This is a genomic window from Herbaspirillum sp. (assembly GCF_017744395.1).
Taxonomy (GTDB): Bacteria; Pseudomonadota; Gammaproteobacteria; order Burkholderiales; family Burkholderiaceae_D; genus Herbaspirillum.
The window spans coordinates 57,103-172,445 of the sequence record NZ_JAGIBI010000006.1 but is presented as its reverse complement, the minus strand read 5'-3'; the positions used below and the strand labels follow the sequence as shown (position 1 = coordinate 172,445).

Sequence of the window (115,343 nt, the reverse complement as noted above, 5' to 3'; positions counted from 1 at the left end):
GCCGATTATTTTCTCCACAAGCCGATCAAAGATTCCATTCTGCTCGCGACGGTTCGCTCATGCCTGCGGCGCCTTCATATTTTCCCGGCCCCGGCTCTCGACACTCACGAGGCGTGGCGCCTGTATCGTCACAACGGCATCCTGGTCAGCCCCGGGAATGAACGTATCACGCTAAGCGACAGGGAATGCGCGGTATTGACCACCTTGTTCCTGAGCCCGCACGTCCCTGTCAGCTCAGAGAGCCTTTTGCATGCCCTCAACATGGCTGCAGATATTTTTGATCCTCATCGGATCGATACCATTATTTACCGGATCAGGAAAAAACTAGAGCGGCTCAGCGGCTCCAAGTTCGAAATCAGGAACATTTACGGCAAAGGCTTCATTTGTGTCGGCGCAAAAGAAAGTGCAATCTTTTATGTTTGGGATGGATAACAATCTGGCGGTCTATTTAATCGGTCTCGGTTTTGTTTTCATGTTTTGGTTAGTAACCTACGCCAGGCTGATTCGCACCACGAAAGAACGCAATCTCCTGGCCTTCGAGTTGAAGCAGTCCAACCAAGCCAATGGAGAACTGAAAAAACTCGCCCTCTATGATGGGTTGACCGGACTTCCCAACAGATTGCTTTTGACGGATCGACTCAAGCAGGCGATCTCCAAGGCGCAAAGAGAACAGGGTTGCTTTGTCGTTCTCTTCCTCGACCTCGACTGCTTCAAGATGATCAACGACAATTTCGGCCATGCCGCCGGGGATCTTTTACTTAGACAGATAGCCCTTCGTCTTTCCAAAAAGCTGCGCCAGCACGACACGATCGCACGGATGGGAGGCGATGAATTTGTCGTCGTTGCAGAATTCATTACGCACCAGGATATCTCGGCGATCTGCGATAAGGTGACCGACGCTTTTGCAAGCCCCTTTTTCATCGCAGGAAAATCACTGAGCATCACTACAAGCATCGGCCAGGCCAGATATCCCGAAGATGGCCAGTCGCTTGAAGATTTGCTGTCGAAAGCGGATCACGGGATGTATCGCCTAAAAAACGAGAAACGTCTGAATTCAAATTACCTGGCAAGATAATTTGCTCAACCCTGCCTTCTTTTTTGGAAGGCCCGTGGCATCAGGCGCTTCTCCGCATGCGCCAGCCAATCCTTCCCTGCTCCACCGCTGGAAGCCATACCGCACACCAAGAGCCGGTTTGCATAAACACAACAAGATAAAAGTTAACTTGTAATTGTCATTACAAGATGTAGAGTTATATACATGAACTCTGTATCGACTCATTGGCACCTGCTCATCGCCAGTCTGCCCACAACCGGAGCCACCGCCCGCATGCGCCTTTGGCGGGCGATCAAGGCGCTGGGCTGCGCATCGTTGCGGGACGGCGCCTACCTCCTCCCCGAACGACCGGGGCATGCCGCTACCCTGGCCGAGCTGGTCGCGCAGACCAATGCCGAAGGCGGCGAGGCCTGGCTGGTCAACGTGGCGCCTCAAAACGAGCAAGATGAACTTGCCTTCCTGGCGCGCTTCGATCGCGCCAGGGAATACGGCCAATTCCTGGAGATGGTGGCCGCAGCCAAAAAATCGCTGGCGTCGCAGACGCCCGCCGACATTGCCAGGGTGCTCAAGAAGCTGGCCAAGGAACGGGAGGCGATAACGCGCATCGATTTTTTCCCCGGCGCGGCAACCCTGGACGCCAATGCCGCCTGGGCCGATTTCGTCGAGCAGGCCAACCTGATCCTGTCGCCGGACGAACCGCAGCGGCAAGAGCGGGACATCCGGGCACTGCAGGTCCGGGATTACCAGGGACGCACATGGGCGACGCGGCGCCGATTATGGGTGGATCGGGTCGCCAGCGCCTGGCTGATCCGGCGCTTCATCGATCCCCAGGCCCGATTCCTGTGGCTGGACAACCCGGCCGATTGCCCGGCCGATGCGCTGGGATTCGATTTCAACGACGCGACCTTCACGCACATCGGCGACAAGGTGACCTTTGAAGTGCTGGCCGCCAGTTTCCAGTTACCTCCCTCCGCCGGCATGGCAAAACTGGCCGCGCTTGTCCATGCGCTCGATGCCGGGGGCGAGGCGCCGCCGGAGGCGGTCGGGTTCGAAGCCATCCTGGCCGGCATGCGCGCACGCCTGCCGGACGACGATGCGTTCCTGGCCGAAGCCGGCGCCATCCTGGATTCCCTCTACGCCCACTACAACAAGGAAACGCCATGAGCCCCACCGCTGAAAAGCCGCCTTACACCCTCTGGCAAATGGCGCTCTACATGCTGCGCCTCGGCGCCCTGGGTTTCGGCGGCCCGGTTGCGCTGGTCGGCTACATGCACCGCGACCTGGTCGAAGAACGGCAGTGGATCGGCGATGCCGACTACAAGGAAGGGCTGGCCCTGGCGCAGTTGGCGCCGGGACCGCTGGCGGCTCAGTTGGGAATTTACCTGGGCTACGTCCATTATCGTGTGCTGGGGGCGACCGTTGCCGGCATCGCTTTTGTCATGCCGTCGTTCCTGATGGTGGTGGCCCTGGGCTGGGCCTACCTGCATTTCGGCGGGCTCAGTTGGATGCAGGCCGTATTCTATGGCGTCGGCGCGGCGGTCATCGGCATCATCGCCATGAGCGCCAGGAAATTGACGCAAAAGAGCATCGGCAAGGACAAGCTGCTGTGGGCGATCTACCTGCTGCAGGTGGCCATTACCGTCGTGACCGAATCCGAAGTCGCATGGATCTTCATCGCCGCCGGGCTGCTGGTGTGGCTCCTGCGTGCGCCGCCCAAGTGGCTGGGCAAGGGGAACTTGAACGGCCTGGCCCTCTCGCAACTGCCTTTTGCCGCGGCATTGACCGCCCTGGATGTGCCGCTGCTGGTACAAATCGGCCTGTTTTTTGCGAAGGCGGGCGCCTTTGTCTTCGGTTCGGGGCTGGCCATCGTTCCGTTCCTTTATGGCGGGGTCGTCACCGAGCACCACTGGCTCAACGACAAGCAGTTCGTCGATGCGGTCGCGGTGGCCATGATCACGCCCGGCCCCGTCGTCATCACGGTCGGGTTTATCGGCTATCTGGTTGCCGGCCTTTCGGGCGCCTCCGTGGCAGCGCTGGCGACCTTCATCCCCTGCTACCTGTTCACGATCCTGCCGGCGCCGTATTTCAAGAAATATGGGAAATTGCCGGGAGTGATCGCCTTCGTCGACGGCATCACGGCCGCCGCCATCGGCGCCATCACGGGTTCGGTGATCGTGATCGCGAAAAGATCCGTCATCGATATCCCGACCGCCCTCATCGCCCTGGTCACCATTATCCTGCTATGGCGCTTCAAGAAGCTGCAGGAACCGTTCATCATCGCCATCGCGGCAGTGGCGGGCCTGGTTTTATATCCGCTGGCCAAACCCTGACCGAATGGATGGCCGATTTCTTCGACGCTGCGTTGCCCTCCCCCATCACCTTAAGCATATACGCCCCTGTCCGGCTTGACGGCATCTGGCATTTCGACAACACTGGTCTTGCAATCCAGTGCCACAACAAATAAAAGCTCACCGGGGGAGCCATGCCGAAAACAAACCACAACCCAGCCGGACCGGCTGTATCTTCCTTGGCCTGGCGCACCGTCAGGAGTTGCGCTCCGGGCCACTCTGCGCTGCCGCATTGAGCGTATTCCCCGCCACGCCCCATCGCCATCTTGCACAAGCCAGATGCTCACATCCATTTCTCCAGCGGGCAAACCGTCGAGGGCACGATCGCCTACGCGAGCAGGAATAAGGCGGGCCAACCTGTTATCGGCCGTGGTATTCGTCCTGGGAATATGCATCGGGGGCGCCGCGGCCGGTTTGCTTGAGCGGGCCCGGGCATCCGAGCGCCAGCAAAAACTCACAGAAGCCGCCGCCGCGCATGGCGCCCTGGTCCAGCAATTGGTGGACCGGAGCTTGTCGGCCACCTACGCAATGGCAGCCGTGCTGCAGCAGAACCCGACGGATCTGGCCAGCCTCGAACGGCTGTCGCGCAAACTGCTGCCGCTCTATACCGGCGTGGACAATCTGCAGCTTGCGCCGGGCGGGGTGGTTCGCCACGTCTTCCCCGCCACGGCAAACCAGGGCCCCATCGGCCACGATTTGCTTCTCGATCCGCTGAGCCGGGATGAAGCCAGGCTAACGGTGGAAACGCGCGACCTGCATATCGCCATCCCGACCAAGCTGCGACAAGGCAAGCCCGGATTCGTGGGGCGCTACCCGGTGTTCATGGCAGATAGCCAGGGCACCCCGCGCTTCTGGGGATTCGTCAGCGCGGTCGTGCTGCTGGATACCATTGTGGCCTTTGGCCAGTTCGATCGCCTGGATCAGCGGGAACTGGCTTACCAGCTGTGGCGTTCCAACCCCATTACGGGCCAGCCCGAGACGCTCGTCCGCAGCGCGGCGCCCCTCACCGAAGTCATGGTATCGACCTCCATCGGCGTTCCGCGCGGGAGCTGGCAGCTCACCGTTTCGCCCGTTACGCCGGATTCTTTTTTCAATTCCACGCATTTGGCGGAGCTTCTGATCGTGGCCTTAATCGCCGCCGCTGCCGCCGCCGTGACGCGCTCCATGCTGATGCGCCCCGTCGAACTCGCCCAAATGGTCCGGCGCCGTACGCGCTCGCTGAGAAATGCCAATGCCCACCTCCGGCAAAAGGCGACCCACGACAGCCTCACCGGGCTGGGCAACCGGGCGCTGCTGGAACACGACCTGAACCAGGCCATTGAGGATGCGCAACGCAACATGGGAAAGTTCGCCGTTCTGTTGCTGGATCTGGATGATTTCAAAAGCATCAACGACAGCCTCGGCCATCGGGCCGGCGATGCGATGCTGAAAGTGGTCGCAGGATACCTGAACCGGTGCGTCGGCCCGGAGGATGCGATCTACAGGCTGGGCGGCGATGAGTTCGTGATCGTCTTGAAGCGGATCGGCGATGCCGGCGCCGCCAGCGCCGTGGCCGGGAAGATATTGGCCGAAGTGGCCCGCCCCCATCTCGTGCAAGGCAGGGAGACGCACCTCACGACAAGCCTTGGCGTCGTCCTCTACCCGCAAGACGCAAGCGACGCCGAAAGCCTCCTGAGCCTCGCCGATGTCGCGATGTACCGCGCCAAGAAAAGCGGACGCAACCAGGTCGCATTCTTTTCCGCCGCGCTCGATCACGCCGCCCAGACGCGGCTTGAACTGGTTGACCAGTTGCGCAAAGCCATCCGGGTCGAAGCCTTCGAGCTGCACTACCAGATCAAGGCCGACATCGCCAGCGGCCAGCCGGTCGGCGCCGAAGCCTTGTTGCGCTGGCGGCATCCTGTGCGCGGCCAGGTCCCGCCGGCGGAATTCATCCCCCTGGCAGAGGAAAGCGGGCTCATCGTGCCGATCGGCGAATGGGCATTGCGCACGGCTTGCATGGAAGCCATGGCGTGGAACCGCCATCTCGGCACTTCGTTGACGATCGCCGTCAATCTGTCGGCCAAGCAATTCCAGGATGAGGCGCTGCTGGAAAAAGTCCGCATGGCCCTGGCGCACTCCGGTTTGCCCGCCCACCTGCTTGAACTGGAAATCACCGAAAGCATGATGATGCACAAGCCCGACGAGGCGGCCGCCACCATGCGCGCCTTGCGTCAACTGGGCGTGCATCTGGCGGTGGATGATTTCGGGACGGGCTATTCGAGCCTGGGCTACCTGTCGCGCTTTCCCATCCACTGCCTCAAGATCGACCGCAGTTTCGTGCAGAACGTGCCTGCTTGCGAGGCCGACGCAACCATCGCGCGTTCCATCGTTTCGCTTGGCAAGAGCCTGGGCCTGGCCGTCGTGGCGGAAGGTGTGGAAACACGGGAACAGCTTGATTTCTTGCGGCAACACGGCTGCGACATCGCCCAGGGCTACTTGCTGGGGCGTCCGCAGGCGGCAGCCGAATTCGTCGCGCAACTGCGCACCATGGAAACGGCCGGCGCAAAACATTGTGAAACCATCCGGGGATGAGAAGCCATGAAAGCAATAAGAAACCTGGGCGCATTGATCGCCGCCTTCATCGTATTTGCAGGACTGGCTTCCTATGCCGGCGCCAATGATGCGTGGGCCCAAGGCAGCGGCGCCGAACGCTGCGGGGAAAAAACGCTTCAGCAAAATGGGAAACCCGTCCTGAAAGTGGCCCTGTGCTCGGAACAAAGCAAAGCAGGCGGCTATTACGTACTGACGAACCTGCTCAATGCCAATGCCAGGGCTTGCGGGACGATCACCCCCGACAATCATGAACCGGTCCGCTTCTGCACCACGCTGAAAGGCGGCGAAATACGCAAGTCCATGTGCCGCGAATGCGGCGCCGTCATCGGGAGCGCCGAGCTGGCGAGCTACGCGCCTCCCGATACGCGCGCGCCCTTTTCGAGCTACCAGGATGGGTACTGCATGAAATTCACCTACATCGTTCGAAACCAGGTGGCCGGATTCCTGAAGGAGCTCGAAGAAGAGACACCGTATCCGATCGACGATTACTTCCAGACCGCGGGATGCCGGCAAAAAGGCTGGGGCGGCGACGTCCTGTCGCCGATGATGCACCTGATCGGCGACGACCCCGCCGGGCGCGTGGAGTTTGCCGAAGTCATCTACAAGTACTACACGATCAAACGGAAAGATCCCCAGCTATGGCTGGCTGCGGTCAACGCCAGGAATACGCTGGGAGAAACGGTTCTTGACTATCTCGACCACCTTGTCGCCATCCAGAGTTTCTATGCTCCTGAATCAAAGAATGCGGTTGCGCAGATCACCGCGTTTCTATGCGCCAAAGGGGGCGTTTATGCGAAGTATGGAAAGAAATGCCCTTGACTTAACTCAGCTCAACATCCGTCATGTGCGCCATCCTCCATTTGGAGGATGACTTTGCGGATTGATGCATTTATCCTGCCTTGAACCATCACCGGAAATTGCACCCGGCATCCACCTTGCTTCCGTCCCTACGCCATATCCTGGCCAAGCTTCACCCACCGGCTGCCGTCCTCATCGCCATGATGATCGGGCTGGCGTCGCCATACGCCCGGTGCCAGCCAATAGAGCAGCCGGTGCCGGCCGACAAGGAACAAAAAAACCTTCCCGAAGACAGCGCCGCACTCAACCATCGCGCCAGCGAACTCGTCCGCAACGGGCAATACAAGGCGGCATTGCCTTTCGCCCGGCGCGCCATGGAACTCGATTTGCAGGATCCCGGCCACAGCCTCTACGGCACCATCATAAGCATGCAAGTCCTGGCGGACATCTACGTCCAGCTGGACATGCGGGAAGCCGCCTCCGACGTCTACAAGAAAGCATTGACGCTCACCGAGGGCCTGGCCGAAAAGGACGTGGCCAAGCGTGCGGATATCCTGGATGCGCTGGCGGAACTGGCCGGCGATGCGGGCGATCTCAACCAGGCGCTGTCGCTGTATTTGCGCGCGCTCAACATCCGCGAGCGCGTACTGGGAAAAGACCACTTCCTGACCGGCCTGTCCCAGGCAAACGTGGCCGGCATGTATATGCTGCTGGGCCAGGATGCCCAGGCGCGCCAGCTGCTGCAGGCGGCGCTCGGAACGCTGCGGCAGCAGATAGGGGACGATGTCCAGATCACCATGGATACGGCCATCGACCTGGCCTACCTGACCCTGAGGATGGGCGGAAAAAACGAAATACTGCCCTTGCTCCAGAAGAAACTGGCAGTGAAGGAACGCCTCTACGGCCCCTCGCATCCCGACGTTGCCGCCGTCCTTGCCGACATCGCCCGGTGGCAGCGGAACTACGGCTCGCTGCAGCAGGCCCTCGCGCTGCAGCAACGCTCGGTGCAAATCCACCTGGCCGCGTTCGGCCCGGAACATGCCACCACCGTATCCGGCCAGCTCGCGCTCGCCGACATCCATCTGGCCATGGGCGACCTGCAGCAGGCCCGCCCCCTGCTGGTGGGAGCAATCGGCTCGCCGGCAGTCGCCCGCTCGCCCTGGCAGTTGATGGAGACCGAAGAGGCGATGAGCGCACTGTATGAGAAAAGCGGCGACCGGGAACTTGCCGCCTTCTTCGCAAAGATGGCGGCCAATGCCCTGCAGGGACTGAGGACATCCTCGGTCAAGATGGCGTATCACCTGCAGGAAAACTTTTTCAAGCGCTATGCCGACCTCTATGAACGTCTGGCGACGATGCTGTTCAAGGCCGGGCGCGATGAGGAAGGGCGGCAGGTGTTTGCGATGCTCAAGGAAGATGAATATCGCAAGCTGTCCCAGCCGGGATCGTCCGCCCGCTATCTCCTGCTGCAGCCGGTCTCCTATACGGCAGCCGAGCAGCCGTGGGGCGAACGGTTCAAGCAGCTGTTCGAGCGCAACAAGGGCGCTGAGGATCCGTCCGGCCAGGCGCAGCCGGCGGAACGGGAACGCCGTGACGGCATGGCGCTGATCGATGCGCTGCAAGCGGACTTGCCGCGACAGCAGCGCCTGCTCCAGGAACAAGATGCGCGGCAACTGGAAGCGCTGCAAAAATGGCAGCAGATGCAAATCGGCGAGTACCGCCGGCATGGCAAGCGTACCGCCCTGGTGCGCTACCAGATGCTCGGCGATACCTTGCGCATCTCCGTCATCCGCGACCGGAAAGTCGCGCAACGGGAAATATACATACCGCAAGACATCCTGCTGCCGGCCATACGCGCATTCCGCAAGACGCTGGAAACGCCTTCGCTCGATCCGCGCCCGATATCGCAGGAGCTCCACAAGATCCTGCTGCTGCCGGTCATGGGCGAGTTGGATGGCGTGGCCACGCTGATGCTGGTCGCCGATGGCGCCTTGCGCTACATGCCCTTCGCCGCGCTGTACGACGGCCGGCGCTACCTGATAGAACGGTTCAGCCTCGACATGCAGACCGGCGGCCGGATCGCGAAATGGCATGAGAGCGCCGGATCGGCCAGGCATATCGCCCTGTTCGGCACGAGCAAGGCCATCGCGGAGTTTCCCGCCCTGCCGGGAGCGAAAAAGGAAATCCTCGGCATTGCCGCGCACTCCGGCCTGGGCTCCCGGATTTTCATGGATGAACGGTTTACCGCAGAACAATTGAAGAACGCGCTGCAAGACGAGGCTTCCCTGCTGCACATCGCCAGCCATTTCCAACTGGCCCCGCAAAGCGACATGGATTCGTTCCTGCTGCTGGGCGACCGCACCCGGCTATCCCTGAAGGATCTGCAACAGGGAGATTTCCAATTCGGCAAAATCGACCTGCTGGCCCTATCGGCCTGCTCCACTGCGCTGCCGGCCGGCTTCGACGCCCAGGGCAACGAAGCCAAGGGACTGGCGGAGCTGGCGCAAACGCTGGGGGCGAAGAGCGTCATCGCCACCTTGTGGGCTATCAACGACGCCAGCACCGAGTTGCTGATGCGCCACTTTTACGCCGGGCTGGCCTCTGCTGAATCGGGCACGCGCATCGACAAAGCCGTGGCGCTGCAACGGGCGCAGCTGGCGCTGCTCAAACGCGGCGGCTCTGGAGCCGGCGCCCAGGCCCAGGGAAAATATGCGCATCCTTACTATTGGTCCGCCTTCATCCTGGCCGGAGACTGGCTGTAGATCTGCCGCATGAATTTCCACCCGGAAATTTATACGGCGTATCCGATCCTGATGATCGAAGACGGGCCGATATACCGTCCGGCGAGGTCAACTGACTCAGCGGCTGGCGCGTTGCTGTTGGCGATGGCAGCGTGGTTCCTCATGGCCCCAACGGGGTACGCGAACGCGCCCCGGCTGCCTCGGATGCATCACCCCGGCGAAGGCCACCTGCATTTCCCGATGGCAACAGCGCATCGAAAAATGCACGCAGGCATCGGCGCCGGGCTTACCATCGTCACGGACTGATCTTCCAACAAATAAAAGCAGCCATCATGACTACGCCGATGTCGGATGAATCCCTGATGCTCCTCTACCGGGCGGGAGATCTGAGCGCGTTTCGCGAACTGTATCGGCGTCACCATCGCGGCCTGTATTCGTTCATTTCATGGCGCTGCCCGCGCAAGGACTGGGTCGACGACATCATGCAGGACAGCTGGGCCAATCTGCACCAGGCCCGCGCCCGCTACCAGCCCCAGGCCAGCTTCCGGACCTACCTGTTCCAGATCGCGCGCAACCGGCTGATCGACCTGCTGCGCCAGCACCGGACGATTCTCGCCAGCGAACTGAAGACGCCGGCCGACCCGGCGGAGGATGATTTACAATTCCAAGGCATGGCCGACGCGCTTTGCGATGCGCCCGCTCCCGACGCCATGTTGGCCCGGCGCCAGGAGCATGACGCCCTGCATGCCGCGATCCGCGCCTTGCCCAGCGAACAGCGGGAGGCGCTGGTGTTGCAGCAATTCAATGACATGAGCCTGGAAGAAATCTCGATATTGGTCGCCGCCCCCGTTGAAACCGTCAAAAGCCGTTTGCGTTATGCCATGAAGAAATTGCGCCAGCAACTGGACGGCGACTCCCGGCAGGAGACGCAAGCGTGAAGACTTCCGAACACGACGAAGAACGGTTCGAGGCGTTCCTGCAAGGCGCCGATCCCTTGTCGCAACGCCTCAAGGCGCTGCAGCAGCCGGAGCCGCCGGAAGTGCTCAGCCAGGCCATCCACGACCGGGTCGAACAGGCCTTGCGCAACGAAAGGCAAACCGCCAGTGCCGCCAACGATGGCGTCCCCCGTGCCGGCGCAGCCCGCCCGCGCCGGCTGAGGCTGGCCTGGGCCATCGCCGCGGGCCTGCTGATCGCGGTCGCCGTGGGCACGCAATGGCGGCAGGAAACGCCGCAAGGCACACTCGCCAGCGCCCAGCCGGAAGCCGCCCCCGCCGCCGCCATGCCCCCGGCAGCGCAGGAGGCCGCGCCACAAGCTCCCTCCCAGCCGATGCTGGCGCAAGCCGACGTCACGCCATCGCCGTCTTCGACGGTGGTCCGCTCTGTCCGCCCCTCCGCCACGGCAACAGCGGCGGACAACGCCGGCGATGACAAGGCCAGGAACTGGCTGGGCCTGATCGATGGCTTGCTCGCCAACGGCATGCGCAAGGATGCGCTGGACGAGTGGAACGAATTCCGCAAGTCCTATCCGGACTATCCCGTGTCCAAAGAACTCAAGGAACGTATCGACGCAGCGCAGGCGGCAGCCATTCCGGAAAGCAAATAAACCGGTTTAACCCCACCGCCCCGCCCGGTCCGTTCAAGCAGATACACCTGGCCGCCATGCGGCTGCAAACCCCAGGCAACGATTTGTTTTCCGAGTGAGGACATGATGGATCTTTACCGTTCCCAATCAGCCGGCCGCAAGGTCTTCGCCTTGCGCCGGGAACTGCCGTGCGCGATGCTCTTGCTGGCCTGCTGCGCAATGCTGGCGGTCCCGCAGGCGCACGCGCGCGACCGCGCCGGCGATATCGCCATCGGCGTTGCCGTCGGCACCGTGCTGGGCATCGTCGCGGCCAAGGCAAGCGACAACGGCGACCAGGCCGTTTCGGCCGCGCCAGTCTATGTCACCCCGCCCGTGGTGACCGTGCCGGTCTATTACCAGCCGGCGCCTGTCTACTACCCGCCGCCGGTGTATTACTACTATCCGTCCGCGCCGATGCCGTACTATCCGCGGTATTACCATCACTATCGCCGGTAATCCCGCGCCGCTATCGTTGCACGGCCGCAATGGCGGCCTGCCGGTTCGACAAAACATGAGGTCGCATGTGACGCATTCCCCTTACGGCAATCGGGCAAGACTCGGCGCCCTGCTCGGCAAACTCTGCCTGTGCCTCCTGCTCGCCCCGGGCTTGGCAGCGGCGCAGACGCCCCGCCTGGTGCTGTCGATCACCCAACCCATCGGCGCTTCGGACGGCAGCCAATGCCTGCGGGAAGACATCCCCGCAATACCGCAGGCCAGCCTGACATTCACGGAAAACGACGTAACCGGGTGGAGCCCTGGCGATGCGCGCTGGACACTCGACCCCGCGCGCTTTTCGGAATCCGCAACCGGCCACGAGATGAGCGGCCACTGCTTCGTCCTCACGATCGACGGCCAGGCCGTCAGCCGCGGGCTTGCCCTGTGGGTCTATACGGCAAGGCTGACCGGCTATCCGACCCTGAACATCATCCCGAAGGACGGCGTCCTGATCCTGCAACTCACATCGGGCAATCATCGCGGCATCCGCCTGCTGCATGCGCAGGAGCTCGATGCCATCCTGGGCAGCCGGATACGCCGGGATCCGGCGCCCTGACGGCATGGATAGGCAAGGCAGTCTCCTTGCCGCCGCCAATGGCACGCCTATCACCCATTTGAATGAGGACTTTACAGGCAGGCGCCTTTACCATTCCCTAACCGGTCTTTGATCCCAATTGAACTCGTGATGAAAAAAATCTCCCGGCGATCTCTGGCACTTATCGGCGTAGCCTGCCTCAGCGGGCTTCTCTCAGTCAGCGCCTCAAGGGCTTATGCCTGCTCAGGCGGAAACGCGGGCAAAAATTCGAACGAGGCAGTGCCGCGATGCATCACGCATCCGGCAAGAGAAGAAATGGAAGAACAACGAAGAAAAGCCGCCATGAAGGCCAAGGAGACCGGGAATGTCCGCGAGAATAGGAACCGTAATCCGGTGACTGAATCCGCGAATACCTCTCTTCCAAAGCAATAAAAATAAAACCTGGGGAAATAAAAACATGAAACCAGCTTCGATTGCGCCCCTGTTATGGTTCCGCGCAGCCATCCTGGCCACAGCAGCGTTCTCCTTACCCACCCTTGCCGATGTCATCCCGCCGCAGGCGGCAGAGGCGGCCAAACGCCTGGCCCAGAATCCAAACGCCTTCGATCGCGCGGACCAATATTGCAAAGACAAGAAAGTCGGAAACGCCTGCTCCATTCCGGGCAATCCGTTCGCCGGCGGCGGCGAGGGCATTTGCCGGAACGAACTGAACCGCAACTCTTCGACCATCGACTTGAACTGCGAGCGCGCCACCAGTCCCATCATTGAACGCGGATTGCCGTCGGGCGGATTCCTCGCGGATGACACCTTGTGCAGCGCCTATGCGACGGATACCTATTCAAACGGCATACCGATCAAGAAAACCCTGCCCATGTCCGAACTCACCTGCACGCCGGGTCCCGTGTTGAAAGACCGGTTTTGCGCCGACAAGGAAAACGGCGCAGCCTGTACCGTGGAATTGCAATCTGGAGGTAAAAAGCAGGAATTCCCCGGCGTGTGCAAACAAGAGGTGGAATCGATCAGCTTGTATTTCCAGGGACGCCGAAAAGCCAGCCGCATGGTGCTGGCATGCCAACCGCCCGATGACCTCCCGCCGCGCACCTACACACCCGCCACCTGGTGGCAAAAACTGACCCAGTAATCGCATGGACTGGCCAGGCGCCTTCGCCCTGACGTTAGCCTGCGAGCTGCCCGTCGTGTTCGCGGCGACACGGCCATTGCCCGCGCCCGGCGTGCTGCTGGCCGCCATCGGCGCCAACTGCGTGACGCATCCGCTGGCATGGCGGCTGAGCATGGCGCTGCCGCCGGAGAACTACCTGGCCGGCGCGGCAGGTATCGAGACCGGCGTGTTCCTCGCCGAAGCGCTCTGGTATCGGGGTTGGCTGCGGCTTGGCCTCGGCCGCGCCTGTATCGTGTCGCTGCTCGCCAATGCCGCATCGGCGATTACCGGCTGGCTGTTATGGTGAACCGCGAATCCGGCCGCTGGTTCATTCCAGCCACGCTGCTCTTGCTGGCAAGCTGGCAGCCGCTGCTGCTGTATCTGGTCTCGCTGGCGATCTTCGGCTTGCCGCATGTGATCTGGGAAGCGGCCTTCCTGCGGCGGCGTTATGCGGCGCACTGGCCGCGCCATTGGTGGTGGATGCTGGGAGCCATCCTGTTGGCGCAGGCTGTTGCGCGCACCGCGTTCTGGATGGGCACGTTTTCTTCCGAGGCGACGCAGATTGTCGATCTGTTGAGCCTGCTGATGCTCGGCGCCGTCATCGTCTTCGCTCCCGCAGATGCCGGCTGGAACGTGCGCATCGCCGGCCTGCTGCTGTCCGGCGCCATGCTTTGGCTGCTGCACAACGGCGCAATCCTGGAAGCGTTGCTGGCGCTGGCGATCCTGCATAACTTCACCCCGCTGGCGATGGCTTGGGATATGGCTCGCCACAACAATGGGCAACGTCGCCTGGCCTGGCGCGTGACGGCGCTGTTCGTTCTGCCGTTGCTGCTGGTCTGCGGACTGTGGGGCATGCCTGCCTCATCGACCGCCATCGCCGGCCACGCCTGGCTGCTGGATGGGCAATTGCCCGCGAACTGGGGCGGAGCGCACCGCTCGGCATTGCTGTCTGCCATCGTGCTGTCCCAATGCCTGCATTATTACTGCGTGATCGTCTTGCTGCCGCGGGCGGAAAAACAGCATCCTGCGCCCTTGATGCCGCCCTGGGCGCGCGCCATCGCCATTGGATTGACCATGCTCATCTGCGCTTATTACGTGTTCGATTACGAAGATGCGCGCAAACTTTATGCCGTCGCATCCGGCATGCACGCATGGGTAGAATGGCCGGTGCTGTTGATGGCTTTGCTCGGCGCCCGGCCGAATCCAAGATTACCAAGAACCTCTTGAGATCCCAGCCAATTTTCAGGCGTGGCGATTTCAAGTGTGAAATAAACGGAGTGCACCATGCATCAATTCAAGAAGCTGTTCCTCGTCTGCGCCATCGCCATGTTCACCGGGGCAGCCAACGCCGAAAATATTCCCCCGCAGCCGCCGGTACGCCCCTGCGCCAGCTCCCCTATGCTCCCCGACCCGCTGATCGACCCGCAAAGTCCGCTCGCCCAGTACCGCACCATCTATTTCGACGTCAACAGCATCGCCATCAAAGACGAATTCCAGTCCCTGATCGAGGCGCACGGCGCATTGCTGCGCGGCGACCCGACACGCAACGTTCCGTCCCGCCGTATCCGCATCATGGGTAACGCCGACGACCGCGGCAGCTATGAATACAACCAGGCGCTCGGCGCGGCGCGGGCGGAAGCGGTATTCCGTGCCCTGGTCGCTTGCGGCGTACAGAAGGAGCGGATGAGCGTCTGGTCCATAGGCAGGGAACGCATCAAGGCCAAGGGCCGCGATGAAGCCTCACGGGCCGAAAATCGCCGAGTCGATATCGAGTACGTCACGGATTAAGCGACGCCGGGGACAGCATGGATTCCATCCATCACCGGCGCCGGCCCTTGATTCTTAGCGCATGCCGGGAAGGACATACACCGGTCGCTGCGGTATCGGCACCGGCTCGAACCGCTGCGGCGGCAGGTAATATGGCGAGGCGGACTCCCGTTCCACCTGCGTATAGCTGTTCCAGCAGCGGTTCTTTTCCTGCCGGTACGCATGGCCGCAACCCGGTTCACGCCCGTAACCGCGCAGGCATTGGCGGTATTCCTGTTCCGCCTGGCCCAGGCAAGCCGCATAGAATTGCTGCCCCTGCGATTGGGCCCAGGCGCCGGCGGGGATCAGCGCGGCAAGGCAAAGCAATAGTGTCGGCCTCATCCGGATTCCTTTCTCGTCTTTTGCCATGGTCTTCTGCCTTGAAACGGCTGCCGCTTTCCATCGGGGTTAGGCAATCCCGGGAGCGACGAGACGATGATCGCCAGAAAACATCGGCAACGCGCTTTAACCCTTCCGGACATCGCCCTGCGTTGAACCCTATAAGGCAGTTTTCCGATTGGGAATCACGTTGCCAATGGCCCCTGCCGTTTTCCTTAAATCTCCGGGAGAGAATCATGAAAGCACTGTTATTCGGCTTGGCAATGTTGGTATTCCACATGGCAGCCAACGCTGGCTGCGTCTGGCAGGACAAGCATGGGAATCCCTGCAAGCAGGGGACGAACGGCTGCCTGTACCTCAAATGCACCGATAAAAGAACTGGCACCGGCGTTCGGGGATAAAAACCGGTGGCATCCGGTGAGATGCCGGAAAGGCCATGAAACACCTCACCCAACTGGGTGAGGACTAGCCGCCAGAAAGTACCTAACATGCAAAACATGAACAAGAAAAACTTATTGATTGCCTTGCTGCTCGTCCCGGTTGCCGCAAGCGCCGGCGTCATGCTGCAGAACGGCAATTTCTACATCACCTACCAGGACATCACGCTGGAAGCCGGTCCGCACAAGCTGGCGCTGGCGCGCACCTATAACTCGTTCGCCTCGCAAATCGGCTGGTTTGGCGCGGGCTGGGGATCGCAGTTCGAGACGCGCCTGATCGCCATGCCCGACGGCACCGCGGCCATCCACGAAAATGGCAATGGCGGGATCAACTACTACCGGCCGGCCGGCAAGGTCGATGTCGCGGCGGGAGTCGAACAGATCCTGCAGGCCGCGGTGCAGCGCGAACACCTTGCTCCGGAAGCCGCCGCCAGCCTTCGCGGGAAACTTGCCGCTGATGAAGAACTGCGCATGCGCAAGGTGAAGGACTACGGCATGCAGGCAGAGCTGGCCGCCGGCAGCGAACTGTCGTCCGACCAATGCGTTGGGGCAAGGCTCTTACGGGTGGCCGACGGCTACAAGCGCAGGAATTGCTACGGCGGCGACGACTATTTCGACCTGCAAGGGCGGATGACCCGCCACGAAGAGGACGATGGCTACCAGATCCGCGCCAGCTATGCCGGCGCACGGCCCGAAACGATCAGCGACTCCGCCGGCAATACGATCAAGCTCGCCTGGACGGCCTCCGGCCGCCTGCAAGACGCCTCCACCAACGGCAAGCACCATCTCATCTACAGCTATAGCGGCAAGAACGAGCTGGTCAAGTCGAACGACGTCAACGGCAACCAGTACGTATACGACTACGACAGCAACCAGAACCTGACCCGCATCACCTATATCGACCAGAGCACCATGCGCATCGAATACGTGTCGCCGGAGAGCGGACGCGTCAGTTCGGTGACCGACCGCCATGGGGAACAGGTGCGCTACGAATACCGTAGCGATCCGGCCGATCCGCAGCACACCTGGACCAAGGTCACGACCCTTTCAGCCGCCGGGAAACAACTGGTCAGCAACTATGAATTCCAGAACGAACGGACTGTGACCGGCGAAGAAAGGACCCGGCCGGTGGCCATCTCCAACAGCAACGATCTCCGTGCCATCGCCTATGACGACCAGGGACGCGTCGTGCGCAAGACGAATGCCTCCGGCGGGGTCATTGAATTTGTCTATCACCCGCGCAGCGGCAAGCTCATCCTGGTCGTGAGCAAGGGCCTGACCACGGCGTTTTACTATGACGGCGACGGCAAGCTGACCAGCGCCCGCAACACCGCCGGCCAGCGCATCGACCTCGATTACGCGAACACCAGCAGCATCCAGCGCATCGTCGAAACCGACAGCCGCGAAAAGCTGCGTCGCGAACTCACCTTCAAGTACAACGACAATGAAAAGCCGGTGGAAATCACCATGGCCGGCAAAGGAAAGATTGTCGTTGAATATGACGACAAGGGGGAAATCCTGCATGTCAGATCGGATCAGGGGCAGGAAATGGCGATGCAGGTTGTGGCGGTGTTCCAGAACCTGATGGAGGTGGTGCGGGTTGCCGGCGCGAGGTTCTCAATGTAATGGCCGGCCCGGGACCGGGATGTCCCCACAGGACGGAAAGCAAGCAACCCGGCTTTCCGCCTTAAGGGGCATCCATCACTGCGCAGCCCCCGTTCTGCTCCGGTCTTTCAACATGCGTTCGCGCGCAGCCCGGTCTTCTTCCTGCATCCGCCTCTTCTTTTCCCGCTCGTACGCTGCATCGTGTTCCGTTATCTTCTGGTAGCAGCGTTCCTGTACGGCCTGCGCCTGCTGGGCACAGGATTCCTGCGCATGGTCTTTCTGGCCCTGGCAATACACTTCGGTAGCCGCGGCGATTTTCCGGCATTCTTCCTGGGCCGCCGCCACCAGGGAAGCGCCGGCGTCGGCAGCCAGGCCTGATAATGCGGTTGCCAAGGCGGCGCACAATGCTTTGCGCCTTCTGGATTCAATAAAAGAAATCAACACGCCGGTTCTCCGCCCTGGATGTCTCATCGTCGCCCGTCGCGCGCGGTCGCTCCGCCCCGAAGGAAACCGTTTCTATATGCCTCTTGTCGACTCCCAGGAGAATCAACTGGTTCGCCACCGTGTCGGCCCGCTTTTGCCCCAGGCCCAGGTTGTACTCAGGGCCGCCCTGGTCATCCGTGTTGCCGATCAACTGGACGTAACGGTCAGGGTGGGCCGTCAGGAAAGCCGCATGCACCTTGACCACCGACTGGTACTTTTCACTGATGGCATATTGGTCGAAGTCGAAGTACACGCTATTGGCCGACAACGCCGGCTCGTGCTCCGGCACCGCTTCCTCCCGCTTCGGCTCGGGGCGGGCACAGCAAACCCGTACGCCGATCGGCGACTTCCCGTTGGGATCGCCATTGGCCTGGTCGAGCGAGGTCGAGGAGCAGGCGCATACCGACAAGGCGGCGGCAAGAATCGCCGTATGACGCAACATGATGAATCCTTCTCTTTGGCTATAAGTGTAATTGGCTCCGGATGTTTTCCCGTTTAGCACGCCGGCGCCGGACGCACCTCGATATTGAATGCAACCGACCGGACCACCTTCGGCGCTTCGCCCGAACCGGACACCGGAGCTGCGACAAATTCGAAGACCAGCGGCTGCGCGATGGAGGCGCTGCCCAGTACAAACAGCTCGGACTTGTCGGCCATGCTTTCGCGGCTGCGCACCACCGGCTGTGTCCCTGTGCCGGCGGCAATGCGCCAGGCCCCCGCCATCCCCTCGGGCAAGGCGGGCGCCGCCAGCGTGACCCGGATATCCTGCGCGGTCGTCACATGCTGGGGACGGGCGCTGTCGGCCTCGGTGAGGGATAAGGGTTCCACATGCGGGACGACCCAACGCTCGCGGGGACGCACGTCGAAATAGAGCATCTTCAGGCGGCGGCCGGCGGCGATTGAGCGTCCCTTGGCGGACTTTCCCGGCGGCGTCAGGTATTCGATGACGACTATGGCGGCGCCTTTCCCGAGTCCTTCAAAAACAAGACCGGTACGCATAATGCCGTCTTCGTCGCTGCGCGCCGGCGTCTGCTCCAGCCGGAACACCGCCGCCACATCGGGGCTGGCAATGGAAGCCTTCCAGCTCTCTCCCGCCTTCGCAAGCGGCAGGCGGTATTCGATACGCTGTCCCACCTGGATCGGATGCGGGGCATCGTCGATCTCAAACAATGCCTCGGCCTGGTTGATGGAAAGGATGGTATTAGGCTCTGCCGGGTCCCGCTCGAGACTAATGCAGGCAGCGACATGCGAAGGCAATGACAATGCCAGGACTACGGCGGCGGCAAGCCGGCTGGAATGAAAAATCATGGGTCGCCCGGTTTGTTGTTGTGAGTTTTTCCGTACTGCGTTGAGCCGCCCCCGAAGCTGCGGCTGTTCGCAAGAGTATTCGTTACGCCGGCCGGCGACAAGCGGATTTTCGGGCGATCCGGCGAATATGTATGTCGACGACAACCTGTTCCTGCATGCAGGCGCCATGTTTCACATAGGTATGTGCGATCGGCATGCTGCGCCGGGCTTCCTGCTTTCCCGAAGCCAGGAAAACCAGATAGTCGTCCAAAACGTCAACATTCTTCATCCCGCTCTCCATCCTGATTTCAAGACTGCAACGATACGGCGCGATCACGCTCCTGGCCAACACCGGCGCCGGCCGGCCATGATGGCTGATGGTCGCCTCAGCCTCCGGCAGGCAATGCGCCAGCCGGCGCCAGAGGATAGGACACAGCACCGACAACCATCTTTTGTGGCGCCCCCAGAGAAGGCCGCGGACGAATAGGGATACGAGCATGATCGGCTGCCTGAAACGGAATACAACACCTCTAACGTTTGCCTTGGCCGAAAGGGTTGAATCGAGACAAAATACCGATACGCCAGCGCCATATAAAAAGCGAACCAAACAAAATTCCGGCGGGCAACACCATGGATTTTCCGCAGGAACGCGTCAACCGATCCCTGCCCCGGCCGTTTCCCCAAAATGCGCCAGGGCCATTGGCTCCACGCGCGATCTGGATGGAAACGGATTGAGGGCCGATACGCCATGCCAACAAAACAGAATGCGCTCACGACACACCCGCCCGTCCCCGGCACAGGCAAGCATCGCCATGGCCGTGCGTTCCGGCGGATCCGTTATGGCAATGCCCGACGTGCGGCGCAATTCTTCGGCGAGGAGGGGGAGGTCGGATCGCGCCCGGCGCGTTCGCGCAGCAATTTGCCGGATGCCTGGGAGGATATGCAGTTGCCGCGCCAGCGCAACTGGAAGAATTACCGGCGCAAGCAATGGCGCCGGTAATGCGCGATTGCGCAGATATCTGATGCCAACCTGCTACGGTAGAAACCAATCCGGCCCATGGAGTGAATGCCTGGCTGGCCCCTGTCCGGGAAATTGCATTTCCTGAGACGAGATATTTCGTCGCAGCAACGACGTCATCAAAAACCAACAATAAGTGAGCGCCGAATGAAACTGGTTCCCATCAAACGTTTGCTGGCAATCGTCAGCTTGTCCCTGTTGCTGCCCACGGCTGCTGCGTTTGCCGGCCCGTCCCAGGAAGAAAGCAATAAGGCTTTGCTCAGTGCGGTCGATAAAGGCGACATCCCGGCAGTTAAAGAACTGCTGGCAAACGGCGCCAGCGTTCATGCCAAGGACCAGAACGGCATACCGCTGATCATTTACGGCGTTGCCAAAGGCAATGTGGAGCTTGTCAAAATCTTGCTCAATGCCGGCGCCAAGGCTGATGTGTCGATCAGATCCGACTCTGCTGAATTCAATGGCGGTCAGGCGATCCATATTGTTGAAAACGTCGACATTGCCAAACTGCTGCTGGCAAGCGGCGCCAAGGTCGATGCCAGGATGGAGGACGGCACCCAGCCCATCCACCGCGCTGCCTGGAACGGCAACCCGGAAATGGTGAAGCTCCTGCTCAATGCAGGCGCAAAGCCTGACGCAAAAAATGCGGCGGGCGTTACCCCGCTTGAATTAGCCGTTGAATCCGACAACGCCGGTGCGGTCAAGGCGCTATTGGATGCCGGCGCCCGCGCTGACACGATCGTCATGCGAAAGGAGAGCCGCCAGGCCGGCTTCCCCATTCTCTGCCTCGCGGCAGATCGAGGGAAGATCGACATCGTCCGTCAATTGCTTGCCGCCGGGGCCAAGCCCAATGTCAAAGGCAAATACAACCAATCTCCTCTTCATTTTGCAGCGGAACATGGCGAGAGCGACATAGTCAAGGCCTTGCTCGCGGCCGGTGCCGACGTCAACACCCCGGGGCTGGATGGATTGACCTTGCCGATCCACTCCGTGCTGAAATATTCCTCCTACAAGATCAACCCGGTAGAAACGCTCAAGCTCTTGATTGCCGCCGGGGCCAAAGTCGATGCGATATCCGATTCCGGCCTGCAACCGATCCGCCTTGCCGCTATCAGCGGATCGCTGCCGATGGTGCAAATGCTGATTTCCTCAGGCGCCAAGGTCAATGTGACGGGAGAATGGAGTGGGCAAACACCACTGCACGATGCGGCCTTGAAGGACAACAGAAAATTGATAGAAACATTGATTGGCGCAGGTGCCAAGGTGGACGCCGTCGATAAAGAAAAGGGATGGCAGCCATTACATTTCGCAGCGCAAAAAGGTAACGCCGAAACGATCCAAGCGCTGCTGGCGGCAGGCGCAAAAGCCGACGCGAAAGATCAATCCGGTCGGCAGCCTCTGCATATCGCGGCGGCAGAAAAAAGCATGGCTGCAAGTAAATTCCGCGAGGTGGTACGGCTGTTGACCGCGGCAGGCGCCAAAACGGATGCCGTCGACAACGAAGGCATGACGGCCGTGCAAATCGCCACCAAGGCTGGCGCCACCCAATCGGTCGCAATCCTGCTCAACACGAACGAAAAAGGCAAGCCGGCGGACGGTGATGCCAACCAGTTGATCCGCACCGCCGTCACGAGCGGCCAGGAAGATACCGTAAAGATGCTGCTTGGCAATGGCGCCAAAGTGGATCAGGCCGATGACGACGGCAACCAGTTGATCCATTACGCAGCCTTGCAGGGCAATCCGAAAATTGTGTCGGCATTGCTGGCCGCCGGCGCCAAAGTCGATGCTACCGATGCGCTGTTTGGACGCCAGCCACTGCACTTCGCCGCCCAGAAAGGCAACCTTGAGGCCATCAAGATACTGTTGGCCGCGGGCGCCAAGGCATCCGTCAAAGATCGCGGCGGCCTCACCCCGGCCATCCTGGCAGAACGAGGAAAGCATAGCGATGCCGCCGCCCTGCTGGCGCAGCAAGCCGCCAAATAACGCGCATCCATACACCGATTCCGATACAGCCTGATAATTCCCATGAGCACCTGCCGCCCGCATCGCTTTCGCCCAGTCCTCGCCCTCTTCTGCGCGCTGTTCGTCTTGGCCCATGCGCCTGTCGCCACGGCCGCCGCACCGGCAAGCCCTGATGCGCGCGCCCAATACCAGAGGGCTGTCGACTTTCTGGCCGGCGGATCGCAGCTCGCCGCGCTCGACTTGCTGGAAAAGGCAGCGATGCAAGGCGAATACCGTGCTCGCCTGTTGCTTACAAATCGTTATGCGGCGCATGCCTGGAAATTGGATCGGAACGAATTCGCCCAGCACCTGGAGCAACTGCGCAAAGCCGCCGATGGCGGTGATGCGGCATCGGCCACCATGCTGGGACTGGCTTTGCAATACGGCGCCGGCGAAGCGGGAGCGGATAAAATCCAGGCGCGAAACTGGTATGAAAAAGCTGCTGCAGCCGGCAACACCGCTGCCATGGTTTTTCTTGGCCAGCTCTTCGAATCCGACGGCGCACCGGAAATCGGAAAAGACACCGCCAAGGCCATGGGCTGGTATCGAAAAGCGGTAGCCGCCAACGATGCGCAGGCGATGTACAAGCTGGCCGGCCTCTATGCCATGGACAGCGACGAACTCAAGAAAAATACGGCTGCCGAATTGCAACGCAACGCAGCCGACCTGGGATTTGTGCCCGCCATCCTGAAAATGGCCCAATGCAAGGACGCCGAATGCCAGGACTATGCGCAACGCGCCTTGCGTGAAGGCTCGCCAGACGGCGTTGCCTATCAATTGTTTTATGGCCCTCGCCCCGCCACTGAATACGCCGCAGTGAAACAGATTTGCCAGCAGGAAGAACTGTACTTTCAGCAGCAAAAGGAAATATTCCAGTATGCCGCCAGCGAACCGGGCCGCGCCAATACCGAATCGCTGCTTGGAAAATGCGTGCTCGATTTCGGTTATCTTCCCGCCATCCGCACCCGGCCATGGATGCTGACGGCAAAAGACAGCCGTTACGATCTGGAAAAAATGTTCAAGCTGGAGGATTTCGATGAGCGCGCCTATCCGTTCACTCACAAGATGCGGGCGGAAAAGAGCTATGAAATCGTACGCGCCCTGGAACAGGTGCCGGAGATGTCGGCATTCGAATACCGCTGTGGCGAGCAGTTATTTGATTTCCCCGATAGCTACGACGATCTGCAAAATCCCTCGGGGGCGCGAAACAACTGGTCCAAGGCATTTTCGATTGCATCCAACTTCAATAACTGCGTGCGCAATTTTTCGTCCAGCGCGGAACAGCGACCGATTGAAAAGCTGGTACCGGTCTATTCCCTGCTGACCAATCCGGAAAAATTGCGCGCCATCGACAACTACAAGAAAGGCGTCGACGCCATCAAGGACGCCATTGCGCGAGGCCGTACCATCATCGACCGTGAAATGAGCCGTGTCGAACAATCGCAGGGAAGAATGCAGGCGGCAGCAGAGGCATCGCGCCGCGCGGCCGTCGAAAACAGGAAATGGATGCAGGACATTGCGCAATCGCTCAACGATATCGCTGAGCGATTGCGGCCGCCGCCACCGCCGCAACCTGTCATCATCGTATCGGATGATGCCGATCGCAGCGACCGCGGCAGGAACAACGCTTCCGGCAGCTCTGGCGGCATCGATAGCGCCAGGCCGTCGCGCACCGAATCAGTTTCCCGGCTTGTATTGCCGGGCGCAGATAAGGCCGGCACAAGCGCCCAACCAAGAAAGACCTGCTATTACTACGCCAAAGTCAGCGGATTTTACCGCCGGAAAATCTATCAGGTCGCCGACACGGTAATCTTGCTGGATGTCATTTCGGCCCCTCAGGGAACGTTCGACCTGGCATTGGAGAATGCGGCCCGTGATTTCGTCAAGGCCCATCATCGGGAACTGGGGATTGACCCAGCCATCTCCAACAGCAATATCGGCATGACTGAGAAGTGCAATGAAGCCGACACGCACAAGGAACGGCAAATGGAACTCCACCGATTGGAAGACCGACTCAAATACAAACTTGATTCGGAATGGATGGACTATTTGATGATCTTGCATGGCGACTGGTTTCCCAAGAAAAACTAGGGGGATGCCGGCAAAACTCTTTGCTTAATTGCAGCCGAAACAGACTCCATGCGCGTCGCTTAACCCCAGCCTCTTCTTATTAAAAAAGCCTGCGAGAAAAATCGCAGGCTTTCTTTTATGCAATTACGCCCCCCTTGTCGCGTTCATTGACGTCTTGCTTTGGAAGACCGTCGGTTGCTGCCAACAATCCATTTTTTCATCTCCAGCCGCTTTCCCAGCCTCTTTCGCGTTTACTTCCGCAGTGATTTGTTTTATCGCTTCTGCACGCCCCTCCTGCCTGGAGGACGGCCGGCATCTTGCCTTCTTTCGAATCAGGGCAGGCGTAGGCACCTGAATCGCCCAACGCAAGAATACGCCCCACACCGATGGGGGCAAGACATATGTTCATGCTCCTTCGGAAACTCAGGGAGTACACCGGGTTCATTTCGGCTTCACTTCAAACTCGCCGACGAAGACCGACTGGCCGCGCCCTTTCAAGCGCAAGGTCAGCATCTTCTCTTTGACTGCCGGCGTGCCGAATCCGCTGGAAAGCGTCACCTGCAAGGTGGTGGCGCCGGCGACCACCTGCTGGCTGCTGCCGAAGAAATTGACCTCGATCTTGTACTTGCCGGGCTTGGCTTCGCGCAAGGAAAATTCTTCCGGACCGTAGCCGCCGGTGAAGTCGAGCGACATGCGTCCACCCTGGTACGTGAAACGATGCCCGTAATAGCATTTCTCGCCGTTGGGGTCGGTGACCCACAAGTCCATATCGCTGTTGTCCGCATCCCAGGTCAGGACGGCGCGGATGTCGAGCGGCAGGTTTTTCAGCAGGCGCGGATCGATGCGGCTGGTGTCCAGCGGCGTCGTCGAGGTGGCGATGATGGCATTCATCTCCGCCAGCGCGATCAGTTCAATTTCGGCGAAACGGTTGTCCCAGGGACGCACGATCACTTCGTTCAGTTGGTCGATCGCCTGCTGGGGGTGGCCGGCCGCAGCCTGCGCCAACCCCAGGTCGCGGAAGGATTGCGGCTCCTCCTCAGCCAGGTATTGCACCTTTTCAAATACCGGCACGGCCAGTTCCGGCGCCCCCGCCTGCAGCAGGCGGTAGCCCAGGATGCGCAGCACGTGGCGGTTCTCCAGGTCCATTTCCGCCAGGTTCGACAGCACGCGCAGCGCCAGTTCGCGCAGTCCCTTGTCGAACAGCATGTCGGCGGCATCCAGGTAGAAGGCGCTGCTGTTGGCATAGGAAGGTTTTTCGTCCAGATAGACCTGGTAAATGGTGTCGGCGGAAGCCGCTTGCATGCGCGCGATATACGGCGCATCGGAAGTCCACTTTTTCAGGCTGATGCCGATCTCCGGGGCGGCGCCGGCCTGCGGGAGTGCCGGCGCGCCGCCCATCAAGGCCGAGACAGGCGCGGGGGCAGGCGCCATGGCCATGGGCGCCGCTGCGGCCACCGGCGCCGGGGCATAGGCCCTGGTGTCAGGCCTGGGCTCCGGCTTGGGGGCTGGGGGAGCGTCCTTGGGGTAGGTCTTTTCCCACCAGGCCACCTTCTGGTTGAAGTCGCTGACGATGCGCTCCAGGTGCTTCTGGCGCTTTTCCTGCAGTTGCACCCGGCGCATGAGCTTCATTTGCACATACTCCGCCAGATAGTCCTCCGGCGGCGTGACGTCATAACGCACATAGTCATCCAGGCGGTCCAGCACAATCAGTGAGGTCTCGCGCGTGGGAATGGCAAACTGCGCGCCCAGGCGGCGGATTGCGCCGCGGTTGGCCTCGTAATCGGACTCCAGCGCTCGCAGCTGGTATCCGGCCCACAGGGCGGGCACCAATTCATGTTTCTGATCGCTGGCGGAAACGGCGACTGCCATCTCGCGCGGCTTGCCTTGCTCGACCACGGTAATCATCAGTTTCGCTGCCGGCGCGAGCAGCTTTCCCGCCACGCGCACCAGGCCCTGCCGCGCCCCGCCGGCATCGCTCAGGATCGCAGTCGCGCCCTCGGCGCGAACGCTGCGCACATAGGAAGCATCGGTCAGCAATGCTTCCGCGGCCGTGCCCGGCTTGCCCGGAGAGACCTGCACCAGGCGTCCGCCGCTGCGTTCGGCCAGGGCCGCCAGACGGCCGGTATCGGCAACCAGCGAAGAATTGAGCGCGTACAGGCGCTGCCCGGCGGCCAATGCCGGGAAGCGGTCGCTTCCGTAATTGAGCAAGCCGTCGCTGACCAGCAGGTATTCGTTGACATCGGCTTGCGGCAGCCAGTCGGCCAGGGCGCTGGCGCCGTCGTAGACGGTGGCTTGCAGCGCGGTGCGCAGCTCATCCCAGTTACCGCCGGCGATCCTGAAGCTTCCGGCGGCTTCGCTGCGGTCGCGCAGGCGGGTCAGACGCACTTCGGCATTGCCAAGCGCCTTGAAATAACGGTCCAATTCAGCCAGCTCGGCCTCATGCGGCCGGCCGACGCCGGAACCCGAACTATCCCACAACAGGCCGACCACTCGAGGCAAGGGGCGGGCGCTGCGCGTGGCGGCAACCGGAATCTCGGCGACGAAATAGGTATCGTCGTCATGCTCCCCGATATACGTCAGCGTATGTTGCGCCGTCGGGATCAGGATATCGAGGACGCCACTCGGCGCAAAACGGCTTTTCGCCACATGGGTGAAATAGCCGCGCGCGTCCCGGTTGAAACGGACGGCGCCGAATGCCCCGCTGGCTTTCGGCGCATCGCCGCTGCCCCGGATATTGACGGACAGGTCGAAATCCTGGAGCCGCTCGCCATAGGCCAGCGGCAGGCGGTACTGCCAGGATTTTCCCTTGCGCCCCATGGCTTCGGTGTATTTCAGCTCAATGGTGCGCGTTCCCATGGCGGGGATCGGATAGACGCGCAGCTTGAAATTATTGCCTTGCGTCTGCTCCAAGAGGCCCGGATCGACCTTGCGGCGTTCGACCGCTTCGAAAATCTGGCGGCCCTTGGCTTTTTCCACCGGCACTGCGGGACGCAGCTTGCCATCGATATCGAGCGCAAAGGCGGTGACCTGCTGGCCGGCCAGCAAAGGGAATTGCAACTGCCCTTCCAGCATCCGTCCATTGGGATTGAAAAACACCATCCGGACCGTGGTTTCAGCCATGCCGCCGGCTATTTCGCCATGGATACGCAGGCTTTGCAGCCAAACCGGCGCTTCGGCATTGATGCTTTCCATCAGGCGCGGCGGCGCCGGGGTGATGGCGCGGGCGGCCGCCATCGTGAAGGCGAACAGCAGCAATACGGACCAGCGAGTCAACATGCGATTCTCCCAAGGCAAATCTTCCGGCTCGCCAGATTGAACGCGCGTGTCTGGCCGAAAGGGTTAGCCGCCCCCCTTGGGTGCGACTAAAGCACGGAATTGCCGGGCAACAGGCTAACGCTGTTTCCTTGAAAATGCCTCCCCCAAACGGAGGATGGACCGGAGCTTGCCTGTCTCTTCGAATGCGATCAACAGGATCGGATTAAGCCATTCGTCGGGCGCCTGGGCGATTGAGTGGACGCCGCAAGAGCGGCCCGAACAAAAAGCAATGGCCCCATCGGGGCCATTGCTTTTTATGTTTCGGCGCGGCGTCTCACAGCACCTTGCCGAGGAAATCCCGGGTCCGCTCATTGACCGGCGCACCCAGCACCTGCTGCGGCGGGCCTTCTTCCATGATCACGCCCTGGTCGATGAAGAACACGCGGTTCGACACTTCCCGCGCGAAGCCCATTTCGTGCGTGACCACCACCATGGTCATGCCCTCTTCGGCCAGCGCCTTCATCACCGTCAGCACTTCGCCCACCAGTTCGGGGTCGAGCGCGGAAGTCGGTTCGTCGAACAGCATGACCTTGGGTTCCATCGCCAGTGCGCGGGCGATCGCCACGCGCTGCTGCTGGCCCCCGGAGAGCTGGTTCGGGAAGGCGTCGATCTTGTCCAGCAGGCCCACCTTCTGCAGCAGCTTTTCCGCCACCAACACCGCTTCCCGGCGCGGCATCTTCTTGACCTGCATCGGCGCCATGATCAGGTTTTCCAGCACCGTCATGTGCGGGAACAGGTTGAAGCGCTGGAACACCATGCCCATGCCGGCGCGCAGCTGGTTCAGGTTGGTCTTGGGATCGTTGAGCTTGGTGCCGTCGATGAAGATCTCGCCGTCGCTCGCCTCTTCCAGCCCGTTCAGGCAGCGCAGGAAGGTGCTCTTGCCCGAACCTGAAGGCCCGATCACGCATACCACTTCCCTGGCCTTGATCTCGCAATCGATGCCGCGCAGCACATGCGACTGGCCGTAGCTCTTTTGCAGTTGCTTGACTTTGATCATCGTGCGTCTCCTTTGCCGTAGCGCGCTTCAAGATGGCGGACCAGTGCCGACAGCAGCAAGGTAATGCACCAATAGATCACGGAAATGGTCAGGTACGGTTCCCAGTAGCGGGCATACGCGCCGGAGACGGTGCGCGCCGCGTAGGCCAGTTCGGCCAGGCCAATGGCCGAGGCCAGCGAGGAATCCTTGACGATGGCGATGGCGTTGTTGCCCAGCGGCGGCAGCATGCGGCGGAACGCCTGCGGCAGCACCACCTTGCGCAACGTCTGCATATACGTCATGCCGAGCGAGCGCGAGGCTTCGCTCTGGCCGCGGTCGATCGACTGGATGCCGGCGCGGAAGATCTCGGAGACGTAAGCGCCCGAGTTCAGCGTAATGGCCAGCACCGCCGATGCGAACGCGCCATATTGGGAACGGATCTCGCGCGCAATGTCGCCGGAGAGGATCAGGCCGCCGCTAGGGTTGATCAGCATCGGCATGAGCGCGAAGTGGATCAGCAGGATCTGGACGAACAGCGGTGTGCCGCGCAGGAAGCTGACGTAAAACCGTATCGGCCATTGCACGGCATAGCACAGGAAATATTTCCAGAAGCCGTGGCGCGCTTCCGCCAGGCGGCCGACGCCCAGCAGCAGGCCCCAACAAGTGCCGGCGATCACGCAGATGATCGCGGCCTTGAGAGTCATCCAGGTGCCTTCTACGAACAGAGGCAGGTATTCCCCGATGATTTCCCATTGAAAGAAGGAATTCATGAATGTGATCCAGATAAAAATCTGCCCATCATCCGCGATGATGGGCACAGGTACGGCAAAAACTCTTTACTGCGGCCAGCCGCTTATTTCCACGGCAGGGTCGGTACGTCGCGGTCGAACCATTCCTTGTAGATCTTGGCGTAGGTGCCGTCGGCGACGATCTTCTTCAGGCCGGCATTGATCTTGTCCTGCAGTTCCTTGTTGCCCTTCTTGACGGCAATACCGAAGTACTGGCGGACGAATTTGGCATCGCTGACCAGCTTGAACTGCTTCTCGGGGTGGTTCTTGATGTAGAACTTGATCACGCCGACATCGCCGACGGCGGCGTCGACACCGCCGCGATACAGTTCTTCCAGCATCAGCACGGTATTGTCGAAACGGTGGATGGCGGTGCTGGCCTTGCCGACTTCTTCCGATACCACGATGTCGCCCGCGGTCGAATTGACCACGCCGATCTGCAGCTTCTTCAGGTCGGCCAGCGCGGCGACCTTGGCGCCGGCGCTGGTGATGATGACTTGTTCCGCGGGGAAATACGGCAGGGAGAAATCAACCATTTGCGCGCGCTTGTCGGTAATGGTGATGCCGGAGATGATGATGTCGCGGTCGCCCTGGCCCAGGGTGGCGAAAATGCCTTCCCAGGGAGTGCTGACCACCTGGATCTTGAAGTTGGATGCCTGGGCGATGGCCTTGATCAGGTCGATGTCGAAACCGACCAGTTCCTTCTTCGGCGTTTCGAACTCGAACGGGCGGTAAGTGCCGCCGGCGCCCACCACGTAAGTCGGCTCGGCGGCCTGGGCGGCGGCGAACGACATTGCCAGGGCGCTGCCGGCGATCATCAAAAATTTCTTAAGCGACATTGTGTTTCTCCCTTGGTGAGGCGTAATTGAATTCCTGCCGCCGGCCTGGCGCAACTGCCGGGACGAAATCCGGATAAAAACAATTCCCAAGTGACGGGAATGGCATGTCCGGCAAACCTGCGAAACCCGACATAATCCAGCATAAGCCCCAATCATTCAACTACAAACAAGCTTTCGATCACAAATTGTCGCTTTATCGAATCAGCGCCGATTTTTCAGGCAGTTGCCCTGGCTGACCGGCAGTCCGATCGCAGGTGCCGCTGGTCGGCTTGAATCCCGTTGCCACAGGAATACGAGACGGACTGTATCGATCCTCGCCCTCGATCCGCCACCAAATTCCCGGAAGGCGAGACTATCTACCGATGGTCTCAGGCGTGCCGAAAAAGCGACGGGCGGCCAGGTTTCCCCAGCCGCCCGTCGCCGCATTCCGGCCGGTCTTGCAAAAAACTTATTTCAGCCAATCCTTGATGCGTTTGCACAGCGCTTCGCAACTGATTCCGTAACGGTCATGCAGCGTCGGCAAGGCGCCGGCATCGAGGAAGGCGTCCGGCAAGCCCGCCATTTCAAAGCCGGCCGGATGCACGCGATGGCGCATCAACGTGGCGGCGACAATCTCGCCGAGGCCGCCGATCACCGAATGGTTCTCGGCGACCACCACCAAGCGGTTCTTCCTTTTGACTTGCTCCAGGACGGTAGCTTCGTCGAACGGCTTGATGGTCGGGCAATGCAGCACGCCGACGCTGACGTTGTCGGCCTCCAGCGCCTTGGCCACTTCCAATGCGCGCATGGTCATGAAGCCGCTGGAGATGATCAGCACATCGTTGCCGTCGCGCAGTTCCCTGGCCTTGCCCAATTCGAACTTGTAGTCGTACTCGTCCAGCACCAGCGGCACATTGCCGCGGGCCAGGCGCATGTAGACCGGCCCCTTGTGCGCGGCGATCTGCGGTACCGCCTGTTCCAGGTCCAGCGCGTCGCACGGGTCGACGATGGTCAGGCCGGGGATGGCGCGCATCATGGCCAGGTCTTCGGTGGCCTGGTGGCTGGGGCCGTAGCCGGTGGTCAGGCCGGGCAAGGCGCAGCAGATCTTGACGTTCAGGTTTTCCTCGGCGATCACCTGGTGGATGAAGTCGTAGGCGCGGCGGGTGGCGAACACCGCGTAGGTGGTGGCGAACGGCACCAGGCCTTCCTTGGCCATGCCGCCGGCGGCCGCCATCAGCAACTGCTCGGCCATGCCCATCTGGAAGAAACGCTCCGGATAGGCTTTCTGGAACAGGTGCAGGTCGGTGTATTTGGCCAGGTCGGCGGTCAGGCCGACGATCTCGGGACGGTCGGCGGCGTATTCGACCAGCGCCTTGCCGAACGGCGCCGCCTTGACGCGCTGCCCTTCGGCGGCGATCGAGGCGATCATCGCCGACGTGGTCAGGCGCGGCTTCTTTTCGGCTGCGGTGCTCATGCTTGGTTTCCTTCGGTAAAAGACTGGTCGAGGATCTGGATGGCCTGCTGCCATTCAGGCGGATCGACGCGGATGAAGTGGTTCTTCTCGCGCTGCTCCAGGAACGGGACGCCGCGGCCCATCAGGGTATCGAACAGGATCACGCGCGGCTTGGGCTCGGCCAGCCGGCGGGCCTGGTCGAACGCCTCGACCACCGCCGCCAGGTCGTTGCCGTCGACGCGCTGCACGTGCCAGCCGAACGCTTCCCACTTGTCGGCCAGCGGTTCGAAGCCCATGATCTTGCCGGAGGGGCCGTCGGCCTGCTGGTTATTGATATCGACCAGGCAGATCAGGTTGCCCAGCTGGTGGTGTGCCGCGCCCATGGCGGCTTCCCAGGTGGCGCCTTCGTCCAGCTCGCCGTCCGACATCGAGTTGTAGATGAAGGCCGGATTGTTCTGGTAGCGCAGGCCCAGCGCCATGCCGACACCGATGGCCAGGCCCTGGCCGAGCGAACCGCCCGAGATTTCCATGCCCGGCGTGTAGGTCGCCATGCCGGACATGGGCAGGATGCTGTCGTCGCTGCCATAGGATTCCAGTTCCGCCTCGGGGACGATGCCGGCCTCTATCAGCGCCGCATACAGCGCAATGGCGTAGTGCCCGTGCGAGAGCAGGAAGCGGTCGCGCCCAACCCATTCCGGTTCGTCCGGGCGCAGTTGCATGGTGTGCTTGTAGGCCACCGCCAGCACGTCGGCCCAGCCCAGCGCCTGGCCGATATAGCCCTGCCCCTGCACTTCGCCCATGCGCAGCGCGAAGCGGCGGATCCGATATGCGCTTGCGCGCAAATTTGTCAAATTTTCAGACATGAGAAGCCCTTAGTGGATGAATACGTATTGGTTCAGAGGAATCCGACAGAGAACCACGGCACGCAGGCAACAATCAGCAGCCCCACGACCAGCGCTCCCAGGTAGGGCCAGATACGCCTGACGGCGGCGTCTGGATGAACACGGCCAATCGTGCAAGCTGCGTAGTAGCCCAGGCCGAACGGCGGTGCGAACAAGCCGACCCCCATGGAAAGGATGATGACCATGGCGTAGTGCACCTCATGAACTCCGATGGCCTTGGCCACCGGGAACAGCAGCGGGGCGAACAGCACCATCGCCGGAATCCCTTCCAATACGCTGCCCAGCACGATGAATGCGGCGATCGACACCAGCAGGAAGCCGTACTTGCCGCCCGGGACGCTGGTCATCGCCTCGGCCAGCGAGTGCGAGAACCCCGATTGCGTCAGCGCCCACGACATCCCCGTAGCGGTACCGATGATGAACAAGATGGCGCCGGACAATGCCGCGGTATCAACGAGCATCGGATACAAGCGCGTCCAGTCGAATTTCCGATAGACCAGCAGGCCGGCCACAACGGCGTAGGTAATGCCAATGGTCGACACTTCGGTTGCAGTAGCGACGCCTTCCACCACGGCGGTGCGGATCAGGATTGGAAGCAGCAATGCCGGAAGAGCGATCACCAGCGTACGCAGCACCACCTTGCCCGGCGCGCGCTTGAAGCCTTCGGTGATCTCGGCGCTACGCCAACGAGCCAGCATTGCCAACAGCACGGCCAGAACGATGCCGGGCATGATGCCGCCAGTAAACAGCGCGGCAATCGACACACCGGCCACCGAGCCGATGGTGATGAGCACCAACGACGGGGGAATCGTCTCCGCCATGGCGCCCGAGGCCGCCAGCAGCGAAATGAGCTCGCCTTCATGGTTGCCGCGGCGCTTCATCTCCGGCAGCAGCACCGGCGCCACCGCCGCCATGTCGGCGGTCTTGGCGCCGGAGATGCCCGACACCAGCAGCATCGCACCCAGCAGCACATAGTTCAGGCCACCGCGCACGTGGCCCAGCAGCGAAGCCAGGAAATCCACCATTGCCTTGGCCATGCCGGTCATCTCGACCAGGTGGCCGAGCAGGATGAACAGCGGCACCGCCAGCAGGATCAGCGAACTCATGCCTTCGTCGAAGCGCCCCGCCACCACGGCCAGCGGGCTGCTGGTCACGGTCAGCATGAAGGCCACCGTCGCCAGCCCGAAGCAAAAGGCGATGGGAATGCCCATCAATACCGACACGCCCAGCACCAGCCCGAAGAAAACCACCAGGTTCCAGTTACCGATGCTTTGCAGCCAGCCGGCGCCCAGGTACATCGCCCCGGCCAGCACGGCGACAACCGCCACTACGCCGGCCAGGTCGGCCAGCCGCTGGCGCGAGATGCGCAGCAGGCCGATGGCGATCATCAGGACGGCGCCGACGGCCACCGCCGCCGCGCGTATGGTGTTGGGCCATCCCAGCGCGGGCGTCTGTACGAACATTTCATCTTCCGCGTATTCCCACATCGGGCCGATCAGGATCAGCAGCATCAGGCAAGGCGCGATGATGGCCAGGGTTTCGGCCCAGGCCCTGCCGCGTGCCCCCAAAAAGCCCACCAGCACCGTGGTGCGCATGTGGGTGCCGCGGCGCAGCGCCACCGCCGCCCCCAGGTTGGCCAGCCAGAGAAACAGGATCGACGCCAGCTCATCGGCCCAGGGGATCGGGCTGTCGAAGATGAAGCGCATCACCACCCCGGCCAGCAGCACCGCCACCTCGCCCACGACCAGCACGGCGGCGGGAATCTCGATGGCATGCCCCAGCCAGTTCTCCAGGCGCGCCGAGAGCGAATTCTCCCCGGCGGCCGGCTGCTCGAGCGACAGCGCGCTCATCCCAGGCTCCCCACGCTGTTCTGCAGCAGCTTCCAGGCGTCGTCACCGAACTTGGCGCGCAGGTCCTTGTAGAAGCTGCCCTTGGCCAGCGCTTCCTTGAAAGAATTCTTGTCCGCTTCGATAATTTGCACGCCCTTGCCCTTCAGGTCGTTACGCGCGAAGCCCGACAACGCTGCGATGTCGGCACGCTCGTCGGTGGCCGCCTTGTCCAGTTCGCGGCGTACGATTTCCTGGATATCCTTGGGCAGGCGCTCGAAGGCGCGGCGGTTGCCCAGGATCCAATAGGCGTCCCACACGTGGTTGGAAATGGTGCAGAACTTCTGCACTTCATACAGGCGCGCGGTGCTGATGATGGCCAGCGGGTTTTCCTGCCCTTCCACCAGCTTGGTCTGCAGCGAGGAATACACCTCGTTGAAGTTGATCGGCGTCGGGCTCGCGCCCAGCGCGGAAAACAGCGAGGTCAGCATGGGCGCCGCCGGCACGCGCAGCTTCAACCCTTTCAAGTCTGCGGCGGTCTTGACCGGCTTGGTCGATGTTGTGATTTGCCGGAAGCCGTTATCCCACGGCTTGGACATCGTCAACAAGCCAACCTTCTCGATTTGCGCGCGGACATAGGCCCCCAGAGGGCCGTCCATCGCCTTCCAGACCTCCTGGTAATCATGAAACGCGAAGCCGGTATTGACGATGCCGGCAGCCGGCACCAGGGTCGACAGCACAACGCTGGCCTGGTTGAAGAATTCCACGCCGCCGTTACGGATCTGCGACATCAGGTCGGTATCGGAGCCCAGCTGGTTGGCCGGGAACAGTTTGATTTCCAGGCGGCCGCCAGTGGCGTTGCGGATGCGGTCGATGGCTTCCTGCGCGCGCTTGTTGACCGGGTGCGACGGGTCCTGGCCGGTGGCGAACTTGTAGGTGAATTCGGCCGCATTGGCCGGCCGGGTCATGATGGAAAACAGCGGCAGGGCCGCGCCGGCCGCGCCCATCTTCAGCACCTGGCGGCGGGTGATGCCTTTCTTCGCATTTTCGTTTGTCATGTCTGGTCTCCTTTTTTTCTGATGTCGTGAAATCCGGCAACGCCGGCTTAGTGAATCAACATGCCGCCATTCACATCGAGTGTGATGCCGGTGCAGTATTGGGAAAGGTCGCTACCCAGGAAAACACAAGCGCCCCCGATATCATCAGCACGGCCCAGACGAGCCAGGGGAATGGTCTCGGCGATCTCGGCTTTCTTTTCTTCGCTCAACTTGCCCTTGATGATGTCGGTACCGATCAGGCCGGGAGCGATGCTGTTGACGCGGATTCCATCAGGGCCGAATTCACGCGCCATCGCGCGTGCCAAGCCCAGTACGCCGGCCTTCGCCGCCGAATAATGCGGGCCGCCCAGGATGCCGCCGCCGCGTTGCGCAGATACGGACGAGATGCAAACGATGGATCCGCTCTTTTGCTTTTGCATCGCCGGCAAAACCGCCTGCGACATATACATCGTGCCGCGCAGGCTCACGTCCAGAATACGGTCGTAGTCCTTGCCGGTAATTTCCAGGGTCTTCACCGGCTGGGTAATGCCGGCGTTGTTGATGAGGATGTCGATGCGGCCGAATTTGGCCAGCGTAGCGGCGGCGGCGACGTCGCACGACGCCTTGTCGGTGACATCGGCAACCAGACCGAGATGCCCTTCACCCAGACGAGCGGCAGCTCCGGCAGGGTCCGCTTGTTCCAAATCCAGGACAACCACGCGGGCGCCATGCGATGCCATCAGGCGGGCAGTGGCGAATCCGAGACCGTTGATACCTGCACCGCCGGTGATGACGGCGACTTTGTCCTTGAGCAGCATGAAATACATCTCCAGTGAGTTGGTGTTTGTTCGATGGAACACTGGAGAGCAGCAGGCAATTACGCGCGGCAACGCGGCTCTGTGGGCCGCTCACATGTCTCCTTTTGTTCTGGATGCGAATGTTCACCCTTTCACCACATGACAGCAAGAGAAGTTTTGTCATGGTAAAGTGATGATCTGTCATCTTATGAATAAAACCCCAAATGGCAACGCTGCCTCCCCTCCCAAATCTTCAGGCATTCGAAGCTGTCGCACGCCGAAAAAGCTTCGCTGCGGCGGCAAGCGAGTTGCATGTCACCGCTTCGGCAGTCAGTCACCAGGTAGCGAGGCTTGAAGCATTTTTGGGAGTTCGATTGTTCGAGCGCAGCTCTCATGCGGTGCTCATTACCGATGCCGGCGAAAGCTTTCTGGCGCGAGTGCAAGGAGCGTTATCGGCCATTACTGCCGCATCCATGGACGTCAGGCAGGGGGTGAGCAAGAGCCTCTATATCCATTCGGCGCCGAGTATTGCCAGTCTCTGGCTGATGCCGCGACTGAATGACTTTGCCAGGTCTTATCCCGAGATTTCATTCAATCTGTCTGCGGCACATACCCCCAGCAACTTCGAACTTGGAGAAGCTGACATCGATATCCGATATGGCATCCCCAATTGGCCAGGCCTGCAGGTCGAACCACTGTTCGAGGAACGGATCGTTCCTCTGGCAAGCCCGGCTTTCATTGAGGAAAATCGATTGCGAAAGCCCGAAGATCTTCTCGGCGTGAAGCTCATTCGGAGCAATGTGAGTGTGGTGCAATGGGCCGATTGGCTTGGGGAATTCTCGAAAGCGAGGCCGCCTGAACAGTTCCCGGTGCGTTTCGACCGCGCTCAAATGTCTCTCGATGCCGCGACGCAAGGTTTGGGAGTCGCCTTGGAAAGCACGACGATGGCCGCGCAGCACATCAAGGAAGGAAAACTGAAGCCAGTGTTCGGATTGGCAAAATGTATCCGTGTCAACGCTCACTTCGCGGTCTATCCGGCACACCACTTAAAACGCCCCGCAGTCGAAGCCTTTTTAGGCTGGCTGCGCCAACAAGCGACAAGCTAAAAACCTGTGGATGGGATTGCCGTGCGCAAAACGCTGCCGACCGCCTGAAAGAGCATTTGAAAGGGAATTTGAACGGCCCCGGACGAGATTGTGAACAGGTCCTTAGCGGGCCGGATGTGCGCTTCCTCAGGATGAAGGGCTTCGGCGCGCCGGAGCTGGCCGCCGGGCCTTACATCGACGTCGCCGAGCGCGCCGCCTGTTCGTAGAGACCCGACAGCACCCGCAGGAAACGGGCCAGCTCTTCCAGTTCATAACTTTCGGCGTTGTCGCCGGTCAGGCTGGAAACCAGCAATTGTTCGCGGATCTCGTAGTAGCGCTTGCACAAGGCCTGCCCCGCTTCGTTGGTCGAATAGAGCACTTCCTTGCCGCGGCGCTCGGTGCTGACCAGCCCCAGCGAATGCAGTTTCTTGAGCGAGTAGTTGACGACGTGGGTATCTTCGATGTTGAGGATGAAGGCGATGTCGGCCAGCTTCTTTTCCCGCGCGCGGTGGTTGATGTGATGCAACACCAGGACGTCGGTGGCGGTCATGTCCTTCATGCCGGCGGCGGAAATGCAGCGGATCATCCAGCGGTTGAAGGCATTGCTGGCGATGATCATGCCGAACTCGAATTCGCTCAGCTCCTTGCTCCTCCCGGAAGCCAGGTGCAGCGAGGATACGATGGGTACCTTGCTGCCGGCGCTGGGCTGGGCAAAATTGGCTTTGGGGCTTTTCTTTTCGGTCGGCATGTTGGATTCAAAAAAAGAGGTTCTTACAAGACAAATACGGGATTTCCGGCTGCGGGCGATTCCGGCAAGCGGCGCGGGAATTTCCCGGGGGATGACCCGCGCCCCATATTAAACCCCATTTTCCACTCCCTTGGCACGCCGGCTTCCGCCGGAAAACCTACGGCGCCGGGCGGCCTTTGGCAGACGGCAACAACCCTCGCCTGCTGCTGCCGGACATCTTCAGCACCTTCAATTCGGCCGCTGCGCCATTACCGCCGGGATCGGCGACATCGGTCTTGAAAATCGACACCGCGCGCACCAGCGCCATCGACTGGTCGTGCATGGATTGCGCGGCGGCGGCGGCCTGCTCGACCAGCGCCGAATTCTGCTGGGTCATATCGTCGATCTGTTCAACGGCGTCATTGATCTGGCCGATGCCGGTGCTTTGCTCGTCACTGGCGGCGGATATCTCGACCATGATGTCGGCCACGTGCTTGACGCTGCTGACGATATTCTGCATGGTCTGCCCGGCCTGGTCGACCAGGATGCTGCCGGCATCGACCTTCTTGACCGAATTCTGGATCAGGCCGGCGATCTCCTTGGCCGCCGAAGCGCTGCGTTGCGCCAGGCCGCGCACTTCGGCCGCGACCACCGCGAACCCGCGCCCCTGCTCGCCGGCACGCGCCGCTTCCACGGCGGCGTTCAATGCCAGAATGTTGGTCTGGAAGGCGATCCCGTCGATCACGCTGATGATCTCCACAATCTGGCGCGAGCTGTCCTTGATTTCCTTCATGGTATTGACCACCTGGGTCACCACCTCGCCGCCCTCGGTCGCCGCCTGCGAAGCGTTGAGCACCAGCAGGTTGGCCTGGCGGGCGTTTTCCGCGTTGTGGTTGACGGCATCGGTCAGTTCCATCATGGAACTGGAAGTTTCTTCCAGGGTGCTGGCCTGCAGCTCGGTGCGCGCCGACAGGTTGGCGTTGCCTTCGGCGATCTCGCGCGCCGCAACCGAGATGGCGTCGGAACCGTCCCTGACCTGGGTCACGGCCCGCACCAGCCCGTCGCGCATGTGCTGCAACGCGGCCAGCAGCTTGCCGGTCTCGTCCTGGCTGATGCTGTCCACCCGGACCGACAAGTCGCCTGCCGCGACCCGTTCGGCGATATTGATGGCCGCGTTCAGCGGCCGCGTGATACTGCGCATCACCGAATAGCCGACCAGGACCGCCAGCACGGTGGCGATGGCGGCCATGGCCGCCATCAGCATGCTGGCGGCGTTGGCCACCTTCTCTGCTTCGCGCCCGCCCTCTTCCATCCTGCCGCCCTGGTAGGCGATCAGCTTGTCCAGCGCCTTGAAATAGGCGGCCTGATACGGGCCGATCTCAGGCAGGATCAGGTCGCGCGCCTGCTCCACTTGGCCGTCCTTGACGGCGGCCAGGAAATTGTTCAACACCGGGGTGTACTGGCCGCGCGCCGCGGTCACCGCCTGCAGCAGGCGGCTGCCATCCTCGGTAGAGGTGCTGGAGGCGAACTGCTTGAGCGTGGCATCGATCGTCTTGCCGGCGCGTTCGATGGTATCGAGCTCGCCCTTGATTTCGTCCACGGTGCTCATGAACAGCAGGTTGCGCATGCTGCGCGCCGTCTCGTCCAGCGCACTCTTGATATTGTTCGCCATGACGGTGCGCGGGTAATAGTCGTTGGCGATGTTACGTATGCTGCCGTTGATCTGGTTCAGGCGCAGCACGCCGATCGCCGTCAATGCCAGCATCAGCAGGATGACGATGCCAAAACCGATGCCAAGCCTTTTCCCGATGTTCAAGCCGCTCAATTTCATCATTTGATACCCCTTAGAAAACAGAAGTGCGGTATTGGCGCTCGCTGCTTGCCTGCGTCGTTCCGGCGCCTGGCCGGCGGCTCTCCTCAAGACCCGGAGCCGCCGGCAATCAGGCCCGGCGAACGGAAAAAAAGCCGGCCAGGGTTCCAGGGCCCCTGCCCGCTTTCCCCCTCAAGATTCCGCCCGCCGGAAAAAGCGACTAGAACGTATGGCGCATGCCGAAGTTCCAGGCGCTGTTACCCGAACCTGCTTCGATCGAGCTGCCCACCGCGTAGTTGGCGCCGTTCTTGTTGCGGATGTGTGCATAGGCCGCATACAGATCGGTGCGCTTGGACAACGAGTAGCGATAGCCCACGGCGTACTGATCGGCATCCTGGTCGCGCGATGTCTTGTCGTTCTTATGGATATAAGAAGCCATCACGTTATGCACCGAACCAAATGGAACCGTCACGCCAACCAGCAGGTCGGTGCTGTCGGTCGACGGCGTCGGCGTCGGGTTGCCGTAGAGGCTGGTGGTCTTGCGCAGCGGCGAGCTGTTGACCCCTTTGTCAATGCCGTACATGGCGTGCAGCTTGGCCACGCCAAAATCGTACGTGCCGCCCAGCAGCGTATTGCGTCCGGTGCTGGTTTCCGTCGTAGTCGTGTCGTTATTACGGCTGTGGAAACCCAGCTTCAGGGTCAACGGACCGTTCACGTAGCTTACGGCTGCACCCAGTTGGCTGGCGGCCTGGGTGTTGCCCGCCGTCTCGCCGAAGCCATAGGCGAATTCGCCGGTAAAGCCGGAGAAATTCGGTGTTTGATATTTGACGGTATTGTTCATGCGGCTGGCAGCGTCGCCGGTATTGGGCATCAGGTTAGCGGCGTCGCCCGCGTAGCCGGTGCCAAACGGATCGATGGAGGCCATCACCAGGTATTGCGGCGTGTATTGGCGGCCGACCAGCACCGAACCGAAGCCGCCGTTGAGGCCGACGTAGCTTTGGCGGCCGAACAATGCCCCACTCTGCCCGAGAGAACCATCATCGTTCTGGAAGCCGGTTTCCAGCAGGAACACGGCCGCCATGCCGCCGCCCAGATCTTCCGTCCCCTTGAAGCCGATGCGCGAGCCGCCGGTGATACCGCTTGTCAGCTTGTTGACCTTGCCCGCCGCACCGCCGGACTCGATCACGTAACCCGTATCGATCAAACCGTAGATCGTCACCGACGACTGCGCATGGGCTGGCATTGCCTGGATGCTTACCGCGGCAAACACCGCGGCAGCCAAGACTTTTTGTTTCATTGGAACTCCCCAATTAAATTGAAACTGCATCACACCAAAAATCGCTTACCGGCGAAGTTCTTGCGCGCGTCCCCTTGACCGATATGCGCCTGCTCTCCCAGGCGGCAATGGAATTGGCCAATTCCATTGCCGCCCTCCGGGAGGACTACCGGGCGCGCAGCCTGCATTCCGGCCGCGCGCCGCCATCCTTGCTTGCGGCCGCCTCACGCGGCCGATACCATCCGGCCATGACGCACACCGAACGTGTCGCTCCTGAATTCCTTGAGAAAGGCGAACGACGGATTGGATTCGCCGATGAAGCCGAACGACGAATCCAGCACCTTCGGCGGCAGCCACGGATACGGCAGGAACGACTGGACCGTCTGCAACAGATCGCCGGCAATATCGGCCACCAGCACCATGTGGTCGATGCTGATGTGCATTTCCCTGGCGCGCCATGCATCCCCGCCATGCCGGTTGAACTTCCAGTCGTAATATCCGCGCCCGATGCGCAACGACGCGCTGTCCTCCTCGCGCATCAGCACCAGCCATGGCAACCGGTCGATACGGTCTTCTTCCGGCGCCAGCCGGTCGCACACGTAGTACGTGCGGCATTGCGTAAACCGCCGGGCAAAATCCGTGACCAGGGTCTGCGCGATGCCGTCCGCCCCGACTACCTTCGGCGGAAAGGCCACCGCGTTTTCCGAAGTCGAGATGCTGAGCACCGCATCCGGCTCGTAGATCTCATGTACCAGCGAAGGGCAGCATTTGTCTTTCGCATAGACGTACGCTTCCAACAGGGATTTATGCGTGAACATGAAAATCCTCGGTTCATGGCGGACATGCCGCCGTTAAGGTTGGGATGGCAGCCGGCCGCTGCCGCGGCCGCCGCGAAAGGAGCGCTTACATGGCTATTCGTTGAGCTGGTCGGTCACGAACATCTTGCCCGGCTGATGCGTGATGCAAAACGGCAGCTTGCTCAGCTCGGCAACATACTGCGGCGTAACGCCGCAGGCCCAGAACACCGGCAGCTCGTCGCCCATGATCTCGACGGCGTCGCCGAAATCGGGGCGCGCCAGGTCGGCGATGCCGATGGCTTGCGGATTGCCGATATGCACCGGCGCCCCATGCACCTGCGGCAGCCGGGCCGTGATTTCGACGGCGCGGGCGATATCGCGGCTCTTAATAGGCCGCATGCTGACCACGGCGTTGCCCTTGAAACGCCCGGCCGGCATGCACGGGATGGTGGTCTTGTACATCGCCACATTGCGCTGCTGCTCGATATGCCGCAACCGGATGCCGCCGTCGACCAGGGCGCTCTCGAAGGAAAAACTGCAGCCGATCAGGAAGCTCACCAGGTCGTCGCGCCAATAGGCGGCAATATCGGTGACCTCCCTCTTGAGCACGCCGTCCTCGAAGATGCGGTAACCCGGCAAGTCGCTGCGCAAATCCGCGCCCGGCGTGCCGCGCGGCTCAAACCGACCGGCTTCCAGCACCTCCACCAGGGGGCAGGACTTGGGATTGCGCTGGCAGAACAGCAGGAAATCGAAAGCGTATTCCTTCGGCACGATCATCAGGTTGGCCTGGACATGGCCATCGGCGTAGCCGGCGGTCGGTCCGGTGAAATCGCCCGACCGGCATAACGCGCGCAACGCGGCGGCGGGGTTGTTGGTGACGGCATACGGCTTCATGTCAGAGCCCTCCAAGATAAGCCTTCTTGATGTCTTCGTTCTGCAGCAAATCGTGCCCGCTGCCTTCCATCACGATGCGGCCGGTCTGGATCACGTAGCCGTAATGCGCGATGGCCAGCGCCTTGTGCAGATTCTGCTCCACCAGCAGGATCGACACGCCCTTGGCATTGACCTGCTGAATGGTGTCCAGCACCTTGGTCACGAACTTGGGCGCGATGCCCCACGACGGTTCATCCAGCAGCAACAGGCGCGGCTTGGCCATCAGGCCGCGGGCGATCGCCAGCATCTGCTGCTCGCCGCCGCTCATGGTGCCGGCCAGCTGGTGGCGGCGCTCCTTGAGGATAGGAAAGGTGGCATACATCTCGTCGATGGAAGCCTTCACCTCCTCGCCATCGGTGCGCGTGTAGGCGCCCAGCTCGAGGTTGCGCTGCACCGTCAGGCGCGGGAACAGGCGCCGCCCTTCCGGCACCAGCGACAGGCCCAGCTTGACGCGGTCGAACGACGGGATCTTGCCGATGTCGTTGTTCTCGAACACGACCTGGCCGGCATCGGGCTTGTTCAGGCCGGCGATGGCGCGCAAGGTGGTGGACTTGCCGTTGCCGTTGCCGCCGACCAGCGCCACGATGCTGCCGGCCTTGACTTCCAGGTCGACCTTGGACAAGGCCAGCACGCCGTCATAGCTGGCGCGTAGATTTTTCACCTGCAGCATCATTCGTCTCCCAGATAAGCGGCAATCACATGCGGGTCGTTGGATACATCCTGCGGCGGGCCGTCGGCGATCTTCTTGCCGTAGTCCAGCACCACGATCTGGTTGGCGATCGGCATGATCCCTTCCAGGACGTGCTCCACGATCAGGCAGGAAATCCCCTGGTCGCGGATCTTCAGAACCACATCCACGGTCTCGCGCACTTCGGTCGGGTTCAGCCCGGCCATCACTTCATCCATCAGCAGCAGCTTGGGCTTGACCGCCAGCGCGCGCGCCACGGCCAGCCGGCGCTGCTCGCTGATGGTCATGCTGCCGGCAGGCTTGTCGGCGAAGCGGCCCAGGTTGACGAAATCCAGCAGTTCCTGCGCGGTGCGGCGCACGCTCGCCACCTTGTGGTCGTTCAGGAAGGCGCCGACCATCACGTTCTCCAGCGCCGTCATGCTGGTGAAGGTGCGCGCGACCTGGAAGGTACGGCCGATGCCGACGCGGGCGCATTGCTCCGGGTTCATGCCGGAGATCTTCAAGTCTTCCAGCCAGATGTCGCCGGTGGTCGGCGGCGAATAGCCGGCGATGCAGTTGAACATGGTGGTCTTGCCGGCGCCGTTGGGACCGATCAGGCCGACGATCTCGCCCGCCTGGACCGTAAAGGAGATATCCTGGTTGGCGGTCAGCCCGCCGAATTTCTTGTAGACGTTCTCGACGCGAAGCAAGCTCATTTGCCTTCCTCCTTGTTTGCTTTGGCCGCTTTGCGGCGGGCGAAGACGCTCCGGACGTAGCCGACGATCCCGTTCGGGTAGTACACCGAGATGACGATGATCAGGCCGGCATAGATGATCAGGTCGGTGCCGCGGCCGGTGCCGCCGAACAGGGTGCGGGTGCCCTCTTCGATGAAGGTCAGCATGCCGGCGCCCACCACCGGGCCGAACAGGGTGCCGACGCCGCCCAGGATGGACACCAGCGCCATCTTGATCGAGATGCCGGTGCCCAATACCGAGGCCGGGTCGATGTAGAGCTCCTTCTGCGCGTACAGGCTGCCGCCCATGGCGGTGAAGAAGCTGCTCACCATGAATGCGATCTGCTTGTACCTGGACAAGCTCACACCCAGGCTGCGCGCGGCATCGGGTTCGTCCTTGATGGCCCGGAAGTAGTAGCCCAGGTAGCTGCGCTCGATGAAGGCATTGGCCAGCAGCGTCGCCAGCAGCAGGCCGAGCGCGATGTAGTAGTACGGCTCCTTGGCGCCGAAGATCATCTTCGACCAGCCTTCCTCTCCCATCGGGATGGTCAGGCCGACGGCCGCGCCGGCGAAATCCCAGTTGGTGAAGATGATCTGGATAATCTCGGCCACGGCGATGGTGGCCATGGCGAAGTAGTGCCCCTTCAAACGGAAGCAGGACCAGCCGATGACCAGGCTCATGGCGGCGGCGATGACGCCGCCGGCGAGCATGGCGATCCACGGGTTGATGCCCCAGATCGAAAACATGATGGCCGAGGTATAGGCGCCGATGCCGTAGAAAGCCACGTGGCCCAGCGAGACCTGGCCCGCATAGCCGCCGACGATGTTCCACGACACGCCAATCTGCGCGGCCATCAGGATCAGGATGGCCAGGTTCAGGTGGGTCGGCGAAGTCACGAACAGCGGCAGCGCCACGGCCAGCGCCAGCAAGGCCGCCAGCGCCACGCGCATCTTGTTCGCACCGGCGCCGGAAGGAGGCGCGGTCATGAGCAGGCTGGATGTATTTTTGAGCATAATGTCCTCTTCTCTAAGTCGGTGGCGCGCTCAGGCTTTGCCCATCAGGCCCTGCGGACGGAACATCAGCATCCCCAGGAACAACGCCAGCACGATCAGCATCTTGTATTGCGGCCCCAGCAGGAAGCCGCCCATCACTTCGATCAGGCCGACCAGGACACCCGCGATCAGGGCGCCGACCACGCTGCCGAAACCGCCCAGGTTGACCACCACGAAGGCGATGAGGATGAAGTTGGCGCCGACTTCCGGAAAGATCGGGAAGAAGGTCGACAGCAGCGCGCCGGCCACGCCGGCGCAGGCGGCGCCGATGCCCCAGGCCAGGGCGAACATCTTTTGCGAATCGATCCCCATCAGCTGGGCCGCTTCCTTGTCGGCGGCGGTGGCTTCCAGCGCCGCGCCCAGCCGGGTACGGGTCAGGAACAGGTAGATCGCGCCGGTGACGACGATGGCGCCCATGCCGGCGGTGAGCTGGGGCATGCCGATCTGGATGCCGGCGATCGACACCTGGCCGCTCACCATCGAATTCTCGATGGTGCGGAAGTCGGCCTTCCAGAAGAATTGGGCAATGCCGCGGAACAGGATCATCAGGCCGAAGGTGGTGAAGATCTGCGACACCATCGGCGCGTTGGTGATCTTGCGGATCACCAGTTTGTACAGCAGGGCCCCCAGCGCGAACAGGAACAGCGCCGTCAGCGGCAGGGTGAAGATTGGATCGAGCGCATACAGCGCGAACAGCCAGAAGCTCGAATACATCCCGAACATCAGGAATTCGCCGTGCGAAAAATTGACGATGTCCATGACGCCGAAAATCAGCGTCAGGCCGATGGCCACCAGCGCATAGATCAGCCCGATCAACAGGCCCGACGCCAGCGTCTGGATCAGAATATCCAAAGACATGAGTTTCCCCTCAAACGTACTTTCACGCACCGCCTGGTCGGTCGTCTGCGATGAAGGTTCTTCCGTTGGGAGGCCGCCCGCCCGGCCGGCCTCCCGTTTCCGCATGACGCGGGTATGCGGCGCGGATCACGCGCCGGTCGCTTGCGCGCTTACTTGCGCTGCTCCCACTTCGGCATCGGCCACACCACATCGCGCGTAGCCAGGTCGAACGGCCACACGGTGTAGTACTTGCCGTTGACGATCTGCAGCAGGATCCCCGAGCTCAGGACGTTCTGGCCGTGCTCGTCGAACTTGATGCCCTTCCACGGCATGATCAGCTTGTCGCCGGGGATGTTGGTCTCGGCCAGCGCCTTGCGGATCGCTTCCGCATCGGTCGAGCCGGCGCGGTTGATGGCGTCGGCCAGGGTCATCAGGCCGGTGAAGGTGCGCGACGAGTTGCCGGTGAAATTGATCTTGTAGCGGCTGTAGAACAAGTCGTTGACCTGCTTGATCAGCGGGTTCTTGGCGGCCAGGTCGAGAGACCAGACGTCGCGGGTGATGATGTAGTCGGCATCCTTGCCCAGCGTCTTGACGAACTCGGTATCGATGAAGCCGGCATCGTTGGCCAGGATCATGTCGGGATTGAAGCCCAGTTCCTTATAGGTCTTCATCGACAGGATGGCGTCGCCCAGGTAGGACGACTGCAGCACCACCTGCGGCGCGGCCGCCTTCAGTTGCTGGACTTCGGAAGTCAGCTGGGTACTCTTGGCCGGGTACACCACGGTCTTGACCAGGTCGTAGCCGCGGTCCTTAGACAGCTTGGTTTCCAGCTTGGTGGTTTCATTGCCCCACAGGGTGTTTTCGTTGAAGGCGCCCAGCTTGCTGACCTTGATGCCCTTCTTGGCGTTGAGCTCCTTGAAGAACTCATAGAAGTTGGTCACGAACAGGTCGTCGTGCGCGGTGGTGCGGAAGAACCACTTGAAGCCGCGCTGGGTCAGCGATGCCGACGACGATTCCGGATTCAGGTAAGGCACCTTGTAGCGCTCGGCGATCTGGCTGGTGGTGGCGGTGACGTTGCTGAAATAAGCGCCCACCACGGCCACGACCTTCTCCTGGGTGATCAGGCGTTCGGCTTCGGTAGCGCCGACCTGGGGGTTGCCCTGGGAGTCGGCGAACACCAGCTTGATCTTGGCGCCCTTGAGCGCCGGCAGGCCGCCGCCGGCTGCGAACGGCAGGTTGGGCACGCCCTTGGCGCCGTTGTTGATGATGTCGGCCGCCAGTTCCAGCGCATCCTTCATTTCGGCGCCGGTGGAAGCCGCGGCGCCGCTCAGCGGATAGATGACGCCGATCTTGATTTCCTGCTGCTGCGCATGGGCCGAATAGGCGACCATGCAGAAAGACACGGCCAGACCGGCTTTCCTGACCATTTTTGCGCTGTTGGAGATGAAACCTAGCATGATGAGACGCTCCTTGTTGTATTGATTGACACCCAAAAATCCCCCACCGCATGACGCTTCCCAGCGGGAGCTACCCAAACCCCTGTTGCATGCTGCCTGGCGGCCTTCACCGAAATGAGGGCTGCAAGAAACCGCTCCGGACGGACGAACCCGCCGGACCTCTGCGCAGGGTTCGGACGCGACGGCACGGCATGCCGGCCTGTGCGTTTCGAACACTGCGGGTATTGCGCTGACTTCTATCGACTATCGGATTCAGGATTCTTGAGCAGGCCCTGCTTGTGTTGTTGCGCACCGGACAGCGCCGGCGCCCAGGGCTCGCTCGTCAATGGCGGCGGATGCATCGGTCGCATCCGCACCTTTTCATTTGCTTTTGTTTTCCATTTTTCGTCTCCTTTATTTTTTTGTTGAATCCTATATTTTTCATCGATAATATGTCAATAAATTATTCAAATATTTAAAACTTAATACCAACAAAATCGTCAACGAGTTATTAGCAAAGCACGTGCCAGCTTTTCCAGGGGAACACGTGGCAGGTCGCAAATGCAGTTGCAGTAAGGCTTTCAGGGGGAACAGGCGGAGTTGAGACAGCTTCCCCAAATCAGTACGCATCAATTTGAATGCACGGTTTACGTGCAAAACATCAACGATTCATTAACAAAATGCACTTATAAAAGTCATTTGGGAAAGGCAAGGAATCATGGAACAAGCTCAAACCTCATTGGGAGATCAGCGCTGGCAGTTCTGGATCGACCGCGGCGGCACATTCACCGACATCGTCGCGCGCCAGCCCGACGGCACGCTGCTCACGCACAAGCTGCTGTCGGAAAATCCCGAGCAATACAAGGATGCGGCAGTCGCCGGCATCAAGCGCCTGCTGGGCCTCAAGCCCGAGGAGGCGATCTCGGCACAGGTGGTGGAAGCCGTGAAGATGGGTACCACCGTGGCCACCAACGCGCTGCTGGAACGCAAGGGCGATCCGACCGTGCTGCTGATCACCAAGGGCTTCCGCGATGCCTTGCGCATCGCCTACCAAAACCGTCCGCGCCTGTTCGACCGCAATATCGTGCTGCCAGAGCTGCTGTTCGAGAAGGTGGTGGAAGTCGACGAGCGCCTGGGCGCCCACGGCGAGGTGGTGCAGCCGCTGGACACCGTGGGCGTGCGCCAGCAACTGGCCGCGCTGCACACGCAGGGCTACCGCGCGGTGGCCATCGTGCTGATGCACGGCTACCGCTATACCGCGCACGAGGAAAAGCTGGCGGAGATCGCAGCCGAACTCGGCTACACGCAAATCTCGGTCTCCCATGAAGTGAGCCCGATGATGAAGCTGGTCTCGCGCGGCGACACCACCGTGGTCGACGCCTACCTCTCGCCCATCCTGCGCCGCTACGTCGACCAGGTCGCCAGCGAGATGCACGGCGTACGCCTGCTGTTCATGCAAAGCAACGGCGGCCTGACCGACGCCCACCGCTTCCAGGGCAAGGACTCGATCCTGTCCGGGCCGGCCGGCGGCATTGTCGGCATGGTGCGCACAGCCGAGACCGCGGGTTTCAACAAGATCATCGGCTTCGACATGGGCGGCACTTCCACCGACGTGTCGCACTACGCCGGCGAATTCGAGCGCGAATTCGAAACCCAGGTCGCCGGCGTGCGCATGCGCGCGCCGATGATGAGCATCCATACAGTGGCCGCCGGCGGCGGCTCCATCCTGCACTTCGACGGCACCCGCTACCGCGTCGGCCCCGACAGCGCCGGCGCCAATCCGGGCCCGGCCAGCTATCGCCGCGGCGGACAGCTGGCGGTCACCGACTGCAACGTCATGCTGGGCAAGATCCAGCCGGCCTATTTCCCCAAGGTGTTCGGCCCGGCCGCCGACGAACCGCTGGACCGCGACGCCGTGGTGCAAAAGTTCACCGAACTGGCCGAGCGCATCTACCAGGAAACCGGCAACCGCCGCACGCCTGAGGAAGTGGCCGAAGGCTTCATCGAAATCGCGGTCGGCAACATGGCCAACGCGATCAAGTTCATTTCCGTGCAGCGCGGCCACGACGTCACCGATTACACACTGACCACCTTCGGCGGCGCCGGCGGCCAGCACGCCTGCCTGGTGGCGGACGCGCTGGGCATGACACGCGTGTTCGCCCACCCGTTCGCGGGCGTGCTGTCGGCCTACGGCATGGGCCTGGCCGACCAGACCGCGATGCGCGAACAGGCGATGGAACTGCGCCTGTCGGACGAATCGACCCGCCAGCTCGATGCCGAACTCGACAACCTGTCCGGACAAGCCACGGCCGACCTGCTGTCGCAGGGCGTGGCGCAGGGCCAGATCGACGTGATCAAGCGGGTTCACCTGCGCTACGACGGCACCGATTCGGTGATCGTGGTGGCCTTCGGCGACGTCGCGGGCATGGTGGCCCAGTTCGAAGCCGCCTACAAGAAGCGCTATTCCTTCCTGATGCCGGAAAAGGCGATGATCATCGAAGCCATTTCGGTGGAAGCGATCGGCGTTTCGGCGGACCGCGAAGAAAAACCTGAACAACTGCCGCTGCGCGAGACGCCCCTCGCGCCGGCCGAAACGGTCAGGCTGTTCTCCGGCGGCCAGTGGCATGACACCGCGCTCTACCGGCGCGAAGACATGCGCCCCGGCGACGTGGTGCACGGCCCGGCCATCATCGCCGAAAAGAACGCCACCAACATCGTCGAGCCGGGCTGGCTGGCCGAGGTCACGCCGCTGAACCACTTGGTGATGCGGCGCTACCAGGCCCGCCCGCAGCGCAAGGCGATCGGCACCAGCGCCGACCCTGTGATGCTGGAAGTGTTCAACAACCTGTTCATGAGCATCGCCGAACAGATGGGCCTGCGCCTGCAGAACACCGCCTTCTCGGTCAACATCAAGGAGCGCCTGGACTTCTCCTGCGCGCTGTTCGACGCGCGCGGCAACCTGATCGCCAACGCGCCGCACATCCCGGTGCACCTGGGCTCGATGGGCGAAAGCATCCGCACCATCATCCGCGAGAACGCCGGCAAGATGCAGCCGGGCGACGTCTTCATGCTCAACGATCCCTACCACGGCGGCACGCACCTGCCCGACATCACCGTGATCACCCCGGCCTTCGACAAGGACGGCCGCGAGGTCCTGTTCTATGTCGGTTCGCGCGGCCACCATTCGGACATCGGCGGCATCACGCCGGGTTCGATGCCGGCCAACAGCACGGTGGTGGAAGAGGAAGGCATCCTGATCAACAACTTCCAGCTGGTGCGCGGCGGCCGCTTCCTGGAAAAGGAAACGGTCGAACTGCTCAGTTCCGGCCCCTACCCGGCGCGCAACGTGGCCCAGAACCTGGCCGATCTGCAGGCGCAGATCGCCGCCAACCAGAAGGGCGTCGATGAGCTGCTGAAGATGGTCGACCATTTCGGCATCGATGTGGTGCAGGCCTACATGGGCCATGTCCAGGACAACGCCGAGGAAGCGGTCCGCCGCGTGATCACCCTGCTCAAGGACAGCGCCTATGAATATCCGCTCGACAACGGCGCGGTGATCAAGGTGGCGATCCGCGTCAACCACGCCGAGCGCACCGCGGACATCGACTTCACCGGCACTTCGGCGCAACTGAACAACAATTTCAACGCGCCCAGCGCAATCTGCATGGCGGCGGTGCTCTATGTCTTCCGCACCCTGGTGGACGACGAGATCCCGCTCAATGCCGGCTGCCTCAAGCCGCTCAACGTGATCATCCCCGAAGGCTCGATGCTCAACCCGCGCTATCCGGCGGCGGTCGTGTCGGGCAACGTGGAGACCTCAAGCTGCATCACCAACGCGCTTTACGGCGCGCTCGGCGTGCTGGCCTCGGCGCCCGGGACGATGAACAACTTCACCTTCGGCAACGGCCAGTACCAGTACTACGAGACCATCTCGGGCGGCTCCGGCGCCGGCCGCGGCTTCAATGGCACCGATGTGGTCCAGACGCACATGACCAATTCGCGCCTGACCGACCCCGAAATCCTCGAATGGCGCTATCCGGTGCGGCTGGAAAGCTATGAGATCAACCATGGCTCGGGCGGCGACGGCGAATGGCGCGGCGGCAACGGCGGCATCCGCAAGATTCGCTTCCTGGAGCAGATGACGGCCTCGATCCTGTCGAATAACCGCGTGGTGCCGCCATTCGGCGCGGCCGGCGGCGATCCCGGCAAGTGCGGCCGCAATTACGCCATCCGCAACGACGGCAGCGTGGAACAGTTGGGTTTCGTGGCCAGCACCGAAATGCAGCCCGGCGAAGTGTTCGTCATCGAAACCCCTGGGGGCGGAGGCTATGGCCCCGCGCGTTAAGCGCCCCCTATGTAAAGAGTAGTTCTCCCTGGTAGTTGGTGTGACCTTGCGGCATCCTCTCCGTCCTTGTGGCGGGGGCGATGCCGCTTTTTTACGTCCCTCTTATTTGGCTCGGGCCAGCATGGCTGCGATGAAACCCAGCATCTGCCCCATGAACTCTCTGCTCTCAGGCAGGAAATCGAGGAAATAAAAGTTGTGGGGAAGCCCCTTCCAAATCGAAAGCCGGACCTCCGTCCCGCTTGCCCTTGCCTTTTCCGCCGCCCGCCGGCTGTCGTCAAGGAGCAGCTCGGCATCGGACACATGGAAACTGATCGGAGCCAGCCCCGACCACTCCCCGAACAACGGCGACAGCTCGGGATGCTCCGGCGGCACGGCTCCCGCATATAGCTGCTGCGCCCACGGCCAGATGTTAGGCCCCAGCATCACATCGCGCCTGGCATTGGCGGCGATGGAAGGGCTTTGGGCGGTCATGTCGGTCGGCGCCGACAGCACGACGGCGGCGGCCGGCTGGGGGACTCCGCATTGCCGCGCGCGCATCAGCAAGGCCAACGCATGGGTGGCGCCGGCGGAATGGCCTACGATAACGATGCGCTGCGGGGCGGCTCCCGCCTGGATGAGCCCTTCATATACATTGAAGCAATCATTGAGGCCGTGCGGATATGGATACTCGGGCGCGAGGCGATACGGCACCAGCACGACCGGCAAACCGGAGCGCGCCGCCATCTCCCGGCAAAACCTCCGGTCCGTACGGGGCGCGCGCAGCACGAAACCGCCGCCATGCAGGTAGATGACGACGCCCCCTGAGGCCTCCCCGGCGCCGATCCACTCCACCGGCACGCCCCCGATCTCTTTGCGCTGGAACGGAACGCTTCTTCGCCCCAGCGATGCGGCCCGGTCGGCCAGCAGGAACCGGGCGCGTACGCGGGAGACTGAAGGCATGGCGCGCCAAAGCCGTTTGAACCAGAGCCTGAAGGCCAGGTTGACCAATAATTTTCTCATCGTGAGTGATTATTCCTGTTTCCCTGGCTAGGAGGGCATATTTATTACTTGCCGGGACTCGCCTCATCCGCCGCCCTTTGTACGCAATACCACAAACCTCGGCCGCGCCGGCCCGCTTGTCCACGCCGGGCGGCTGCGCTGGTTATAATGCGCGTCATGGAAAATCAGACCGAATTCGTTGACTGGCTGCGCTCAGTCGCACCTTACGTCCATGCCTTCCGGGGCAAGACCTTCGTGGTCGCCTTCCCGGGCGAGCTGGTGACGGCCGGCGCCCTGCAGGTGCTGGCCCAGGACCTGTCCCTGCTGCACGCGCTGGGCATCCGCGTGGTGGTGGTGCACGGTTCTCGACCGCAGGTGGCCGAACAGTTGGCGCTGCGCAACGTGGAGGCGCATTTCCACCCCAACGGCTTGCGCGTGACCGACAGCGCCGCCCTGGAATGCGCCAAGGAAGCCGCCGGCGAGCTGCGCCTGGATATCGAGGCCGCCTTCAGCCAGGGCTTGCCCAATACGCCGATGGCGCATGCGGCGATCCGCGTCATTTCCGGCAACTTCGTCACCGCGCGCCCGATGGGCGTGATCGACGGCGTCGACCTGCAGCTGACCGGCGTGGTGCGCAAGATCGCCGCCGACGTGATCCAGCCCATCATGAACGCGGGCGGCATCGTGCTGCTCTCGCCGCTGGGCTTCTCTCCTACCGGCGAAGCCTTCAACCTGACGATGGAAGACGTGGCGGTATCGGCCGCCATCGCGCTGCGCGCCGAAAAACTGATCTTCCTGTCCGAGACGCCGCTGATGAAGGATGCCGGCGACGCCGAGATCCGCGAGCTGTCGTCGCACCAGGCCGAGGCCGTTCTGTCGGCGGGCTTCCTGCCGGCCGATGCCGCCTTCTACCTCTCCAGCGTGGTCAAGGCCTGCAACGCCGGCGTATCGCGCGCGCACATCGTGCCCTTCGCCACCGACGGCTCGGTGCTGCTGGAACTGTTCACGCACGACGGTATCGGCACCATGGTTACCTACGAGAACCTGGAAAGCCTGCGCCAGGCCACTATCGAGGACGTGGGCGGCATCCTGAAGCTGATCGAGCCGCTGGAAGCCGACGGCACCCTGGTCAAGCGCGGCCGCGAGCTGATCGAGCGCGAGATCCATTACTTCTCGGTGATCGAGCACGACAACGTGATCTTCGGCTGCGCCGCGCTCTACCCGTTCCCCAAGGAACGCATGGGCGAAATGGCCTGCCTCACCGTCAACCCCGAGGTGCAGGGCCAGGGCGACGGCGACCGCATCCTGAAGCACATCGAGACGCGCGCGCGCGAAGCCGGGCTGACCAGGCTGTTCGTGCTCACCACCCGCACCTCGCACTGGTTCCTCAAGCGCGGCTTCATGCTCTCCGGCGTGAGCGACCTGCCGCAGGATCGCCAGCAGATCTACAACTGGCAGCGCAAGTCGCAGGTGCTGATCAAGAACCTGTATTGAATTTTTGCCGAACAGCGGACAGGCCCGACGCATGGAACGCAGGGCCGCCGCCGGCGGCGCAACAACCCAACCGAACAAGGAATCGACATGGCACGCATGGTCCACTGCATCAAACTGAACAAGGAAGCCGAAGGTCTGGACTTCCCGCCGTACCCGGGCGAACTGGGCAAACGCATCTATGAGAACGTCTCCAAGGAAGCCTGGGCCGCCTGGCTCAAGCACCAGACCATGCTGGTCAACGAAAACCGCCTGATGCTGGCCGACGCGCGCGCGCGCAAGTACCTGGCGGCGCAGATGGAAAAGCATTTCTTCGGCGACGGCGCCGATGCCGCCCAGGGCTACGTGCCGCCGAGCGAATAAAGTTCTACCCGCTCTTCGAAAAAGCGCCGCTGCGAGGCAATTCGTAGCGGCGCTTTTTTATTGACTGGCAAGCTCATGGAGCGGTTCTAATACAATGCCTGCTTTACCGCCCTTCCACCGCCACCATCGCAGGAGAAGAATTTGCCTTTCCCCGCATCGCGAATGTTCATCGCCGCCCTCAGCCTGTGCGCCACGCTGGCCGCGCTGCCGGAGCTTGCCCTTCCGTCCGCCCATGCCGCGGCAACCGCTCATGCCGCCCCGGCCGCGCTGCCGCCCGGCGTCACGCAAGGCCCGTCCGCCGAAGGCATCACCGAATACCGCTTCGCCAACGGCTTCAAGCTGCTGATGTTTCCGGACGATTCCAAGCCTACCGTCACCGTCAACATCACCTACCTGGTCGGCTCGCGCCATGAAAACTATGGCGAGACCGGCATGGCGCACCTGCTGGAACACCTGATGTTCAAGGGCTCGCCGAATTACCCGGCGATCCCGCAGGAGTTCAGCAAGCGCGGCATGAACTTCAACGGCACCACCTGGCTGGACCGCACCAATTACTACGAGACCTTCCAGGCCGGCGACGACAACCTGCGCTGGGCCATCGCGATGGAAGCCGACCGCATGCTGCATTCGAACATCGCCAGGAAGGATCTCGACACCGAGATGACCGTGGTGCGCAACGAGTTTGAAAAAGGCGAAAACTCGCCCACCAGCGTGATGCTCAAGCGCATGCAAAGCGTGGCCTACGACTGGCACAGCTACGGCCGCTCGACAATCGGCAACCGCAGCGACATCGAGAACGTCGGGATCGAGAACCTGCAGGCGTTCTACCGCACCTATTACCAGCCCGACAACGCCGTGCTGCTGGTGGCGGGCAAGTTCGAACCGGCCAAGGTGCTGCAATGGGTGAACCAGAGCTTCGGCCGCATGCCCAAACCCAAACGCACGCTGCCGCAATTCTGGACGGTGGAGCCGACCCAGGACGGCGAACGCCAGTTCACCATCCGCCGCAAGGGCGACATCCAGCTGGTGGCGGTGGCCTACAAGATGCCGTCCAGCCTGCACCCGGATGCCAACGCCCTGGCCTTTGCCGGCGCCATCCTGGCGGACACGCCCAACGGCCGCCTGCACAAGTCGCTGGTGCAAACAGGCCGCGCCAGCGCCGTCTACTATATGCAGCTGAACGGTGTGGCGCCGGGATTGCAGATCATCGCGGCGACGGTCAGGGCCGGCGCGGATATCGAACCGGTGAAGCAGGAGCTGATCGCCGCCATCGAATCCTTCGCCGCCACGCCGCCGACCGCCGAAGAGATGGAACGCCTGCGCCGCGAAAGCGCCAATGCCTTCGAAAAGCTACTGAACAACCCGCAGCAACTGGCGGTATCCATGTCCGGCGCCATCGCGCTGGGCGACTGGCGATTGCTGTTCGCCGACCGCGATAACGAACAGCGGGTCAGCCCGGCCGATGTCGCCGCCGCCGCGGCCAAGTACTTCCGCCGCGACAACCGCACCGTCGGCCTGTACCTGCCGGAAGACCAGCCGCAACGCACCGACGTGCCGCCCGCGCCGGCGGTAGCCTCGCTGCTGGAGCAATACCGGCCGCGCCCGCCGGTAGCCGCCGGCGAAGCCTTCGAACCTGCGCCCGGCAACATCGAACAGCGCACCACTCTGGTGGCGCCCGGCAGCGCTCCGCATACCGCGCTGAAACTGGCCCTGCTGCCGAAGAAGTCGCGCGGCGCCACGGTCTCGGTACGGCTGAACCTGAAGTTCGGCGATGAGAAAACGCTGTTCGGCAAGAAGTCCGTCGCCGGATTGACGGCCGCCATGCTCATGCGCGGCAACCGGCAGTTTAACCGCCAGCAGCTGGCCGACGAATTCACGCGCCTGAAGATCAGCGGCAACGTGTACAACTTCCAGACCACGCGCGACAACCTGGCGCCGGCCATCAGGCTGGTGGCCGAGGTGCTGCGCCATCCGCGCTTCGATGCCGCCGAGTTCCAGCAGTTGAAGAACGAAACCCTGGCCACGCTGGAAGCCTCGCGCAACGAACCGGAAGCGCGCGCAGCCGAAGCGGTGGCGCAGCACTTCAACCACTACCCGCCGGGCGACTGGCGCGCCCCGCAAACACTGGATGAACGCATCGCGGCAACCCAGGCGGTGACGCTGGAACAGGTGCAGGCCTTCCACCGCGACTTCTACGGCGCCTCCCACGGCGAGCTGGCGGTCGTGGGCGACTTCGATCCGGCCGCGGCGCGCAGCGCCATCGACGCCGGCTTCGGCGGCTGGGACAGCGCCGCGCCCTATGCGCGTGTGCTGTCGACCTGGGCCGACATCCCCGCCACGCGCCAGGAAATCAATACGCCGGACAAGGAAAACGGCGTCTACTACGCCCGCCAGAACGTGCGGCTGCTCGACAGCGATGCCGACTACCCGGCGCTGCTGGTCGCCAACTACCTGCTAGGCGGCGCCAGCCTGAAGTCGCGCCTGGCCGACCGCGTGCGGCAGCAGGAGGGCCTGTCCTACGGCATCGGCTCCGGCCTGCACGTGGGCGCCCTCAGCGATGCCGGCAATCTCTCGATACATGCCATCGCCGCGCCGCAGAACCTGGACAAGGTGGATACCGCCGTGCGCGAGGAAATCGCGCGGATAACCAGGCAAGGCTTCACCCAGGATGAACTGCTGCGCGCCAAGTCCGGCATCCTGCAGCAGCGCAACCAACAACGCGCGCAGGATGGCGGCATCGCCGGCGGCTGGACCGCGCTGCTGGACCTGGACCGCACTTATCTCTGGCAGCAGCAGCTGGACCTGAAGATCGCCGACCTGACGCTGGAACAGCTCAACGCGGCGGCGCGCAAATACTTCGATCCGGCGAAGATGAGCGTGGTGCTGGCGCGCGACGAAGCCAAGGCGGCGCAAAAGTAAACGATCAACGAAGCGAATCAAAAAAAGGCCGTGTCCATGGACACGGCCTTTTCTATTTTCTATAGCGGTACCCGCAGCGGAAAAATCAGAACGCCAGCTTCTTCACGCCTTCCGCCGTTCCCAGCAAGCAGACATTGGCGCCCTGGCGCGCGAACAGGCCGTTGGTGACCACGCCGACGATGTTGTTGATCTTGTCTTCGATCTCGGCCGGCTCCGTGATGGACAGCCCGACCACATCGATGATGTAGCAGCCGTTATCGGTCACCACCGGCTTGCCATCCTTGACGCGCAGGCGCGGCTCGCCGCCCAGCGCGGCCAGCTTGCGAGCCACGACCGCCTGCGACATCGGAATCACTTCCACCGGCAGCGGGAACTTGCCCAGCACGTCCACCAGCTTGGAGCCGTCGGCGATGCACACGAACTTCTGCGCCACCGAGGCGACGATCTTCTCACGCGTCAAGGCCGCGCCGCCGCCCTTGATCATGGCGCCGGCGGCGTTGATCTCGTCGGCGCCGTCGATATAGACCGGCATGGTCTCGACGTCGTTCAGGTCGAACACCTTGATGCCGTGCGAGCGCAGGCGCTCGGCAGTGGCTTCCGACGAGGCCACGGCGCCCTTGATGCGGTCCTTGATCTTGCCCAGCTCATCGATGAAGAAATTGGCGGTGGAGCCGGTGCCCACGCCGATGATCTCGCCATCGACCACGTATTCGATCGCGGCCTTGGCGACCGCCTGTTTCAGTTCGTCTTGCGTCATGATTTTTCAGTCAGGTTCAGGTAATAAAATTCTTTGCGTCAAGCCTTAGTGCACGTCCTCGGGCTGCTCGTCCAGCGTCTCGAAGAGGGCGATCTGCAAGCGCGAATGCAGCTTGACCAGCTTGCTCCACAGCAGCCACAACAGGCCCGCCGCGCCGGCCAGCACGAAGGCCAGCAGGTTCAGCGGCGGCAGGATGCTGGCCGAGAGCACGAAGATCAGCAGCATGATGCCGACGATCGACATGATCGGCAGGATCTCGGAAATAATGCGCCGCACACCCGAAGTATACGCTCCCGCGAGCTCCGGCTTGACGCCGACCTCGGCCAGCAGCATGGACAGGGCCTGCAGCTTGCGGTAAGTGGCGATCAGGAACGGCAGCGAAACCACCAGGGCGCAGCCCCAGATGATGGCCTTTTGCACGTCGGCGTCCGCCACCCAGTCCGACAAATACTTGCTCAGCCCGTCGACGAAGAAGGCTCCGGCCAGGAACACCGCGATCACCAGCGCCAGGTTGACCAGCACCTGCATCAGGATGCGGCGGATGATCTTGGTGAGTTCGGCACGGTCGCCCTGCGGCTGCAGGCTTTCCAGCCAGCGCGAATACATGCCCAGCAGATTGGATACCTTCGACGGTACCAGCGTAACCGCCTTGGCCGACAGGGGATCGGCAGCCTTGATCAGGTAAGGCGTCAGCAATGCGGTGATGGCCGAGACCGCCACCACGATCGGGTACAGGAATTCGCTGGTGACCTTCAGGCTCACGCCCAGAGCGGCGATGATGAAGGAGAACTCGCCAATCTGCGCCAGCCCCATGCCCACGCGCATCGGCGTGCGTCCGCTCTGGCCGGCGACGAAGGTGCCCAGGCCGCAACTGAACAGCTTGCCGAACACCACGGCCAGCGTAATGATGGTGATCGGCTGCCAGTACTTGACCAGCACGCCGGGGTCGAACATCAGGCCGATGGCGACAAAGAAGATGGCGGAGAACATGTCGCGGATCGGCTCGACCAGGCGCTCGATGCGGTGCAGCTGGCGCGACTCGGCCATCACCGCGCCGACCAGGAAGGCGCCCAGCGCCACGCTGTATTGCAGCTTCATCACCAGCAGGCAGAAGCCGAACAGGATGCCCAGCACCGCCACCAGCAGCATCTCATTGCTCTTGAAGCGCGAGATGAAGCTGAGCAGGCGCGGCACCGCCAGGATGCCGACCACCAGCGAGACGGTCATGAACAGCACCAGCTTGCCCACGGTGGTGAAGACCTCGCCCGAATCGACCGAGCCGCCGGTGGCGATGCCCGACAGCAAAGCGATCATGCCGATGGCTAGGACGTCTTCCACGATCAGGATGCCGAAGATGATCTGGGCGAACTTCTCGTTCTTCATGCCCAGCTCGTTCAAGGCCTTGACGATGATGGTGGTGGACGACACCGCCAGCATCGCGCCCAGGAAGATGGCGTCCATGCGCTTCCAGCCGAAGTACAGGCCGATCTCGTAGCCGACCCAGATCATCAGCAAAATCTCGGCGGCGGCAGCGATGAAGGCGGTGGCGCCGACCTTGGCCAGTTTTTTCAGGCTGAACTCCAGCCCCAGCGAGAACAGCAGGAAGATCACCCCGAGCTCGGAGAGGATATGCACGGTCTTGTCATCCTGGATCAGGTCGTAGGGCGGCGTATGCGGGCCGATGATCACGCCGGCCACGATATAGCCCAGCACCACGGGCTGCTTCAGCTTGTTGAAGAGCACTGTGACGATGCCGGCGATCAGCATGATGACCGCCATGTCCTGGATGAATAACTCGACTTCGTGCATCGTACGGGGTTTCCTTTCGGTTCAAATGAAGGCTTGCCAGGTTGGTGATCCGGTATGCGCCATTTTGCAGCCGCACTGCACCATCGGCGCGCCATGCGCTGTTCCATATCGCCGCCGGCTGCACGGACAAAGCCTCCCTGCGCATCCGGAGGCAGGCTCCCGACACGGCAAGGGATACGGCTGTTGCGCCGCACAAGGTGGATGATGCTGGATGGTTCGACTGATGCCGACGCGACCGGCGGCTGGTTGTTACCGCTCTGCGTCCGCTTTTGGCGCGTATGGCCTGAATGGCAATGCCGGCCAAATACCGGCCGGCAGCGTCATCGGACGGCCCGAAAATAACACAGGAGGCTTGCCGGCCGCAACGACGCATTCCACTTGGGAAAGCGGTCCAGCGGCTTTGCTCCTCTACCGCCCCCGGCCATGGAGCTTAAATGATGGTCATACCCTTGCATCGAAGCCCACTCGCGCAGGCATGAAAACTGCTATACGAAACTGGCCCCTGCCGGGCAGGACTAGCGGCTGCGGCGATGGCTCAACCCGGCACGCGCACCAGCACTTCCGCGGCCTTTTCATCGAAGGCGATGCGGGTGGTGAACTTGGCGCGCTTCATCGGGAAGCGCGACTGGAAATGGCGCACGTTGCCGGAGCCGGAAATGACTCGGCGCACGAACTGGTAATAGGCGTCCATGTCGATGACGTGAACCACCAGGAAGTAGTCGTATTCGCCGGAGACGAAGTAGCACTGCATGACCTCGGCCTCCTTGGCCATGCGTTGCTCGAAGTCCTGCATGTGCTGGTCGGACTGGTTGTTGAGCGAAATTTCCAGGAAGGCCAGCATGCCGTAGCCCAGGGAGAAAGGATCGACCATCGCCACCTCGGCGCTGATGATCCCCGCCTCCCGCAATTCCCGGATCCGGCGCAGGCAGGTCGGCTGGGAAATATGCAGTTTCTCGGCCAACACGCGAGTCGAGATCTGATTGTCTTTCTGCAGCATGTTGAGCAGCTTGCGATCAACCTTGTCGAGCGTGTGATGTTTTGCGGGCATGGGGCAAATAGATAGGGAAATTTTTAAGTGAGTCTCTAAAAAAAACTTGGCGAAGCCGATTCTTATGTTGTACCGTCTGCATTATTCAGAAAGTCGGGGACGAAAGCAAAAAGCGGGACGCCCAGCCTCCGCAAAAAGGATCTGAATAAGACTTGGTAGTGAGACAAAACATCAAAAGTGGTCAATTCAATCTACAGAGGAAACCTATGAAACTCAAGAGCGCCATTATTCCATTAACCGCCGCTATCGGACTGGCTTTCGCTGGTGCTGCCTACTCCCAGGAAGTCGTCAAGATCGCGCACGTCGGACCGCTCTCCGGCCCCAACGCCCACATGGGCAAGGACAACGAAAACGGCGCCCGCATGGCCGTCGACGAATTGAACGCCAAGGGTTTCACCATCGGCGGCAAGAAGGTCAAGTTCGAACTGGTCGGCGAAGATGACGCCTCCGATCCGAAGCAGGCTACCGCCGTCGCCACCAAGCTGGTCGACCAGAAGGTCGCCGCAGTGATCGGCCACCTGAACTCGGGCACCACCATCCCCGCCTCGAAGATCTACAGCGACGCCGGCATCCCGCAGGTCTCGCCTTCGGCAACCAACCCCAAGTACACCCAGCAAGGCTTCAAGACCGCCTTCCGCGTGGTGGCCAACGATGCGCAACTGGGCGCTGCCCTGGGCAAGTATGCCGTGCAGAAGCTGGGCACCAAGCAGATCGCCGTGATCGACGACCGCACCGCCTATGGCCAGGGCGTGGCTGAAGAATTCGCCAAGGGCGCGCAAGCCGCCGGCGGCACCATCGTCGGCAAGCAGTTCACCAACGACAAGGCGACCGACTTCAACGCCATCCTGACCTCGATCAAGTCCAAGAAGCCTGAAGTCGTGTTCTTCGGCGGCATGGACGCGGTCGGCGGCCCGATGCTGCGCCAGATGAAGCAACTGGGCATCAGCGCCAAGTTCATGGGCGGCGACGGCATCTGTACCGGTTCCCTGCCGGGCCTGGCCGGTGACGGCCTGGGCGACGACCAGGTGGTCTGCGCTGAAGCCGGTGGCGTCGACGACGCCGGCAAGAAGGGCATGGACGACTTCCGCGCCGCCTACAAGAAGAAGTTCGGCATCGACGTGGTCTACAACGCAGCCTACGCCTACGACGCCACCATGACCGTGGCTGACGCCATGGCCAAGGCCGGCTCGGCCGATCCGAAGAAGTACCTGCCGGAACTGGCCAAGGCCAACCACAAGGGCGTGACCGGCGTGATCGCCTTCGACGCCAAGGGCGACATCAAGGACGGCTCGCTGACCTTGTACACCTACAAGAACGGCCAACGCACCCTGCTGGCTGTGACCAAGTAATCATCCTGCATGGCCCGGGCCTTTCGGGGCAACCGGGCCAGGCAGTCTGATTGCAAGGCGCAAGGCAACAATGAAAATACCCCCGGCATGCCGGGGGTATTTTTTTGGACGCCGCGCATCAGCGCACCAGCACCTTCTCCAGTTCCGCCTTGTTCATGCCCGAACGCCCCTTGATGCCGGCACGGGCAGCCTCGGCATAAAGCTGCCGGTAAGTGCGCCCGCCGCTCCCCTTGTGCGAGCGCAAGCCGCCACGGCGCGATGGCGACATATCCTGCATCGACAGCTTGCTAGCCTCCTTCGATTCGCCATGCTGCGCACGTTCCTTGTTGACGGTGCGCGCCGCAATCTCTTCCGCGCGCTCTTCGCCGCTTCCGCGTTTCAATGCGCTGGACTTGATGTGCTGGTACTGGCGTTCACGCTTGTTGCTCCATGCTGCCTGCGGCATGATGGCCTCCGAATCTGAATGATCGATACATCATCATAAGAAGCCGGTGATGCCCCTGTTATCCGCCTAGCGCTGATCCTGGCGTAAGAAATGTGGGCAAGCGCTGCCGGTGCGGGACTACAAGGCGAGATGTTGGTGCGTCTGCTAGCACCTTCCACTGCATTGGCTACCGGGACAACATGCAAGATCGGGCGCAACTTACCCGTTTTTAGATGAAAATGAGCGCAATTCATGGCGCAGCACACGAGAATTTGCCCTGAATGAAGATCAGGTATTGGAGAAAGCGGAGTTTTTGATAGAATACCGCCCTTGCGCTGATGTAGCTCAGTTGGTAGAGCAACTGATTCGTAATCAGTAGGTCGACGGTTCGATTCCGCCCATCAGCACCAGTACTAAAAAAGCGGCTTGCAGCGATGCAGGCCGCTTTTTATTTGCTCTGCAATTTTTCACTTACTCGCGTCCGGCCTATACCATAGGGAATGTCGACGAATGTTTTTTCTAAATGACGCCCCGGCACCGACCGAGAAAACAAAGCAGGCTCGTCGGACAACCTTACGAAGCGGTTAAGCCATTGGTCGGTTTGCGCCATAGCGTCAAACATCGGTCCTGTATATGGCGAAGGGATGGCGACACTGCATTGGGTCTGCGCTGCCTGAATTTCGGCACAACACAGGAACGCAACCAAAGGCAGTACTCGTGGCATAAGTGATTTCCATTGAGAAACACCGGCGTTTATTTTTACTCTTTTGCTGCGCAGGAAAATCGCAAAAATTGCATTCCAAATTAGCAAGGAAAAAGGCTCAAGTCCATCACTCATTTGGATGAGGCGTTTAGGTTGCAACAGCGCTAGGCTCCCCCTATTCAGTCATCTTGACGGAAATTTACGTTTCAACAACACTGCTTGGGCAGTCGCGTGAAACAACAAATACAAACTCATTGGGGGATGCGATGCTTAAAACAAATCGAATCATGGTGGGACTGTCTTTATCTCTCCTGGCCGGTTGCACTCATATTTACCAGCCCTACTCTGCTCATTCGCTAAGTTCTCTTGAGCTAACCAAGACATATACCGATCTCAAAGACAAGCTCAAGCCCCTCATTACCGAAGACAAGTGCTATGCCCCGATCAGTGAAGCAGACAAAGCTTTGCTTACGACCTCCTGCACACAACAACGCAATCTAGCCATTTCCGCTTTAGTAATGACTTCAGCAGAGGAATGCTTGCGCTATCGCAGAGGACTCTATGGGAACGAGGCAGCATGGAATATCACGCTTGGCACTGCAACCAGTTTGTTTGCTGGTGGTGCCGCAGTAGCTGCCAGCGCTCAGGGAAAGTCAATACTGGGTGGATTGGCACTGTTTACCAATTCGGAGCGCTCTCTCGTTAACGAAACCATCTATAAACAAATGCTGGTTACTGCGGTCGATAAAAAAATCGTGGAAATGCGCGATACCAAGATGCTGGCAATTCACTCCTCTATGAAGAATGACGTGAATACATACCCCGTCTATCAAGCACTCAATGACGTAATCGACTTACACAATACATGCTCCTTTATCGATGGTTTGCAAAAAGCACTTGATGAAGGAACACAAGGAGCGTCCGCACAACGAATTATCCGTTTAAGACAAACGCTGCAAACCTTGCGCCTAGAAAATGCCACGGTTCAAAGTGACAAAGAGAGCGAATATGCGACGGCACTTAAAGCACGCATTAAGACTGTGAGCGATGAGCTTGCTGCGGAAGAGAAGAAATAATTTAGTAATGCGTACCGTCATCAGCCAATCACTAGCAATGCCGCCACCATCGCATTCGTTTTTTGTTGAACCTCCTATGTGCATGTTTCCTTACATCAAACAACTAAAAAGAGGTATGCAAATGCACGAACTTCCAATTTTTAAGAAGCGCTGTCGTGCATTCATGCAGAGATTCGTATCGATAGCGGTTTTGGTTGTGTTGAGCGCATGCGCGACCTCACCGATGGATTCTATTGTCAATAATGATGCCGACGGCATGCGTAGCCAATTGGATGGCCTCGCGTCCAATCAAGTGACGTTTTACATGACTCAGGCGATGATTTATCAGCGCTGGAATATGGTTGATCTCATGCGGCAACGGGGTGGCGACTTTAAAAAGGCCGCTGATGCGCTCTTCACAGATTTAAATCCGAACTATGACGAAGCGACTGTGATCGCCATCGTCGATGCCCTCCTGTCACGCGGATTGGATCCAAACCAAAAGTTTGCCAATGGAACCAGGCCCCTCAATGCCTTATGCGCATACCCAGGTGCGGCACAGAAATTGATGGCCCGCGGAGCCGTTGTAGACGTCAAATCGACGAAATCCGTCGTTCTCAGTTGCCTTCAAACCATGGAACTTGCCGTGAATTCTCGCGAAGTTGCTCCCAATCCAAAGGTCTGGGATAAAGCTCTCGACAATGCAGCAAAAACGGCGATCTTGTTTATCCAGAACGGCGCCGATACAAATAGTCGGTATGGTGCAAGAAATGGCCTCTCTACGCCATTGCTGCTGAAAGCCGTGGTGTATGCCCCTCAAACCGTAGTCGATGCGCTGATCGCTCATGGCGCTAATGTATTGGATATGCAAGATGGCGGGTATGCGCCACTGTATGCTGCGGTCGAGAAGCAGGATGCCAAGCAGGTTTCTTATTTGTTGGGCAAGGGGAAGCTGGCGGTGCAAAGCCAGAAACCCAAGAATTGGAAGATTGATTATCTCGCCTGGATCAATCACCAGGAAAAACATGGCTGGACCCCTTTACACGTGGCGGCGTCCATGGGCAACAGGGAAATCATGCAATTGTTCCTCGATGAAGGGGCAGACCTGTCGCTCAAGACGGAGCATGGATACACTGCCCAAGACCTGTTCAAGATCAAACTTGCGCAAGACGAGTCTGCACGCCAACAACGAATCGCCAATGAACAAGCCGCCAAACGCCAGCAACAGGAAAATGCCGAAAGAGCCGCCGAGAACAAGCAAGCCTTGTGGACGTTCATCGGCCTGACCGCCGCCAACTATCAGGCAAACAAAGCGGCACAAGCAGCGCAATCGGCTCAGGCAGCTAATTTCTATGCCAATTCTCAACGGGCGGCCGATCAGCAAAAAGCGGATGTCGACAGACGAAATGCGCAAATGGCACAGCAATTGACTCCGAAGACTCAGCCGGCACGCGCAGGAAGTGGTCAATCGTATTCAGCTCAAACAACAGCAAATTCGGCGGGATCATCAAATCAATCTATTACGTCTGTAAAACTTGCTCAGAACACAGCACCTAAATCAACATCATCAACAGATAGCAAAGTCTCAAGCAATTCATCAGCTACCAAAATCACAGATCTACAATCGTCGATGCAGGAGGCGGGCAACCTGCCCACCTCCTCTCGCGCCTACCAATGCATGACGCGCGTGCATTTTGACCAAGGGCTGAAGGAATGGAGTGCAACGTCGCGCCTGTCGGATCCCGTCTTTCTCACGGTGGAACAGGCTTGCGCGAAGGCCCGGAAGAAGGCGTCAGACTTCGCGGCCGCCATCGATCGTGGCGAAGTCCGAGGCTACCCGCGCGGCAAGGTCAAGAGCATCGATGCCTGCGCCTTGATCCCGAAGGACGACAGTCGGGTGGGGCTGTATGTGCATATTGAGGAGCCGTCTTCCTCACCCTGCGATGCGCCCACCTCCAGCGTAGCGAAGTAACCGGAGTGGAATGATGCCTTTATTCATGAAGAATAGCTGTGGGTGGCGCATACATACACGAGTCATTTCAAGACCTGGTTTTTAATGCAAGCCGAACGTTGGTCAACCAACGCGATAAAAACTATCTTAGGAAAAACATGTATTGGATTGTTGCTTGCCCCTGTCCACCGCTTGGCGTCGTACAGTCAGATATAATCGCACCGAGTAACTACCCGATGTTGTAGAGCGTATTGTTGTCCTCAACTGGGCACGATCCAGGCTGGAAGAACTAGGCTGCGCTGATAATTGGGGGCATTTTTGGGGGCACTTCTTTACCGCCAATTACGCAACCCCATATACAACATAGCTTTAAGGATTAAATTCGGTTCTGCCCATCGCACCAGCACAAGAGCGGCTTGCAGCGATGCAGGCCGCTTTTTTGATCTCGGCCGATAGCTCACGCAGCACCTCGTGCCTCGCGCCTCACAGCCTGTGGCGGTATACCGAAGCCGCGCATGAAAGCTTCTCGCATATGGCGCCGGTCACGAAAACCGGTTTCCTTCGCCACCACCTCCAGCGGGTGCCTGCTACTCTCGATCATCAGCCGGGCCGCTTCGAGCCGCAAGCCCTCCACTGCCTTGGCCGGCGACTGGCCGGTCTCAGCCGTGAATACACGACTGAACTGGCGTGGGCTCAGGTTAACGGCCTCTGCTAGATCCTCCACACTCAATGGCTGCGCGAGATTGCGCCGCGCATGCTCCAGTGCTTGCTGAATACGATCTGACTTGGGAGCGAGCTTGAGCATCTCGGAATGCTGCGACTGCCCGCCCGAACGGCGCTGGTGCATAACCAGGTGGTGCGCCACGGAGCGTGCGATATCGGCGCCCAAGTCTTTCTCCACCAAGGCCAATGCCAGATCCAACTCTGCTGTCATGCCAGCAGAGGTCCATATCGGTCCGTCAGCAATATAGATACGATCGGCCTCGACCTGCACACTGGGATGGCGCTGCTGCAAATCTTCAGCACAATACCAGTGCGTGGTGGCGCGACGCCCGTCGAGCAATCCAGTATCCGCCAGAATGAAAGCGCCAGTACACAAACCAGCAATACGCCGTGCGCGCACTGCGATCTTCCTCAACAGCTTGAGTAGCTCCGGCTCGACTGGCAAAGGAACAATAGTCCCCACGACCAGCCAAGTATCTGCATTACTGCGCACAGTAAGTGGCTTTGTCTGTAGCGCAAGACCTGTCGATGCTCGAGCCGAACCATCCAGCGCGTAGATATCCACCGCGTAGAAGGGCTTGCCTGCCAACAAGTTGGCAAATTCAAACACGGCCTGGGTCGCAAGCGCCATGACTTGGAAACCGTCAGGCAATACATAGCCGATGCGATGCATGAATGCCTCCTTTGCAATGTCCTAATTCACGATTATATACGTCATTTACGCCATTGATCGATAAGCGCACCATGACTACGCACCATCAACCCATCCATCATTCAAGGAGTTTCACCATGACACACACATCCCATCCCGGCACCGCCCTCATCACCGGCGCTTCCAGCGGCATCGGCGCGCTGTATGCAGATCGTCTCGCGCAACGCGGCTATGACCTGATCCTGGTCGCCCGCAACCGCGAACGGCTCAATGCGCTGGCCAGCAGCATCAGCACCCGCACTGGCCGCGCGGTAGAAGTATTGCAGGCGGACTTGAACAACCGCGTCGAACTGGCACAGGTGGAAGACAAGCTGCGCCAGGACGCCAGCATCACCTTGCTGGTCAACAATGCCGGCATAGGCACACATACGCCGCTGCTGCAAAGCGACGTGGAGAAGATGACCCGCATGGTCGAACTGAACGTCACCGCGCCGATGCGCCTGGCCTATGCCGCGGCACCCGGTTTCGTGGCTCGCGGCCGTGGCGCCATCATCAACATCGCTTCCATCGTGGCCATTGCCCCCGAGATCCTGAATGGCGTGTACGGTGGCAGCAAGGCTTTCGTGCTGGCGTTCAGCCAATCGCTGCAGCATGAGCTCAATGGCCAGGGTGTACGGGTGCAAGCCGTTCTGCCCGGCGCCACCGCCACCGACTTCTGGGCCCTGGGCGGCCTGCCGGTCGAACACTTGGATACCAGCATCGTCATGCGCGCCGAGGATTTGGTCGATGCCGCGCTGCTGGGTTTTGAGCGCGGCGAGCAGGTCACCATCCCTTCGCTGCATGCGGAAGAGAAATGGGACGCCTATGAAGCCGCGCGCCGCGCCATGGCGAACCACCTGTCCAGTAACACCGTCGCACAACGCTATACCGTCGTGAACTGACTGACCAGCCGCCCTCCGGAGGAAACACCATGAAAGCCGTCATCGCCGCCTATGCGCGCTCGCCGTTTCACTTTGCCAACAAGGGCCGTCTGGCCGAAGTGCGGCCCGACACGCTAGCCGCCCAGGTCGCACAAGGCCTGCTACGGCGCACCGACCTGGATCCAGCGCTGCTGGAAGATGTCATCCTCGGCTGCGCCTACCCCGAAGCCGCGCAAGGCAACAACCTGGCGCGCATTGTCGGATTGCTGGCCGGCCTGCCCCTGGCCGTAGGCGGCATGACGGTAAACCGCTTCTGCGGCTCGTCGATGCAAGCCGTGCACATCGCCGCGGCGCAGATCGAGGCCGGCATGGGCGACGCCTTCCTGTGTGTGGGCGTGGAGTCGATGACGATGGTGCCGCAGGGCGGTTTCAATTTCTCGCCCAGCCCCGAGCTGCAGGCCCACACCGATGCATATATCTCCATGGGAGAGACCGCGGAAAATGTGGCGCAACGCTGGGAGGTGAGCCGCGCCGACCAGGAACTGCTCGCGCTGCAATCCCATCGAAAAGCCGCCGCCGCCCGCGAGCAGGGCCGGCTTACCGATGAGATCGTCCCCATCCGCTTGCAGAATGGCGAACTGATTGAAGCCGACGGCTGCATCCGCCCCGGCACCACGCTGGAGGCGCTGGCCGGGCTCAGGCCCGCCTTCCGACCAGATGGCGTGGTCACGGCGGGCACCTCGTCGCCGCTGACCGACGGCGCTGCGGCAGTGCTGGTGACCAGCGACGATTTTTCTGCACGCCACGGCCTGCAGGCGCTAGCGCGCATCCGCAGTTTTGCGACCGTAGGCGTGGACCCGGCGATCATGGGCATCGGCCCAATCCCCGCCACGCGCAAGGCACTGGAACGCGCCGGCCTCACGGTGGCCGACCTGGACGTGGTCGAGATCAACGAAGCCTTCTCCTCGCAGGCGCTGGCCTGCATCCGCGATCTCGGGCTGGACATGGCCACCGTGAACATCGACGGTGGCGGCCTTGCCATCGGCCATCCGCTGGGCGCGACCGGAGCCCGCATCACCGGCAAGGCCGCGACTCTTCTGGCGCGACAACAAGGCCGCTATGCGTTAGCCACGCAATGCATCGGCGGTGGACAAGGCATAGCCACGGTGCTGGAACGGGCTTGAATCATACATACTCCAGCTTCGAGCCTCCTCCTGAGGAAGGGTATTCAATGATGGCGGCACGATGAAGCGCCGGATATGGACGCTGAGAAGCTAGCCATTTAGCAACCTCGGGGGCTGAATGCCCCCGCTCCATGATCTGTCTGACTGCTTCAATCTTGAACTTTTCCGGGCAACGCTTACTGCTCAGGACGACTATTTTTTTGCCTGATATTTAAAACTGTGAAGTGTCTGGAAATTCCGGGGCGATTCAATTCGCTTTCGACCGTCCCATAATTCCCACCACTATTTCGGCGAATTCAACATCCACTGAACACCGAACCGATCGGTCAGCTTCCCGTAATAGTCTCCCCACGGTTGCACCCCGAGTACAGTCGTCACCACTCCCCCCGATCCAAGGGCATTGAACATCCGGTCCAACGAATGCCTGTCGTCCATCGCCAGATGATGCGCGGATCCTCTCATCGGCTCGGCGTCGTCATTGTCTGATGCGTAGAAGGCGACCCCGTCGCCTTCGAACCTTGCATGCATGATTTTCCCTCGCATCGCCTCGTTCTTGAGCGGCATTCCGTTTTCGCCGTGCCGTTGCATTTCCACAATTTTGCCCAGTCCGCATGCCTCATAAAACGTCAGGGCTTCTTCGCAGCGATCAACAAAAAACAAGTAGTTCAAAAGCAGCATCACATACTCCGTAAAAAGAAAGAAGGGGCGACAAGAGTCGCCCACGTAAGCCTTTCAACTGCGAGCTTGACGCTTTAGCCGGTGAGCTGCGCGTTGGTCAACGCGACGCCGCCAATTCCCCAGGCGCCGTCCACCGCGTGAACCACATTGACCCATATGCGTTCTCGGGGATGTTTTTCTCCCGACATCGTATGAATGATGTCGGTGGCCTCTTTGATATATCCCAACTGGATTTCCCTGCTGTTGAAGGCAAAAGATGGGACTTTCCACTCGATGAATACAACGGACGATTCCTTCGATCCGGAGAAGGTATGTTCTTTTGGCAGGAGGTTGATTGAACCGACGATGTTCGGCTCGATTGCGGTGTTTCCAGTCAACCCGTGCCATTTGATCATCGCGTCCGAGAGCCGGGTAAAGGCTATGCTTTCTTGCCCCTTGGGGAGGACGCCTTCTGTGATGGTGAGAGTCAGTGGCATAAGATTCCTCTAGTCAGATGATTGCGGCGTTCAACGCAATCCCCTCCACTCCAGAGATCACATAACGACCGTTATTCAATATTAAATAACGATCGTTATGCAGTCAACTATAATGTAGCCTGATGACTCACCCAAAGGTTTCTATGTCACGAGCTGAACAGAAGACACGCACGCGCCAACGCATCCTTGAAGGATCCGGACGGGCGTTTCGCAAAGGAGGATTCGCTGGAACAGGAGTTGACGCCCTGGCCAAGGAGGCTGGCGTCACGTCTGGGGCGTTCTACGTTCACTTCGGCTCCAAGGACGATGCCTTTCGTGAGGCGCTGAAGCACGGGATGGACGATCTTCGGGGAGGTATCCGCTATTTCCAGGCGGAGCATGGGGCCGACTGGTGGCCAAAGTTCGTGCGGTTTTATCTCAGCGTCAAGCGAACGTGCGACCTGTCCGAAAGCTGCACGCTGCAGACGTTGCCAACGGAAGTGGCCCGCTCCGGCCACGAATCGCGAACAGCATTTGAAAGCGCGTTGCTCGAAGTGGCACAAGCCGTAGTCGACGGCCCGGCATCTCCACGCATGCCGGAAAACATTGACGCCGCTTGCGCAGCCCTGGCGGCATTGGCTGGGGCGGTAACGCTCGCGCGGGCGGTCGATAGCACGACATTCGCCGATCAAATCGCCGCAGCAACTGAATCGGCGTTGCTGGGGCCACTGTGCGCTTAGCTGTCTAAAGATCTAATTCTTTTCATGTGATCCGGGGCGCTTGATGAAAGCGTAGGCAATGACCATGCTTGGCCTCTCGGACATTGAGGGGAGTTGGAAAATATTTTCATACGACAACGAGCATCCCGTCCAGGCGATCCCCCCTACTTGCTGCCGTAGAAAAACAAGGCAGACATAACCAGGCCGGTGGCGACGATGCCGCCCCTGAGCCATGGCGCCGGAATATGGCGGGCAACCCGGGCGCCGAAATATCCGCCCAGCGCCGCGGCGACCATCATGCTCAAGGCCTGGGGCCACTCGACCACGCCGCCGATGGCATAGATTGCCACCGCGATTGCGGTCAAGAGCGCCGAGACTAGGTTTTTCATCCCATTCATCGCGTTGAGCTGCTTCTGGCCCAGCAAGCCAAACAACGCAAGCAGGAGAATGCCCAGCCCGCCATTGAAGTAGCCGCCATAACCGGCAACTGCCAGGATGCCGCAGCGTGCCTTCCAGGCCGACGTTCCGGCGCCGGTGGCGCCAGCCCATTCACGGAGTTTCGGCCCGAAGGCGAACATGGCCGTGGCGGCCAGAAGCAGCCAGGGAACGATTTTCCGGAAGGTCGCATCGGGCGTGAACAAAAGCAGCGCAGCCCCCAGGCCACCGCCGATCAACGAGAGAACGAGCACGCCTCTGAGCGAAATGCCCGGCGGGGATTCGATATCTTCACGGAATCCCCATGCGCCGGTGATATACCCCGGGAGCAATGCAACGGTGCCGGTGGCATTGGCGGACACCGGCGGCACGCCTGTAAAGACCAGTGCCGGCAATGTCAGGAAACTTCCGCCACCCGCTACGGCGTTGAGGGCGCCGGCCAGGAACGCTGCTGCAAGCATCAAGGCATAGTTCAATATCATTGCCGTTTTATACCTACGTCATTATTTAACGAGGCATATTAACAGCCGGAGTATTTTTCAATTCGATAGATAAGGCGGTTCCAGATAGGCGATCCTGCAATACCGTTGCAAAGCGAGGGGGTTTCCATTTCAACTTAAACATACGCACACCCCAGCCGCCCGCGCAGCTTCCAATACGATCGCCTCCCCTCCTACGCCTGCGAACAATCGCCGGCCTCGCCGGGCGAATATGCATGCCATCCGGCCGACTCCAGTTCGGCCAGTACCTTGAACTCCTTGGCAAGAAAGTCGATCAGTTGCCGGGTGGCAGGCGGCAACCCCTGGCGCGACGGGAACACGGCGTGAACGATCCCCGGCTGTAGCTTCCATTGCGGCAATACGTCCACCAGCAATCCCTGCTGCAGGTCGTGCCAGACCATCATCGTCGGCAATTTGACGACGCCGACGCCGCGCAATGCCGCCAGGCGCAGCGCCAGCCGGTCGTCGCTGACCAGACGCGGCACATGAGGCACCTCGACCCTTGAGCCGTCGGGCCCCTGCAAATGCCATGCATGCTCGCGATGCGCGGGTCCTTCGTCGATGCTGGGCAAACCGGAAAGGTCCTGCGGCGTCAAAGGCCCCGGCATCATGGCCAGCAGTTCCGGGCTGGCCACCAGGCGCTGCGTACTGTCGCCCAGCACCTTCATGACCAGGTCCGTGTCCTCAAGCGGCGGAAAACGGACGCGAATGGCGATATCGTAGCCTTCGCCGATCACGTCGACGCGGCGGTTGGTGCTATCGAGCTGCACCGTGACCCGCGGATGCGCGGACATGAAGCGCGCAATGATGTCGCCCACCTGGTAATCGAGCAGCGCCGTCGGGCAGCTTACCCGGACCAGCCCTTGCGGCTCCGAGCGGACCCGCTCTATCGCCGTCCGCGCCGCTTCCACCTGCGCCAGCATCGCCATGCAGTGCCGGAGGTATTCCTGTCCGATTTCCGTGACGGCGAAGCGCCGCGAGGAACGCTGGAGCAGGCGTACGCCCAGTTCCTCTTCAAGCTGGGCGATATGGCGGCTGAGCCTGGACTTCGGCATGCCCAGCGCCCGTCCCGCGGCGGAAAAACCGCCATGGGCGACGACTTGGGTAAATAGGTACAGATTGTTGAGGTCCTGCATTTCCTCTCCCTTTATCGTTCTTATTGCGGAACGCAGCAATGCATTTCAGGGGGCTAGCGCACGCATCATCGCCCAAATATTGTAGTAGCCATGGTAACGAAAAGCTGCCTGGACCTGGCGCAAGACCCTGCCCAGGTTCCCGGGAATCCTCCGCCCAGCGTCCCGATGGGCCAAACACGCCAAACCCCAGGAGATCATATGTCCAAGCCCTATCGTCGTCTCGACAAAAATAATGCCGCCGTCCTTCTCGTCGACCACCAGGCAGGCCTGCTTTCGCTGGTGCGCGACATCGGCCCCGATACCTTCAAGAACAACGTGCTCGCGCTGGCCGACCTGGCCAAGTATTTCAAGTTGCCGACCGTCCTGACAACCAGCTTTGAGAACGGGCCCAACGGCCCGCTCGTGCCGGAACTCAGGCAGATGTTCCCGGACGCGCCGTTCATTCCGCGCCCCGGCCAGATCAACGCCTGGGACAACGAGGACTTCGTCAAGGCGGTCAAGGCCACCGGCAAGAAGCAATTGATCATCGCCGGCGTGGTCACGGAAGTATGCGTGGCATTCCCGGCGCTGGCCGCCATTGAGGAAGGCTACGAAGTATTCGTAGTAACGGATGCGTCGGGGACATTCAACGAGATCACGCGCCATTCCGCCTGGAATCGCATGACTGAAGCCGGCGCCCAGTTGATGACCTGGTTCGGCGTTGCCTGCGAGCTGCATCGCGACTGGCGCAATGACGTGGATGGCCTGGCCGCCCTGTTCTCCAGCCATATCCCCGACTACCGCAACCTGATCACAAGTTTCTCGATCGCACAGGGCGCCAAGAACAATTAACGGCGCCGCATTTCCCGCATACCGTCAAAGCATGCCATGCGCCATACGCCTTGTGCCACGGCGTAAAAGCGCATGGTGTGCTTTTTCCTTATGCATTGCCGATCATCGATCCACCCATCCTGCGCAGCAAGGAAAGCACCGACTGCGCAGCCAGGCGCGATGTTCCGGGATTCGCGGAAGGCGTGGCCTCGATGGAGAAGCGCATCGTTCCGCTGTCGGCGTCGACCTCGACCGTATGGCAGTTGCTGCGTATGGCGGGATCCAGCCACAGCTCCACCATGGTGCGCCGGGGGCCGATGCCCGCCAGCGATAACGCCGCCGCGATGTTCAGGTTGGCCGGAAAATGGCGGACGGCCTCATGCGCCGAACCGGAAAACACCAGCAGCGGCTGCCGCACGAGATCAGGATCGATACCCCGTTCGGCCAGCCAGGAAACACCGCGCAGCGCCGACGGCGGCTTTCTCGTCACCAGCTTGGCTGACCGGACTTCCCCTTCCGCCATGGCAGCGACCGCATCGAGACCGCCGATCGCGCCGCTCGGGATGTGGATCTGGCTGCGATATTCCTGTGTGAGCGCAAGCAGCTCGGGAGATGTCAGCAAAGCGCCCGTACTCAATACCACCAGTTGCTTTCCGGAGCGCAGCACCGAGGGAGCGATCCGGCGCAGCACTTCCGCTCCGGCGCATTCGACCACGATATCGGCGTATTCGCCGATATGCTGCAGGGGCACCAGTTGCGGCACCTGCTCCAGATCCTCCAGGCGGCTTCGCGATGCCGCCGGGTCGCGTACAGACACCGCCGCCAGCCGCAGTCCTCCGATCCCTTGCCCGATGCCTTTGGTCACGGCATGGCCGATGGCGCCCAAGCCTGCGATTGCGATTGTTCCCATGTCTGTTCCCCGTAGTATCGATACGCCCATCGTAGACAAGCGCCCATGGGGATGACAAATGATTAGAATAGCGCCATGCATTCATTATTGTCATGCATGCGCAGCGGCCACATTCCACCTGATACGGCGCCTCCTCCATCCAGAAGATGAAAAAGCTTCCTCCCTTGACAGCGTTGCGCGCCTTCGAAGCGACCGCGCGCCTGCTTTCTTTCACGGCCGCGGCAAACGAGCTGCACGTCACCCAGAGCGCGGTCAGCCGGCAGGTGCGCATCCTGGAAGAGCACTTGCAGCACAAGCTGTTCGTCCGCCTCACCCGGCGCATCGAACTGACGCCGCAGGGGGAGTCCTACTATCGGGAAGTGCGGCAGGCGTTCGAAAAAATCTGCGATGCGGGCAGCCGCTTGAATGGCCGCAAAAAGCAAAGCCGTCTGTCTGTCGCGGTACTGCCCGGCGTGGCCGCGCTGTGGCTGATGCCGAGGCTCGATTCCTTCTGGCGCGAAAACAAAGATATCGATGTGCGTATCGTGGTTTCCACCGGCGCGGCCGATTTCCGCCGCTCGCAGATCGACATGGCGATCCAGGTCGGCGCCTTGCCCGGCGCGCGCGCCAAGGGTCTGCCATTGGCCAATCGCATGGCTGTCGACTGGCATGGCGTCCATGCCGATGCGCTCTTTCCCGATGCCCTGGTGGCGCTGTGCCACGCCCGTTTGTGGCGGCGCCATCCGATCCTGGCGATCGCCGATCTGAAACAGCATTGCCTGATTCACACCGCGATACGTCCGGATGCATGGGCCACCTGGCTGCACGAGCATGGCGGCCGCATCGGCGCCAGGCAAGAATCCATCGAATGCAGCCAGTACGCGATGGCATTGCAGGCGGCGATGCATGGCGAAGGTATCGCGCTGGTTCCATCGGTGCTGGCCGACAGCTTCGACCCCGAACACCGGTTGCGCCGCCTGTTCGACGGCCCGACGCCGAGTTCCGGCCAATACTATTTGCTGACGCCCGCCGAGCGTTACGAGGATGTCCCGGTCCGCCGCTTCAGGGAATGGCTGATCGCGCAGGCCAAGGAAACATCGCAGGATGCGGATTCAAGCCCAATAGCCCGCCGTTGATCCGCTGACCCGGCTCCAACCATCGGAGCACCGCCCCTCCTGCCGGTACGGAAAACCGGCAGCCGCAGGACAAGCATTTCCGCCCAAAACTTTCCCGTCGCCAACAATTCCGGCCGTTCCGGCATGGCGCGCCCGCGCATTTCATTTGTGCACCCCATCAAATAATCCCCAAAACCGGGCGCAAAAACGCCGTTTCCCGACGCATTTCCTACATTTTGCAGCGCATATAGACAGGCACATTTGTTGCTGTAACATTTTATAGCGCTATAAAACATTAGTTATTATATAGGAATAATTATGGAAAAGTTCATCAAGACCGCCGTCGATGGCAATGTCGCCGTCATCACCCTCAACCGCCCTGAGAAGCTCAATGCGTGGAACACCGAGATGCGCAATGAAATCATCGCGGCGCTGAAGAAGTACAACGCGGATGCCGCCGTCGGCGCCATCGTGCTGACCGGGGCCGGCGACCGCGCCTTCTGCGCGGGGCAGGACCTGGAAGAGGCGCACGGCTTCGACGTGGCGCGCGCCGATGAGTGGATGACCGAGTGGGAAAACTACTACCGCACCATCCGCACGCTGCAAAAGCCGCTGATCGCGGCCTTGAACGGCACCGCCGCCGGTTCGGCCTTCCAGGTCGCCCTGCTGACCGACATCCGCGTCGGCCACAGCGGCTCGCGCATGGGCCAGCCTGAGATCAATTCCGGCATTCCCAGCGTCACCGGCCCCTGGATCATGAAGCAGATGCTGGGCCTGTCGCGCACCATCGAACTGACGCTGACCGGCCGCATGATGAGCGCGGAAGAAGCGCATGGCCTGGGGCTGATCCACCACCTGGTGGCAGCCGACCAGGTCATGCCCAAGGCGCTGGAGATCGCTCGCGAACTGGCGGCCAAGCCGCCGGTGGCGATGCGCCTGGACAAGCAGCGCTTCTGCGAAATCACCGAACCCGGTTTCGTCGACGCCATCGCCGCCGGCCGCCGCATCCAGAAAGAAGCCTACGCCACCGGCGAACCGGCGCGCATGATGGAAGAGTTCTTCAGGAAGCGCGGCCGCGACATCGCCAAATAAACGGCGGTGCGGGGATCGGCGCCGGCAGTCGCAGCGCAAGGATGTCTGGGATCAACAATTCAACAGGGAGCATGGTATGACACAGCAAGTCAACGACAAGCGCCGCGGCGTTCTCAAGGCGGCAGGCGGCGCGGCACTGGCGGCGATGGCGCCGACGGTGATCGCGCAAAGCAAGCAACTGGTGGTGGCCGATCCGGGCGGCCCCTACACCGCGGCCTACCGCAAGGCCTTCTACGATCCGTTCGAGAAGGCGACCGGCATCAAGGTCGTCAACGTCGCGCGCGAGGCGCAGCCGGTGGCGCAACTGACCGCCATGGTCAAGACCAAGAACTTCGTCTGGGACGTGACCACGCTGACCCTGCAGCAAGACATCCCCATCCTGGAAGAAGGAGGCTTGCTGGAACCGCTGGGCCTGGTTCCGACCGATTTCAAGAACATGCTGGCCGGCGCCATCACGCCCAACTTCGTCGGCGTGGACGTGTACGCCACCATCCTCGCCTACCGCACCGACAAGTACGCCAAGAACGCGCCCAAGACCTGGGCCGATTTCTGGAACGTGGAGAAATTCCCGGGCCGCCGCTCGCTGCGCCGCAACGCCATCGACACGCTGGAACAGGCGCTGATGGCCGACGGCGTGCCGATGGAGAAGCTCTATCCGCTCGACCTCGACCGCGCCTTCAAGAGCCTGGACCGCATCAAGAAGCACGTCTCGGTCTGGTGGACCAGCGGCGCGCAGGCGATGCAGCTGATCCAGTCCGGCGAAGTCGACATGATCTCGACCTGGAACGCGCGCGCGCAAACCGCCATCGAGGGCGGCGCGCCGGTGGCCATCAACTGGAACCAGGGCCTGTATTCGGTGGAAGGCTGGGGCGTGCCCAAGGGCAATCCCAAGGCGGCGATGGCCAAGGAGTTCGTCAAGTTCTGCGCCGACGCCAAGCTGCAAAGCGCCTTCACCGACACCCTGGCCTACGGCCCGACCGCGCTGGAGGCGTACAAGAACATCCCGCCGCAGCGCGCCGCCATCCTGCCCACGGCGCCGGCCAACGTCAGCCAGATGCGCGCGCCCGACGGCCCGTGGTGGCACAAGAACCGGCTGTCGGTCTCGGACCGCTTCAACGCCTGGCTGCTGGGCTGATGCCCTGATGCTTTGACGCGCGGCCGCATCCGGGGCGGCTGCGCACTATCCACTTTGTTCCATTGACCGCGGCGCATCCCGCATGCGCCGCGCCGGCCCCGCTCATCCCGCGGGCCGGCCCATGATTCAGGTTGAATACCATGACCGCACGACTGCACACCGTAGGCATCAGCAAACAATATGACAGCGTCACCGCACTGTCCCCCACCGACCTGGAGGTGCAGGACGGCGAATTCCTGACCCTGCTCGGCCCTTCCGGCTCGGGCAAGACCACGCTGCTGCAGATCATCGCCGGCCTGGTCGAACCCAGCGGCGGCCAGCTTTTCATCAGCGGCAAGGAAGCCACCCGCACGGCGGCCGGCGAGCGCGGCATCGGCATGGTGTTCCAGAGCTACGCGCTGTTTCCGCACCTGTCGGTATGGGAAAACATCGCCTACCCGCTGCGCATGCGCAAGATGGACAAGCCCGCCATCGCCGCCGCCGTCAAGGATGCGCTGGAGATGGTGCAGATGGGCGCCTACGCCCACCGCCTGCCGCGCGAACTCTCCGGCGGCCAGCAGCAGCGCATCGCGCTGGCGCGCTGCTTCGTCTACAAACCCTCGGTGATCCTGCTGGACGAACCGCTGGGCGCGCTGGACAAGAAACTGCGCGAACACATGCAGTCGGAAATCCGCAAGCTGCACAAGGAACTGGGCGCCACCTTCATCTACGTCACGCACGACCAGGAAGAAGCGCTCAACCTGTCCGACCGCATCTGCCTGATGAACAATTCCAGGATCGAACAGCTCGGCACACCGGAGGATTTGTACGACCGGCCGAGCAGCGCTTTCTCGGCGCAATTCATCGGTTATTCCAACCTGCTGCCGGGCACAGCGCGGCGCGAGATGGACGGTTCGGCCACCTTGCAGCATGCGCGCTATGCCCTGCCCTTGCGTTCCGATGCCAAGGCCGGCGAGGTGGCGCTGGTGGTGCGCCCCGAACAGGCTTCGCTGTGCAGCCCGGACGACGCCTACCTCAAGGGCGCCGTGACCGAAGTCGTGTTCGCCGGCTCCGACTATCGGGTGCTGGTCGACATCGGCGGCGACGAGCCCTTCCTGCTGCGTTGCGGACGACGCGATGCGCCGGCGGTCGGCGACGTCGTCGGCCTGCGCTGGAATGCCGGGCACACCGCCGTGGTACACGTTTAAGCGGAGCCGGCCATGAATGCTTCCCTCGTCAAAAACTTGCGCGCCCTGGGGCCGGCCCTGCCCTGCCTGCTGTTCCTGGCCGCATTCTTCTGCGTGCCGGTGGTGGAGATCCTGCAGACCGGCGTGCTCAACGCCGACGGCCAGTTCACCACCGAGCAGTTCCGCCGGCTCGGCAGCGACACCGTGTTCCTCAAGGTGTTATGGACCACCTTCGCCATTTCCGGCATGACGGCGCTGTTTTCGGTGCTGCTCGGGTTCCCGGTGGCCTACTTCCTGAGCCAGTTGAGCGACCGCCTGCGCGAGCGCTGGATGATGTGGATCATGGTGCCGTTCTGGACCAGCTACCTGGTCAAGACCTTCGCCTGGATCCTGGTGCTGTCCAAGACCGGCGTGCTGCTCTCGCTGGCCTCGGCGCTGGGCCTGGTGGACGATCCGCAGGCGCTGTCACCGTCGCTGCTGGGCGTGATGGTCGGCATGGTGCATGCGATGCTGCCGCTGGCGGTGATCAACATGCTGCCCATCATGCGCGGCGTCAACGCGCAGCTGATGCAGGCGGCCGAGACGCTGGGCGCCAACCGTTCGGTGTCGTTCTTCTCGGTGTTCCTGCCGATGGCGGGGCCTGGCGTGGCGGCGGCCGGCCTGCTGGTCTTCATCACCAGCCTGGGCTTCTTCATCCTGCCCTCGCTGCTGGGCACGCCGCGTGAAACCATGGTGGCGCAGATGGTGATCCAGGCCATCAACGAATTGTTCAACCTGCCGTACGCGGCGGCCTTGTCGACGGTCTTGCTGGTGTCGGCCATCGCGGTGTTCATGCTCTACGACAAGCTGGTCGGCCTGTCCTCGCTGAGCGGCGAGACGCGCACGGCGCTCAAGCGCAGCACCAATGCGGCCTGGTCCAACACCGCGCTGATCGCCATCGGCCGCGTGCTCGGCGGCCTGCGGCGCCCTTCCGCGGCGCGCGTGCCGGCGCTGAAGGTCTACGGCTTCCTGGTGGTGGCGCTGCTGTCGCTGCCGATCGTGGTGGTATTCCCGATCGCCTTCACCGACTCGGCCTTCCTCAGCTTCCCACCCAAGGGTTTCAGCCTGCGCTGGTTCGACAGCTTCCTGTTCTCGCCGGTATGGCAGGCCTCGTTCCTGCGCTCGCTCGGCGTGGCGGCGGTCACCGCGCTGGCCTCCACCGCCCTGGGCGTAGGCGCGGCGCTGGCCCTGACCCGCCTGCCGGGACGCTGGACCAAGCCGGTGTTCGCCTTCCTGCTGGCGCCGCTGATCGTGCCGCGCATCGTGGTCGCGGTCGGCCTGTTCTACCTGTTCTCGCGCATGGGGCTGGTGGGCACCGACCTCGGCCTTTCCATCGGCCATACCGTGCTGGCGATCCCTTACGTGGTGGTCACCATGGCGGCCGCGCTCAAGCGCTTCGACTGGCGCCTGGACGATGCCGCCCGCATCCTCGGGGCCTCGGCCTGGACGCGCCTGCGCACCATCCACCTGCCGATCATGATCGGCAGCGTGGCGGCGGCGCTGCAGATGGCCTTCATCATTTCCTTCGACGAGCTGACCATCGCCATCTTCGTCAGCGGCGGACTGAAGAACACCCTGCCCAAGCAGATGTGGGACGACATGGTGCTGCAGGTCAACCCGACGCTGGCGGCGGTCTCGCTGGTGATGGTGGTGATCATCGGCCTGCTGGTCCTGACGCCCACCCTCTACAAGAAAATCCGGCGCGCATAAGCGCGCCCGCCGAACCTGACGACTCATTCACAAAGAACCGACATGCACCGCTATTCCCATTACTTCCCCGTCCGCACCGGCACCGACAACCTCGACGTGGTGCCGCTGCTGCAAGCCGGCTTCGCCTCCCGCGCCGGCCACACGCTGCTGGAATTCAACGGCGTGGCCACCTCCTTCGCGGAGATGGAACACCTGGTCAAGCGCATGCGCGCCTGGCTGCAGCAGCAAGGCATCGCCCGCGGCGACCGCGTGGCGCTGATGCTCGACAACGGCCTGGAGCACATGGCGCTGATCTACGCGCTGATGCTGACCGGCGCGGTCTGGGTGCCGGTCAACACGCGCCTGAAGGCGCCCGGCATCAGCTACCTGCTGGGCCATTGCAAGCCGGCCCTGTTCGTCGCCCAGCCCGGCTTCGCCGATGCGCTGGCCGGCCTCGATACGCCGCCGGCGCGCCTGGCCTGGATCAACGAGATCGCCTTGCCGGAAGTGGCCGCCGACGCCCCGCTGACGGTAGAACCGGTGGCGCCGGAAGATACGCTGTGCCTGATCTATACCTCCGGCACCACCGGCGCGCCCAAGGGCGTGGTGTTCACCCACCGCATGATGCGCATCGCCAGCGAAGGCACGGTGATCGTGTCCGCCGTCAAGGCGGGCGACCGCATGTTCGTATGGGAGCCGCTGTGCCACATCGGCGGCGCCCAGTTGCTGCTGGTGCCGTTCCTGGAAGAAGTCAGCCTGCATGTGATCGAGCGCTTCTCGGCCACCCGCTTCTGGCCACAGGTGGAGCAGGCGCAGGCCACCCACCTGCATTACCTGGGCGGCATCCTCGATATCCTGTGCCAGTTGCCGCCGGAGGTGCAGCCGGCGCGGCATACCCTGCGCGTGGGCTGGGGCGCGGGCGTCTCGGCCAAGGCCTGGGACGGCATCAAAAACCGCCTGGGCATCGCGCTGCGCGAGTGCTACGGCATGACCGAGGGTTCCAGCTTCACCACCGTCAACAACACCGGCAAGACCGGTTCGATCGGCCGCGCCCTGCCCTGGCTGCGGGTGGAACTGCTGGATGACGAGGACCGGCCGGTGCCGGTCGGCGAACTGGGCCAGATCGTGGTCTCGAGCGAGGTGGAAGGCTGCTTCCTGCCGGGCTACCTGGACAATCCCAAGGCCAGCGCCGAGGCGCGCCGCGACGGCAAGCTGTACACCGGCGACATGGCGCGCATGGATGCCGACGGCGACCTGTTCTTCGTCGGCCGCAAGACCGACAGCATGCGGGTGCGCGGCGAAAACGTCTCGGCCTGGGAAATCGAGCGCATCTTCGTGATGCACCCGGCCATCGCCGCGGCGGCGGCCATCGGCGTGGACAGCGAAGTCGGCGAACAGGAGATCATGCTGTACGTGCAGTTCAAGGAAGGCATGCAGGAGTCCTTCGACGCGCTGGCGCGCTGGGCGCATTCGCGCCTGGCCAGCTACCAGCTGCCGCGCTACTATCTGCGCGCCGAAGCGTTCGAGACCACGCTTTCCGAGCGCATCCGCAAGCACTTGCTCAGCCGCGACCTGTCAGCCGCCTGGGACCGGAACGCGCACGCATCGAAATGAAAGGCATTGCGGCGATCGTTGCGGCGATAATAGCGACTTCGAACGAAGCGAACTAAGCGAATCCATGGTGACGAAGAAACAAACAGCCCAGGCGCCGGCCGCAGCAAAAACGGCCGGCGCCCCCGCCAAGGCCAAGGCCAGGGCCGGCCGCCCGCTGGCCGCCGCCTCCGACAACACCGGCGTCGATTCGCCCCTGTATGTGAATTCGGTGGAAAAGGCGATGAAGGTGCTCATGGCCTTCGACGGCCAGCAGCGCCAGCTGTCGCTGTCGCAGATCGCCGCGCTGACCGGTTTCGACATCAGCACCACGCAGCGCTTCACCTACACGCTGATGACGCTGGGCTACCTGACCAAGGACGAAGAAGTCCGCAAGTACGAGCTGGCGCCGCAGGTGCTCAATTTCGCCTACCACTACCTGTCTTCCAGCGACCTGGTGCGGCGCGCCACCCCTTATCTGCAACAACTGAGCCAGCAGACCGAGGAAACCACCAACCTGACCATCCTGGACGGCTGCGACATCGTGTTCGTGCAGCGTATCGTCAGCCGCAACGTGCTCAATCCGACGGTAGTGACCGGCACCCGCCTGCCGGCCTTCTGCACCGCCAGCGGCCTGGCCATCCTGGCCGCGCTCGATCCGCACGAAGTGGACGACATCCTGGACCGCACCGAGCTGCGCGCCTACACGCCCTACACCATCGCCGACCGCGGCAAGATCAAGCAGCGCCTGGCGCGCTTCCGCGAGCAGGGCTATGCCCACATCCGGGAAGAATATTTCCTGGGCGATATCTCCACCGCCGCGGTGGTGACCGACTCGCACCTGGGCCGCCCGGCCGGCGCCGTCAACCTGGCCATTACCACGGCAAGATGGGGCGGCGATGCCGACGAACGGCGCCATGCCGACCTGGTCATGTCCGCCGCCAGGGCCATTTCCAACTAGGGATTCATTTCACCTTCGGGCCGCCCGCATCGGCGTTTTTCCCCTTGATGGGCGCCTCGATCTTGAGCGCCGAGGTATAGCGCTCCAGGATCGCCTGCAGCTCGCCACGTTTTTTCATGGTCTCCAGCTGGGCATTGATCCTGGGCAGGTACTTGACGCAAGCGTTGGCCTTGCTCAGGGCGATGAAATTGTCGCTCTCGGTCACATACGGCTTGAGCGGCATGAAGCGGTCGGCTTGCCGGGTCTGGTTCAGGTAGATCACCCCGCTGTAATAGCCGGTGATGAGATAGTCGATGCTGCCGGCATCGAGCTTGCTGAAATTCATGTAGGCCTTCTGCGCCTGCTCCACCTTCAGGTTGTCGCGCAGGAACTCGTCGAAGCCTTCGCCGAACTGGTTGCCCATGGTGATGGCGCCGCGTTTGCCGACCAGGTCCTTCCAGCCCGAATAGCTGAAACCGCGGTCGCGCGCGACGAACACCGCGATCGGGTTGGAAAACAGCGGCACCGAGGTAAATGCCAGGTACTGCTGGCGCTCTGGCGTGTTCTTCAGGGATGCGATCATCGCCACCTCCCCGCTTTGCGCATCCTTCAGCACGCGGTGGAACGGCCCCACGTAGCGCACCTCGAACGGGATTCCCAGCGCGGTCAGCGCGCGCGAGGCGATTTCGATGCTGGCGCCGGTCAGGCGCTTGCCGTCGTACCAGTGCAGGGGCGCATAGTCGGAATCGGCCGAGACCACGACCTTCGAGCATTCCTCCCCTTGCGCCGCCGTGGCCATGGCCGCGGCCAGCAGGCCGGCTGACAGGAATTTCCTCATGATATCTCCTCTGTGCCTGGCATTTTTCTTGGCTTGATGTAACCAGCATAGCAGCAACTTGGCGCGGCGGTATGCCCTGCGCCGGCGGGGCATACCAAAAAACTTTTTTGGTTTGAATATCGAAACAGGCGCTTTGCGCATCCCAACGCCTTTGAAATACTTGCCGGATTAAAAACACCATGCATTCCAAGGAGACAGGCAATGGGCAAGAAACCGCAAACGGACGGCAAGGCGCCACCCGCCGCAGGCATGCGCCGCGGATTGACTTCCTATGGCGACCAGGGCTTTTCGCTGTTCCTGCGCAAGGCCTTCATCAAGGGCGCCGGCTATACCGACGATGCGCTGGCGCGCCCGGTGATCGGCATCGTCAATACCGGCAGCGCCTACAATCCCTGCCACGGCAACATGCCGCAACTGATCGAGGCTGTAAAACGCGGCATCATGCTGGCCGGCGGCTTGCCGATGGATTTCCCGACCATCTCCATCCATGAGAGCTTCGCGGCGCCCACCTCGATGTACCTGCGCAACCTGATGTCGATGGATACCGAGGAAATGATCCGCGCCCAGCCGATGGATGCGGTGGTGCTGATCGGCGGCTGCGACAAGACGGTGCCGGCGCAGTTGATGGGCGCGGCCTCGGCCAACATCCCGGCGATCCAGCTGATCACCGGCTCGATGCTGACCGGCGCGCACCGCGGCGAGCGGGTCGGCGCCTGCACCGATTGCCGCCGCTACTGGGCCAGATACCGTGCCGAGGAAATCGACGATGACGAGATCGCCGACGTCAACAACCAGCTGGTCGCCAGCGTCGGCACCTGTTCGGTGATGGGCACGGCCAGCACCATGGCCTGCATCGCCGAAGCCATCGGCATGACGGTGCCGGGCGGCGCCTCGCCGCCGGCGGTGACGGCCGACCGCATCCGGGTGGCCGAAGAGACCGGCGCGCGCGCGGTGCAACTGGCGCACAGCGGCCTCACCGTCGACAAGATCCTGACCGAAAAAGCCTTCGACAACGCCCTGCGGGTACTGCTCGCCATCGGCGGTTCGACCAACGCCATCGTCCACCTGGCCGCCATCGCCGGGCGCGTGGGGCTGGAAATCGATCTGGCCAGGCTCGACCGCATGGGCCGCGAGACACCGGTGCTGCTCGACCTGAAACCGAGCGGTTCGCACTACATGGAAGACCTGCACAAGGCCGGCGGCGTGGCCACCTTGCTGCGCGAACTCAAACCCTTGCTGCACCTGGATGCGATAACCGTCAACGGCGTCACCCTGGGCGAGCAGCTGGAGGCGCAGGGTCCCGGCTTCGCGCAGGACGTGGTGCGCAGTTTCGGCAACCCGATTTACCCGCAGGGCGGGCTGGCGGTCTTGCGCGGCAACCTGGCGCCCGGCGGCGCCATCATCAAACAGTCGGCGGCCGATGCGCGGCTGATGGAGCATGAGGGCCGGGCGGTGGTGTTCGACAACCTGCAGGACCTGGCCGAGCGCATCGACGACGAAGCGCTGGACGTGCATGCCGACGACATGCTGGTGCTCAAGAACATCGGCCCGCTGGGCGCGCCGGGCATGCCCGAGGCCGGCTACATCCCGATTCCGCGCAAGCTGGCGCGCCAGGGCGTCAAGGACATGGTGCGCATTTCGGACGGCCGCATGAGCGGCACCGCGTTCGGCTCCATCGTGCTGCACGTCACGCCCGAGGCGGCCATCGGCGGCCCGCTGGCGTATGTGCGCACGGGCGACCGGATCCGGCTGTCGGTATCGAAACGGGAGATTTCCCTGCTGGTCTCCGAGCAGGAACTTGCCAGGCGCGCGCAGGAGCGGCCTGTCGCCAAACCCGCCGCCGGGCGCGGCTACCGCAAGCTGTTCCTGGAAAACGTGACGCAGGCCGACAAGGGTGTCGATTTCGAATTCCTGCGAGCGGAAAGCCTGCAGCGCAAAACGACCTAGTTTTCCGCGAACGCCCGCACCGCCTCGTCGGCGAACACACGCGCCAGCGCCGCATGCGGCGAGTGGCGCGCCATGATCAGGCCGACGCGGCGCACCGGCGCACGATCGGGCAGCGCGACCTTCACCAGCGACTGCCCGCCCTCCCACAGCGCCGGCCAGTCCGGCAGCAGCGACACGCCCAGGCCCTTGCCGACCATCGCCGCGATCGCCAACAGGCTGTCGATCTCCAGGCGCTGGCGCGGCACGATGCCGTGGTCGCGCAGGTAGCGGTCGGCCAACTGCCCGCCCAGCACATTGCGGTTGTAGCGGATGAAGGGTTCGCGGCGCAGCAATTCGTGCGCATCTTCGCCGGCGCTGCCGGCCGGCGCGATCACCACCAGCGGCTCCTCCATCAGCACCAGCCAGTCGCAGGTCTTGGGCACGGCGAACTGCGGCTCCACCACCACGGCCGCATCGAGTTCGCCGGCGGCGACCTTGCGGCACAGCTCCACCGAGGCGCCCGGTTCCACGAAGATGCTGGCCTTGGGATAACAGCGATAGAAGCGCTGCAGCAACGACGGCAAGACGCTGGTCATGGCCGTCACGAACGCGCCCAGGCGCAGTTCGCCGACCTCGCCGGCGCCATCGCGCGCCAGCGCCTGCATGTCGCGCGCCGAGCGCAGCAGGGCGTGCGCGCTTTCCAGCACCTGCAAGCCTTGCGCGGTAGGCCGTACCGAACGCCCCGAGCGCTGGATCAGCGGCGCGGCCAGGCTTTCTTCCAGCGAGCGCACGCGCGCGGCGACCGCGGCGGCGGTCAGGTCGAGCCGGCGAGCGGCTTCGGCGAACGAGCCGCTTTCCACCACGGCGACAAAACTTTGCACATATCGGATATCCATCGGGGCCGGTCTCATCGGTCGTTTCAATTTCCGGTGCAGTGTAACCCGGGGACGGCGGCGAACAGTAAGCGCGGCCATGGCGGCGCTGCCGCTTTAGAACCTATTTCACAATGAAACGTGAGATGGGTTCTTACTGTCGGACACGCGGGAATAGTCCGACACCAATTCACCCGCCTATCCGACTGTTTCCCGCGCGGCATCTCCCTATCATGGACTGACATCCCCCCGCCAACGAAAGTGACAGAAAGGAAAACGCCATGTCCAGGAACATCATCCGTGCACTCCTGCTGGCCACTGCCGCATGCGGCGCCGGCGCATATGCCCAGTCCTACGACCCGGGCGGCTACGGCAACCCGCCGGCCCCCCAGCAGCAATACGACTCATCGGCTCCGCAGGATTACAATTCCCAGGGCGACCCGCAAAGCCAGCAGGCCGCTCCGCCGGCCTCCTACCAGGACCAGAACGGCCAGTATGTCGACCACAGCAGCTCTGAAACACCCAGCAACCAGCCCAACAACTATGCCCGCGACATCAAGGATGGCCCGCTCGGCACTTCGCCGGGGAGCTGACCGGTACTGACCGGTATGCCGCCGTTTCATCCATGGGACGCCCCGCTTGCCGCAGCGGGGCTTTTTCATGTCCCGGCGCGGAGAAAGGCCATCTCCCGCCAAGGCCTTGCAAAAGGCATCGAAAAGATATTCCTGAAGCGTCGCCCTGTTCCCACACTCAGGTAATCCCCGATTGGAAAGCGCGCCACTATCCTCTATCCTGCACGTCAATATGGGCGAAACAGGAAGGAGGAAGACGTGAAGCGCACGACACCTCAGGACGGCGCTGCCTGTTTCTTGCCTGCGTTTTTCCCGGCGGGATCGCCCCTCCCGGCAGCAGATGGGCAATAAGCCTGCTTCCATGTTCCGCTTTAGCCGGACCTCCCCCGTCTGGCTGGCCACGCTGTTCGTGGTGCTGGCCTGCCTTGCCCTGATCGGCCTGGACGGCTGGCGTACCTGGCAGGCGCGCGAAGCGCTGCTCAAGGAAGCGGAGATCGATACCTCCAACATGGCCCAGGCGCTGGCCCAGCATGCCGACGACACCTACAAGGAGGCCGACCTGGTGCTGCAGGTGCTGCTCGAGCACATTGCGGAAGACGGCCTGGACCGGCACTCCGTGCAGCGCATCAGCCGCCAGTTGATATCGCAAGTGTATGAATTGCCGCAACTCAACGGCATCTTCGTCTATGACGAAAACGGGCGCTGGATCGTCAACTCCCAAAGGACCGTGGCGGATCGCTACAACAACGCCGACCGCGGCTACTTCATCTACCACAAGCTGCACGCCGACCCGGCCCCTTATATCGGCCCGCCGATCCAGAGCCGCTCCACCGGCCAGTGGATATTCACGGTCAGCCGCCGCATCAGCAAGCCGGATGGTTCCTTCGGCGGCGTGGTCCTGGCCACCATTTCGTTCGACTACTTCAAGCAGTATTACGAAACCTTCGATGTCGGCCGGCGCGGCGTCATCCTGTTCGCGCTCAACAGCGGCACCTCGCTGATCCGCCGCACCCTCGGGGAAGCCAGCACCGGCAACAGCCTGGCTGCCGGTCCCCTGGTCAACGACTATGTCGCCAAGCATGAGCGCGGCACCGTCGAACTCGCGTCCCCGGCCGATAGCGAATTGCGCATCCACAGCTTCGTGCGGCTGCGGCGCTATCCGATGTTCATCGCGGTGGCGGTATCGAAACAGGAAGTGCTGGAAAACTGGCGCCGCGATGCCTACATCCGCACCATCGGCGTGATGTTCCTGGCCGGCGTGTTCGCCGCGCTGGGGCGGCGCATGGTGCGCCGGATCAAGATCCAGATGCGCTCCGAGTACGAGGCGGTCAATGCCCGCGCGCGCTCCGAGCAGCTCAACGCGACCCTGGTACAACTGGCCCTGCACGACGGCCTCACCGGCCTGGCCAACCGCCGCCATTTCGACCGCACCGCCAACGCGGAACTGGCCCGGCTGAGCAAGGAAAAGGGAGCGCTGTCGCTGATCCTGATCGATGTCGACCACTTCAAGCTGTACAACGACATCTATGGCCATGCCAAAGGCGACGATTGCCTCAGGGAAGTCGCCAAAACCATCGGCGCTTCCAGAAGGCGCACGCGCGACCTGGCGGCCCGTTACGGCGGCGAGGAATTCGCCCTGATCCTGCCCGATTGCGATATCCGCGGCGCCGCCGCGCTGGCCTCCAGCCTGCGCCAGGCGGTAAGCGACCTGCGCCTGCCCCATTCCGGCGCCAAGAACGGTTACGTCACCATCAGCGTGGGCGTGGCGTCATTGAACCCCGTGCAGGAAGGCGACCGCATCCTGGCGCTGATCGAGAGCGCCGACCAGGCCCTGTACCAGGCCAAGCAAGGCGGACGCGACCGCGTCGTCACCGATCCCGGCAGCCTGAAAGTCATCGGCGAAGACGCATTGCGCCAACCCGCCGCGTCCCGCGACGGCCAGAACATCGCCGGTTCCGGCCCGGCCTCTGACGCCGACATCCGCTTGCCGTAGAATCGCGTCTTTGCCGGTCAGCAACCCATGCGTACCGGTCAACCCGATTGGCATCGTATGAATCACCATGAAACCGCCCGCGGCATCGGCCTGTCCGTGCTGGCCTCCGCGCTGTTCGCCGTCCTTTCCGGCTATACCCGCCTGCTGGCGCCGCTCGACGGCCTGGACATCTTCGCCTGGCGCATCGTCTGGACCACCGTGGCGGTGCTGGCCGTGATCGCCTGGCGCCGCCACGGCGCGCAACTGCGGGCGGCCTGCGGCGAGATCGCCGGCGATCCCGTCAAATCCCTGTCGCTGCTGGCCATGGCAGCCATGCTGGGCGTGCAGCAATGGCTGTTCCTGTGGGCTCCGGTCAACGGCCGCGCGCTGGAAGTGTCGCTGGGATATTTCCTGCTGCCGCTGGCGATGGTGCTGGTGGGACGCTTCCATTACGGCGAACGCCTCGATATGCTGCAGCGCATGGCGGTACTGTGCGCACTGGCCGGCGTGGCCCACGAGCTATGGATGACGCGCGCGTTTTCCTGGCCCACGCTGCTGGTGGCGCTGGGCTATCCGCCGTATTTCATCTTGCGCCGCCGCATCAAGCTTGATTCGCTGCTGCTGTTCACCATCGAGCTGTTGCTGCTGCTGCCGGCGGCCGCCCTGGCCCTGGCGCTGAACGGCTCGGCCGGGCTTGCCGTGCGGGAACCCGCGATGTACTTGCTGCTGCCCGGACTGGGCATCATCAGCATGGTGGCGCTGACCGGCTACTTGCGCGCCGGCAAATTGCTGCCGATGGGATTGTTCGGCATCCTCGGCTACGTCGAGCCGGTGCTGCTGGTATTGGTCGCCATGGCGGTGCTGGGCGAATCGCTCGGCGCCGCCCAGCTGGGCACCTACGTGCCGATCTGGATGTCGGTGGGACTCACCGCCGTGCACAGCATCCGGCTCATGCGCAGGCCTGCGAATTAAACAGGTTTTCCCCCTCACTTTTCCGGCTGCGGCCTTAACCTTCTATCTATACTGGACTGCAGAGCTTGTGCGCGGCTTGAGCGGGACGACTACCGCATCGGAGCCGGCCGCAAACAAGTTCTGACGGCCGCCGTCCAAGGAGACGGGACAGGCGGCCGGTTCCGATTTCAAGGGGTATTCGCATGCAACCGGTACGGCCAGAAGAACGCCAGGAGGCGATGCATCCCGTATCCAGACGCGCCAAGCTGTTTGTGGTGCTGGCCTGCGCGGCCATTACCGTACTGTATGCCTGGCAAAGCTGGAATGCCCGGCGCAGCGACCTGGACAATGCCCGGATAGCTTCCGGCAACATGGCCAAGGCGCTGGCGCAGCATGCCAACGACACCTTCCAGGGCATCGATGGACTGCTGCTCAACGTGGTCGACCGCGCCACCATGCTGGGCATGGGCAGTCCCCTGGTGACGGAAATGGCGCCGCTGCTGCGCCGTCTTTCCGAAGAAATGCCGGCGCTGGACGGCCTGCTGGTCAGCGACGAGACGGGCCGATGGATCGTCAACTCCTCCGGCGATGCGCATCCGCAGGGCAACAACAGCGACCGCGCCTACTTCATCTACCATCGCGACCACGACGAACCGTCGGTGCTGATCGGCGCCGTACTGCGCAGCCGCAGCACCAACCACTGGGTGATCCCGGTTTCCAGGCGCATCAATCATCGCGACGGCAGCTTTGCCGGCATCGCCCTGGCGACGATAGAGCTGGACTACTTCACCCGGTTCTACCGCACCTTCGATGTCGGCCTCAACGGCGCGATAGGATTGCTGCTGCGCAACGGGACTTTGCTCACGCGCCAACCTTTCGACGAGCAGTTGATCAACCGGGACTTCAGCGACAGCCTGCTGTTCCGCCAATTGCTGCAGGCCGCTCCGAACGGGGTACACACCTATAAATCGCGCATCGATGGCGTACGCAGGATGTTGAGCTACCAGGCGCTCGACAAATATCCGCTGGTGGCCATGGTCGCCTTGTCCGAAGACGATGCGCTGGACGACTGGCACCGGGAAATCATGGTCTACAGCCTGGGCGTATTGCTGCTGCTGTTCATCATCGCCACTTTCGGCCGGCACCTGATCGGGCAGATCGAACTGCGCATGAAAGCCGAACGCAAAGCCGTGGCCGCCAAGAACGAACTGCAGGAACTCAACCGTACCCTGGAAATGCTGGCCCACCAGGATGGCCTGACCGGGCTGGCCAACCGCCGCCATTTCGACGATACGCTGGCCAAGGAATACCGGCGCGCCGCCCGCGGCGGCGGGCCGTTGTCGCTGGTGCTGATCGACGTCGACTTCTTCAAGCAATACAACGACATCTACGGCCACCAGGCCGGCGACGAATGCCTGCGCCGGGTCGGGAAAATGCTCAAGGAGATGGAGCGCCGGCCGGGCGACCTGGCAGTACGCTACGGCGGCGAAGAAATGCTGCTGCTGCTGCCCAACACCGACGAGACCGGCGCGGCGCAGATGGCGGAACGGATTCGCGCCGGCATCCAGGCGCTGAACATCGCGCACAGCGCCAACCCTGCCGGCGTAGTCACCGTGAGCGCCGGTTACAACAGTATCCTGCCGGACCGGCAGCATGTCCCGCCGATCGAAGAACTGGTCGGCCAGGCCGATGCCGCGCTGTATGAAGCCAAGCGCGGCGGGCGCAACCAGGTGCGGCCGGCCAGGCAGCTGCCCGGACACGAGGCATAAAAAAACGGCACCCGCGTGAAGCACGGCGCCGTTTCCCATTGTGTACGAGGGGGCATTCCCCCGGGCGACTCAGCCTGTTCCGCTTATTCCTTGTGATAGGAAGTCACACGCTCCACTTCGTTCTTCGAACCCAGGAACACCGCCACGCGCTGGTGCAGCTTTTCCGGCTGGATGTCGAGGATGCGCTGCTTGCCGTCGGTGGCGGCGCCGCCGGCCTGCTCGACGATGAAGGCCATCGGGTTGGCTTCGTACATCAGGCGCAGCTTGCCCGGCTTTTCCGGTTCGCGGGCGTCGGCCGGGTACATGAAGATGCCGCCGCGGTTCAGGATGCGGTGCACGTCAGCCACCATCGAGGCGATCCAGCGCATGTTGAAGTCCTTGCCGCGCGGGCCGGTGGTGCCGGCCAGCATTTCGTCGACGTAACGCTTGACCGGCGGGAACCAGTGGCGCTGGTTGGAAGCGTTGATGGCGAATTCCTTGGTGTCGGCCGGGATCTGGATATCCTTTTGCGTGAGCACCCAGGCGCCCATTTCGCGGTCCAGCGTGAAGCAGTGCACGCCGTCGCCGGTGGTCAGCACCAGCACGGTCTGAGGGCCGTACACGGCGTAGCCGGCGGCGACCTGCCTGGTGCCGGGCTGCATGAAGTCCTTTTCGCTCGGCTCGGTCATGCCGTCCGGCGCCTTGAGCACCGAGAAGATGGTGCCGATGGAGACGTTGACGTCGATATTGGAGGAGCCGTCCAGCGGATCGAACATCAGCAGGTATTCGCCCTTGGGATAGCGGTTGGGAATGCGGTGGATGGTCTCCATTTCCTCGGACGCCATGGCCGCCAGGTGGCCGCCCCATTCGTTGGCTTCCAGCAGGATCTCGTTGGAGATCACGTCCAGCTTCTTCTGGACTTCGCCCTGCACGTTCTCGCTGCCGGCGCTGCCCAGCACTTCGCCCAGCGCGCCCTTGCCGACGGCGTGCGAAATCGACTTGCAGGCGCGGCCGACGACTTCGATCAACAGGCGCAGTTCGGAGGGGATCTTGTTGTGCAGGCGCTGCTGCTCGATGAGGTGTTGCGTAAGGCTGATGCGTTTCATGGTGGTCTTCCTTTTAAATTAAACAGATTCTTAGTTCGCCAGCGCCTTGGTGACGACTTCGGCCACGTCGCGCGACAGGTTGGGCGAGGACGCCACCTGCTGCAGCGCCAGGCGCATCTTTTCCTGCAGCGCCGGGGTGTACTTGCGCCAGCGGTCGAGGCTGCGCGCCAGGCGCGCGGCGACCTGCGGGTTGGTGCCGTTGAGCGCGATCACCTGCTCGGCCCAGAAGGTGTAGCCGTTGCCGTCGGCCGCGTGGAACGCCGACGGGTTGCCGTTGCAGAAGCTGAAGATCAGGCTGCGCGCGCGGTTGGGGTTCTTCAGCGTGAACGCCGGATGGCCGGCCAGCGAGCGCACCGTGTTGACGTCGGCATGGCGCGCCGTGGCCTGCAGCGTGAACCACTTGTCGATGACCAACGCCTCGTCTTCGAATTCGTGGTAGAAACGCTGCAGCGCTTCGCCGTTGCCGCCGGCTGTGCTGTTGAGCAGCGCCGCCAACGCGGCTAGGCGGTCGGTCATGTTGTTGGCCTCGGCGTCCTGGCGCTGCGCCAGTGCCAGCGCTTCGTCATCGTCCAGTTCTGCCAGGTAGGACAGCGCCACGTTCTTGAGGGCGCGGCGGCCGCTCGATGCGGCGTCCGGGCTGTAGGCGCCGGGCGTCTGGTTGGCGCGATAGGCGTCCAGCAGGTCGCCGCGCAACTCGCGCGCCAGCGAGCGGCGCAGGAACTGGCGGGCGATGTGGATGGCATGCGGGTCGATCACTTCCATCTGCTCGGCGATCATGGTTTCCGACGGCAACGTCAGCGCCAGTTCGCGGAAGGCCGGGTCGAGCGATGCGTCGTTGAGCGTGGCGCGCAGGGCATCGGCCAGGGCGCCGTCGTTTTCGATGTTGTTGAGCACGGTATCGACCGCCACCACATGGCCCGACTGGCGCGCGGCCTGCACCGCGACCGTCAGGTTCAGCAGGCGACGCATGGCCAGCCGCTGTCCGGCTTCCCAGCGGTTGAAGGGGTCGCTGTCATGCGCCATCAGGAAGGCCAGCTCGGCATCGCTGTATTCGTATTTCAGCACCACCGGCGCCGAGAAGCCGCGCAGGATCGACGGCACCGGCGCCGCATCGATGCCGACGAAGCGGAAGGTCTGCCTGGCCTCGGTCAGCTCCAGCACGCGGGTGCCGGCCGCCGCGGCGGCGCCCTCGCCTTCGAGCCGCAGGGGGATGTCGCGCCCCTTGGCGTCCAGCAGGCCGACCGCGACGGGAATATGGAACGGCAGTTTCTTCTTCTGGCCGGGCGTCGGCGGGCAGCTTTGCTGCAGCGTCAGCTCCAGGGTCTTGCGCTTGGCGTCGTAACGCGTGCTGGCGTCGACCTGCGGCGTGCCGGACTGGCTGTACCAGCGTTCGAACTGGCCCAGGTCGCGCTTGTTGGCGTCGGCCATGGCGGCGCGGAAATCGTCGCAGGTCACGGCCTGGCCGTCATGGCGCTTGAAGTACAGGTCCATGCCCTTGCGGAAGCCCTTGCGGCCCAACAGGGTCTGGTACATGCGCACCACTTCGGCGCCTTTTTCGTAGATGGTGACGGTGTAGAAGTTGTTGATCTCGACGTAGGAGTCGGGACGCACCGGGTGCGCCATCGGGCCAGCGTCTTCCGGGAACTGCGCCTGGCGCAGCACGCGCACGTCGTCGATGCGCTTGACGGCGCGGCCGCTGTCGGTGCCGATCATGTCGGCCGAGAACTCCTGGTCGCGGAAGACGGTAAGGCCTTCCTTGAGCGACAGCTGGAACCAGTCGCGGCAAGTCACGCGGTTGCCGGTCCAGTTGTGGAAGTATTCGTGGCCGACCACGGCTTCGATGTTGGCGAAGTCGATGTCGGTGGCGATGCGCGGGTTGGCCAGCACGTACTTGGTGTTGAAGATGTTGAGGCCCTTGTTTTCCATCGCGCCCATGTTGAAGTCGCCGACGGCGACGATCATGAAGCGGTCCAGGTCCAGCTCCAGGCCGAAGCGCTCGACATCCCAGGCAATGCTGTTCTTGAGCGAATCCATCGCATGCTGGGTCTTGTCGAGGTTGCCCTCTTCCACCCATACCTGCAGCAGCGCCTGGCGGCCTGACTTGAGCTTGTAGGTCTCTTCCTGGCAGACCAGGTCGCCGGCCACCAGCGCGAACAGGTAGGACGGCTTCTTGAACGGGTCTTCCCACTTGGCGTAGTGGCGGCCACCGGGCAGGTCGCCCTGCTCGACCAGGTTGCCGTTGGACAGCAGCACCGGATATTTCTTCTTGTCGGCGCGCAACATGACGGTGTACTTCGCCATCACGTCCGGGCGGTCCGGGAAGAAGGTGATCTTGCGGAAGCCCTCGGCTTCGCACTGGGTGAAGAAATTGCCGTTGGAAACGTACAAGCCCATCAGCGAGGTATTGCGGTCGGGGTGGGTGATCGTCTCGATCTCCAGCACCGCCTTGGCTGGCGCGGCGGGAATGGTCAGCACGTGGCCGGCCAGGCGGTAGTCGCCCTTGGCCAGCGCCTTGCCGTTCATGCGCAGCGCGACCAGCTCCAGCTCTTCGCCGAACAGGACGATGTCGCGGCCGGCCGCCGCCGGGTTGCGGCGCATGGCAATGCGGGTCGCCACGCGGGTGGCGGCGGGTTCCAGGTCGAATCCCATTTCAACGGTATCGACCAGATAGTTGGGGGCGGCGTAGTCTTTACGGTGGATCGTCTGTGGCGTATCGGTGCGCATGGAGCCTGTCCGGGAAAGGAGATGAGATGGGAAAAAACCGGCCGCGATGGGCCAAAGCCAGATTTTACCAATCATTTTCGGATATACGCCGCCTGGCGCGATGGCGCCATCCTACAATAGGCGTATGCCTGACCGGGATCGAAACGCATCATCGCGGGTCGAAGCTTGGTCGATGCAAGAACAGGATTGGAGATATTCAATGAAACGCTGGCTCTTTTTATTCGCCGCGGCCGCCGGCCTGCTGCTGTCCGGTTGCGCTTCCGTGGTCGAAAGCGATGTGACCGCCTTCCATGCCTGGCCGGCCGACGCCAACGGCAAATCCTATGTATTCGCCCCCAACAAGGAGCAGGAGAACAATCTCGAATACGGCAACTATGCCCGCTTGATCGGCCAGCAATTGCAGGCCCTGGGTTTCACCGAAGCGGCCGACAGGAAGTCGGCCCAGCTCGCCGTCAGCTTCCGCTACGGCGTGAACACCGAACAGGTGGTGGTGACCCGCCCGGCCTACGATCCCTTCTTCTACGGCCCGCCGCCCGGCTGGGGCCGTTTCGGCCCTCATCCTTACGGCTTCTACGGCCCCTACGGGCCGTTCTACGATCCGTTCTGGTACGGCGGCCCGATGCAGACCACCAGCTATCCGGTGTTCCTGCGCCGCCTGCAGATCGGCATCGCCAACGCCGGCGACGGCAAGTCGCTGTATGACGTGGTGGTCGACAGCGAAGGCAGCCGCGGCGGCCTGGCCGCCGTGATGCCCTACATGGTGCGCGCGGCGTTCACCGGCTTCCCCGGCCCCAGCGGGGTGACCCGGCACATCAAGATCGAAGTCGAAAAAGACGCAAAGGACGCCAAAGACGCAAAAAGCGGCAAATGATAGGCCGGCTCGCGGCGCTGACGAAATTACGAAAAATAGGCTTCGCTGCCGAAGGTGATCGCCACGATCAGCAGCACGGCCAGGATCAGCACCACCAGCAAGCGGCCGAACTTGGGCGCCCCCTCCTCCCCCGCCGGCTGCTCCGGCGGGTGTTTCATCGGATTGCGCTGTCCGGGGTCATTCTGCAAACCATTCATGTCGTTCACTCCCAGGTGTCTCGGCCGGGTCAGGGCATCAGGATGGTCGAGCCGGTGGTCTTGCGCGCTTCCAGGTCGGCATGCGCCTGGCCCACATCCTTGAGCGCATAGCGCTGGTTGATCTCGATGCCGATCTTCTTGCTTTCGACCATCGCGAACAGGTCGCCGGCGGTGGCGTCGAGATCGGCGCGGGTGGCGACGTAGTTGCCCAGCGACGGCCGGGTCAGAAAGAGCGAGCCGCGCGAGGCCAGTTCCGATACGCCGAACGGCGCGACCGGACCGGAAGCGTTGCCGAAGCTGACCATCATGCCGCGCGGGCGCAGGCAGTCCAGCGAACCGATGAAGGTGTCCTTGCCGATCGAGTCGTAGACGACCGGCACGCCTTTGCCACCGGTGATTTCCTTGACGCGTTCGACGAAGTTTTCAGTCTTGTAGTTGATCACGTGGGCCGCGCCATGTTGCTTGGCCAGCGCCGCCTTCTCGTCGCTGCTGACGGTGCCGATCAGGTTCACGCCCAGCGCGCGCGCCCACTGGCAGGCGATCAGGCCGATGCCGCCGGCGGCGGCGTGGAACAGGATGGTGTCGCCGGCCTTGACCTGGTAGGTCTGGCGCAGCAGGTATTGCACGGTCATCCCTTGCAGCATCATGGCGGCGGCGGTGTCGAAGCCGATCGAGTCCGGCAGCTTGACCAGGATATCGGCCGGCATCACCCGTTCTTCGGCATAGGCGCCGTTGGGGCGGCCGGCATAGGCCACACGGTCGCCGGCCTTGAAATCGGTGACGCCGGGGCCGACCGCTTCGATCGTGCCGGCCGCCTCTTGCCCCAGGCCGGCGGGCAGCGGCTGCGGATACAGGCCGGAGCGGAAATAGACGTCGATGAAGTTCAGCCCGACCGCCGCGTGGCGGATGCGCACCTCGCCCGGCCCGGGATCGCCGACTTCGACGTCGACGTATTCCATCACCTCGGGGCCTCCGGTCTTGTTGATGCGGATTGCTTTTGCCATGTCAGTCTCCTTGTTCTGATGCTGTGATCGGATGAAATGCGGGAACGTTCAAACCTTCTTGCGCGACAGCAGCCAGATGCCCGACAGCACCAGCGCCGTGCCGACCAGCTGGATGCCGGTGATCGGCTCATCCAGCAGCGCCGCGCCCATGAACAGCGTCGACACCGGCCCCACCAGCCCGGCCTGGGCCGCGGTCGGGGCGCCGATGCGCGCCACCGCGACCATGGTCAGGAACACCGGCAACACGGTGCAGAACACCGCGTTGAACAGCGAAAGCTGGTAGACGCCGGCGGCCTGCGCGAACAGCTCGGCAGGCGCGCGCAGGACGAAGAACTGGATCATGCAGGCGACGGTGGACACGCACATCGCATAGGCCACCAGCCGGATCGCGCCGACGCGGCGCACCAGCTCGCCGGAAGAGATCAGGTAGATCGAGTAGGTGAAGGCCGAGGCCAGCACCAGCACGCTGCCGAGGATGACATTGCTGCCGCCGGCGTTGAGGTCGTGCAGCAGTACCAGCACGGTGCCGAAGTAGGACACCGCCAGCGCCGTCCACTCGATCCAGCCGACCCGGCGCTTGAAGAAGGCGAATGCGATCAGCATGACGAAGGATGGCGTCAGAAACAGGATCAGGCGCTCCAGCCCTGCCGAGATGTATTGCAGGCCGAGGAAGTCGAGGAAGCTGGACAGGTAGTAGCCCAGCAGCCCCAGCACCGTGATGCGCAGGTAATCGGCGCGCGCCAGCGGCGGCTCGCTGCGGGCTTTCCAGATCGCCACGGCGAGGAACATGGGGAAGGCGAAGACCATGCGCAAGGTGAGCACCATCACGGCGTCGACCTGGTAGCGGTACATCAGCTTGGCGACGATGGCCTTGGCGGAAAAGAAAATGGCGCCGACGATGGCGAGCAGCAAGCCGCCGAGGAAGGCCTGGCGGCGGGAAGGGTCGATGGCGATGGCGGTCATGGCCGCGATTGTAAACCGTCCGGCAAATGGCCGCCGGGACGGTTCAAGAACGTGAGCAGGTTCTAAAAAATGCCGCTCAGCGTTTCTTCAGCAGCGAGCCCAACACGCCGCGGATGATCTCGCGCCCGACCTGCGAGCCGATGCTGCGCGCGGCCGACTTCACCATCGCTTGCAGCGGCGAATCGCTGCGGCGGTTGCCGCTGCCGAAAATGCCGCCGGCGGCATCCTTGAGCAGGTCGCCCAGGCCGCCGCCCTCTTCCTGCTGTTGCGGCTGTGACGGCTGCGGCGCGCGGCCGGCCGAGGCCCCCCAGGCGTTGTCGTCGACCGGGGCCGGTTGCGGCGCCTGCTGCTGTGCCGGCGCCGGCGGCTGCTGGGCGGCGCGGCCCTTGAGGCGTTCGTAGGCCGATTCGCGGTCGATCGCCTGTTCGTAGACGCCGGCCACCAGCGAGGCCGCCATCAGCGCGCGCCGCTCGTCGTCCGTCACCGGGCCGATCTGCGAAGCCGGGGGCAGCACGTAGCCGCGCTCGACCACGTTGGGACGGCCCTTCTCATCGAGGAAAGACACCAGCGCCTCGCCCACGGCCAGTTCGGTAATGGCTTGCGCCGTATCCAGCCTGGGGTTGGCGCGGAAGGTCTCGGCCGCGGCCTGCACCGCCTTCTGGTCGCGCGGGGTGTAGGCGCGCAGGGCGTGCTGCACGCGGTTGCCGAGCTGGCCCAGCACGGTGTCGGGGATGTCCAGCGGGTTCTGGGTGACGAAGTACACGCCCACGCCCTTGGAGCGGATCAGGCGCACCACCTGTTCGATCTTCTGCAGCAGCGGCTTGGGCGCCTCGTCGAACAGCAAGTGGGCTTCGTCGAAGAAGAAGGCCATCTTCGGCTTGTCGAGGTCGCCCACTTCGGGCAGGTGTTCGAACAGTTCCGACAGCATCCACAGCAGGAAGGTGGAATACAGGCGTGGCGCGTTAAGCAGCTTGTCGGCGCACAGGATGTTGACGATGCCGCGGCCGTTGGCGTCGGTCTGCATCCAGTCTTCGATGTTGAGCATCGGTTCGCCGAAGAATTTGTCGCCGCCCTGCTCGTCGATGGCGATCAGCCCGCGCTGGATGGCGCCGATGCTGGCCGCCGAGATGTTACCGTATTCGGTCTTGAACTCGGCCGCATGGTCGCCCACATGCTGCAGCATGGCGCGCAGGTCCTTGGTGTCGAGCAGCAGCAGGCCGTTGTCGTCGGCGATCTTGAACACGAGCTGGAGCACACCCTGCTGGGTGTCGTTCAGGTTCAGCATGCGCGCCAGCATCAGCGGCCCCATGTCGGAGATGGTGGCGCGCACCGGATGGCCCTTCTCGCCGTAGACGTCCCAGAACGCCACCGGGGCGGCGGCCCAGGACGGTTCGGGCAGGCCCAGCTGGGCCAGGCGTTCCTTGAGCTTGGGCGAGGCGCTGCCGGCACGGCCCAGGCCGGACAGGTCGCCCTTGACGTCGGCCATGAACACCGGCACGCCGATATCCGACAGCGCCTGCGCCATCACCTGCAGCGTCACGGTCTTGCCGGTGCCGGTGGCGCCGGTGATGCAGCCGTGGCGGTTGGCCAGTTGCGGCAGCAGGCTCAGTTGCTGGGCGGCGTTCTGTGCGATGGGAAGCGGATTGGTCATGGTCTGGAGGCTTTCAGGGCAAAAATCGGGGCATGCCGATATGGTAAAATTCTGGCCCGATTATAGTCAGAACCCGCCCCGGAAATGTTCCCTGCATGGGCGCAGATGCGTTCTGGCATTACTTATCTCGCAAGAAAGACCAACATGGCTGGACACAGCAAATGGGCCAATATCCAACACCGTAAAGGCCGCCAGGACGAAAAGCGCGGCCGTATCTGGACCCGACTGATCAAGGAAATCACCGTGGCCGCCCGCATGGGCGGCGGCGACCCGGATGCCAATCCGCGCCTGCGCCTGGCGGTGGACCGCGCCTCCGACGCCAACATGCCCAAGGACAACGTGACCCGCGCCATCCAGCGCGGCACCGGCGCCCTGGACGGCGTCAACTACGAGGAAGTGCGCTACGAGGGCTACGGTATCAACGGCGCGGCCATCATCGTCGATTGCATGACCGACAACCGTGTGCGCACCGTGGCAGAAGTGCGCCACGCCTTCTCCAAGTTCGGCGGCAACATGGGCACCGAAGGCTCGGTGGCCTTCCTGTTCAAGCATTGCGGCCAGTTGATGTACGCCCCCGGCACCGACGAGAGCGCCGTGATGGAAGCGGCGCTGGAAGCCGGCGCCGAAGACGTGGTCACCGACGAGGAAGGCGGCATCGAAGTGCTGACCGCCCCCAACGACTTCTCCGCCGTCAAGGCCGCGATGGAAGCCGCCGGCTTCAAGGCCGAAGTGGCTGAAATCACCATGAAGCCGTCGACCGAGACCGTGTTCTCCGGCGAAGACGGCGTCAAGATGCAGAAATTGCTGGACGCGCTGGAGAACCTGGACGATACCCAGGAGCTCTATACCAACGCTGTCATTGAAGAATAATCCGCCACACTCAATAAGCGAATCCACATGAAAATCCTCGTCGTCGGCTCCGGTGGCCGTGAACACGCCCTGGCCTGGGCCATTGCCAAGTCGCCGCGCATCCAGACCGTCTACGTCGCCCCCGGCAACGGCGGCACCGCGCTGGACGAACGCCTGCAAAACATCGCCATCACCGATCCGGCCGCGCTGGCCGATTTCGTGGAACAGGAAGGCGTCGCGCTGACCGTGGTCGGCCCGGAAGCTCCGCTGGCGGCCGGCATCGTCAACGTGTTCCGCTCGCGCGGCCTGAAGATCTTCGGCCCCACCAAGGAAGCAGCCCAGCTGGAAAGCTCGAAGGACTTCGCCAAGGCCTTCATGAAGCGCCACGCGATCCCGACCGCCGAATACCAGACCTTCTCGGACGTCAAGGCGGCGCACGACTACATCGCGCAAAAGGGCGCGCCGATCGTGATCAAGGCCGACGGCCTGGCCGCCGGCAAGGGCGTGGTGGTCGCCATGACGCTGGAAGAGGCGCATTCGGCGGTGGACATGATGCTGTCCGACAACAAGCTGGGCGACGCCGGCGCGCGCGTGGTGATCGAGGAATTCCTGGCCGGCGAGGAAGCTTCCTTCATCGTCATGGTGGACGGCAAGAACATCCTGCCGCTGGCCACCAGCCAGGACCACAAGCGCCTGCAGGACAACGACCAGGGCCCCAACACCGGCGGCATGGGCGCCTACTCGCCCGCCCCCATCGTCACCCCGGCGCTGCATGCGCGCGTGATGCGCGAGATCATCATCCCGACCGTGCAGGGCATGGCCAAGGACGGCATCCCGTTCTCCGGCTTCCTGTACGCCGGCCTGATGATCGACGACGAAGGCAACCCGAAAACGCTGGAATTCAACTGCCGCATGGGCGACCCGGAAACCCAGCCGATCATGGCGCGCCTGAAGACCGACCTGCTGACGGTGTTCGAGCATGCCGTCTCCGGCACGCTGGACAAGGTCGAACTGGAATGGGACCGCCGTACCGCGCTGGGCGTGGTGATGGCCGCCTACAACTATCCCGACACCCCTCGCAGCGGCGACCTGATCACCGACATCCCTGCCGAAACGCCGGATTGCGTGACCTTCCACGCCGGCACCACCCTGACCGGCGACCGCCTGACCACCTCGGGCGGCCGCGTGCTGTGCGTGGTGGGCCTGGGCGACAGCGTCAAGGTTGCCCAGAAGCATGCCTATGCGGCGGCCGACCTGATCCACTTCGAAGGCTCGCAGATGCGCCGCGACATCGGCTGGCGCGCGCTGAAACGCTGAAAGCATTGAGTTTGCCGGCCTGACCGGCGTAATGAACATTCCCCCGCAAGACATGCCGTTTTGCGGGGGAATCTTCTTTTTGGCCCGCCGTATCGCATAAAATCGCTGTTGTACTGCAACAAACGCGCATCGCGACGGACTAAGCAGCTTGCGCAGGCCATCCTGCCATTGCCATTACGGCAAGCACCGGAACGGCCGGCCTCCTCCCAAGACCAAAAACAAGGAAAGCACAGAGCATGCAACAACATCTCCTCAATCTCGACACGCTGATCAACCTCTACCTGGTGCCTTTCGGCCTGAAGGTCATCGCCGCCATCGCCATCTGGGTCATCGGCGGCATGGTCGTCAACACCCTGGCGAAGGTCGTGCGGCGCATCCTCACCGCCCGCCAGTTCGAAGCGACGCTGGTCAACTACGCGGTCTCGGCCACCCATGTGATCCTGCGCATCCTGCTGGTGATGGGCATCCTGGAAGTGTGCGGCATCCCCACCACCTCGTTCGCCGCCATGATCGGCGCGGTCGGCGTGGCGCTGGGCGTGGCCTGGTCGGGCCTGCTGGCCAACTTCGCGGCCGGCATCTTCCTGGTGGTGCTGCGCCCGTTCAAGGTCGGCGACTACATCACCGCCGCCGGCCAGACCGGCACCGTGGCCGATATCGGGCTGGTGACCACCATCATCACCACCGACAACAACCTGCGCGTGATCATCGGCAACAACAAGCTGTTCTCCGAAAACATCATCAACTACAACGTCAACGCCACCCGCCGCACCGACCTGCGTTGCCAGATTGCCTATGGCGTCGACCCGCAGGAGGCCATCGCGCGCCTGATGGAGCGCATCCAGGCCATCCCCAACGTGCTGGAGACGCCGGCGCCGTCCGTCGTGATCCTGGAGTTCAACGCCACCGGCACGCTGCTGGCGCTGCGCATCCATGCGCCCACGCCCAGCTTCGGCCAGGTCTACAACGATGTGCAGAACGCCGTCGCCGAGGTCTGCATCAAGCAAGGCTGGCCGGCGCCGGCGACCTACCAGGTCACGGTGCCGCAGGCTTGAGCCTGATCAGTCAAAACCAGCCCGGCCAAGGCCGGGCTTTTCTTTTGCTGGCCCCGGCGAAGGCCCGGCAAGGTACAATCTCGGGGTTTAGAACTCATTACGTGCCCCAGAGCGACACGCCGTGACCACCTCCCCCAACGCACAAAGCGCTACCTCCTCCGTCAAGGCCTACCTGCAGGATTTGCAACACCGCATCGTCACCGCCCTCGAACAGGCGGACGGCAAGCCTTTCCTTTCCGATTCCTGGCAACGTCCGGAAGGCGGCGGCGGCACCTCGCGCCTGCTGGAAGAAGGCAATGTGCTGGAACGTGGCGGGGTGGGCTTTTCGCACGTGATGGGCAAGAACCTGCCGCCAACGGCTGCGGCCAACCGCCCGCACATCGCCGGGCGTGACTGGGAGGCGATGGGCGTGTCGCTGGTGCTGCATCCGCGCAACCCGTACATCCCGACGGTGCACATGAACGTGCGCTTCTTCACTACCCACGCCGAGGGCGAGGAACCGGTCTGGTGGTTCGGCGGCGGCATGGACCTGACGCCCTATTACGGCTTCGCCGAAGACGCCGCGCATTTCCACCGCACCTGCCGCGACGCCCTGCAACCCTTCGGCGCCGACCTGTATCCGCGCTTCAAGAAGTGGTGCGACGAGTATTTCTACCTGAAACACCGCAAGGAACCGCGCGGCGTGGGCGGCATCTTCTTCGACGACTTCAACGCCCTGCCCTTCGAGCAGGCCTTCGCCATGCAGCGCAGCGTGGGCGACGCCTTCCTGGACGCCTACCTGCCCATCCTGCAGGCGCGCCGCGACATACCCTACGGCGAGCGCGAACGCGACTTCCAGGCCTATCGCCGCGGCCGCTATGTGGAGTTCAACCTGGTGTTCGACCGCGGCACGCTGTTCGGCCTGCAGTCGGGCGGGCGCACCGAATCGATTCTGATGTCGATGCCGCCGCTGGTGAAATGGCGCTACGACTGGCACCCTGAACCCGGCAGCGCCGAGGCGCGGCTGTACTCGGACTTCCTGGTGCACAAGGAATGGCTGTAATGGCCGGGCAAACCGCAGGACGATGCGTCGCCGTGCTGGGCGGCAGCTTCGATCCGGTGCATAACGGCCATGTCCTGCTGGCCGAGCATTTCGTGCAACTGCTGCGGCCGGACGAGCTGCGCGTGATTCCCACCGGCAACCCCTGGCAGAAGCATGGCTTGCAGGCCTCTCCCGCCGACCGGGTGGAAATGGTGCGGCGCGCGTTCGATACGCAGCAGGTGCCGGTGGTGATCGACGAGCAGGAGATCCGCCGCGCCAGCGCCACCTACACCATCGACACCCTGCGCGCGCTGCGCGCGGAGCTTGGCCCCGATGTTTCCATCGTTTTCCTGATGGGGGCCGACCAGTTGCTGCACCTGGATACCTGGCAGCACTGGAAGGAATTATTCGATTACGCGCATTTATGCGCCGCTTCGCGCCCGGGCTTCGCCCTGGCCGAAGCCCATGTGCCGCCGGCGGTGATGGCAGAGTTCCAACATCGCCGCGGCGCCCCGCAAGACATCCGCAGCACCGCGCACGGATACGGCTACCTGGCCTCCGGGCTGGCGGTCGACATCTCGTCGACCGAAATCCGTGCACAGCTGCAACAAGGCCTGCGCCCCGATTCGCTGATACCGGCGGGGGTGCTAGACTATATCCAACAACAACATCTGTACCAAAGCTAATCAATGGACATCAAAAAACTGCAAACCCTGGTCGTGGACGCCCTGGAAGACGTGAAAGCGCAAGAAATCCGCATCTTCGACACCACCCACCTGACCAGCCTGTTCGACCGCGTGGCGGTCGCCTCCGGTACCTCGAACCGCCAGACCAAGGCGCTCGCCTCGTCGGTGCGCGACAAGGTCAAGGCCAAGGGCGGCAACGTGGTCAGCATCGAAGGCGAAGACACCGGCGAATGGGTGCTGGTCGACCTGGGCGACATGATCGTCCACATCATGCAGCCGGCCATCCGCGCCTATTACCGCCTGGAAGAGATCTGGGGCGACAAGGAAGTCAAGCTGGGCGCGGCCAAGCGCACCGGCACCTCGGCCGCCGCCAAGCGTATCGCGGCCGAAGCAGGCGACGCGCCGGCGCCCAAGCTGCGCCGCACCAAGGCCCAGGCTGAAGCCGTCGAAGCCAGCCAGGCGCTGGACGACGACGATGAGCCGAAGAAGCCCGCCCGCAAGCCGCGCGCGACCACCGCCGCTGCTGGCGCCACGGCCAAGCGCACTACCGGTACGGCTACACGCACTACCCGTACCACCGGCACCAAGGCCACCGCACCCAAGACCACCACTACCCGCAGCACCACCGCCAAGGCCGGCAGCAAGACCGCCGCGCCCAAGACGCCGGCCGGCAAGACCGTGCGCGTGGCCGCAGCCAAGAGCGCAACCGCCAAGAAGCCTGCCGCCAAGCGCGCCAAGGCTTAAACCGCACCGCGATGCAGTTGATCATCGCGGCCGTCGGCCACAAGATGCCGGCGTGGATCGAAACCGGCTTTCAGGAATATGCCAAGCGCATGCCGCCTGAATGCCGGATCCTGTTGAAGGAAATCAAACCCGTCGAACGCTCCGGCAGCCGCACGGCCGAAACCGTGATGGCGCAGGAGCGCGAAAAGATCGAAGCGGCGCTGCCCAAGGGCGCGCGCGTGATCGCCCTCGACGAGCGCGGCCGCGACTGGACCTCGGTGCAACTGTCTCAGCAGTTGGTACAGTGGCAGCAGGACGGCCGCGACGTGGCCTTCGTCATCGGCGGCGCCGACGGGCTCGATCCCGGCTTCAAGGCCGGCGCCGACACGCTGATACGCATTTCCAGCATGACCCTGCCGCATGGCATGGTGCGGGTGATGCTGGCTGAACAACTGTACCGGGCGTGGTCGATTACCCAGAACCATCCGTATCACCGCGCCTGATGTCTACAACCATTGCCGTTTGCGGCAAGAGCTGCGAATGGCGGCTTCTGACATGTATGTATGGCTGAATGAAACCTGCGGACAAAAAAATCTACCTGGCCTCTAAGAGCCCGCGCCGCCGCGAGCTGTTGCGCCAGATCGGCATCGATTTCGAATTGCTGCTCTCGGAGAAGGAAGTCGATGAAAGCGTGCTGACCAACGAGAGCCCGGAGGACTATGTCGCCCGCGTCACCCGCGACAAGCTCAACAGCGCGCAGCACACCATGATCCTGCGCCAGTTGCCGCACCGTCCGATCCTCGCGGCCGACACCACGGTGGTCATCGACGGCCTGATCCTGGGCAAGCCGGCCGACCACGCCGAAGCGGTGCAGATGATCACCCGCCTGTCCGGCCGCACCCACCAGGTGCTGACCAGCATCGCGGTGGGGCTGACCATGGGCGTGGAAACCGATATCTGGCAAATCACCCAGCAGTCCGACGTCAGCTTCGCCGAACTCGGCAGCGAAGCGATCGAGGCCTACTGCCGCACGCTCGAACCCTACGACAAGGCCGGCGCCTACGGCATCCAGGGGCTGGCATCGATGTTCATCTCCAATATCGTCGGCAGCCATTCCGGTATCATGGGCCTGCCGCTGTTCGAGACGGCGCAACTATTACAAAAAGCGGGCGTTCGTATCCTATGAGCGAAGACATTCTGATCAACATCACCCCGCAGGAGACGCGCGTGGCGCTGATCCTGCAGGGCGCCGTGCAGGAACTGCACATCGAACGCACGCTCTCGCGCGGCCTGGCTGGCAATATCTACCTGGGCAAGGTGGTGCGCGTGCTGCCCGGCATGCAATCGGCCTTCATCGACATCGGCCTGGAACGCGCCGCCTTCCTGCACGTGGCCGACATCTGGGAAGCGCGCCCGCACGACGGCCAGAACGCCCCTGCCATCCCGATCGAGAAACTGCTGCACGACGGCCAGACCGTGACCGTGCAGGTCATCAAGGACCCGATCGGCACCAAGGGCGCGCGGCTGTCCACGCAGATATCGATCGCCGGCCGCATGCTGGTCTACCTGCCGCAGGACAAGCACATCGGCATCTCCCAGCGCATCGAGAACGAAGCCGAGCGCGAACTGCTGCGCAGCAAGGTGCAGGCGCTGCTGCCGCCGGAAGAAAAAGGCGGCTTCATCATCCGCACCATGGCCGAGGACGCCTCGGACTCCGACCTGCAAATGGACGTCGAGTACCTGCGCAAGACCTGGGCCACCATCGTCAAGCAAAGCAAGACCAATCCGGCGCCAGCGCTGCTGCACCAGGACCTGTCCCTGGCCCAGCGCGTGCTGCGCGACTTCGTCAACGACGACACCGCGACCATCCAGGTCGACTCGCGCGAGAACTTCCGCATGCTGCAAGAGTTCGGCGCGCTCTATACGCCGTCGGTACTGACCAAGCTCACGCACTACCGCGGCGAACGGCCGCTGTTCGATTTGTACGGCGTGGAAGAAGAAATCGAACGCGCGCTGGGCAGGCGCGTGGACCTGAAGTCGGGCGGCTACCTGATCGTCGACCAGACCGAGGCGATGACCACCATCGACGTCAACACCGGCAGCTTCGTCAACGGCCGCAACTTCGACGACACCATCTTCAAGACCAACCTGGAAGCGGCCCACGCCATCGCCCGCCAACTGCGCCTGCGCAACCTGGGCGGCATCATCATCCTCGATTTCATCGACATGGAAAGCCTGGAGCACCGCACCGCGGTGCTGGCCGAACTGGGCAAGGCATTGCAGCGCGACCGCACCAAGATCTCGGTCTCGGGCTTCTCGACGCTGGGCCTGGTGGAAATGACCCGCAAGCGCACCCGCGAATCGCTGGCTCACATCCTGTGCGAGACCTGCCCCGCCTGCAAGGGCCGCGGCCAGGTCAAGACCGCGCGCACGGTGTGCTACGAAATCCTGCGCGAAGTGATGCGCGAAGCCAAGCAGTTCAATCCGAAGGAATTCCGCATCCTGGCTTCACAAGTGGTGGTCGATATGTTCCTGGAGGAGGAATCGCAGCATCTGGCGATGCTGGGGGATTTCATCGGCAAGCCGATTTCGTTGCAGGTGCAGAGTGATTATCAGCAGGAGCAGTACGACATTATTCTGATGTGACCCCCCATAGACAGGCTCCTGCCGCGCGATACCGGGGGCCAAGCATAGCCCCATGCATTAGAATGCTGGGTTTCCTCAATTTACAGATAGAAGAGACGGCCCATCAGGCCCAGCTCTCCTGACGACCACCCATGTCCCTCTATACATCCCTGGCGATCCTACTATTCTCGGCGCTCGCTTTGGTCGTACCCAGCGGGTTCTCCCTGGGCGCCGTGATGCTCCTGGCCGGTTCCGTTTATCTAATAAAACGCTCCGCCAGACGATTCAGCTTGGGCACGGAAGACAAGATACTGATCCTGGTCTTCGCTCTCTATTTTGTGGTCAATAGTGCAATCAACCTGATGCATCACGCCCCCGGCGCCGAATACGATCCACCTTCGCGCTTCCTGCTTGCCATTCCGGCACTGTTGCTGTTGCTGGCCTATCCTCCGCGACCGGCCGCCTTCTGGGCAGGACTGGCCGTTGGCGGCATCGGTGCGGTGCTGCTAAGCATTTGGCAGTTGAAGATCCTCCATCTCGACCGGCCGGGCGGAAGCACCAATCCGATTCAATACGGCAACATTGCGATGGTTCTGGCCATCACCTGCGCATGCGGCATTTCCTGGGCAAAAAACCAACGCCGCGCAGGAGTCTGGATCTTGTTGCTGATAGTGGGCGCCGCAAGCGGGTTGGCAGCATCGTTCATCAGCGGCAGCCGGGGGAGCTGGATTGCCGCTCCGGTATGCGTATTGCCGGCCTTGATCATGCTGATCAGGGATGGCAACGGCGCCATGGTTCGCAACCTTATCGCCGCGGGCGTGGTCGTCATCGCCGCGTTGTGGATGATTCCGCAAACCGGCATCAAGAACCGGATCGAACAGGCAGTTACCGAAGGGCAGGCTTACGCCCAAAAGAACGACACAAAAACTGCCGACACGTCGGTTGGCGCCCGTCTGGAAATGTGGCGTGTCGGCGTGTTGATCGCTCCGGAACGTTTGGCGCTCGGATGGGGCAAGGAAGGCATGATGAAACGCAAGGCTGAACTCGTGGAGCAAGGCCTGGCCGCGCCGATCGTGCTGGAGCACACCCACCTACACAACGAATATCTGGATGCGCTTGTCAAACGCGGCATCCCTGGCTTGCTGGTTTTGTTGATCCTGTACGGCACGCCGCTGGCACTGTTCGCCCGCCATTTGCGCGACGGCCCGCAAGAGCGCAGGTACGCGCTGGCCGGCCTCATGCTGATGCTGAGCTATATCGCCTTCGGCCTGACACAAGCGTTCATGACGCATAACAATGGCGTCATGATCCTGGCGTTCATGACGGCCGCGCTATGGGCGCAAATGCGCACGGCGCAGGCCGGTACGGCATCTGCCTCCTGAATCCACTCCCATTAGACCGCTCAATCGCAGCAAGCGAGGAACAAGGATGTTGCCTTCCAACATGAAACGTCTAGCCGCCCTGCACTGGCCTTACAGGGGGCGGCTGGCTTTGGCCTTTATCGGGATGATCGTCACGGCCGCCACGGAGCCCGTGGTGCCCTATATCTTCCAGGTTTTACTGGACAAGGGATTTGTCGGGAAGCCGGCATTCTCGCTGTGGCTGGTGCCTGCCGCTGTCATCGGCATTTTCTTCATCCGCGGCATCGCCACTTTTACCAGTTCGTACATGATGACCTGGGTCTCGACCCGTATCCTCAACGAATTACGGCGCCAGATGTTTTCTCGCATGCTGGATCTGCCGATACATTTCTACGCTACCAACACCGTAGGCAAGGTTATCAACTCCATGATGTTCGAGGTGCAGCAGATCATCGACATGGTGACCAAGGTATTTACCTCCATCGTCCGCTCCGCCTTGACAGTAGTAGGCCTGCTGGCCTGGCTGCTGTACCTGAACTGGGCGCTGACCATCGTCACGCTGGTGCTGCTGCCCCTGGTGACCATTGTCGTGCGCAGTACCGGCAAACGCCTGAAGAAACTCAACCGCGACTCGCTGGCGGTCAATGCCGAGCTGACCCAAGTCATTGAGGAAACCACCCGCGCCCAGCAAGTCATCAAGATCTTCGGTGGCCAGAACTACGAGAAAAGCCGCTTCCATGAGCGCGCTGAGAACCTGCGCCGCTACACCATGCGCATGACGGCGGCATTTTCGTCCACCGTGCCAATCACGCAACTGATGACGGCCTGCGCGGTGGCCATCGTCATCGTGATGGCGCTGGTGCAGTCGGGCAATGGGCAAATCACTGTCGGCGGCTTTGTTTCCTTCATCACCGCCATGCTCATGCTGCTCACCCCGCTCAAGCAACTGGCCGAGGTCAACGGACCGTTGCAACGCGGCATGGCGGCAGCTGAAGAAGTCTACAAGCTGATCGACAAGGATATCGAACGCAGCAATGGCGAAGCCCTGGAAACGCGTGCCCAGGGCTATCTTGATTTCGTGGATGTCGGCTTCGCCTATCCTGGCCAGGAACAGCCGGCACTGCAAGGCATCAACCTGAACGTGCAGGCCGGAGAGACCATCGCTTTCGTCGGCATGTCGGGCGGCGGCAAATCGACCCTGGTTGGCCTGATCCCCGGTTTTTACTCCGCCTCGCAGGGGGAGATACTGCTGGACGGCCGCCCCATCGAATCGATTTCGCTGCTCAGCCTGCGTCGCCAGATCGCCATGGTCAGCCAGAATACCGTACTGTTCGACGATACCCTGGCCGCCAACATCGCCTATGGCGAACACGCGCCGGACCCGGCACGCATCGCCGCCGCAGTGGAAGCCGCGCACCTCTCCGATGTCGTGCAGGGCTTGCCCGAAGGGCTGCAGACGCGCATCGGCGACAACGGATCGCGCCTGTCGGGCGGACAGCGCCAGCGTGTGGCGATCGCCCGTGCGATCTACAAGGACGCCCCCATCCTCATCCTGGACGAAGCCACCTCTGCGCTGGACACCGAATCCGAACGTGCTGTTCAAGCCGCTCTGGATCGCCTGATGCAGGGCCGCACCACCTTTGTGATCGCACACCGCCTGTCCACCATCGAACGCGCTGACCGCATCGTCGTGCTGGCGCACGGCCGGATCGCCGAGATCGGCAACCATCAGGCGCTGCTGGCTAAGGAAGGCGTCTACGCCAACCTGTACCGCCTGCAGTTCTCCCAACAAAAACAAGCCTGACCAGCGAACCGGAATGCAAACCACACTGATCCCAGCGGACCTGCTGAAAAAATCGGACAAGGTCCTCTTCATCGCCCACCTGGCGCTGGGCGACTTCACCTATCTACAGAATTTCTTCAAGGCCTTTGCCGAGCAGAATCCGCAACTGAAAGTCCACTTGTGGGTGGATGAAGTCCGGCGCACCGACGACGCCGCGCAATGGCCGCACCTGAAAAAGTACTCGCTGTACGACTGGACCGCGGCCTGCCCCTTCTTCGCCAAGGTCTACAACCAGACCTACAGCCCGGCGCTGTACCGCGAATCAATAGAAGAAGCGCGCCGCGAGAACTATCCCATCGTGGTATCGCTGGCCACGCTCCGTCCGCACCTGTATGCCGGACTGGCACGCAAGATCAGCCCTGACGGACTGGTGATAGGCATGACCAGGAAGGTCCGGTTCTTCGAGCCGCACCACCTGCTGGCCTACCACAAGCTGGATGCGGCCATGCCGCCCTACCGCGCGGCCGGGCCGGAGCACCATATCAGCGATGTCTATGCGCACTGGTTCCGCCAACTGAGCGGACTTGAGGTAGATGCGCAGGCGCGCTTTCCTTTCGTTGACATTCCGCAGCAATGGCGGCAGTACGCCGAAAAACGGCTGGCGGAATGGCGCTTCGCCCCGCGTCCCGGCAAGCTGGTATTCATCAATCCCTATGCCAAGACCAAAAAACGCTGCTGGCCGCTGGAGCATGTGGCCGAACTGATCCGAGCCATGCAAAAGCGCGCCGGATGGCAAGATGCCTGCTTCATCGTCAATGCCGTGCCGCAGGAACTGGCGAACGCGCACGAAGTCATCGGCCGCTATGGCCTGCCGCGTACCGAACTGTTCAGCGCGGAAGAAAACTTCTTCCAACTACCGGCCATCCTGGAACGCTGCGACCTGATCGTCTCTGTGGAAACCGCCGTGATGCACCTCGCCAATGCCGTGCATGTCCCCGTCGTCGCCCTGATGCGCCAGAAAAATCCCGAATGGGTGCCGATCGACCGCGCCAACAGCACGGTCATCACAGCCCCGCACCGCCGCGACTGGGTCAAAGCGGTCTCCGTCGAACATGTATTGGAAGCGATCCGATGAAGGTTCCAACAACACAAGAAATCATGGCCCAGCCCGAAAACGGCAAGCCTTCGTTCCACATTGCGTTCTGCGTGGACAATAATTATTTCCGCGCCATGGGCGGCACCATCGCCTCCATCATCGCCAACAATCCGGGACAGCACTTCACTTTCCATGTACTGGCCTTCGAAGTATCCAACGACCACCAGCGGCGCCTGAAGCAGTTGGAACAGATGTACCGCGTCAAGACCGAACTGCATCTGCTGGACCTTGCTTCTTTTACCCAGTTCTCGCATTTCCTCGGTCATTCGCATTATTCGCTGTCGATCTTCACGCGCCTGGTGATTCCCACCGTGCTGCGCGGCGTAACCGGCCGAGTGCTCTACCTGGATGCGGACATCCTGTGCTTCAACAAGATGGACGAGATGATCGACATGGACATCTCCGGCGATATCGCCGTGGTGGTACCGGATGCGCCCGTCACACTGCAACGCCGCGTCGCCGCGTTGGGACTTTCTCATAACGAATACTTCAACGGCGGCGTATTCCTCATCAATATCGAGAAATGGCTGGCGGAAGACATCACGGCCAAGACGCTGGACACGCTGCTGACCAGCAAGACCGACATGCGCTTCAACGATCAGGACGCCTTGAACATCGTGCTCAACGGCCGTGCCCGTTACGTCTCGCCCAAGTGGAACTACCT

104 protein-coding genes and 1 tRNA gene (2 of these 105 only partly in view) are annotated in these 115,343 nt (G+C 62.2%); 61 read left to right on the top strand and 44 right to left on the bottom strand.

Features of this window, described 5'->3' with window-relative positions; genetic code table 11:
* The 17 genes from J7548_RS15690 to J7548_RS15610 all read left to right on the top strand — a co-directional run.
* Positions 1–432, top strand: partial view of a winged helix-turn-helix domain-containing protein gene (locus J7548_RS15690; RefSeq protein ID WP_290976000.1) — the 3' portion only. The gene continues 69 nt to the left of window position 1, outside the view; only the last 432 of its 501 coding nucleotides appear in the window; its start codon lies off the left edge, out of view; it ends in the stop codon at positions 430–432.
* Positions 425–1,075, top strand: a complete 651-nt coding sequence (locus J7548_RS15685) for a GGDEF domain-containing protein (protein WP_290975997.1) — start codon at positions 425–427, stop codon at positions 1,073–1,075. Before J7548_RS15690 ends, J7548_RS15685 begins: the two co-directional genes overlap by 8 nt.
* A gap of 183 nt (positions 1,076–1,258) precedes the next feature.
* The gene (locus tag J7548_RS15680) at positions 1,259–2,218 is read left to right on the top strand and encodes a chromate resistance protein ChrB domain-containing protein (RefSeq protein ID WP_290975996.1); all 960 of its coding nucleotides are present in this window, start codon (positions 1,259–1,261) and stop codon (positions 2,216–2,218) included.
* Complete coding sequence (locus tag J7548_RS15675) at positions 2,215–3,384, top strand: chromate transporter (protein ID WP_290975995.1); 1,170 nt, start codon at positions 2,215–2,217, stop codon at positions 3,382–3,384. The genes J7548_RS15680 and J7548_RS15675 overlap by 4 nt, the downstream gene beginning before the upstream one ends.
* 387 nt (positions 3,385–3,771) lie before the next feature.
* Positions 3,772–5,973 (top strand): EAL domain-containing protein, encoded by a 2,202-nt coding sequence (locus tag J7548_RS15670; RefSeq protein ID WP_290975994.1) that lies wholly within the window; start codon positions 3,772–3,774, stop codon positions 5,971–5,973.
* A 6-nt stretch (positions 5,974–5,979) separates the two neighbouring features.
* Positions 5,980–6,813: a hypothetical protein gene (locus J7548_RS15665; RefSeq protein ID WP_290975993.1), complete on the top strand. Its 834-nt coding sequence runs from the start codon at positions 5,980–5,982 to the stop codon at positions 6,811–6,813.
* Positions 6,814–6,929: 116 nt separating this feature from the next.
* Complete coding sequence (locus J7548_RS15660) at positions 6,930–9,554, top strand: CHAT domain-containing protein (protein ID WP_290975992.1); 2,625 nt, start codon at positions 6,930–6,932, stop codon at positions 9,552–9,554.
* 9 nt (positions 9,555–9,563) lie between these two features.
* On the top strand, positions 9,564–9,839 hold the full coding sequence (locus tag J7548_RS15655; protein ID WP_290975989.1) for a hypothetical protein: 276 nt from the start codon (positions 9,564–9,566) through the stop codon (positions 9,837–9,839).
* A gap of 26 nt (positions 9,840–9,865) precedes the next feature.
* A complete protein-coding gene (locus tag J7548_RS15650) occupies positions 9,866–10,471 on the top strand; it encodes a sigma-70 family RNA polymerase sigma factor (RefSeq protein ID WP_290975986.1) in 606 nt (201 codons plus the stop codon).
* The gene (locus tag J7548_RS15645) at positions 10,468–11,136 is read left to right on the top strand and encodes a hypothetical protein (protein ID WP_290975983.1); all 669 of its coding nucleotides are present in this window, start codon (positions 10,468–10,470) and stop codon (positions 11,134–11,136) included. Before J7548_RS15650 ends, J7548_RS15645 begins: the two co-directional genes overlap by 4 nt.
* 102 nt (positions 11,137–11,238) lie before the next feature.
* Positions 11,239–11,610, top strand: a complete 372-nt coding sequence (locus J7548_RS15640; protein WP_290975980.1) for a hypothetical protein — start codon at positions 11,239–11,241, stop codon at positions 11,608–11,610.
* 55 nt (positions 11,611–11,665) lie between these two features.
* On the top strand, positions 11,666–12,205 hold the full coding sequence (locus J7548_RS15635; RefSeq protein WP_290975977.1) for a hypothetical protein: 540 nt from the start codon (positions 11,666–11,668) through the stop codon (positions 12,203–12,205).
* Between the two features lie 129 nt (positions 12,206–12,334).
* Positions 12,335–12,616 (top strand): hypothetical protein, encoded by a 282-nt coding sequence (locus tag J7548_RS15630; protein WP_290975975.1) that lies wholly within the window; start codon positions 12,335–12,337, stop codon positions 12,614–12,616.
* 25 nt (positions 12,617–12,641) lie between these two features.
* Positions 12,642–13,325, top strand: a complete 684-nt coding sequence (locus J7548_RS15625) for a hypothetical protein (RefSeq protein ID WP_290975973.1) — start codon at positions 12,642–12,644, stop codon at positions 13,323–13,325.
* Between the two features lie 4 nt (positions 13,326–13,329).
* Positions 13,330–13,650: a hypothetical protein gene (locus J7548_RS15620; protein ID WP_290975970.1), complete on the top strand. Its 321-nt coding sequence runs from the start codon at positions 13,330–13,332 to the stop codon at positions 13,648–13,650.
* Positions 13,644–14,570, top strand: coding sequence for a hypothetical protein (locus tag J7548_RS15615; RefSeq protein ID WP_290975967.1), 927 nt, complete (start codon positions 13,644–13,646; stop codon positions 14,568–14,570). Before J7548_RS15620 ends, J7548_RS15615 begins: the two co-directional genes overlap by 7 nt.
* A gap of 57 nt (positions 14,571–14,627) precedes the next feature.
* A complete protein-coding gene (locus tag J7548_RS15610) occupies positions 14,628–15,131 on the top strand; it encodes an OmpA family protein (RefSeq protein ID WP_290975965.1) in 504 nt (167 codons plus the stop codon).
* Between the two features lie 54 nt (positions 15,132–15,185).
* On the opposite strand, the gene J7548_RS15605 is transcribed toward J7548_RS15610, so the two are convergent.
* Positions 15,186–15,491 (bottom strand): hypothetical protein, encoded by a 306-nt coding sequence (locus J7548_RS15605; protein WP_290975963.1) that lies wholly within the window; start codon positions 15,489–15,491, stop codon positions 15,186–15,188.
* Between the two features lie 233 nt (positions 15,492–15,724).
* On the opposite strand from J7548_RS15605, the gene J7548_RS15600 reads away from it, so the two are divergent.
* On the top strand, positions 15,725–15,889 hold the full coding sequence (locus tag J7548_RS15600) for a hypothetical protein (RefSeq protein ID WP_290975959.1): 165 nt from the start codon (positions 15,725–15,727) through the stop codon (positions 15,887–15,889).
* Between the two features lie 96 nt (positions 15,890–15,985).
* Positions 15,986–17,551 (top strand): DUF6531 domain-containing protein, encoded by a 1,566-nt coding sequence (locus J7548_RS15595; protein ID WP_290975956.1) that lies wholly within the window; start codon positions 15,986–15,988, stop codon positions 17,549–17,551.
* Positions 17,552–17,626: 75 nt separating this feature from the next.
* Here J7548_RS15595 and J7548_RS15590 read toward each other — a convergent pair whose 3' ends face one another.
* The 4 genes from J7548_RS15590 to J7548_RS15575 all read right to left on the bottom strand — a co-directional run bounded on the left by J7548_RS15590 (position 17,627) and on the right by J7548_RS15575 (position 19,799).
* On the bottom strand, positions 17,627–17,974 hold the full coding sequence (locus tag J7548_RS15590; RefSeq protein ID WP_290975953.1) for a hypothetical protein: 348 nt from the start codon (positions 17,972–17,974) through the stop codon (positions 17,627–17,629).
* Positions 17,955–18,455 carry an OmpA family protein gene (locus J7548_RS15585; protein WP_290975950.1) on the bottom strand — a complete coding sequence of 167 codons (501 nt, stop codon included), beginning with the start codon at positions 18,453–18,455 and terminating at the stop codon, positions 17,955–17,957. The genes J7548_RS15590 and J7548_RS15585 overlap by 20 nt, the downstream gene beginning before the upstream one ends.
* 53 nt (positions 18,456–18,508) lie before the next feature.
* Positions 18,509–19,321, bottom strand: coding sequence for a hypothetical protein (locus J7548_RS15580; protein ID WP_290975947.1), 813 nt, complete (start codon positions 19,319–19,321; stop codon positions 18,509–18,511).
* A gap of 82 nt (positions 19,322–19,403) precedes the next feature.
* Positions 19,404–19,799 (bottom strand): hypothetical protein, encoded by a 396-nt coding sequence (locus J7548_RS15575; RefSeq protein WP_290975945.1) that lies wholly within the window; start codon positions 19,797–19,799, stop codon positions 19,404–19,406.
* 249 nt (positions 19,800–20,048) lie between these two features.
* On the opposite strand from J7548_RS15575, the gene J7548_RS15570 reads away from it, so the two are divergent.
* From J7548_RS15570 to J7548_RS15560, 3 genes are all read left to right on the top strand, one after another.
* Entirely contained in the window at positions 20,049–20,300 is a 252-nt protein-coding gene (locus J7548_RS15570; RefSeq protein ID WP_290975942.1) for a hypothetical protein, read from the top strand.
* 165 nt (positions 20,301–20,465) lie between these two features.
* Complete coding sequence (locus J7548_RS15565) at positions 20,466–22,298, top strand: ankyrin repeat domain-containing protein (protein WP_290975939.1); 1,833 nt, start codon at positions 20,466–20,468, stop codon at positions 22,296–22,298.
* 42 nt (positions 22,299–22,340) lie between these two features.
* Positions 22,341–24,407, top strand: coding sequence for a hypothetical protein (locus tag J7548_RS15560; RefSeq protein ID WP_290975936.1), 2,067 nt, complete (start codon positions 22,341–22,343; stop codon positions 24,405–24,407).
* A 420-nt stretch (positions 24,408–24,827) separates the two neighbouring features.
* Here the strand turns inward: J7548_RS15560 and J7548_RS15555 are convergent, their stop codons facing one another.
* The 9 genes from J7548_RS15555 to J7548_RS15515 all read right to left on the bottom strand — a co-directional run bounded on the left by J7548_RS15555 (position 24,828) and on the right by J7548_RS15515 (position 36,319).
* Positions 24,828–27,662, bottom strand: coding sequence for a VIT domain-containing protein (locus J7548_RS15555; protein WP_290975933.1), 2,835 nt, complete (start codon positions 27,660–27,662; stop codon positions 24,828–24,830).
* A 313-nt stretch (positions 27,663–27,975) separates the two neighbouring features.
* Entirely contained in the window at positions 27,976–28,698 is a 723-nt protein-coding gene (locus J7548_RS15550) for an amino acid ABC transporter ATP-binding protein (RefSeq protein ID WP_290975930.1), read from the bottom strand.
* Positions 28,695–29,447, bottom strand: a complete 753-nt coding sequence (locus J7548_RS15545) for an amino acid ABC transporter permease (protein ID WP_290975927.1) — start codon at positions 29,445–29,447, stop codon at positions 28,695–28,697. The genes J7548_RS15550 and J7548_RS15545 overlap by 4 nt, the downstream gene beginning before the upstream one ends.
* An 83-nt stretch (positions 29,448–29,530) precedes the next feature.
* The gene (locus J7548_RS15540; RefSeq protein ID WP_290975924.1) at positions 29,531–30,304 is read right to left on the bottom strand and encodes a basic amino acid ABC transporter substrate-binding protein; all 774 of its coding nucleotides are present in this window, start codon (positions 30,302–30,304) and stop codon (positions 29,531–29,533) included.
* 448 nt (positions 30,305–30,752) lie between these two features.
* Positions 30,753–31,757 (bottom strand): transketolase C-terminal domain-containing protein, encoded by a 1,005-nt coding sequence (locus J7548_RS15535; RefSeq protein WP_290975921.1) that lies wholly within the window; start codon positions 31,755–31,757, stop codon positions 30,753–30,755.
* Positions 31,754–32,599, bottom strand: coding sequence for a transketolase (locus J7548_RS15530; protein ID WP_290975918.1), 846 nt, complete (start codon positions 32,597–32,599; stop codon positions 31,754–31,756). The genes J7548_RS15535 and J7548_RS15530 overlap by 4 nt, the downstream gene beginning before the upstream one ends.
* A gap of 32 nt (positions 32,600–32,631) precedes the next feature.
* Complete coding sequence (locus J7548_RS15525) at positions 32,632–34,488, bottom strand: TRAP transporter large permease subunit (RefSeq protein WP_290975915.1); 1,857 nt, start codon at positions 34,486–34,488, stop codon at positions 32,632–32,634.
* Positions 34,485–35,522 (bottom strand): TRAP transporter substrate-binding protein, encoded by a 1,038-nt coding sequence (locus tag J7548_RS15520; protein ID WP_290975912.1) that lies wholly within the window; start codon positions 35,520–35,522, stop codon positions 34,485–34,487. Before J7548_RS15520 ends, J7548_RS15525 begins: the two co-directional genes overlap by 4 nt.
* A gap of 47 nt (positions 35,523–35,569) precedes the next feature.
* Positions 35,570–36,319 (bottom strand): glucose 1-dehydrogenase, encoded by a 750-nt coding sequence (locus J7548_RS15515; RefSeq protein ID WP_290975909.1) that lies wholly within the window; start codon positions 36,317–36,319, stop codon positions 35,570–35,572.
* A gap of 203 nt (positions 36,320–36,522) precedes the next feature.
* On the opposite strand from J7548_RS15515, the gene J7548_RS15510 reads away from it, so the two are divergent.
* Positions 36,523–37,404, top strand: a complete 882-nt coding sequence (locus J7548_RS15510) for a LysR substrate-binding domain-containing protein (protein ID WP_290975906.1) — start codon at positions 36,523–36,525, stop codon at positions 37,402–37,404.
* A 169-nt stretch (positions 37,405–37,573) separates the two neighbouring features.
* Here J7548_RS15510 and J7548_RS15505 read toward each other — a convergent pair whose 3' ends face one another.
* The 10 genes from J7548_RS15505 to J7548_RS15460 all read right to left on the bottom strand — a co-directional run bounded on the left by J7548_RS15505 (position 37,574) and on the right by J7548_RS15460 (position 47,673).
* Positions 37,574–38,131, bottom strand: coding sequence for a winged helix DNA-binding protein (locus tag J7548_RS15505; RefSeq protein ID WP_290975903.1), 558 nt, complete (start codon positions 38,129–38,131; stop codon positions 37,574–37,576).
* Positions 38,132–38,288: 157 nt separating this feature from the next.
* The gene (locus tag J7548_RS15500) at positions 38,289–39,944 is read right to left on the bottom strand and encodes a methyl-accepting chemotaxis protein (protein WP_290975900.1); all 1,656 of its coding nucleotides are present in this window, start codon (positions 39,942–39,944) and stop codon (positions 38,289–38,291) included.
* 196 nt (positions 39,945–40,140) lie between these two features.
* On the bottom strand, positions 40,141–41,217 hold the full coding sequence (locus J7548_RS15495; protein ID WP_290975898.1) for a porin: 1,077 nt from the start codon (positions 41,215–41,217) through the stop codon (positions 40,141–40,143).
* Positions 41,218–41,420: 203 nt separating this feature from the next.
* A complete protein-coding gene (locus J7548_RS15490; RefSeq protein ID WP_290975895.1) occupies positions 41,421–42,014 on the bottom strand; it encodes a hypothetical protein in 594 nt (197 codons plus the stop codon).
* 93 nt (positions 42,015–42,107) lie between these two features.
* Entirely contained in the window at positions 42,108–42,887 is a 780-nt protein-coding gene (locus J7548_RS15485) for a putative hydro-lyase (protein ID WP_290975893.1), read from the bottom strand.
* Position 42,888: 1 nt separating this feature from the next.
* Positions 42,889–43,596, bottom strand: a complete 708-nt coding sequence (locus tag J7548_RS15480) for an ABC transporter ATP-binding protein (protein WP_290975891.1) — start codon at positions 43,594–43,596, stop codon at positions 42,889–42,891.
* A complete protein-coding gene (locus J7548_RS15475) occupies positions 43,596–44,309 on the bottom strand; it encodes an ABC transporter ATP-binding protein (protein ID WP_290975888.1) in 714 nt (237 codons plus the stop codon). Before J7548_RS15475 ends, J7548_RS15480 begins: the two co-directional genes overlap by 1 nt.
* Positions 44,306–45,340 carry a branched-chain amino acid ABC transporter permease gene (locus J7548_RS15470; protein WP_290975885.1) on the bottom strand — a complete coding sequence of 345 codons (1,035 nt, stop codon included), beginning with the start codon at positions 45,338–45,340 and terminating at the stop codon, positions 44,306–44,308. Before J7548_RS15470 ends, J7548_RS15475 begins: the two co-directional genes overlap by 4 nt.
* Before the next feature lie 30 nt (positions 45,341–45,370).
* Positions 45,371–46,237: a branched-chain amino acid ABC transporter permease gene (locus tag J7548_RS15465; protein ID WP_290975882.1), complete on the bottom strand. Its 867-nt coding sequence runs from the start codon at positions 46,235–46,237 to the stop codon at positions 45,371–45,373.
* 149 nt (positions 46,238–46,386) lie between these two features.
* A complete protein-coding gene (locus J7548_RS15460; RefSeq protein WP_290975880.1) occupies positions 46,387–47,673 on the bottom strand; it encodes an ABC transporter substrate-binding protein in 1,287 nt (428 codons plus the stop codon).
* Between the two features lie 697 nt (positions 47,674–48,370).
* Here J7548_RS15460 and J7548_RS15455 point away from each other — a divergent pair.
* On the top strand, positions 48,371–51,997 hold the full coding sequence (locus J7548_RS15455; RefSeq protein WP_290975877.1) for a hydantoinase B/oxoprolinase family protein: 3,627 nt from the start codon (positions 48,371–48,373) through the stop codon (positions 51,995–51,997).
* 102 nt (positions 51,998–52,099) lie between these two features.
* Here the strand turns inward: J7548_RS15455 and J7548_RS15450 are convergent, their stop codons facing one another.
* A complete protein-coding gene (locus J7548_RS15450) occupies positions 52,100–52,996 on the bottom strand; it encodes an alpha/beta hydrolase (RefSeq protein ID WP_290975874.1) in 897 nt (298 codons plus the stop codon).
* A gap of 156 nt (positions 52,997–53,152) precedes the next feature.
* On the opposite strand from J7548_RS15450, the gene argA reads away from it, so the two are divergent.
* The 3 genes from argA to J7548_RS15435 all read left to right on the top strand — a co-directional run bounded on the left by argA (position 53,153) and on the right by J7548_RS15435 (position 57,748).
* A complete protein-coding gene (gene argA / locus J7548_RS15445) occupies positions 53,153–54,469 on the top strand; it encodes an amino-acid N-acetyltransferase (RefSeq protein WP_290975871.1) in 1,317 nt (438 codons plus the stop codon).
* A gap of 87 nt (positions 54,470–54,556) precedes the next feature.
* Positions 54,557–54,829: an oxidative damage protection protein gene (locus J7548_RS15440; protein WP_290975868.1), complete on the top strand. Its 273-nt coding sequence runs from the start codon at positions 54,557–54,559 to the stop codon at positions 54,827–54,829.
* A 162-nt stretch (positions 54,830–54,991) separates the two neighbouring features.
* On the top strand, positions 54,992–57,748 hold the full coding sequence (locus J7548_RS15435) for a pitrilysin family protein (protein ID WP_290975866.1): 2,757 nt from the start codon (positions 54,992–54,994) through the stop codon (positions 57,746–57,748).
* Positions 57,749–57,833: 85 nt separating this feature from the next.
* On the opposite strand, the gene rpiA is transcribed toward J7548_RS15435, so the two are convergent.
* The 3 genes from rpiA to J7548_RS15420 all read right to left on the bottom strand — a co-directional run bounded on the left by rpiA (position 57,834) and on the right by J7548_RS15420 (position 61,362).
* The gene (rpiA, locus tag J7548_RS15430) at positions 57,834–58,505 is read right to left on the bottom strand and encodes a ribose-5-phosphate isomerase RpiA (protein ID WP_290975864.1); all 672 of its coding nucleotides are present in this window, start codon (positions 58,503–58,505) and stop codon (positions 57,834–57,836) included.
* A gap of 45 nt (positions 58,506–58,550) precedes the next feature.
* Positions 58,551–60,314 carry a cation:proton antiporter gene (locus J7548_RS15425; protein WP_290975862.1) on the bottom strand — a complete coding sequence of 588 codons (1,764 nt, stop codon included), beginning with the start codon at positions 60,312–60,314 and terminating at the stop codon, positions 58,551–58,553.
* Between the two features lie 535 nt (positions 60,315–60,849).
* Positions 60,850–61,362: an Lrp/AsnC family transcriptional regulator gene (locus J7548_RS15420; protein ID WP_290975860.1), complete on the bottom strand. Its 513-nt coding sequence runs from the start codon at positions 61,360–61,362 to the stop codon at positions 60,850–60,852.
* Between the two features lie 206 nt (positions 61,363–61,568).
* On the opposite strand from J7548_RS15420, the gene J7548_RS15415 reads away from it, so the two are divergent.
* Positions 61,569–62,711, top strand: coding sequence for a branched-chain amino acid ABC transporter substrate-binding protein (locus J7548_RS15415; RefSeq protein ID WP_290975857.1), 1,143 nt, complete (start codon positions 61,569–61,571; stop codon positions 62,709–62,711).
* A 118-nt stretch (positions 62,712–62,829) separates the two neighbouring features.
* On the opposite strand, the gene J7548_RS15410 is transcribed toward J7548_RS15415, so the two are convergent.
* Entirely contained in the window at positions 62,830–63,156 is a 327-nt protein-coding gene (locus J7548_RS15410; protein WP_290975854.1) for a plasmid stabilization protein, read from the bottom strand.
* 313 nt (positions 63,157–63,469) lie between these two features.
* Between J7548_RS15410 and J7548_RS15405 the strand changes: the two genes are divergently transcribed.
* Positions 63,470–63,545: transfer RNA gene (locus tag J7548_RS15405), tRNA-Thr, on the top strand.
* A 38-nt stretch (positions 63,546–63,583) separates the two neighbouring features.
* On the opposite strand, the gene J7548_RS15400 is transcribed toward J7548_RS15405, so the two are convergent.
* Positions 63,584–63,973, bottom strand: coding sequence for a hypothetical protein (locus J7548_RS15400; protein ID WP_290975851.1), 390 nt, complete (start codon positions 63,971–63,973; stop codon positions 63,584–63,586).
* 53 nt (positions 63,974–64,026) lie between these two features.
* On the opposite strand from J7548_RS15400, the gene J7548_RS15395 reads away from it, so the two are divergent.
* Complete coding sequence (locus J7548_RS15395; protein ID WP_290975848.1) at positions 64,027–64,914, top strand: hypothetical protein; 888 nt, start codon at positions 64,027–64,029, stop codon at positions 64,912–64,914.
* Positions 64,915–64,921: 7 nt separating this feature from the next.
* Positions 64,922–66,865, top strand: a complete 1,944-nt coding sequence (locus J7548_RS15390) for an ankyrin repeat domain-containing protein (protein WP_290975845.1) — start codon at positions 64,922–64,924, stop codon at positions 66,863–66,865.
* Between the two features lie 436 nt (positions 66,866–67,301).
* Here J7548_RS15390 and J7548_RS15385 read toward each other — a convergent pair whose 3' ends face one another.
* Positions 67,302–68,240 carry a GlxA family transcriptional regulator gene (locus tag J7548_RS15385; protein WP_290975842.1) on the bottom strand — a complete coding sequence of 313 codons (939 nt, stop codon included), beginning with the start codon at positions 68,238–68,240 and terminating at the stop codon, positions 67,302–67,304.
* A 116-nt stretch (positions 68,241–68,356) separates the two neighbouring features.
* Between J7548_RS15385 and J7548_RS15380 the strand changes: the two genes are divergently transcribed.
* On the top strand, positions 68,357–69,160 hold the full coding sequence (locus tag J7548_RS15380; protein WP_290975840.1) for an SDR family oxidoreductase: 804 nt from the start codon (positions 68,357–68,359) through the stop codon (positions 69,158–69,160).
* 29 nt (positions 69,161–69,189) lie between these two features.
* Positions 69,190–70,323 carry a thiolase family protein gene (locus J7548_RS15375; RefSeq protein WP_290975837.1) on the top strand — a complete coding sequence of 378 codons (1,134 nt, stop codon included), beginning with the start codon at positions 69,190–69,192 and terminating at the stop codon, positions 70,321–70,323.
* A 282-nt stretch (positions 70,324–70,605) separates the two neighbouring features.
* On the opposite strand, the gene J7548_RS15370 is transcribed toward J7548_RS15375, so the two are convergent.
* A complete protein-coding gene (locus J7548_RS15370) occupies positions 70,606–71,001 on the bottom strand; it encodes a VOC family protein (protein WP_290975834.1) in 396 nt (131 codons plus the stop codon).
* A gap of 74 nt (positions 71,002–71,075) precedes the next feature.
* Positions 71,076–71,477 (bottom strand): 4-oxalocrotonate tautomerase, encoded by a 402-nt coding sequence (locus J7548_RS15365; RefSeq protein WP_290975831.1) that lies wholly within the window; start codon positions 71,475–71,477, stop codon positions 71,076–71,078.
* Between the two features lie 143 nt (positions 71,478–71,620).
* Here J7548_RS15365 and J7548_RS15360 point away from each other — a divergent pair, with 143 nt between their 5' ends.
* On the top strand, positions 71,621–72,196 hold the full coding sequence (locus J7548_RS15360; protein WP_290975828.1) for a TetR/AcrR family transcriptional regulator: 576 nt from the start codon (positions 71,621–71,623) through the stop codon (positions 72,194–72,196).
* Positions 72,197–72,339: 143 nt separating this feature from the next.
* Here the strand turns inward: J7548_RS15360 and J7548_RS15355 are convergent, their stop codons facing one another.
* Complete coding sequence (locus J7548_RS15355) at positions 72,340–73,092, bottom strand: sulfite exporter TauE/SafE family protein (protein ID WP_290975825.1); 753 nt, start codon at positions 73,090–73,092, stop codon at positions 72,340–72,342.
* A 191-nt stretch (positions 73,093–73,283) separates the two neighbouring features.
* Positions 73,284–74,246 carry a LysR substrate-binding domain-containing protein gene (locus J7548_RS15350; protein WP_290975822.1) on the bottom strand — a complete coding sequence of 321 codons (963 nt, stop codon included), beginning with the start codon at positions 74,244–74,246 and terminating at the stop codon, positions 73,284–73,286.
* 198 nt (positions 74,247–74,444) lie between these two features.
* Here J7548_RS15350 and ycaC point away from each other — a divergent pair, with 198 nt between their 5' ends.
* On the top strand, positions 74,445–75,077 hold the full coding sequence (gene ycaC / locus J7548_RS15345) for an isochorismate family cysteine hydrolase YcaC (RefSeq protein WP_290975819.1): 633 nt from the start codon (positions 74,445–74,447) through the stop codon (positions 75,075–75,077).
* 88 nt (positions 75,078–75,165) lie between these two features.
* Here the strand turns inward: ycaC and J7548_RS15340 are convergent, their stop codons facing one another.
* Positions 75,166–75,966, bottom strand: coding sequence for an aspartate dehydrogenase (locus J7548_RS15340; RefSeq protein WP_290975816.1), 801 nt, complete (start codon positions 75,964–75,966; stop codon positions 75,166–75,168).
* A 146-nt stretch (positions 75,967–76,112) separates the two neighbouring features.
* On the opposite strand from J7548_RS15340, the gene J7548_RS15335 reads away from it, so the two are divergent.
* The 7 genes from J7548_RS15335 (at position 76,113) to J7548_RS15305 (ending at position 84,732) form a co-directional block, all read left to right on the top strand.
* A complete protein-coding gene (locus J7548_RS15335) occupies positions 76,113–77,081 on the top strand; it encodes a LysR substrate-binding domain-containing protein (protein ID WP_290975813.1) in 969 nt (322 codons plus the stop codon).
* A gap of 297 nt (positions 77,082–77,378) precedes the next feature.
* Positions 77,379–78,152 (top strand): enoyl-CoA hydratase/isomerase family protein, encoded by a 774-nt coding sequence (locus J7548_RS15330; protein ID WP_290975810.1) that lies wholly within the window; start codon positions 77,379–77,381, stop codon positions 78,150–78,152.
* A 76-nt stretch (positions 78,153–78,228) separates the two neighbouring features.
* A complete protein-coding gene (locus J7548_RS15325) occupies positions 78,229–79,287 on the top strand; it encodes an ABC transporter substrate-binding protein (RefSeq protein WP_290975808.1) in 1,059 nt (352 codons plus the stop codon).
* Positions 79,288–79,427: 140 nt separating this feature from the next.
* A complete protein-coding gene (locus J7548_RS15320) occupies positions 79,428–80,474 on the top strand; it encodes an ABC transporter ATP-binding protein (protein ID WP_290975806.1) in 1,047 nt (348 codons plus the stop codon).
* Between the two features lie 12 nt (positions 80,475–80,486).
* A complete protein-coding gene (locus J7548_RS15315) occupies positions 80,487–82,202 on the top strand; it encodes an ABC transporter permease subunit (RefSeq protein ID WP_290975803.1) in 1,716 nt (571 codons plus the stop codon).
* 42 nt (positions 82,203–82,244) lie between these two features.
* A complete protein-coding gene (locus tag J7548_RS15310) occupies positions 82,245–83,795 on the top strand; it encodes an AMP-binding protein (RefSeq protein ID WP_290975800.1) in 1,551 nt (516 codons plus the stop codon).
* Positions 83,796–83,859: 64 nt separating this feature from the next.
* Positions 83,860–84,732, top strand: coding sequence for an IclR family transcriptional regulator C-terminal domain-containing protein (locus J7548_RS15305; RefSeq protein ID WP_290975797.1), 873 nt, complete (start codon positions 83,860–83,862; stop codon positions 84,730–84,732).
* 4 nt (positions 84,733–84,736) lie between these two features.
* Here J7548_RS15305 and J7548_RS15300 read toward each other — a convergent pair whose 3' ends face one another.
* Positions 84,737–85,549 (bottom strand): transporter substrate-binding domain-containing protein, encoded by an 813-nt coding sequence (locus tag J7548_RS15300; RefSeq protein ID WP_290975794.1) that lies wholly within the window; start codon positions 85,547–85,549, stop codon positions 84,737–84,739.
* A 201-nt stretch (positions 85,550–85,750) separates the two neighbouring features.
* Here J7548_RS15300 and J7548_RS15295 point away from each other — a divergent pair, with 201 nt between their 5' ends.
* Entirely contained in the window at positions 85,751–87,496 is a 1,746-nt protein-coding gene (locus tag J7548_RS15295) for an IlvD/Edd family dehydratase (RefSeq protein WP_290975791.1), read from the top strand.
* Here the strand turns inward: J7548_RS15295 and J7548_RS15290 are convergent.
* A complete protein-coding gene (locus tag J7548_RS15290) occupies positions 87,493–88,371 on the bottom strand; it encodes a LysR family transcriptional regulator (RefSeq protein ID WP_290975788.1) in 879 nt (292 codons plus the stop codon). The genes J7548_RS15295 and J7548_RS15290 overlap by 4 nt on opposite strands.
* Positions 88,372–88,628: 257 nt before the next feature.
* Here J7548_RS15290 and J7548_RS15285 point away from each other — a divergent pair, with 257 nt between their 5' ends.
* The 4 genes from J7548_RS15285 (at position 88,629) to J7548_RS15270 (ending at position 93,611) form a co-directional block, all read left to right on the top strand.
* Positions 88,629–88,940: a hypothetical protein gene (locus tag J7548_RS15285; RefSeq protein WP_290975785.1), complete on the top strand. Its 312-nt coding sequence runs from the start codon at positions 88,629–88,631 to the stop codon at positions 88,938–88,940.
* Positions 88,941–89,280: 340 nt separating this feature from the next.
* The gene (locus tag J7548_RS15280; protein ID WP_290975782.1) at positions 89,281–90,912 is read left to right on the top strand and encodes a sensor domain-containing diguanylate cyclase; all 1,632 of its coding nucleotides are present in this window, start codon (positions 89,281–89,283) and stop codon (positions 90,910–90,912) included.
* Between the two features lie 57 nt (positions 90,913–90,969).
* Entirely contained in the window at positions 90,970–91,863 is an 894-nt protein-coding gene (gene rarD, locus J7548_RS15275; RefSeq protein ID WP_290975780.1) for an EamA family transporter RarD, read from the top strand.
* A gap of 218 nt (positions 91,864–92,081) precedes the next feature.
* Positions 92,082–93,611 carry a sensor domain-containing diguanylate cyclase gene (locus J7548_RS15270; RefSeq protein ID WP_290975778.1) on the top strand — a complete coding sequence of 510 codons (1,530 nt, stop codon included), beginning with the start codon at positions 92,082–92,084 and terminating at the stop codon, positions 93,609–93,611.
* Positions 93,612–93,694: 83 nt separating this feature from the next.
* On the opposite strand, the gene J7548_RS15265 is transcribed toward J7548_RS15270, so the two are convergent.
* Both J7548_RS15265 and pepN read right to left on the bottom strand, forming a co-directional pair.
* Entirely contained in the window at positions 93,695–94,696 is a 1,002-nt protein-coding gene (locus J7548_RS15265; RefSeq protein WP_290975775.1) for a class 1 fructose-bisphosphatase, read from the bottom strand.
* A gap of 30 nt (positions 94,697–94,726) precedes the next feature.
* Complete coding sequence (pepN, locus tag J7548_RS15260; RefSeq protein WP_290975773.1) at positions 94,727–97,420, bottom strand: aminopeptidase N; 2,694 nt, start codon at positions 97,418–97,420, stop codon at positions 94,727–94,729.
* Positions 97,421–97,619: 199 nt separating this feature from the next.
* Between pepN and J7548_RS15255 the strand changes: the two genes are divergently transcribed.
* Positions 97,620–98,291: a DUF4136 domain-containing protein gene (locus tag J7548_RS15255; protein WP_290975771.1), complete on the top strand. Its 672-nt coding sequence runs from the start codon at positions 97,620–97,622 to the stop codon at positions 98,289–98,291.
* A 26-nt stretch (positions 98,292–98,317) separates the two neighbouring features.
* On the opposite strand, the gene J7548_RS15250 is transcribed toward J7548_RS15255, so the two are convergent.
* The 4 genes from J7548_RS15250 to J7548_RS15235 all read right to left on the bottom strand — a co-directional run bounded on the left by J7548_RS15250 (position 98,318) and on the right by J7548_RS15235 (position 102,106).
* Positions 98,318–98,488 carry a hypothetical protein gene (locus J7548_RS15250; protein ID WP_290975769.1) on the bottom strand — a complete coding sequence of 57 codons (171 nt, stop codon included), beginning with the start codon at positions 98,486–98,488 and terminating at the stop codon, positions 98,318–98,320.
* A gap of 29 nt (positions 98,489–98,517) precedes the next feature.
* Entirely contained in the window at positions 98,518–99,492 is a 975-nt protein-coding gene (locus J7548_RS15245; RefSeq protein WP_290975767.1) for a quinone oxidoreductase, read from the bottom strand.
* Positions 99,493–99,540: 48 nt separating this feature from the next.
* Positions 99,541–100,455, bottom strand: a complete 915-nt coding sequence (locus J7548_RS15240; protein WP_290975765.1) for a DMT family transporter — start codon at positions 100,453–100,455, stop codon at positions 99,541–99,543.
* 76 nt (positions 100,456–100,531) lie between these two features.
* Positions 100,532–102,106, bottom strand: coding sequence for a helicase HerA-like C-terminal domain-containing protein (locus J7548_RS15235; RefSeq protein ID WP_290975763.1), 1,575 nt, complete (start codon positions 102,104–102,106; stop codon positions 100,532–100,534).
* Positions 102,107–102,250: 144 nt separating this feature from the next.
* On the opposite strand from J7548_RS15235, the gene J7548_RS15230 reads away from it, so the two are divergent.
* The 13 genes from J7548_RS15230 to J7548_RS15170 form a co-directional block, all read left to right on the top strand.
* Positions 102,251–102,976: a YebC/PmpR family DNA-binding transcriptional regulator gene (locus J7548_RS15230; protein ID WP_290975761.1), complete on the top strand. Its 726-nt coding sequence runs from the start codon at positions 102,251–102,253 to the stop codon at positions 102,974–102,976.
* Positions 102,977–103,003: 27 nt separating this feature from the next.
* Positions 103,004–104,272, top strand: coding sequence for a phosphoribosylamine--glycine ligase (purD, locus tag J7548_RS15225; RefSeq protein ID WP_290975759.1), 1,269 nt, complete (start codon positions 103,004–103,006; stop codon positions 104,270–104,272).
* A 236-nt stretch (positions 104,273–104,508) separates the two neighbouring features.
* On the top strand, positions 104,509–105,324 hold the full coding sequence (locus tag J7548_RS15220) for a mechanosensitive ion channel family protein (protein WP_290975757.1): 816 nt from the start codon (positions 104,509–104,511) through the stop codon (positions 105,322–105,324).
* A 121-nt stretch (positions 105,325–105,445) separates the two neighbouring features.
* Complete coding sequence (hemF, locus tag J7548_RS15215; protein ID WP_290975755.1) at positions 105,446–106,366, top strand: oxygen-dependent coproporphyrinogen oxidase; 921 nt, start codon at positions 105,446–105,448, stop codon at positions 106,364–106,366.
* Positions 106,366–107,031, top strand: coding sequence for a nicotinate-nucleotide adenylyltransferase (locus J7548_RS15210; RefSeq protein ID WP_290975754.1), 666 nt, complete (start codon positions 106,366–106,368; stop codon positions 107,029–107,031). Before hemF ends, J7548_RS15210 begins: the two co-directional genes overlap by 1 nt.
* Before the next feature lie 3 nt (positions 107,032–107,034).
* Positions 107,035–107,775 (top strand): ribosome silencing factor, encoded by a 741-nt coding sequence (gene rsfS / locus J7548_RS15205; protein WP_290975752.1) that lies wholly within the window; start codon positions 107,035–107,037, stop codon positions 107,773–107,775.
* 11 nt (positions 107,776–107,786) lie between these two features.
* The gene (gene rlmH / locus J7548_RS15200) at positions 107,787–108,257 is read left to right on the top strand and encodes a 23S rRNA (pseudouridine(1915)-N(3))-methyltransferase RlmH (RefSeq protein WP_141911836.1); all 471 of its coding nucleotides are present in this window, start codon (positions 107,787–107,789) and stop codon (positions 108,255–108,257) included.
* Between the two features lie 68 nt (positions 108,258–108,325).
* Positions 108,326–108,940, top strand: a complete 615-nt coding sequence (locus J7548_RS15195) for a Maf family protein (RefSeq protein ID WP_290975748.1) — start codon at positions 108,326–108,328, stop codon at positions 108,938–108,940.
* A complete protein-coding gene (gene rng / locus J7548_RS15190; RefSeq protein ID WP_290975746.1) occupies positions 108,937–110,400 on the top strand; it encodes a ribonuclease G in 1,464 nt (487 codons plus the stop codon). Before J7548_RS15195 ends, rng begins: the two co-directional genes overlap by 4 nt.
* Before the next feature lie 131 nt (positions 110,401–110,531).
* The gene (locus J7548_RS15185; RefSeq protein WP_290975744.1) at positions 110,532–111,761 is read left to right on the top strand and encodes an O-antigen ligase family protein; all 1,230 of its coding nucleotides are present in this window, start codon (positions 110,532–110,534) and stop codon (positions 111,759–111,761) included.
* Positions 111,762–111,807: 46 nt separating this feature from the next.
* Entirely contained in the window at positions 111,808–113,544 is a 1,737-nt protein-coding gene (msbA, locus tag J7548_RS15180) for a lipid A export permease/ATP-binding protein MsbA (protein ID WP_290975742.1), read from the top strand.
* Positions 113,545–113,557: 13 nt separating this feature from the next.
* Entirely contained in the window at positions 113,558–114,658 is a 1,101-nt protein-coding gene (locus tag J7548_RS15175) for a glycosyltransferase family 9 protein (protein WP_290975740.1), read from the top strand.
* Positions 114,655–115,343 carry the 5' portion of a glycosyltransferase gene (locus tag J7548_RS15170; protein ID WP_290975737.1) on the top strand. The gene runs 298 nt beyond the window's last position, so only the first 689 of its 987 coding nucleotides appear in the window; its start codon is at positions 114,655–114,657; the stop codon falls past the right edge of the window. Before J7548_RS15175 ends, J7548_RS15170 begins: the two co-directional genes overlap by 4 nt.

Bases quoted from the DNA above. Each gene is read 5' to 3' on its own strand.
- J7548_RS15685 (WP_290975997.1), top strand. From the start codon at position 425: ATGGATAACAATCTGGCGGTCTATTTAATCGGTCTCGGTTTTGTTTTC.
- J7548_RS15680 (WP_290975996.1), top strand. From the start codon at position 1,259: ATGAACTCTGTATCGACTCATTGGCACCTGCTCATCGCCAGTCTGCCC.
- J7548_RS15675 (WP_290975995.1), top strand. From the start codon at position 2,215: ATGAGCCCCACCGCTGAAAAGCCGCCTTACACCCTCTGGCAAATGGCG.
- J7548_RS15665 (WP_290975993.1), top strand. From the start codon at position 5,980: ATGAAAGCAATAAGAAACCTGGGCGCATTGATCGCCGCCTTCATCGTA.
- J7548_RS15655 (WP_290975989.1), top strand. From the start codon at position 9,564: ATGAATTTCCACCCGGAAATTTATACGGCGTATCCGATCCTGATGATC.
- J7548_RS15650 (WP_290975986.1), top strand. From the start codon at position 9,866: ATGACTACGCCGATGTCGGATGAATCCCTGATGCTCCTCTACCGGGCG.
- J7548_RS15640 (WP_290975980.1), top strand. From the start codon at position 11,239: ATGATGGATCTTTACCGTTCCCAATCAGCCGGCCGCAAGGTCTTCGCC.
- J7548_RS15635 (WP_290975977.1), top strand. From the start codon at position 11,666: ATGAGGTCGCATGTGACGCATTCCCCTTACGGCAATCGGGCAAGACTC.
- J7548_RS15630 (WP_290975975.1), top strand. From the start codon at position 12,335: ATGAAAAAAATCTCCCGGCGATCTCTGGCACTTATCGGCGTAGCCTGC.
- J7548_RS15625 (WP_290975973.1), top strand. From the start codon at position 12,642: ATGAAACCAGCTTCGATTGCGCCCCTGTTATGGTTCCGCGCAGCCATC.
- J7548_RS15620 (WP_290975970.1), top strand. From the start codon at position 13,330: ATGGACTGGCCAGGCGCCTTCGCCCTGACGTTAGCCTGCGAGCTGCCC.
- J7548_RS15615 (WP_290975967.1), top strand. From the start codon at position 13,644: ATGGTGAACCGCGAATCCGGCCGCTGGTTCATTCCAGCCACGCTGCTC.
- J7548_RS15610 (WP_290975965.1), top strand. From the start codon at position 14,628: ATGCATCAATTCAAGAAGCTGTTCCTCGTCTGCGCCATCGCCATGTTC.
- J7548_RS15605 (WP_290975963.1), bottom strand. From the start codon at position 15,491: ATGAGGCCGACACTATTGCTTTGCCTTGCCGCGCTGATCCCCGCCGGC.
- J7548_RS15600 (WP_290975959.1), top strand. From the start codon at position 15,725: ATGAAAGCACTGTTATTCGGCTTGGCAATGTTGGTATTCCACATGGCA.
- J7548_RS15595 (WP_290975956.1), top strand. From the start codon at position 15,986: ATGAACAAGAAAAACTTATTGATTGCCTTGCTGCTCGTCCCGGTTGCC.
- J7548_RS15585 (WP_290975950.1), bottom strand. From the start codon at position 18,455: ATGTTGCGTCATACGGCGATTCTTGCCGCCGCCTTGTCGGTATGCGCC.
- J7548_RS15580 (WP_290975947.1), bottom strand. From the start codon at position 19,321: ATGATTTTTCATTCCAGCCGGCTTGCCGCCGCCGTAGTCCTGGCATTG.
- J7548_RS15575 (WP_290975945.1), bottom strand. From the start codon at position 19,799: ATGCTCGTATCCCTATTCGTCCGCGGCCTTCTCTGGGGGCGCCACAAA.
- J7548_RS15570 (WP_290975942.1), top strand. From the start codon at position 20,049: ATGCCAACAAAACAGAATGCGCTCACGACACACCCGCCCGTCCCCGGC.
- J7548_RS15565 (WP_290975939.1), top strand. From the start codon at position 20,466: ATGAAACTGGTTCCCATCAAACGTTTGCTGGCAATCGTCAGCTTGTCC.
- J7548_RS15560 (WP_290975936.1), top strand. From the start codon at position 22,341: ATGAGCACCTGCCGCCCGCATCGCTTTCGCCCAGTCCTCGCCCTCTTC.
- J7548_RS15555 (WP_290975933.1), bottom strand. From the start codon at position 27,662: ATGTTGACTCGCTGGTCCGTATTGCTGCTGTTCGCCTTCACGATGGCG.
- J7548_RS15550 (WP_290975930.1), bottom strand. From the start codon at position 28,698: ATGATCAAAGTCAAGCAACTGCAAAAGAGCTACGGCCAGTCGCATGTG.
- J7548_RS15545 (WP_290975927.1), bottom strand. From the start codon at position 29,447: ATGAATTCCTTCTTTCAATGGGAAATCATCGGGGAATACCTGCCTCTG.
- J7548_RS15540 (WP_290975924.1), bottom strand. From the start codon at position 30,304: ATGTCGCTTAAGAAATTTTTGATGATCGCCGGCAGCGCCCTGGCAATG.
- J7548_RS15535 (WP_290975921.1), bottom strand. From the start codon at position 31,757: ATGAGCACCGCAGCCGAAAAGAAGCCGCGCCTGACCACGTCGGCGATG.
- J7548_RS15530 (WP_290975918.1), bottom strand. From the start codon at position 32,599: ATGTCTGAAAATTTGACAAATTTGCGCGCAAGCGCATATCGGATCCGC.
- J7548_RS15525 (WP_290975915.1), bottom strand. From the start codon at position 34,488: ATGAGCGCGCTGTCGCTCGAGCAGCCGGCCGCCGGGGAGAATTCGCTC.
- J7548_RS15520 (WP_290975912.1), bottom strand. From the start codon at position 35,522: ATGACAAACGAAAATGCGAAGAAAGGCATCACCCGCCGCCAGGTGCTG.
- J7548_RS15515 (WP_290975909.1), bottom strand. From the start codon at position 36,319: ATGCTGCTCAAGGACAAAGTCGCCGTCATCACCGGCGGTGCAGGTATC.
- J7548_RS15510 (WP_290975906.1), top strand. From the start codon at position 36,523: ATGGCAACGCTGCCTCCCCTCCCAAATCTTCAGGCATTCGAAGCTGTC.
- J7548_RS15505 (WP_290975903.1), bottom strand. From the start codon at position 38,131: ATGCCGACCGAAAAGAAAAGCCCCAAAGCCAATTTTGCCCAGCCCAGC.
- J7548_RS15500 (WP_290975900.1), bottom strand. From the start codon at position 39,944: ATGATGAAATTGAGCGGCTTGAACATCGGGAAAAGGCTTGGCATCGGT.
- J7548_RS15495 (WP_290975898.1), bottom strand. From the start codon at position 41,217: ATGAAACAAAAAGTCTTGGCTGCCGCGGTGTTTGCCGCGGTAAGCATC.
- J7548_RS15490 (WP_290975895.1), bottom strand. From the start codon at position 42,014: ATGTTCACGCATAAATCCCTGTTGGAAGCGTACGTCTATGCGAAAGAC.
- J7548_RS15485 (WP_290975893.1), bottom strand. From the start codon at position 42,887: ATGAAGCCGTATGCCGTCACCAACAACCCCGCCGCCGCGTTGCGCGCG.
- J7548_RS15480 (WP_290975891.1), bottom strand. From the start codon at position 43,596: ATGCTGCAGGTGAAAAATCTACGCGCCAGCTATGACGGCGTGCTGGCC.
- J7548_RS15475 (WP_290975888.1), bottom strand. From the start codon at position 44,309: ATGAGCTTGCTTCGCGTCGAGAACGTCTACAAGAAATTCGGCGGGCTG.
- J7548_RS15470 (WP_290975885.1), bottom strand. From the start codon at position 45,340: ATGCTCAAAAATACATCCAGCCTGCTCATGACCGCGCCTCCTTCCGGC.
- J7548_RS15465 (WP_290975882.1), bottom strand. From the start codon at position 46,237: ATGTCTTTGGATATTCTGATCCAGACGCTGGCGTCGGGCCTGTTGATC.
- J7548_RS15460 (WP_290975880.1), bottom strand. From the start codon at position 47,673: ATGCTAGGTTTCATCTCCAACAGCGCAAAAATGGTCAGGAAAGCCGGT.
- J7548_RS15455 (WP_290975877.1), top strand. From the start codon at position 48,371: ATGGAACAAGCTCAAACCTCATTGGGAGATCAGCGCTGGCAGTTCTGG.
- J7548_RS15450 (WP_290975874.1), bottom strand. From the start codon at position 52,996: ATGAGAAAATTATTGGTCAACCTGGCCTTCAGGCTCTGGTTCAAACGG.
- argA (WP_290975871.1), top strand. From the start codon at position 53,153: ATGGAAAATCAGACCGAATTCGTTGACTGGCTGCGCTCAGTCGCACCT.
- J7548_RS15440 (WP_290975868.1), top strand. From the start codon at position 54,557: ATGGCACGCATGGTCCACTGCATCAAACTGAACAAGGAAGCCGAAGGT.
- J7548_RS15435 (WP_290975866.1), top strand. From the start codon at position 54,992: ATGTTCATCGCCGCCCTCAGCCTGTGCGCCACGCTGGCCGCGCTGCCG.
- rpiA (WP_290975864.1), bottom strand. From the start codon at position 58,505: ATGACGCAAGACGAACTGAAACAGGCGGTCGCCAAGGCCGCGATCGAA.
- J7548_RS15425 (WP_290975862.1), bottom strand. From the start codon at position 60,314: ATGCACGAAGTCGAGTTATTCATCCAGGACATGGCGGTCATCATGCTG.
- J7548_RS15420 (WP_290975860.1), bottom strand. From the start codon at position 61,362: ATGCCCGCAAAACATCACACGCTCGACAAGGTTGATCGCAAGCTGCTC.
- J7548_RS15415 (WP_290975857.1), top strand. From the start codon at position 61,569: ATGAAACTCAAGAGCGCCATTATTCCATTAACCGCCGCTATCGGACTG.
- J7548_RS15410 (WP_290975854.1), bottom strand. From the start codon at position 63,156: ATGCCGCAGGCAGCATGGAGCAACAAGCGTGAACGCCAGTACCAGCAC.
- J7548_RS15400 (WP_290975851.1), bottom strand. From the start codon at position 63,973: ATGAGTGATGGACTTGAGCCTTTTTCCTTGCTAATTTGGAATGCAATT.
- J7548_RS15390 (WP_290975845.1), top strand. From the start codon at position 64,922: ATGCGTACCGTCATCAGCCAATCACTAGCAATGCCGCCACCATCGCAT.
- J7548_RS15385 (WP_290975842.1), bottom strand. From the start codon at position 68,240: ATGCATCGCATCGGCTATGTATTGCCTGACGGTTTCCAAGTCATGGCG.
- J7548_RS15380 (WP_290975840.1), top strand. From the start codon at position 68,357: ATGACACACACATCCCATCCCGGCACCGCCCTCATCACCGGCGCTTCC.
- J7548_RS15375 (WP_290975837.1), top strand. From the start codon at position 69,190: ATGAAAGCCGTCATCGCCGCCTATGCGCGCTCGCCGTTTCACTTTGCC.
- J7548_RS15370 (WP_290975834.1), bottom strand. From the start codon at position 71,001: ATGCTGCTTTTGAACTACTTGTTTTTTGTTGATCGCTGCGAAGAAGCC.
- J7548_RS15365 (WP_290975831.1), bottom strand. From the start codon at position 71,477: ATGCCACTGACTCTCACCATCACAGAAGGCGTCCTCCCCAAGGGGCAA.
- J7548_RS15360 (WP_290975828.1), top strand. From the start codon at position 71,621: ATGTCACGAGCTGAACAGAAGACACGCACGCGCCAACGCATCCTTGAA.
- J7548_RS15355 (WP_290975825.1), bottom strand. From the start codon at position 73,092: ATGATATTGAACTATGCCTTGATGCTTGCAGCAGCGTTCCTGGCCGGC.
- J7548_RS15350 (WP_290975822.1), bottom strand. From the start codon at position 74,246: ATGCAGGACCTCAACAATCTGTACCTATTTACCCAAGTCGTCGCCCAT.
- ycaC (WP_290975819.1), top strand. From the start codon at position 74,445: ATGTCCAAGCCCTATCGTCGTCTCGACAAAAATAATGCCGCCGTCCTT.
- J7548_RS15340 (WP_290975816.1), bottom strand. From the start codon at position 75,966: ATGGGAACAATCGCAATCGCAGGCTTGGGCGCCATCGGCCATGCCGTG.
- J7548_RS15335 (WP_290975813.1), top strand. From the start codon at position 76,113: ATGAAAAAGCTTCCTCCCTTGACAGCGTTGCGCGCCTTCGAAGCGACC.
- J7548_RS15330 (WP_290975810.1), top strand. From the start codon at position 77,379: ATGGAAAAGTTCATCAAGACCGCCGTCGATGGCAATGTCGCCGTCATC.
- J7548_RS15325 (WP_290975808.1), top strand. From the start codon at position 78,229: ATGACACAGCAAGTCAACGACAAGCGCCGCGGCGTTCTCAAGGCGGCA.
- J7548_RS15320 (WP_290975806.1), top strand. From the start codon at position 79,428: ATGACCGCACGACTGCACACCGTAGGCATCAGCAAACAATATGACAGC.
- J7548_RS15315 (WP_290975803.1), top strand. From the start codon at position 80,487: ATGAATGCTTCCCTCGTCAAAAACTTGCGCGCCCTGGGGCCGGCCCTG.
- J7548_RS15310 (WP_290975800.1), top strand. From the start codon at position 82,245: ATGCACCGCTATTCCCATTACTTCCCCGTCCGCACCGGCACCGACAAC.
- J7548_RS15305 (WP_290975797.1), top strand. From the start codon at position 83,860: ATGGTGACGAAGAAACAAACAGCCCAGGCGCCGGCCGCAGCAAAAACG.
- J7548_RS15300 (WP_290975794.1), bottom strand. From the start codon at position 85,549: ATGAGGAAATTCCTGTCAGCCGGCCTGCTGGCCGCGGCCATGGCCACG.
- J7548_RS15295 (WP_290975791.1), top strand. From the start codon at position 85,751: ATGGGCAAGAAACCGCAAACGGACGGCAAGGCGCCACCCGCCGCAGGC.
- J7548_RS15290 (WP_290975788.1), bottom strand. From the start codon at position 88,371: ATGGATATCCGATATGTGCAAAGTTTTGTCGCCGTGGTGGAAAGCGGC.
- J7548_RS15285 (WP_290975785.1), top strand. From the start codon at position 88,629: ATGTCCAGGAACATCATCCGTGCACTCCTGCTGGCCACTGCCGCATGC.
- J7548_RS15280 (WP_290975782.1), top strand. From the start codon at position 89,281: ATGTTCCGCTTTAGCCGGACCTCCCCCGTCTGGCTGGCCACGCTGTTC.
- rarD (WP_290975780.1), top strand. From the start codon at position 90,970: ATGAATCACCATGAAACCGCCCGCGGCATCGGCCTGTCCGTGCTGGCC.
- J7548_RS15270 (WP_290975778.1), top strand. From the start codon at position 92,082: ATGCATCCCGTATCCAGACGCGCCAAGCTGTTTGTGGTGCTGGCCTGC.
- J7548_RS15265 (WP_290975775.1), bottom strand. From the start codon at position 94,696: ATGAAACGCATCAGCCTTACGCAACACCTCATCGAGCAGCAGCGCCTG.
- pepN (WP_290975773.1), bottom strand. From the start codon at position 97,420: ATGCGCACCGATACGCCACAGACGATCCACCGTAAAGACTACGCCGCC.
- J7548_RS15255 (WP_290975771.1), top strand. From the start codon at position 97,620: ATGAAACGCTGGCTCTTTTTATTCGCCGCGGCCGCCGGCCTGCTGCTG.
- J7548_RS15250 (WP_290975769.1), bottom strand. From the start codon at position 98,488: ATGAATGGTTTGCAGAATGACCCCGGACAGCGCAATCCGATGAAACAC.
- J7548_RS15245 (WP_290975767.1), bottom strand. From the start codon at position 99,492: ATGGCAAAAGCAATCCGCATCAACAAGACCGGAGGCCCCGAGGTGATG.
- J7548_RS15240 (WP_290975765.1), bottom strand. From the start codon at position 100,455: ATGACCGCCATCGCCATCGACCCTTCCCGCCGCCAGGCCTTCCTCGGC.
- J7548_RS15235 (WP_290975763.1), bottom strand. From the start codon at position 102,106: ATGACCAATCCGCTTCCCATCGCACAGAACGCCGCCCAGCAACTGAGC.
- J7548_RS15230 (WP_290975761.1), top strand. From the start codon at position 102,251: ATGGCTGGACACAGCAAATGGGCCAATATCCAACACCGTAAAGGCCGC.
- purD (WP_290975759.1), top strand. From the start codon at position 103,004: ATGAAAATCCTCGTCGTCGGCTCCGGTGGCCGTGAACACGCCCTGGCC.
- J7548_RS15220 (WP_290975757.1), top strand. From the start codon at position 104,509: ATGCAACAACATCTCCTCAATCTCGACACGCTGATCAACCTCTACCTG.
- J7548_RS15210 (WP_290975754.1), top strand. From the start codon at position 106,366: ATGGCCGGGCAAACCGCAGGACGATGCGTCGCCGTGCTGGGCGGCAGC.
- rsfS (WP_290975752.1), top strand. From the start codon at position 107,035: ATGGACATCAAAAAACTGCAAACCCTGGTCGTGGACGCCCTGGAAGAC.
- rlmH (WP_141911836.1), top strand. From the start codon at position 107,787: ATGCAGTTGATCATCGCGGCCGTCGGCCACAAGATGCCGGCGTGGATC.
- J7548_RS15195 (WP_290975748.1), top strand. From the start codon at position 108,326: ATGAAACCTGCGGACAAAAAAATCTACCTGGCCTCTAAGAGCCCGCGC.
- rng (WP_290975746.1), top strand. From the start codon at position 108,937: ATGAGCGAAGACATTCTGATCAACATCACCCCGCAGGAGACGCGCGTG.
- J7548_RS15185 (WP_290975744.1), top strand. From the start codon at position 110,532: ATGTCCCTCTATACATCCCTGGCGATCCTACTATTCTCGGCGCTCGCT.
- msbA (WP_290975742.1), top strand. From the start codon at position 111,808: ATGTTGCCTTCCAACATGAAACGTCTAGCCGCCCTGCACTGGCCTTAC.
- J7548_RS15175 (WP_290975740.1), top strand. From the start codon at position 113,558: ATGCAAACCACACTGATCCCAGCGGACCTGCTGAAAAAATCGGACAAG.